The organism is Ruegeria sp. CDSA034 (assembly GCF_059612275.1).
Genome location: NZ_JBXWQH010000001.1, coordinates 54,983 through 167,335 on the forward strand (window position 1 = coordinate 54,983; position 112,353 = coordinate 167,335).

At 56.7% G+C, this 112,353-nt stretch carries 111 protein-coding genes and 2 tRNA genes (2 of these 113 only partly in view); 54 read left to right on the forward strand and 59 right to left on the reverse strand.

Annotated features, from left to right (window positions below):
- From AC2FLJ_RS00295 to AC2FLJ_RS00305, 3 genes are all read left to right on the forward strand, one after another.
- Positions 1-936 carry the 3' portion of a TAXI family TRAP transporter solute-binding subunit gene (locus tag AC2FLJ_RS00295; RefSeq protein ID WP_058271718.1) on the forward strand. Its footprint begins 33 nt before the window's first position, so 936 of the gene's 969 nt are visible here — the last part of the coding sequence; its start codon lies off the left edge, out of view; it ends in the stop codon at positions 934-936.
- 101 nt (positions 937-1,037) lie between these two features.
- Complete coding sequence (locus tag AC2FLJ_RS00300) at positions 1,038-3,647, forward strand: TRAP transporter permease (RefSeq protein WP_282151271.1); 2,610 nt, start codon at positions 1,038-1,040, stop codon at positions 3,645-3,647.
- A complete protein-coding gene (locus AC2FLJ_RS00305) occupies positions 3,644-4,075 on the forward strand; it encodes a universal stress protein (protein ID WP_058271716.1) in 432 nt (143 codons plus the stop codon). Before AC2FLJ_RS00300 ends, AC2FLJ_RS00305 begins: the two co-directional genes overlap by 4 nt.
- A gap of 14 nt (positions 4,076-4,089) precedes the next feature.
- On the opposite strand, the gene AC2FLJ_RS00310 is transcribed toward AC2FLJ_RS00305, so the two are convergent.
- Genes AC2FLJ_RS00310 through AC2FLJ_RS00320 form a run of 3 tightly spaced genes read right to left on the reverse strand, consistent with a single transcriptional unit; the run spans position 4,090 to position 8,178 of the window.
- Positions 4,090-5,130: a lipocalin-like domain-containing protein gene (locus tag AC2FLJ_RS00310; protein ID WP_496704191.1), complete on the reverse strand. Its 1,041-nt coding sequence runs from the start codon at positions 5,128-5,130 to the stop codon at positions 4,090-4,092.
- Positions 5,120-7,534 (reverse strand): ABC transporter permease, encoded by a 2,415-nt coding sequence (locus AC2FLJ_RS00315; RefSeq protein WP_496704193.1) that lies wholly within the window; start codon positions 7,532-7,534, stop codon positions 5,120-5,122. The genes AC2FLJ_RS00310 and AC2FLJ_RS00315 overlap by 11 nt, the downstream gene beginning before the upstream one ends.
- On the reverse strand, positions 7,531-8,178 hold the full coding sequence (locus AC2FLJ_RS00320; protein ID WP_282168259.1) for an ABC transporter ATP-binding protein: 648 nt from the start codon (positions 8,176-8,178) through the stop codon (positions 7,531-7,533). The genes AC2FLJ_RS00315 and AC2FLJ_RS00320 overlap by 4 nt, the downstream gene beginning before the upstream one ends.
- Before the next feature lie 170 nt (positions 8,179-8,348).
- Between AC2FLJ_RS00320 and AC2FLJ_RS00325 the strand changes: the two genes are divergently transcribed.
- The gene (locus AC2FLJ_RS00325) at positions 8,349-8,783 is read left to right on the forward strand and encodes an ion channel (RefSeq protein ID WP_058278005.1); all 435 of its coding nucleotides are present in this window, start codon (positions 8,349-8,351) and stop codon (positions 8,781-8,783) included.
- Here the strand turns inward: AC2FLJ_RS00325 and cls are convergent.
- From cls to AC2FLJ_RS00340, 3 genes are all read right to left on the reverse strand, one after another.
- On the reverse strand, positions 8,780-10,192 hold the full coding sequence (gene cls / locus AC2FLJ_RS00330) for a cardiolipin synthase (protein WP_472723822.1): 1,413 nt from the start codon (positions 10,190-10,192) through the stop codon (positions 8,780-8,782). The genes AC2FLJ_RS00325 and cls overlap by 4 nt on opposite strands.
- 24 nt (positions 10,193-10,216) lie before the next feature.
- Positions 10,217-11,191, reverse strand: coding sequence for an HAD family hydrolase (locus AC2FLJ_RS00335; RefSeq protein WP_496695574.1), 975 nt, complete (start codon positions 11,189-11,191; stop codon positions 10,217-10,219).
- Positions 11,192-11,264: 73 nt separating this feature from the next.
- Positions 11,265-12,875, reverse strand: a complete 1,611-nt coding sequence (locus AC2FLJ_RS00340; RefSeq protein ID WP_282168262.1) for an arylsulfatase — start codon at positions 12,873-12,875, stop codon at positions 11,265-11,267.
- 194 nt (positions 12,876-13,069) lie between these two features.
- On the opposite strand from AC2FLJ_RS00340, the gene AC2FLJ_RS00345 reads away from it, so the two are divergent.
- Positions 13,070-13,750 (forward strand): Crp/Fnr family transcriptional regulator, encoded by a 681-nt coding sequence (locus AC2FLJ_RS00345; protein WP_282168263.1) that lies wholly within the window; start codon positions 13,070-13,072, stop codon positions 13,748-13,750.
- A 2-nt stretch (positions 13,751-13,752) separates the two neighbouring features.
- Here AC2FLJ_RS00345 and AC2FLJ_RS00350 read toward each other — a convergent pair whose 3' ends face one another.
- From AC2FLJ_RS00350 to AC2FLJ_RS00385, 8 genes are all read right to left on the reverse strand, one after another.
- Positions 13,753-14,976 (reverse strand): hypothetical protein, encoded by a 1,224-nt coding sequence (locus AC2FLJ_RS00350; protein ID WP_496704194.1) that lies wholly within the window; start codon positions 14,974-14,976, stop codon positions 13,753-13,755.
- The gene (locus AC2FLJ_RS00355) at positions 14,973-16,478 is read right to left on the reverse strand and encodes a VWA domain-containing protein (protein ID WP_496704195.1); all 1,506 of its coding nucleotides are present in this window, start codon (positions 16,476-16,478) and stop codon (positions 14,973-14,975) included. The genes AC2FLJ_RS00350 and AC2FLJ_RS00355 overlap by 4 nt, the downstream gene beginning before the upstream one ends.
- Positions 16,475-17,458 carry a VWA domain-containing protein gene (locus tag AC2FLJ_RS00360; protein ID WP_496704196.1) on the reverse strand — a complete coding sequence of 328 codons (984 nt, stop codon included), beginning with the start codon at positions 17,456-17,458 and terminating at the stop codon, positions 16,475-16,477. The genes AC2FLJ_RS00355 and AC2FLJ_RS00360 overlap by 4 nt, the downstream gene beginning before the upstream one ends.
- Complete coding sequence (locus AC2FLJ_RS00365; protein WP_496704197.1) at positions 17,458-17,931, reverse strand: DUF4381 domain-containing protein; 474 nt, start codon at positions 17,929-17,931, stop codon at positions 17,458-17,460. The genes AC2FLJ_RS00360 and AC2FLJ_RS00365 overlap by 1 nt, the downstream gene beginning before the upstream one ends.
- Positions 17,928-18,875 carry a DUF58 domain-containing protein gene (locus AC2FLJ_RS00370; protein WP_496704198.1) on the reverse strand — a complete coding sequence of 316 codons (948 nt, stop codon included), beginning with the start codon at positions 18,873-18,875 and terminating at the stop codon, positions 17,928-17,930. Before AC2FLJ_RS00370 ends, AC2FLJ_RS00365 begins: the two co-directional genes overlap by 4 nt.
- A gap of 17 nt (positions 18,876-18,892) precedes the next feature.
- Positions 18,893-19,870 carry an AAA family ATPase gene (locus tag AC2FLJ_RS00375; RefSeq protein WP_109311855.1) on the reverse strand — a complete coding sequence of 326 codons (978 nt, stop codon included), beginning with the start codon at positions 19,868-19,870 and terminating at the stop codon, positions 18,893-18,895.
- Positions 19,871-19,978: 108 nt separating this feature from the next.
- On the reverse strand, positions 19,979-21,091 hold the full coding sequence (locus AC2FLJ_RS00380) for an acetoin utilization protein AcuC (RefSeq protein WP_496704199.1): 1,113 nt from the start codon (positions 21,089-21,091) through the stop codon (positions 19,979-19,981).
- A 3-nt stretch (positions 21,092-21,094) separates the two neighbouring features.
- Positions 21,095-22,180, reverse strand: coding sequence for an AI-2E family transporter (locus AC2FLJ_RS00385; protein ID WP_282118390.1), 1,086 nt, complete (start codon positions 22,178-22,180; stop codon positions 21,095-21,097).
- A 178-nt stretch (positions 22,181-22,358) separates the two neighbouring features.
- On the opposite strand from AC2FLJ_RS00385, the gene AC2FLJ_RS00390 reads away from it, so the two are divergent.
- The 3 genes from AC2FLJ_RS00390 (at position 22,359) to AC2FLJ_RS00400 (ending at position 25,409) form a co-directional block, all read left to right on the forward strand.
- On the forward strand, positions 22,359-23,225 hold the full coding sequence (locus tag AC2FLJ_RS00390; protein WP_058271700.1) for a YihY/virulence factor BrkB family protein: 867 nt from the start codon (positions 22,359-22,361) through the stop codon (positions 23,223-23,225).
- Positions 23,222-25,123, forward strand: coding sequence for a multiheme c-type cytochrome (locus tag AC2FLJ_RS00395; protein ID WP_496704200.1), 1,902 nt, complete (start codon positions 23,222-23,224; stop codon positions 25,121-25,123). Before AC2FLJ_RS00390 ends, AC2FLJ_RS00395 begins: the two co-directional genes overlap by 4 nt.
- 97 nt (positions 25,124-25,220) lie before the next feature.
- Positions 25,221-25,409 (forward strand): hypothetical protein, encoded by a 189-nt coding sequence (locus AC2FLJ_RS00400; protein ID WP_058271699.1) that lies wholly within the window; start codon positions 25,221-25,223, stop codon positions 25,407-25,409.
- A 1-nt stretch (position 25,410) separates the two neighbouring features.
- Here AC2FLJ_RS00400 and AC2FLJ_RS00405 read toward each other — a convergent pair whose 3' ends face one another.
- A complete protein-coding gene (locus AC2FLJ_RS00405; protein ID WP_058271698.1) occupies positions 25,411-26,127 on the reverse strand; it encodes an RlmE family RNA methyltransferase in 717 nt (238 codons plus the stop codon).
- The gene (locus AC2FLJ_RS00410; RefSeq protein WP_109311858.1) at positions 26,127-27,239 is read right to left on the reverse strand and encodes a Ppx/GppA phosphatase family protein; all 1,113 of its coding nucleotides are present in this window, start codon (positions 27,237-27,239) and stop codon (positions 26,127-26,129) included. Before AC2FLJ_RS00410 ends, AC2FLJ_RS00405 begins: the two co-directional genes overlap by 1 nt.
- Before the next feature lie 241 nt (positions 27,240-27,480).
- Here AC2FLJ_RS00410 and AC2FLJ_RS00415 point away from each other — a divergent pair, with 241 nt between their 5' ends.
- The 4 genes from AC2FLJ_RS00415 (at position 27,481) to AC2FLJ_RS00430 (ending at position 30,259) form a co-directional block, all read left to right on the forward strand.
- On the forward strand, positions 27,481-27,777 hold the full coding sequence (locus tag AC2FLJ_RS00415; protein WP_058271696.1) for a virulence factor: 297 nt from the start codon (positions 27,481-27,483) through the stop codon (positions 27,775-27,777).
- Between the two features lie 26 nt (positions 27,778-27,803).
- A complete protein-coding gene (locus tag AC2FLJ_RS00420; protein WP_496695555.1) occupies positions 27,804-28,730 on the forward strand; it encodes a methylenetetrahydrofolate reductase in 927 nt (308 codons plus the stop codon).
- A gap of 9 nt (positions 28,731-28,739) precedes the next feature.
- Positions 28,740-29,801, forward strand: a complete 1,062-nt coding sequence (locus AC2FLJ_RS00425; RefSeq protein ID WP_058277989.1) for a methyltetrahydrofolate cobalamin methyltransferase — start codon at positions 28,740-28,742, stop codon at positions 29,799-29,801.
- A gap of 384 nt (positions 29,802-30,185) precedes the next feature.
- A tRNA-Gly gene (locus tag AC2FLJ_RS00430) sits at positions 30,186-30,259 on the forward strand.
- A gap of 66 nt (positions 30,260-30,325) precedes the next feature.
- On the opposite strand, the gene AC2FLJ_RS00435 is transcribed toward AC2FLJ_RS00430, so the two are convergent.
- Complete coding sequence (locus tag AC2FLJ_RS00435) at positions 30,326-31,183, reverse strand: class I SAM-dependent methyltransferase (protein ID WP_496695553.1); 858 nt, start codon at positions 31,181-31,183, stop codon at positions 30,326-30,328.
- A 25-nt stretch (positions 31,184-31,208) separates the two neighbouring features.
- On the reverse strand, positions 31,209-33,251 hold the full coding sequence (locus tag AC2FLJ_RS00440; RefSeq protein WP_496704201.1) for an ASKHA domain-containing protein: 2,043 nt from the start codon (positions 33,249-33,251) through the stop codon (positions 31,209-31,211).
- Positions 33,252-33,469: 218 nt separating this feature from the next.
- Between AC2FLJ_RS00440 and guaB the strand changes: the two genes are divergently transcribed.
- The 3 genes from guaB (at position 33,470) to AC2FLJ_RS00455 (ending at position 38,558) form a co-directional block, all read left to right on the forward strand.
- Positions 33,470-34,918: an IMP dehydrogenase gene (gene guaB / locus AC2FLJ_RS00445; RefSeq protein WP_058271691.1), complete on the forward strand. Its 1,449-nt coding sequence runs from the start codon at positions 33,470-33,472 to the stop codon at positions 34,916-34,918.
- A gap of 83 nt (positions 34,919-35,001) precedes the next feature.
- Positions 35,002-36,159 (forward strand): RsmB/NOP family class I SAM-dependent RNA methyltransferase, encoded by a 1,158-nt coding sequence (locus AC2FLJ_RS00450; RefSeq protein WP_496704202.1) that lies wholly within the window; start codon positions 35,002-35,004, stop codon positions 36,157-36,159.
- A 104-nt stretch (positions 36,160-36,263) separates the two neighbouring features.
- Positions 36,264-38,558, forward strand: a complete 2,295-nt coding sequence (locus AC2FLJ_RS00455; protein WP_496704203.1) for an ATP-binding protein — start codon at positions 36,264-36,266, stop codon at positions 38,556-38,558.
- Here AC2FLJ_RS00455 and AC2FLJ_RS00460 read toward each other — a convergent pair whose 3' ends face one another.
- On the reverse strand, positions 38,559-39,152 hold the full coding sequence (locus AC2FLJ_RS00460; protein WP_496704204.1) for a sulfotransferase family 2 domain-containing protein: 594 nt from the start codon (positions 39,150-39,152) through the stop codon (positions 38,559-38,561). It lies immediately after the preceding gene.
- Between the two features lie 192 nt (positions 39,153-39,344).
- On the opposite strand from AC2FLJ_RS00460, the gene recA reads away from it, so the two are divergent.
- From recA to AC2FLJ_RS00480, 4 genes are all read left to right on the forward strand, one after another.
- Positions 39,345-40,412: a recombinase RecA gene (recA, locus tag AC2FLJ_RS00465; RefSeq protein WP_058271688.1), complete on the forward strand. Its 1,068-nt coding sequence runs from the start codon at positions 39,345-39,347 to the stop codon at positions 40,410-40,412.
- A 245-nt stretch (positions 40,413-40,657) separates the two neighbouring features.
- The gene (gene alaS / locus AC2FLJ_RS00470) at positions 40,658-43,327 is read left to right on the forward strand and encodes an alanine--tRNA ligase (protein ID WP_496704205.1); all 2,670 of its coding nucleotides are present in this window, start codon (positions 40,658-40,660) and stop codon (positions 43,325-43,327) included.
- A gap of 1 nt (position 43,328) precedes the next feature.
- Entirely contained in the window at positions 43,329-43,616 is a 288-nt protein-coding gene (locus tag AC2FLJ_RS00475) for a DUF1330 domain-containing protein (protein ID WP_113790250.1), read from the forward strand.
- Positions 43,617-43,982: 366 nt separating this feature from the next.
- Entirely contained in the window at positions 43,983-44,606 is a 624-nt protein-coding gene (locus AC2FLJ_RS00480; RefSeq protein WP_282168282.1) for a transglutaminase-like cysteine peptidase, read from the forward strand.
- Between the two features lie 145 nt (positions 44,607-44,751).
- Here the strand turns inward: AC2FLJ_RS00480 and AC2FLJ_RS00485 are convergent, their stop codons facing one another.
- The 3 genes from AC2FLJ_RS00485 to AC2FLJ_RS00495 all read right to left on the reverse strand — a co-directional run bounded on the left by AC2FLJ_RS00485 (position 44,752) and on the right by AC2FLJ_RS00495 (position 48,161).
- Positions 44,752-45,600: a hypothetical protein gene (locus AC2FLJ_RS00485; RefSeq protein ID WP_496704206.1), complete on the reverse strand. Its 849-nt coding sequence runs from the start codon at positions 45,598-45,600 to the stop codon at positions 44,752-44,754.
- A 331-nt stretch (positions 45,601-45,931) separates the two neighbouring features.
- Positions 45,932-47,749 carry a translational GTPase TypA gene (gene typA, locus AC2FLJ_RS00490; protein WP_282168284.1) on the reverse strand — a complete coding sequence of 606 codons (1,818 nt, stop codon included), beginning with the start codon at positions 47,747-47,749 and terminating at the stop codon, positions 45,932-45,934.
- Positions 47,750-47,825: 76 nt separating this feature from the next.
- Entirely contained in the window at positions 47,826-48,161 is a 336-nt protein-coding gene (locus AC2FLJ_RS00495) for a DMT family transporter (protein WP_496704207.1), read from the reverse strand.
- A gap of 205 nt (positions 48,162-48,366) precedes the next feature.
- On the opposite strand from AC2FLJ_RS00495, the gene AC2FLJ_RS00500 reads away from it, so the two are divergent.
- Positions 48,367-48,498, forward strand: a complete 132-nt coding sequence (locus AC2FLJ_RS00500) for a hypothetical protein (protein WP_472723796.1) — start codon at positions 48,367-48,369, stop codon at positions 48,496-48,498.
- Positions 48,499-48,551: 53 nt separating this feature from the next.
- On the opposite strand, the gene AC2FLJ_RS00505 is transcribed toward AC2FLJ_RS00500, so the two are convergent.
- The 3 genes from AC2FLJ_RS00505 to AC2FLJ_RS00515 are packed head-to-tail and all read right to left on the reverse strand — an operon-like array spanning position 48,552 to position 50,604.
- Positions 48,552-49,709 (reverse strand): HD domain-containing protein, encoded by a 1,158-nt coding sequence (locus tag AC2FLJ_RS00505; RefSeq protein WP_496695538.1) that lies wholly within the window; start codon positions 49,707-49,709, stop codon positions 48,552-48,554.
- A complete protein-coding gene (locus AC2FLJ_RS00510; protein WP_058271680.1) occupies positions 49,706-49,951 on the reverse strand; it encodes a hypothetical protein in 246 nt (81 codons plus the stop codon). The genes AC2FLJ_RS00505 and AC2FLJ_RS00510 overlap by 4 nt, the downstream gene beginning before the upstream one ends.
- Entirely contained in the window at positions 49,951-50,604 is a 654-nt protein-coding gene (locus AC2FLJ_RS00515) for an alpha/beta hydrolase (RefSeq protein WP_058271679.1), read from the reverse strand. The genes AC2FLJ_RS00510 and AC2FLJ_RS00515 overlap by 1 nt, the downstream gene beginning before the upstream one ends.
- A 177-nt stretch (positions 50,605-50,781) precedes the next feature.
- Between AC2FLJ_RS00515 and iscR the strand changes: the two genes are divergently transcribed.
- The 9 genes from iscR to AC2FLJ_RS00560 all read left to right on the forward strand — a co-directional run bounded on the left by iscR (position 50,782) and on the right by AC2FLJ_RS00560 (position 58,414).
- Positions 50,782-51,240, forward strand: a complete 459-nt coding sequence (gene iscR, locus AC2FLJ_RS00520) for a Fe-S cluster assembly transcriptional regulator IscR (protein WP_058271678.1) — start codon at positions 50,782-50,784, stop codon at positions 51,238-51,240.
- 60 nt (positions 51,241-51,300) lie between these two features.
- A complete protein-coding gene (locus AC2FLJ_RS00525) occupies positions 51,301-52,344 on the forward strand; it encodes a cysteine desulfurase family protein (RefSeq protein ID WP_496704208.1) in 1,044 nt (347 codons plus the stop codon).
- A gap of 17 nt (positions 52,345-52,361) precedes the next feature.
- A complete protein-coding gene (sufB, locus tag AC2FLJ_RS00530; RefSeq protein WP_058271676.1) occupies positions 52,362-53,882 on the forward strand; it encodes a Fe-S cluster assembly protein SufB in 1,521 nt (506 codons plus the stop codon).
- 71 nt (positions 53,883-53,953) lie between these two features.
- Positions 53,954-54,709: a Fe-S cluster assembly ATPase SufC gene (sufC, locus tag AC2FLJ_RS00535; RefSeq protein WP_170557265.1), complete on the forward strand. Its 756-nt coding sequence runs from the start codon at positions 53,954-53,956 to the stop codon at positions 54,707-54,709.
- A complete protein-coding gene (gene sufD / locus AC2FLJ_RS00540) occupies positions 54,709-55,989 on the forward strand; it encodes a Fe-S cluster assembly protein SufD (RefSeq protein ID WP_496704209.1) in 1,281 nt (426 codons plus the stop codon). The genes sufC and sufD overlap by 1 nt, the downstream gene beginning before the upstream one ends.
- Positions 55,989-56,474 (forward strand): YIP1 family protein, encoded by a 486-nt coding sequence (locus tag AC2FLJ_RS00545; protein WP_496704210.1) that lies wholly within the window; start codon positions 55,989-55,991, stop codon positions 56,472-56,474. The genes sufD and AC2FLJ_RS00545 overlap by 1 nt, the downstream gene beginning before the upstream one ends.
- Positions 56,471-57,037 carry a Yip1 family protein gene (locus AC2FLJ_RS00550; RefSeq protein ID WP_109311875.1) on the forward strand — a complete coding sequence of 189 codons (567 nt, stop codon included), beginning with the start codon at positions 56,471-56,473 and terminating at the stop codon, positions 57,035-57,037. Before AC2FLJ_RS00545 ends, AC2FLJ_RS00550 begins: the two co-directional genes overlap by 4 nt.
- 13 nt (positions 57,038-57,050) lie before the next feature.
- Positions 57,051-58,271 (forward strand): cysteine desulfurase, encoded by a 1,221-nt coding sequence (locus tag AC2FLJ_RS00555; RefSeq protein ID WP_496704211.1) that lies wholly within the window; start codon positions 57,051-57,053, stop codon positions 58,269-58,271.
- Positions 58,272-58,337: 66 nt separating this feature from the next.
- A tRNA-Arg gene (locus tag AC2FLJ_RS00560) sits at positions 58,338-58,414 on the forward strand.
- A 110-nt stretch (positions 58,415-58,524) separates the two neighbouring features.
- Here the strand turns inward: AC2FLJ_RS00560 and AC2FLJ_RS00565 are convergent.
- Entirely contained in the window at positions 58,525-59,619 is a 1,095-nt protein-coding gene (locus AC2FLJ_RS00565) for an NAD(P)/FAD-dependent oxidoreductase (RefSeq protein WP_496704212.1), read from the reverse strand.
- 74 nt (positions 59,620-59,693) lie between these two features.
- Here AC2FLJ_RS00565 and AC2FLJ_RS00570 point away from each other — a divergent pair, with 74 nt between their 5' ends.
- Complete coding sequence (locus AC2FLJ_RS00570; RefSeq protein WP_282118412.1) at positions 59,694-60,029, forward strand: winged helix-turn-helix transcriptional regulator; 336 nt, start codon at positions 59,694-59,696, stop codon at positions 60,027-60,029.
- A gap of 83 nt (positions 60,030-60,112) precedes the next feature.
- On the opposite strand, the gene AC2FLJ_RS00575 is transcribed toward AC2FLJ_RS00570, so the two are convergent.
- Complete coding sequence (locus tag AC2FLJ_RS00575) at positions 60,113-60,289, reverse strand: hypothetical protein (protein WP_496695525.1); 177 nt, start codon at positions 60,287-60,289, stop codon at positions 60,113-60,115.
- Between the two features lie 286 nt (positions 60,290-60,575).
- Positions 60,576-61,145 carry a peptidoglycan L,D-endopeptidase MepK gene (gene mepK / locus AC2FLJ_RS00580; protein WP_113790634.1) on the reverse strand — a complete coding sequence of 190 codons (570 nt, stop codon included), beginning with the start codon at positions 61,143-61,145 and terminating at the stop codon, positions 60,576-60,578.
- Positions 61,146-61,499: 354 nt separating this feature from the next.
- Here mepK and AC2FLJ_RS00585 point away from each other — a divergent pair, with 354 nt between their 5' ends.
- The 4 genes from AC2FLJ_RS00585 to AC2FLJ_RS00600 are packed head-to-tail and all read left to right on the forward strand — an operon-like array spanning position 61,500 to position 65,739.
- Positions 61,500-63,104, forward strand: a complete 1,605-nt coding sequence (locus AC2FLJ_RS00585) for a L,D-transpeptidase family protein (protein ID WP_496695522.1) — start codon at positions 61,500-61,502, stop codon at positions 63,102-63,104.
- A gap of 35 nt (positions 63,105-63,139) precedes the next feature.
- On the forward strand, positions 63,140-64,231 hold the full coding sequence (lpxD, locus tag AC2FLJ_RS00590) for a UDP-3-O-(3-hydroxymyristoyl)glucosamine N-acyltransferase (RefSeq protein WP_282118415.1): 1,092 nt from the start codon (positions 63,140-63,142) through the stop codon (positions 64,229-64,231).
- 32 nt (positions 64,232-64,263) lie between these two features.
- Entirely contained in the window at positions 64,264-64,521 is a 258-nt protein-coding gene (locus tag AC2FLJ_RS00595) for an acyl carrier protein (RefSeq protein WP_058271604.1), read from the forward strand.
- 9 nt (positions 64,522-64,530) lie between these two features.
- The gene (locus AC2FLJ_RS00600) at positions 64,531-65,739 is read left to right on the forward strand and encodes a beta-ketoacyl-[acyl-carrier-protein] synthase family protein (RefSeq protein WP_282168295.1); all 1,209 of its coding nucleotides are present in this window, start codon (positions 64,531-64,533) and stop codon (positions 65,737-65,739) included.
- Between the two features lie 63 nt (positions 65,740-65,802).
- On the opposite strand, the gene AC2FLJ_RS00605 is transcribed toward AC2FLJ_RS00600, so the two are convergent.
- Positions 65,803-66,411 (reverse strand): invasion associated locus B family protein, encoded by a 609-nt coding sequence (locus AC2FLJ_RS00605; RefSeq protein WP_109311523.1) that lies wholly within the window; start codon positions 66,409-66,411, stop codon positions 65,803-65,805.
- A gap of 433 nt (positions 66,412-66,844) precedes the next feature.
- Here AC2FLJ_RS00605 and AC2FLJ_RS00610 point away from each other — a divergent pair, with 433 nt between their 5' ends.
- Complete coding sequence (locus AC2FLJ_RS00610) at positions 66,845-68,386, forward strand: helicase HerA-like domain-containing protein (protein WP_496704213.1); 1,542 nt, start codon at positions 66,845-66,847, stop codon at positions 68,384-68,386.
- A 41-nt stretch (positions 68,387-68,427) separates the two neighbouring features.
- Here the strand turns inward: AC2FLJ_RS00610 and AC2FLJ_RS00615 are convergent, their stop codons facing one another.
- The 9 genes from AC2FLJ_RS00615 to AC2FLJ_RS00655 form a co-directional block, all read right to left on the reverse strand.
- Positions 68,428-68,679, reverse strand: a complete 252-nt coding sequence (locus AC2FLJ_RS00615; protein ID WP_496704214.1) for a hypothetical protein — start codon at positions 68,677-68,679, stop codon at positions 68,428-68,430.
- A 187-nt stretch (positions 68,680-68,866) separates the two neighbouring features.
- On the reverse strand, positions 68,867-70,180 hold the full coding sequence (locus tag AC2FLJ_RS00620; protein ID WP_496704215.1) for a branched-chain amino acid ABC transporter permease: 1,314 nt from the start codon (positions 70,178-70,180) through the stop codon (positions 68,867-68,869).
- Complete coding sequence (locus AC2FLJ_RS00625) at positions 70,177-71,187, reverse strand: branched-chain amino acid ABC transporter permease (RefSeq protein WP_058271609.1); 1,011 nt, start codon at positions 71,185-71,187, stop codon at positions 70,177-70,179. Before AC2FLJ_RS00625 ends, AC2FLJ_RS00620 begins: the two co-directional genes overlap by 4 nt.
- A 116-nt stretch (positions 71,188-71,303) precedes the next feature.
- Positions 71,304-71,657, reverse strand: coding sequence for a hypothetical protein (locus AC2FLJ_RS00630; protein ID WP_496704216.1), 354 nt, complete (start codon positions 71,655-71,657; stop codon positions 71,304-71,306).
- A 222-nt stretch (positions 71,658-71,879) separates the two neighbouring features.
- Complete coding sequence (locus AC2FLJ_RS00635; RefSeq protein WP_170557293.1) at positions 71,880-72,203, reverse strand: hypothetical protein; 324 nt, start codon at positions 72,201-72,203, stop codon at positions 71,880-71,882.
- A gap of 248 nt (positions 72,204-72,451) precedes the next feature.
- Positions 72,452-72,895: a hypothetical protein gene (locus tag AC2FLJ_RS00640; RefSeq protein ID WP_282151230.1), complete on the reverse strand. Its 444-nt coding sequence runs from the start codon at positions 72,893-72,895 to the stop codon at positions 72,452-72,454.
- Positions 72,888-73,730: an ABC transporter ATP-binding protein gene (locus tag AC2FLJ_RS00645; protein WP_082637092.1), complete on the reverse strand. Its 843-nt coding sequence runs from the start codon at positions 73,728-73,730 to the stop codon at positions 72,888-72,890. The genes AC2FLJ_RS00640 and AC2FLJ_RS00645 overlap by 8 nt, the downstream gene beginning before the upstream one ends.
- Positions 73,727-74,515, reverse strand: a complete 789-nt coding sequence (locus tag AC2FLJ_RS00650; protein WP_282118423.1) for an ABC transporter ATP-binding protein — start codon at positions 74,513-74,515, stop codon at positions 73,727-73,729. The genes AC2FLJ_RS00645 and AC2FLJ_RS00650 overlap by 4 nt, the downstream gene beginning before the upstream one ends.
- A gap of 130 nt (positions 74,516-74,645) precedes the next feature.
- A complete protein-coding gene (locus AC2FLJ_RS00655; protein ID WP_282168299.1) occupies positions 74,646-75,827 on the reverse strand; it encodes an ABC transporter substrate-binding protein in 1,182 nt (393 codons plus the stop codon).
- 153 nt (positions 75,828-75,980) lie between these two features.
- Between AC2FLJ_RS00655 and AC2FLJ_RS00660 the strand changes: the two genes are divergently transcribed.
- Positions 75,981-77,075, forward strand: a complete 1,095-nt coding sequence (locus AC2FLJ_RS00660) for a PQQ-dependent sugar dehydrogenase (RefSeq protein ID WP_496695509.1) — start codon at positions 75,981-75,983, stop codon at positions 77,073-77,075.
- Between the two features lie 7 nt (positions 77,076-77,082).
- On the opposite strand, the gene AC2FLJ_RS00665 is transcribed toward AC2FLJ_RS00660, so the two are convergent.
- Entirely contained in the window at positions 77,083-78,087 is a 1,005-nt protein-coding gene (locus AC2FLJ_RS00665) for a GlxA family transcriptional regulator (protein ID WP_282168302.1), read from the reverse strand.
- Positions 78,088-78,256: 169 nt separating this feature from the next.
- On the opposite strand from AC2FLJ_RS00665, the gene AC2FLJ_RS00670 reads away from it, so the two are divergent.
- Positions 78,257-79,627 (forward strand): class II 3-deoxy-7-phosphoheptulonate synthase, encoded by a 1,371-nt coding sequence (locus tag AC2FLJ_RS00670; RefSeq protein WP_113790616.1) that lies wholly within the window; start codon positions 78,257-78,259, stop codon positions 79,625-79,627.
- A gap of 58 nt (positions 79,628-79,685) precedes the next feature.
- Here the strand turns inward: AC2FLJ_RS00670 and AC2FLJ_RS00675 are convergent, their stop codons facing one another.
- Positions 79,686-80,303 (reverse strand): PAS domain-containing protein, encoded by a 618-nt coding sequence (locus AC2FLJ_RS00675; protein ID WP_496704217.1) that lies wholly within the window; start codon positions 80,301-80,303, stop codon positions 79,686-79,688.
- Positions 80,304-80,602: 299 nt separating this feature from the next.
- On the opposite strand from AC2FLJ_RS00675, the gene AC2FLJ_RS00680 reads away from it, so the two are divergent.
- From AC2FLJ_RS00680 to AC2FLJ_RS00735, 12 genes are all read left to right on the forward strand, one after another.
- Entirely contained in the window at positions 80,603-81,493 is an 891-nt protein-coding gene (locus AC2FLJ_RS00680) for a YicC/YloC family endoribonuclease (RefSeq protein WP_496704218.1), read from the forward strand.
- Positions 81,494-81,509: 16 nt separating this feature from the next.
- Positions 81,510-82,151, forward strand: a complete 642-nt coding sequence (gmk, locus tag AC2FLJ_RS00685; RefSeq protein WP_496695501.1) for a guanylate kinase — start codon at positions 81,510-81,512, stop codon at positions 82,149-82,151.
- Positions 82,148-82,672 (forward strand): gamma carbonic anhydrase family protein, encoded by a 525-nt coding sequence (locus tag AC2FLJ_RS00690; RefSeq protein ID WP_496695500.1) that lies wholly within the window; start codon positions 82,148-82,150, stop codon positions 82,670-82,672. Before gmk ends, AC2FLJ_RS00690 begins: the two co-directional genes overlap by 4 nt.
- A gap of 31 nt (positions 82,673-82,703) precedes the next feature.
- Positions 82,704-83,750 (forward strand): ATP-binding protein, encoded by a 1,047-nt coding sequence (locus tag AC2FLJ_RS00695; RefSeq protein WP_496704219.1) that lies wholly within the window; start codon positions 82,704-82,706, stop codon positions 83,748-83,750.
- Between the two features lie 196 nt (positions 83,751-83,946).
- Entirely contained in the window at positions 83,947-84,987 is a 1,041-nt protein-coding gene (locus AC2FLJ_RS00700; RefSeq protein WP_496695496.1) for a substrate-binding domain-containing protein, read from the forward strand.
- 82 nt (positions 84,988-85,069) lie between these two features.
- Positions 85,070-86,542, forward strand: coding sequence for a phosphate ABC transporter permease subunit PstC (gene pstC / locus AC2FLJ_RS00705; protein ID WP_496695494.1), 1,473 nt, complete (start codon positions 85,070-85,072; stop codon positions 86,540-86,542).
- Positions 86,539-87,900, forward strand: coding sequence for a phosphate ABC transporter permease PstA (gene pstA / locus AC2FLJ_RS00710; protein WP_282118432.1), 1,362 nt, complete (start codon positions 86,539-86,541; stop codon positions 87,898-87,900). The genes pstC and pstA overlap by 4 nt, the downstream gene beginning before the upstream one ends.
- A 12-nt stretch (positions 87,901-87,912) precedes the next feature.
- Complete coding sequence (pstB, locus tag AC2FLJ_RS00715) at positions 87,913-88,710, forward strand: phosphate ABC transporter ATP-binding protein PstB (protein ID WP_108859073.1); 798 nt, start codon at positions 87,913-87,915, stop codon at positions 88,708-88,710.
- A 16-nt stretch (positions 88,711-88,726) separates the two neighbouring features.
- Complete coding sequence (gene phoU / locus AC2FLJ_RS00720; protein ID WP_058271623.1) at positions 88,727-89,428, forward strand: phosphate signaling complex protein PhoU; 702 nt, start codon at positions 88,727-88,729, stop codon at positions 89,426-89,428.
- A gap of 12 nt (positions 89,429-89,440) precedes the next feature.
- On the forward strand, positions 89,441-90,130 hold the full coding sequence (phoB, locus tag AC2FLJ_RS00725; protein ID WP_496704220.1) for a phosphate regulon transcriptional regulator PhoB: 690 nt from the start codon (positions 89,441-89,443) through the stop codon (positions 90,128-90,130).
- Positions 90,131-90,255: 125 nt separating this feature from the next.
- Positions 90,256-91,485, forward strand: coding sequence for an acyl-CoA dehydrogenase (locus AC2FLJ_RS00730; protein ID WP_058271625.1), 1,230 nt, complete (start codon positions 90,256-90,258; stop codon positions 91,483-91,485).
- Between the two features lie 120 nt (positions 91,486-91,605).
- On the forward strand, positions 91,606-92,373 hold the full coding sequence (locus AC2FLJ_RS00735) for an SDR family oxidoreductase (protein WP_282118435.1): 768 nt from the start codon (positions 91,606-91,608) through the stop codon (positions 92,371-92,373).
- Here AC2FLJ_RS00735 and AC2FLJ_RS00740 read toward each other — a convergent pair.
- Positions 92,370-93,239, reverse strand: a complete 870-nt coding sequence (locus AC2FLJ_RS00740; protein ID WP_496704221.1) for an acyl-CoA thioesterase — start codon at positions 93,237-93,239, stop codon at positions 92,370-92,372. The genes AC2FLJ_RS00735 and AC2FLJ_RS00740 overlap by 4 nt on opposite strands.
- A 49-nt stretch (positions 93,240-93,288) precedes the next feature.
- A complete protein-coding gene (locus tag AC2FLJ_RS00745) occupies positions 93,289-94,518 on the reverse strand; it encodes a serine hydrolase domain-containing protein (RefSeq protein WP_496704222.1) in 1,230 nt (409 codons plus the stop codon).
- 196 nt (positions 94,519-94,714) lie between these two features.
- Here AC2FLJ_RS00745 and AC2FLJ_RS00750 point away from each other — a divergent pair, with 196 nt between their 5' ends.
- On the forward strand, positions 94,715-95,323 hold the full coding sequence (locus tag AC2FLJ_RS00750; RefSeq protein ID WP_282168315.1) for a 2-hydroxychromene-2-carboxylate isomerase: 609 nt from the start codon (positions 94,715-94,717) through the stop codon (positions 95,321-95,323).
- A gap of 8 nt (positions 95,324-95,331) precedes the next feature.
- On the opposite strand, the gene AC2FLJ_RS00755 is transcribed toward AC2FLJ_RS00750, so the two are convergent.
- Positions 95,332-96,357 (reverse strand): phosphotransferase family protein, encoded by a 1,026-nt coding sequence (locus AC2FLJ_RS00755; RefSeq protein WP_496704223.1) that lies wholly within the window; start codon positions 96,355-96,357, stop codon positions 95,332-95,334.
- Positions 96,358-96,380: 23 nt separating this feature from the next.
- The gene (locus AC2FLJ_RS00760) at positions 96,381-97,199 is read right to left on the reverse strand and encodes an SDR family oxidoreductase (protein WP_282168317.1); all 819 of its coding nucleotides are present in this window, start codon (positions 97,197-97,199) and stop codon (positions 96,381-96,383) included.
- 134 nt (positions 97,200-97,333) lie between these two features.
- Between AC2FLJ_RS00760 and AC2FLJ_RS00765 the strand changes: the two genes are divergently transcribed.
- From AC2FLJ_RS00765 to AC2FLJ_RS00775, 3 genes are all read left to right on the forward strand, one after another.
- Complete coding sequence (locus AC2FLJ_RS00765) at positions 97,334-98,335, forward strand: NADPH:quinone oxidoreductase family protein (RefSeq protein WP_496704224.1); 1,002 nt, start codon at positions 97,334-97,336, stop codon at positions 98,333-98,335.
- 126 nt (positions 98,336-98,461) lie between these two features.
- Positions 98,462-98,911 carry a type II 3-dehydroquinate dehydratase gene (aroQ, locus tag AC2FLJ_RS00770; RefSeq protein WP_058271633.1) on the forward strand — a complete coding sequence of 150 codons (450 nt, stop codon included), beginning with the start codon at positions 98,462-98,464 and terminating at the stop codon, positions 98,909-98,911.
- On the forward strand, positions 98,908-99,663 hold the full coding sequence (locus AC2FLJ_RS00775) for a helix-turn-helix transcriptional regulator (protein ID WP_058271634.1): 756 nt from the start codon (positions 98,908-98,910) through the stop codon (positions 99,661-99,663). The genes aroQ and AC2FLJ_RS00775 overlap by 4 nt, the downstream gene beginning before the upstream one ends.
- Positions 99,664-100,035: 372 nt before the next feature.
- Here the strand turns inward: AC2FLJ_RS00775 and tsf are convergent, their stop codons facing one another.
- From tsf to AC2FLJ_RS00800, 5 genes are all read right to left on the reverse strand, one after another.
- Positions 100,036-100,911: a translation elongation factor Ts gene (gene tsf, locus AC2FLJ_RS00780; RefSeq protein ID WP_496704225.1), complete on the reverse strand. Its 876-nt coding sequence runs from the start codon at positions 100,909-100,911 to the stop codon at positions 100,036-100,038.
- Positions 100,912-100,987: 76 nt separating this feature from the next.
- On the reverse strand, positions 100,988-101,791 hold the full coding sequence (gene rpsB, locus AC2FLJ_RS00785; protein WP_058271914.1) for a 30S ribosomal protein S2: 804 nt from the start codon (positions 101,789-101,791) through the stop codon (positions 100,988-100,990).
- 166 nt (positions 101,792-101,957) lie between these two features.
- Positions 101,958-102,794 carry a lyso-ornithine lipid O-acyltransferase gene (olsA, locus tag AC2FLJ_RS00790; protein WP_496695476.1) on the reverse strand — a complete coding sequence of 279 codons (837 nt, stop codon included), beginning with the start codon at positions 102,792-102,794 and terminating at the stop codon, positions 101,958-101,960.
- 4 nt (positions 102,795-102,798) lie between these two features.
- Positions 102,799-103,554: an L-ornithine N(alpha)-acyltransferase gene (gene olsB / locus AC2FLJ_RS00795; RefSeq protein ID WP_496695474.1), complete on the reverse strand. Its 756-nt coding sequence runs from the start codon at positions 103,552-103,554 to the stop codon at positions 102,799-102,801.
- Between the two features lie 98 nt (positions 103,555-103,652).
- Positions 103,653-103,835: a DUF3553 domain-containing protein gene (locus tag AC2FLJ_RS00800; RefSeq protein ID WP_058271637.1), complete on the reverse strand. Its 183-nt coding sequence runs from the start codon at positions 103,833-103,835 to the stop codon at positions 103,653-103,655.
- Positions 103,836-103,879: 44 nt separating this feature from the next.
- Here AC2FLJ_RS00800 and AC2FLJ_RS00805 point away from each other — a divergent pair, with 44 nt between their 5' ends.
- The gene (locus AC2FLJ_RS00805; protein ID WP_496695472.1) at positions 103,880-104,476 is read left to right on the forward strand and encodes a histidine phosphotransferase family protein; all 597 of its coding nucleotides are present in this window, start codon (positions 103,880-103,882) and stop codon (positions 104,474-104,476) included.
- Here the strand turns inward: AC2FLJ_RS00805 and AC2FLJ_RS00810 are convergent.
- The 10 genes from AC2FLJ_RS00810 to AC2FLJ_RS00855 form a co-directional block, all read right to left on the reverse strand.
- On the reverse strand, positions 104,473-105,735 hold the full coding sequence (locus tag AC2FLJ_RS00810) for a glutamate-5-semialdehyde dehydrogenase (protein ID WP_496695648.1): 1,263 nt from the start codon (positions 105,733-105,735) through the stop codon (positions 104,473-104,475). The two genes, AC2FLJ_RS00805 and AC2FLJ_RS00810, sit on opposite strands and share 4 nt — an antisense overlap.
- Positions 105,736-105,779: 44 nt before the next feature.
- A complete protein-coding gene (gene proB / locus AC2FLJ_RS00815; RefSeq protein ID WP_496704226.1) occupies positions 105,780-106,886 on the reverse strand; it encodes a glutamate 5-kinase in 1,107 nt (368 codons plus the stop codon).
- Positions 106,874-107,908 (reverse strand): GTPase ObgE, encoded by a 1,035-nt coding sequence (gene obgE / locus AC2FLJ_RS00820; protein WP_108858609.1) that lies wholly within the window; start codon positions 107,906-107,908, stop codon positions 106,874-106,876. Before obgE ends, proB begins: the two co-directional genes overlap by 13 nt.
- 37 nt (positions 107,909-107,945) lie before the next feature.
- The gene (locus AC2FLJ_RS00825) at positions 107,946-108,482 is read right to left on the reverse strand and encodes a GNAT family N-acetyltransferase (RefSeq protein WP_058277925.1); all 537 of its coding nucleotides are present in this window, start codon (positions 108,480-108,482) and stop codon (positions 107,946-107,948) included.
- Entirely contained in the window at positions 108,479-109,087 is a 609-nt protein-coding gene (locus tag AC2FLJ_RS00830) for a LysE family translocator (RefSeq protein ID WP_058271642.1), read from the reverse strand. Before AC2FLJ_RS00830 ends, AC2FLJ_RS00825 begins: the two co-directional genes overlap by 4 nt.
- A complete protein-coding gene (locus AC2FLJ_RS00835; RefSeq protein WP_496695466.1) occupies positions 109,084-109,584 on the reverse strand; it encodes a GNAT family N-acetyltransferase in 501 nt (166 codons plus the stop codon). Before AC2FLJ_RS00835 ends, AC2FLJ_RS00830 begins: the two co-directional genes overlap by 4 nt.
- 84 nt (positions 109,585-109,668) lie before the next feature.
- Positions 109,669-109,938 (reverse strand): 50S ribosomal protein L27, encoded by a 270-nt coding sequence (gene rpmA / locus AC2FLJ_RS00840; RefSeq protein ID WP_058271644.1) that lies wholly within the window; start codon positions 109,936-109,938, stop codon positions 109,669-109,671.
- A gap of 11 nt (positions 109,939-109,949) precedes the next feature.
- Positions 109,950-110,567 carry a 50S ribosomal protein L21 gene (locus tag AC2FLJ_RS00845; RefSeq protein ID WP_058271645.1) on the reverse strand — a complete coding sequence of 206 codons (618 nt, stop codon included), beginning with the start codon at positions 110,565-110,567 and terminating at the stop codon, positions 109,950-109,952.
- Between the two features lie 208 nt (positions 110,568-110,775).
- On the reverse strand, positions 110,776-111,576 hold the full coding sequence (locus tag AC2FLJ_RS00850) for a DUF2059 domain-containing protein (RefSeq protein WP_496695464.1): 801 nt from the start codon (positions 111,574-111,576) through the stop codon (positions 110,776-110,778).
- Positions 111,576-112,353: the 3' portion of a DUF2059 domain-containing protein gene (locus tag AC2FLJ_RS00855; RefSeq protein ID WP_496695462.1), read on the reverse strand. It continues 65 nt past the right edge of the window; only the last 778 of its 843 coding nucleotides appear in the window; the start codon falls outside the window, past its right edge; the stop codon is at positions 111,576-111,578. The genes AC2FLJ_RS00850 and AC2FLJ_RS00855 overlap by 1 nt, the downstream gene beginning before the upstream one ends.

Here is a 112,353-nt window from a genome sequence, read left to right on the forward strand (position 1 = left end):
GTCGTTACCGCAGCTCTTATGGCTCCGGCCGCTTATGCAGAAGAGTTTATCACTATTGGTACCGGCGGTGTGACCGGCGTGTACTATCCGACTGGTGGCGCGATCTGCCGTCTGGTGAACAAAGGCCGCAAAGAGCACGGCGTTCGTTGCTCGGTCGAGTCGACCGGTGGTTCGGTCTACAACATCAACACCATTCGCGAAGGCGAGCTGGAGTTTGGTGTTGCCCAGTCCGACTGGCAGTACCACGCCTATAACGGCAGCTCGAAATTCGAAGAGGCTGGCCCCTTCGAAAACCTGCGCGCCGTCTTCTCGGTACACCCCGAACCGTTCACCGTTGTTGCACGTGCCGATTCCGGCATCACCAACTTCGAGGACCTGAAGGGCAAGCGCGTCAACATCGGTAACCCCGGTTCCGGTCAGCGCGGCACGATGGAAGTCCTGCTGGGCGAAATGGGTTGGACCACCGACGATTTCGAACTGGCGACCGAGCTGAAAGCGGCTGAACAGTCGGCGGCTCTGTGTGACAACCAGATCGACGCGATGGTTTACACCGTTGGTCACCCGTCGGGCTCGATCCAGGAAGCGACTACAGCCTGTGACTCGGTTCTGGTGAACGTCAGCGGCGACGCCGTCAGCAAACTGGTAGACGACAACTCGTTCTACCGTACTGCGACAATCCCCGGTGGCATGTACCGTGGTTCGGATGGCGACACCTCGACCTTTGGTGTGGGCGCGACGTTCGTGACCTCGGCAGACGTGTCGGATGACGCGGTTTATGCGGTTGTCAGCTCGGTCTTCGAGAACTTCGACGATTTCAAAAAGCTGCACCCTGCATTTGCCAACCTCAAGCCCGAAGAGATGATTGCAGATGGCCTTTCGGCTCCGCTGCATCCGGGTGCTGAGAAGTACTATAAAGAAAAAGGCTGGGTTCAGTAAGCCAGACCTAAGGCAGGGTGCCCAACGGGCGCCCTGCAACCAAAACCCGAACAAATCGGGTGGTTCAGAAGGCCAAAATGGCCGCGACGGGGAGACATTTCATGAGTTCCGACACACAATCCAATCGTCCGCTATCCGAAGAAGAGCTACAGGATCTTGTGGCCTCATCCGATGCGGGTGGACGTAATCCGGTCGGTAATGTCGGGATATTCCTGGCCGTGGTGGCCGCGATCTGGTCGATCTTTCAGGTCGTTCTGGCCTCGCCACTTGCGAACTATGTGCTGCCCGGCAGCGTTGTGAACAACGCGCGGCAGTTTCACCTGGCCTTTGCGTTGTTTCTGGCCTTTGCAGCCTATCCGGCGCTGAAATCAAGCCCGCGCAACTATATCCCGGTTCAGGATTGGATCATGGGGCTGCTGGGCGCGTTTGTCGCGCTGTATGGCTATTTCTTTTACAACAAGATCGTCGATGCAGGCGGTCTTGCGGATGACACTGACAAATGGGTCGCCCTGGTTGGTCTGCTGTTGTTGTTCGAGGCCGCGCGTCGTGCGCTTGGCCCCGCAATGGCGATCATTGCGACGATCTTTCTGGTATATGTGTTTTTCGGATCCTCTGATTGGGTTCCCGAGGTTATTCGCTGGAAAGGCGCAAGCCTGAAAAAGGCGATGAGCCATATGTGGATCACGTCCGAGGGCGTGTTTGGCATCGCGCTTGGGGTTTCGACCAAATTCGTTTTCCTGTTCGTTCTGTTCGGGGCCTTGCTGGATAAGGCCGGGGCAGGGAACTACTTTATCAAGATGGCTTTCGGTGCCTTGGGGCACCTGCGCGGTGGCCCAGCCAAAGCCGCTGTTGTCGGTTCGGCCGCGACCGGCCTGATCTCGGGTTCGTCCATCGCCAACGTTGTGACAACCGGTACATTCACCATACCGCTGATGAAACGCGTTGGGTTTAGCAGCGAACAGGCCGGATCGGTCGAGGTTGCCTCATCCGTGAACGGACAGATCATGCCGCCAGTGATGGGGGCTGCGGCCTTCTTGATGGTGGAATATGTTGGCATTTCTTATGTCGAGGTGATCACCCACGCCTTCCTGCCTGCCGCGATTTCATACATCGCGCTGGTCTACATCGTGCACCTTGAGGCCGTGAAGCGGAACATGCCCACGCTGGGCGACCGCGACGTAAAGCTGGCGCGCACAGTTGTCGGTATGTTGTCCTTCTTCCTGGTCTTTGCCGGGCTGTGCTACGGTTCTCAATTCCCGGTCGAAGCGGTGACAAACTGGGTGCCGTCATCGGCTGGGCTGGTCCTCAGCCTGATCATCTGTGCCATCTATGTGGCACTGCTGTATCTGGCCGCTCAGGTGCCGGATCTTGAGCCGGACGATCCAAACGCCAAGGAAGTGACCTTGCCGATCATTGCCGACATCTACAAAGCTGGGCTGCACTACCTGTTGCCGATTATCGTGCTGGTCTACTTCTTGATGATCGAGCAGAAGTCACCGGGTCTGTCGGCTTTCTGGGCCACGACGCTGCTCTTCGTGATCCTGCTGACGCAGAAGCCGCTCAAGGCGATATTCCGCGGGCAAAGCAACGTCTACAACACGTTCATTGATGGTGTCGCTGACCTTTGGCAGGGCATGATCGACGGCGCGCGGAACATGATTGGTATCGCGCTGGCAACGGCAACAGCCGGCGTCATCGTGGGCACTGTGACGCTGACTGGTGTCGGACAAGTGATGGCCGACCTGGTTGAGTTCCTGTCAGGCGGCAACCTAATCCTGATGCTGATTATGGTCGGCCTGCTGAGCCTGATCCTGGGCATGGGCCTGCCGACCACCGCAAACTATATTGTGGTCAGTTCGCTGATGGCTGGTGTGGTTGTTGAGCTGGGTGCGCAAAGCGGACTTATCGTTCCGTTGATCGCAGTGCACCTGTTCGTCTTTTACTTTGGGATCATGGCTGACGTGACCCCGCCGGTTGGATTGGCGAGCTTTGCGGCCGCTGCAGTATCCGGTGGTGACGCAATCAAAACCGGTTTCATTGCGTTCTTTTACAGCCTGCGCACCGTGGCCTTGCCGTTCGTGTTCATCTTCAACACGGACCTGCTGCTGATCGATGTGACGTGGGTCGAAGGCATAACCGTGGCGATATTTGCGACAATCGCCATCCTCGTCTTCACAGCCGGCACAATGGGTTACTTCCTGACCCGCAGCCGCATCTATGAAAGCATCGCGCTGATCCTTGTGGCGTTCGCGCTGTTCAGGCCCGACTTCTTCATGAACCGCATCGCGCCGCCGTTTACTTCGGTCGAGCCTGCTGCGTTTGTGGAGACCATCGGCGAAACACCTCCGGGTACCGAGGTGCGCATGGTCATCAGCGGGCCAGACTTTGACACGCTTGAGATGACGGACACGACGGTTGTTGTTCCCGTTGGCAGCGAAGAGGGCGGGCAAGCGCGTGTCGACGCGATGGGCTTGCTGCTGCTTGAAGAAGACGGGTTGGTCAAACTCGAAGAGCCATTGTTCGGGACACCTGTCGCGGATGATTTGGATATCTTCGACTACTACGGGGATGAGGCAGTGCGCCTGACCTCGGTCAGCTTGCCGGCTAGCCAGCCACCGAAACAGTTGATCTACATTCCGGCAATGCTCTTGCTGGGACTGATCGCTTTCCTTCAGCGCGGCCGCGCCGCCAGACAAGAGGTGACCGCATGACAAACGCTGTTCTCTGTGCCGTCGATATCAGCAACGGCGATCTTGATACGCATGTCCTGAAGAAAGCTGCGAAGCTGGCCGATCAGGAAGGTGCTCAACTGGATGTGGTGACGGTCCTGCCGGATTTCGGAGAAAGTTGGGTGTCTGGCTTTTTCGAAAGTGATTTTCACGACAAGGCGCTGGAAGAGGCACATACCAAACTGGCCGAGATGTGTGTGTCCACACTGGGGGCGGATCGGAATGAAAAGATCCGCCACGTGGTCGCGACGGGTACTGCCTATCAGGAAATCCTGAAAACTGCGGACAGTGCTGGTAGCGATCTGATCGTGATCGGTGCGCACAAACCCGACCTGAAAGATTATCTGCTGGGTCCGAATGCTGCACGGGTCGTGCGGCATTCAGACGTCTCTGTCTACGTGGTGCGCTAAGAAAATTGGGCGGATCAGTACCCTGTCATCTCAAGATACCCCCGTCCGGAATGGCTGCCGCTGATCTGGACGGGACCTTCCCAGTATTCAAACCGGGTGGCCATCCACGCGTCGGGTGTCAGCGCTGATACCTCGACGTCCAGATCCCGGTCAGGCAATGTGACGCGCCATCTGACAGGTACGTCGCGGCCAGCAACGGGCGCGGTCGTCAGCGGCTCGAACGTGACCGAACCATCGGGGATCGCGGTCGTCGTACCATTGGCGGTGATCCACGTAGCAGCTGTGAAATCACCTCGGTCGCCGCGTAACCGAAAAGCCATCATCTTGTCGCCATTGTCAAAGCTGAGCGAGAACCAATCCCAGCCGCTTTGATCTGCGGCCAAAGGTTGTGATGACCATTCGCGGTCCAGCCAGCCTTGCCCGGTGACCGCCACGTCGCCATCTGGCAGCCGCAAAACGCCTTGTACCTCGTAAAACGGCTGGGAATAGTAATAGCTGGCTTGCCCGTCGCCGGATTTCACCGAATATCCGTCCTCGCCGTGAAAAACGAACGGCCCGTTGGCTTCGAGCTTTAGGTCATAGCCGAAATCCGCACCGTTCGCAGAGAGGCTGACCGCGTTTGGGTCTGACCCGCGCATGTGCCATTCGTCGATCCAAGCCTCGAATGGCGCTGCCGTAACCCCTGCCTGACCGATGCCGCCGCGCGACAGACGCTCCGCGAAATAGTGTTTGTCGGGCGTGGTCACCGCAGCATGGCCCATCCATATCTGTGGGCTTTGCCACCCCTCGACCTCATGCGGTTTCAGTGCCGACCGAAACAGGGTCCACTGGATACCGTAATCGCGCCCGTCTTCACCTTTCAGGTTTGCTGTCAGATACCACCACTCGATCCGGTAGTCCAGGTGGGGGCCATGATCCTGCGGGAATTGAAACGCATACTCCGGCTGGGGCACAGTGAACCCTTCAGCCGAACCGCCCAGGCCTGCGTATCCCTGTGCGCGGGCAATGCCCGGCACGGCCAGCAGCAAGACTATCAGCCATATCCTAACGTTCATTGGCAAACACCTTCAGTAGATCCGCAGGCGGCAGGCGCAGCAAACGGGCGGCAGGCAGGGCCGCGGCAACGGTTGCCGCAAGCAGGGTCAAACCCAACAGATAAACCCAGTCGACAGGGAACAGGTACATCGGCAGCCTCCAGCCAAACGCCTCGACGTTGATGACAGTCAGCAAGGTCCACGCCAAAGCCAACCCCAGCGGCAGAGCCAGCAAGGCGGTCAAAGCGGCCAGCAGCACGCTGCGCAAAAGTTCAAGCCGGGCCAGTTCTGCACGTGTCAGCCCGAGCGCCCAGACGGGCGCAATTTGCGGCAGGCGCTGCGTCCACAACGTCAGCAGGCTGGTCAGAATGGCGAACCCTGCAACCCCTAGCGTCAGGATGTTCAAGGCCGAGGTAACAACGAAGGTCTTTTCGAACACCTGCATGGATTGCGCCTTCATTGCAGCTTGCTGGACGACTGCTCGGCGGGGCAGGTCGAACTGCTCGCGCAAGGCCTGTGCCAGATCCGTGGCCCGATAAGGCGCGACACGAATGCCAAATCGGCGCGCCTCAGCGCCGGGCGCGATCTGATCAAGTTGGGCCATAGAAACGATGACCTGACCGGTTGGGTTGCCATAGTCCGAATAGACACCTGCGATGGTCATCGTGTCGGCGGGTGTGATGGCCAAAGAGTCGCCAGGCCAAAGGTTTTCCCGGCGGGCAAGTTGTTCGTTAATCAGCACAGCGGTTCCGTCGTGGACCCGGTCCCAAACACGTTCCGAGGTGCTGATAAGCGGCCATTTCTCACGATAAGTCTGATCGTCGATGATACCATAGAGAAACAGAGGCCCCGACGATTTCGCCAGTTCAACGCTTCGGATCGGCAAGATGGCATCTACCTGCGGGTTCAGCCATTCTGCGATGTCCTTACCCTGCTGATCGGTGGCAGCGGTGACGTAGAGCTCGGATGTAAGGCGCTGGTCCAGCCAGCCGGTAAAGGTCAACCGAAAGCTGGAAACCATCGTGCCTACGCCGATATTCGCGGCAAGCGCCAGCAACAGGGCCATCAGCGCCAAAGATAAGCCCGGCAGTTGGGCGCGCATGTCCGACCAGACCCATTGGGCTATTGGCCCTTTCGCTGAACGCTGAAACAGGATCAGGACGCGCGACAAGGCATAGGGCAATACCAACGCGGATCCGACCAGCATCCCGGCGACCAAGACGAAACCGGCCACTAACCCTCCGAACAACAGCATGGCTAGAATGCCCCCGACAGTAGCGGCGACACCGGCAAGGGCGACGACCCAGCTACCCGAGGCCGCGCTGCGCCAGGCCTGCAAGCCTGCGCCGCTTAGGATTGGCATTCGCGACAGGCGATACAAGGCGTGTCCGCTGGCCAGAAAAGTGCCGCCCAAGGCCATCGCCAACCCGGACAGTGCCCATTGAGGTTGCAATGAGATCTGGCCGCTGACAGGTGCACCGTAAAGTCCGCGCAAACTTGCAGCCACATCCGGCAACAGCGCGCCTGCGAGGAAAAATCCAAGCACCAAACCGAGTATACCGCCGACAATCGCCAGTACGGAAAGCTCAGCCATGATCAGCCAAACCAGCCGCCGCATCGAAACGCCCAAAGCGCGCAGGGTTCGGATCATGCCGCGCCGCTGGGCAAAGGCCAGGCCCACGGTTCCGTGCACGATGAACAGACCCACCGCAAAGGACAGCAGGCCAAAGGCGGACAGGTTCAGGTGAAAACTGTCGGTCAGTTGTGCGGTATCCAGTTGTTCCTGTGCCGGGACCCGCTCCAGTTCGGGGGCAATAGTCGACAGCGGTGGAATTGAACCGGGCTGATCCGGTAAAATGATCAGGTGCGAAATCTCTCCCGGCTTCTTCAGTAACGTCTCGGCCACACCGATGTCAGTCAGGATCAGATCGGGCGGTAAGGCATCGCTAATCAGGATCGGAGGCAAACCGGTCTGGCCGGCCAATAGCGGCTCCAAAACCGGGGTCGTCAGCAGTCGCCCCGGCGCGGTCAACATATCGGCAGGGTTGGGTGGCGTGCCGCTTTGTTCCATCTGCGTGACGGCGGGCAGGGCGGGATAGGCCACCATATCTACGCCAAGGACCCGCAATGTCTGACCCTGAACCCGCAATGGGCCTTCCAGTACCGCAGCAACCTGCCAGCCCGCGCGCCTCAGCTCGACGTAACGCGACAGGGGGATTGGACCGGCGGGGTTGTGCAATTCGTCAAACCGACCTAGCGCCAGTTGATCAGCGGCCCGGTCATAGCTGGCACGAGCCTCGGCATTGATGGCCTGCACCGCTGACCAGAGCCCGGTTGCAAGGGCCAGGCCGATCAGCAGGGTCGCCAGTTGCAGCCGGTGTGCCCGCCAATGAGAGGCCAGCGCCTGAATGACGGTCAGCGTCATGCGATAAGCCCGCCAGACAGATGCACACGCCGATCCAAACGGGCCGCAATCTCGTGCGAATGGGTGACCAAAAGCAGCGCGGCCCCGGTATCCGCAACAAGAGCCAACATGAGGTCAAGAACGGTGGCGCTGGCTGTTTCGTCCAGGTTTCCCGTAGGTTCATCCGCCAGTAGCAATTTGGGCCGGGCGGCCATGGCACGACCGATGGCAACGCGCTGTTGTTGTCCGCCCGACAGGTTCTCGGGATATCGATCAAGCAGATCGGAAAGGCCCAGCCGCTGGGCCAGATGGGCGCACCAATCGGGGTCGTGGCATCCGGCCAACCGGGCATGAAACGACAGGTTTTGACCTGCTGTCAAAGATGGGATCAAGTTAAATTGCTGAAACACCAGCGATAAGGACGTGCGGCGCAGGGCGGCCCGGCCCGGATCATCCAGTTGCGACAGGGCTACGCCGTCCAGTGTGATTTTCCCTCTGTCCACAGTGTCCAATGCAGCAGCAAGGTTCAGCAGGGTGCTTTTACCGCTGCCGCTTTCGCCGGTCAGGGCTAGCGTTTGGCCGCGATCCAGCGACAATGACACGTCGCGCAGGACCGGCCGACCACCGGGATAGGATTTTTGAACCTTGTCAAATTTCACAAGCATGTTCGCCCTCATTTTTACAAGGATTTGCAACAGTTTCGCCAACTGTCCAGCGTTGACGCGCCATAGGTTCCTTTCGCCGCACTATGAACATGGGTGATCGGGTTGTCTCAGCCGGAAGTGCAGGTCATTGTGAGGCGATCTGTCGTCGGTACTATTCAGGATGCGAAAACATGACCTTGTCACAGCAGATCCTTTGGGGCAGCACGTTTCTCGGGCTTTGCTTTCTGGTCGAAATCTTTCTTCTGACTCTGTGCACGCTGGCCATCAACAGGCTGATCGAGCGTTGGGAAGCCAGAGGCGCCATTTTGGCAACGGCCGGTCCAATTGCAACCGCGCTGGCCTTTATCGTCGCGACCCACACCATTCAGGTCTGGATTTGGGCCATCGTCTGGGTTTTCGGCGATGTATTGCCCGACTGGAATACGGCGCTTTATTTCTCGCTGGTCTCATTCACAACGCTTGGCTACGGCGACATCGTCTTGGGTGAAGATCTGCGGATTTTCGGTACCTTTGCTGCAGTTACAGGCCTGTTGGCCTTTGGGTTGTCCACGGCCTACATGGTCGCCCTTATGACCCGGGTGTTTCAGGAAAGGTTCATGGCCTAAAGGATGGGTGAGAATAATCGCGCCAGCGGAGCGCCGAGGCGTATGTGCACTGGTTGCTGTTCCAGATAGCGCGTCAGCTCATAGCTTTTGGCAAAGTCTTTTTGCAGCATCGCATCGACTGCGGCTGTGGTCTGGGGATCAAAGAACAGGGCCATTGCCTCGAAATTTAACCGAAATGATCGATTGTCCAGATTGGTCGTGCCTACTGCGGCCAGTGAGTCATCCACAACGAAGACCTTTTGATGCATGAAGCCGTCTGTGTAGCGCAGGACTTGTGCACCGCAGGCGCGAACTTCATCAAAATAGGCAAAAGCCGCCAGCCACGGCAGGCGGTGATCAATGACATCAGGAACAAGAATGCGCACATCGACACCGCGCAAAGCCGCGTGTTTCAGGGCGGTCATGATATCGATGTCGGGTACGAAATAGGGTGACGCGATCCAGATCCGGTTCCGCGCCTCTGTGATGGCGGCGAAGAACATCATCGACCCGGTTTCGGTTTCATCGCCGGGGCCTGTCGCGACTAGCAGCGCATTGATGTCCTGGTCCGCCTCGGACCCAGCCCAATCCAACTGGTCGATCAGATCTTCTTCATGCGCCCAATGCCAGTCTTCGATAAAGATCAACTGCAATTGCCGGACAATGTGACCGGTCAACCTGACATGGGTGTCGCGCCAATGTCCGAAATGCGGGTCCTGGCCCAAATACTCGACCCCGATGTTGTGACCACCGATGAATCCCGTTTCGCCATCGATAACAACGGTTTTGCGGTGGTTGCGGTAGTTCAACTGGAAACGGAATTTTGGTCCGCGTTGTTCATGCGGATCCGAAACGGCGATACCGGCCTCGCGCATCTCTTCGATGTAGTCCTTGGGTAGGGCGTAACTGCCGACGGCATCCATCATGAACCGGACGCTGACACCGCGTTTGGCTGCTTCGATCAGCTTGTCTTTCAGTTTCTGACCCAACGCATCGGCGCGTACGATGTAGAACTGGATCAGAACGTAAGTCTTGGCTGCGTCGATGGCCTCAAAAATCGCATCAAAGGTGGCTTGCCCATCCACTAGCAGCTCTGCCCCGTTGCCGCGCGACACGGGCATATGCGCCAGCGCCTCGAACGGTTTGGGGTTGATAAGCAATTTGTCGGCATCGGGCGTTGAGTAGTCGGCGAAAGTCTTGATCCCCTGAACCACGCGCTGGCTTTCCTTGCGCGCGATACGGTAGCCCCGAAATCTATGGTGTCCCAAAAACAGGTAAAGCGGCACGCCAAACATCGGGGCCGAGATCAGAAAGACCACCCACCCGACCGCGCCCTGAGGTGTCCGCGCGGTTTGGGCCGCGCGTACAGAAAAGAAAACTGCTGTTGTGTAAAGCGCAAAGACGAAGGCGGAAACAAGCAGTGTCCACATGGGGTTATCGGGCTCCGTGGTGGTTCAGTTTGCCCCAGTGTAGATGCGTGACCAGTCTTGCGCCATATCTACAATCACCCAACCCATGTCTGGCCCTTTGTCCAATCCATCGACCAGTTTGCCGATTGGGCTTTCCCGGTCATAGGCCCATTCACGTTCTGCATCGGTATGGTGAATCAGAACACCCAACCGTGGGCCATCGCCTGTGGTGGTCCATTCCAACATGGCAAAATCGCCATCCGAATTCCCCCCGGCCAGAATCGGGCGTCTGCCGATCGTGCGCTCGATGTTGATCGGTTTGCCTTCCTTGTCGTCCACAAAAGCGATGCCATCAGCTTTGGTAATGACCGGTCCACCGTCCGCGCTGTCATAAGTGGTGTCCATGTATGTACCCAGAATCTGTTCGGGCGGAATGCCATAGGCGTCTTCGGCGAAGACGCGCATAAAGTGCACTCCACCGCCGGAGACAATGTAGGTCTTGAACCCTTCGTCTCGCAAATACCGCAGTAACTCGACCATCGGCTGATAGGTCATCTGGTCATAGGGCAGTTCGGTTTCCGGGTGCCGGGCGGTTTCCAGCCAGTCGGCGACGGCGCTTTGGAACTCGTCGACCGTGACGCCGGAATGAGAGGCATTCAACACCTCGATCAAGGCATCATGACCACCTTCCGCGACCGTCTTCAGATCGCCTGTCGCAGCGGCCTGCAAAACGGGCGTAGTCAGGATCGAAGGGTCATCCTTAGCCATCTGAGCCAGCCGATCCATAGCAAAGATCAATTGAAAATACACAGGTTGTTCGGCCCAAAGCGTGCCGTCATTGTCGAAAACGGCGATCCTTTCTGCTGGCGTCACATATTCAGGGCGCTGCGGGTCGGTCACGGCGGCGACAAACTCGATGATCCTTTCTTTGCTTTCGGTCTCAGTCCAACTGGGCAGAGGGTCAGCAAGCAGAGACAGAGGGACACAGGACAGCAGGGCGCTTAGAATTAAATGTCGCATGAATTTCTCGTTCAATTTCAAGATGAAAAGGGCCGCCTTTTAAAGGGCGGCCCGATTGGATTTTAGATACGACTTAGTTGTTTGTTGGCGTCGTCAGCTTGTCCATGACCTGATCCAGGTTGAAGCTTGCCGCTTTCTGGCGCGGCGGGAATTCCTGGAAGGTTGCCAGGAAGTTGCCCACGTATTCCTGAGCAGGAACCAGGAAATACGCCCGATCCAACAACCAGTCATAATATGTGTTGGAGGTGCGATAGGCGCGCTCATAAGGGTCACGACGCAGGTTCACGATCAGAGGAATACGCAGCTCGGTCCAGGGCTCGATCCAAGCGCGCAGGGTTGCCCATGCTTTCTGCTCAAGGAAGATCAGCTTCCAGTCGTCATAGCGCAGAGCCGTCAGGTCACCATCATCCGAGAAATAGAAAATCTCGGCGCGTGGGCTTTCGGTTGTTTCGCCGGTCAGCATGGGCAGGATGTTATATCCATCCAGATGCACCTTGTAGTCACGGCCCATACCGGACGAGCTATAGCCAGTTTTCAGCTTTTCCTTGATGTCCGGGTCGCCAGCAACCGCCAGGTATGTCGGCAGCCAGTCCATGTGGTGCACGATCTCATTGGTGATCGAGCCCGCTTCGATCTGACCAGGCCAGCGAACCATTGACGGAACGCGCCAGCCGCCTTCCCAGTTGGTGTTCTTTTCGCCCCAGAACGGCGTCGCAGCAGCATCCGGCCATGTGTTCATATGCGGACCATTGTCGGTCGAGTAATGCACGATGGTGTTGTCCGCGATGCCAAGCTCGTCCAGAAGGTCCAGCAGTTGCCCGACATGCATGTCATGTTCGATCATGCCAGCGGTGTATTCGTCAGCAACGCCTCCAAAGATCTCGTTGGCCTGTTGGCGCATTTCATCTTTGACGTGGGTACGGAAGTGCATGCGCGTGCCGTTCCACCAGACATAGAAGGGCTGGCCTTGTTCATTGGCCCGCTTGATGAAGTCTATCGCGGCTGCGACGGTTTCATCGTCAACGGTTTCCATGCGCTTCTTGGTCAACGGGCCGGTGTCTTCGATGGTTCCGTCCGCTTTGGATTTAATCACGCCCCGCGGGCCATAGGCTTCACGGAAGGTACGACCATCGGCCAGAACCGCATCGCCCGGATAGTCTTCATTCTCCGGTTCTTCTTCGGCGTTCAGGTGGTAGAGATTTCCGAAAAATTCATCAAAACCGTGGTTTGTCGGTAAATGCTCATCTTTGTCGCCAAGGTGGTTCTTACCAAACTGACCGGTCACATAGCCGTGGTCCTTCAGCAATCCGGGAATAGTCGGGTCTTCGACCTGCATACCCAGATCAGCGCCCGGCAGGCCAACTTTTGACAGGCCCGTGCGGAAAACAGACTGGCCCATAATGTAAGATGAACGACCGGCGGTGCAGGATTGTTCACCATAATAGTCGGTAAAGATCATGCCTTCTTTCGCGACGCGGTCGATGTTCGGGGTTTGGTATCCCATCAAGCCCATCGTATAGGCCGAGATATTGGATTGTCCGATGTCGTCGCCCCAGATCACAAGAATATTGGGCTTTTGATCCTGGGCCCAGGCGGGCAGGGCCAGCGCAACCGCGACGGAAGCTACGGCGAATTTGCGCAATGTGCCGCGCCAACTATCTGCAATCAATAGGGGTGGTGACATGGTCTACTCCTGAATTGGCCGGATCTTAATGATCCGTTGATCTAAAAGTAATTGATGGCGGCGATTATCTTTTCCGCCAACAACGTATTGATTCCCGGTAGGAAAAATTCACATTACGTCGAGAATCGAATAGCCTTACCTTAGGCTATGACAATGCTCGGAAACCTATCATATGATGAGATTGATGAATACTAATGTTTGAAAATCCGCGTGACCGACAGGTACTGCTTGCCTCAGGGTGGTTCGGGGCGCGAGGCGCAAGCTTTCAATCGGATTTGCTTGCATGTGCGGTCGCAAAATCTTTCGATGAGGGTGAGGCGCTGTATAACTACGGAGATCCCGCCAACGGGGTCTTTGCGGTTCTAGAGGGTTCCGTTCAAATCACTGCACCTGCGGATGATGGACAGGACTTCGTTGTCCACAGACAGGGTGGCGGGTTCTGGATCGGTGATCTTGCGTTGTTAGCCGAGTCCAACCGACTGGTAAGTGTTGTTGCGACACAGAAAACGCGGGCATTGTTTTTTCCGTCGCGGCGGCTGGACCGACTTGTTCGTGACAATCCCGAATATGTTCGTGATTTCTATGCTTTATCGCATGAGAACATGCAAACTGCGTTGCGCATCATGGCAAATCTGGCAGTGACCGGGGCGGAAAAACGGTTGGTTCTCCGCCTTTTGCACCTGGATGAAGGGGCCTCAAAATCCGATGGGTGGATCGTCGTGTCACAGGATGAACTGGCCGAAATGGTGGCCGTATCGCTGCCTACGCTACACCGTAAATTGCACAACTTGGTAGAGCTGGGATTGATCGAGCTTGGGTATGGCCGCGTACGGCTTAAGGATAGGCGCAAGTTGATCGCCGCCTGCCAGTGCTGACCCTACGGGTTAAGCGGCGGTAGCTGGTTCCGAGCGCGGTGTTCCGTCTGTTTCATAACCTTGAGTTCGGACAATGCCGCTGCCCAAGCCTCGGGTTTTGAGCCGGTGCGGGATGAGTATCTTGCGGCCCCGATCCTAGCCAGTTGCTCTTCCAGGCCAATTGCCATGTCGGGGGTATCGCTGCGCAGTTTCCACAACTCCAAGGCAGAATAAGACATTGAGATATCATTGGCTTGCAAGGCTTTCCTCAATGCATCCAGCGCAAAGTCCGAAGATATTTGATATCTGTCGCGCCGCGCCTGTTTCCAACTTGTGACACGCGGACCAAGAAACCGTACAAATGCCCAAAGAGCTAGTGTCAAACCGGCCGCCAAGGCAAGCAACCTGAAAATCGTATCCGCATCCGGCGGCTGCCACTTCGGTGGAGCAAGCGTTAGATCAACCGCGTCGATATCAATTTTCTCAACCTGATTGGTGTCCAGATTGTACCACCGGATCGTGATAGGCTGCAGTTGGGTCTGGCCACCTTGTTGCGCAAGATAGACGATCTCATCAACGCGCTGGCCAGACAGAACACCCCGGTCTTCGCTTTCGGTAAAACGCGGCTCTTTCGGATAGGCGCTCAGAAGCGGGTCCTGTATGCCGGGGATCAATTCAGGCACCAGAAGGGGCGTCGTGCCGACAATTTTGGCAGTTAGGCGTCGAGTGATTGCAGCCCCGTTTTCCATTTCGGTTGATCCGTCGATCTGCTGGTCGACCGTGAACCCCGTGGCCAGGATCAGCGGGTCCAGATCGCGTGCGCCCTCTGGTACAACGGCGTTCAAGGTCATTTCGGGCAAAGGAATATTGACCGTCGTTGGAGCATTCGTTTCGGGATCGGCAAAGGTCACCACAACCTCTTGCTTGCCGAATTCAATCGGCCCAGCCTGAAGCGGATACAGACGGTAGCTGCGTTGAACACCGGACCAGGTCTCGCCATCCACAGTTTCGCTGATTGGGCCGGAAGCACGCTCAGGCAGGCGAACAAGCATGTTTTCTTGTTCGAGCGACGGAAAAACCGGCGGGGACGGCATGAAAGTGGGGACAAGTACCGTTATCCGTACGATTGCCGGTTGCCCAACAGTAACCGGATCGGTCGGTGCCTCGGCTGTGACCTGCGGTTGAACACCTGTCTGCGCCCCCAGTTGTACCGGGAAAAACAGCATGAGGAATATGAGGTATCTCATTGCTGCTGCTCCTGATTTTCCAACAAAAAGCGATTTCGCAGAAAGTCCTGCATATCTGTGTCGATCGTGCTGATCCACTGATCGGCAGACATGGCCTGCGCACCTTCGGTCGGGGCCTGAATGGTTGTGTCCTCGCCGCGCCCGGCTTCATTGTCAAAGACTGTGTCATCGGCCCCGATGCCCGCTTCTTCGCCTGTGTCCGACTGCTCCCGGGTTGTTTCAACGAAGTCGAGGATCGCTTTGGAAACGTCCAAGTTGTGTTGCGCTTCGGGCCAATTTGGCCGACGCTCCAAAGCCGCTTCAAATGCTGCTATGGCTGGCCTGTACTCGCGGTTTCGAATGCGCGCCATTCCCTCGGAAAAGGCGGCCTCGGGTGTGTCCAGTTCGGCAAAGACTGCCGCGGCTTCGGGGTACTGACCTGCTTTCAGCTGTGCATAGCCCTTGTGATATGGGTCTCCAAACAGCTCTGCCGCCTGAGCGTAGCGTTTCTGGTTCATCGCAATCTGCCCCTGTTGATCCGGGCTCAGGAACCAATCTCGCCAACCATCGGCTTTTGCGGGTCCTGATGGAGCCGCAAAAATCACAGTCAGCAACAACAAACGGATCACCCAACCGCGCCGGAACCAAAGCAACGACAAAAACGCGGCGGGCCAGGCCAACATCCAACCTCTGTCCTGCCAGTCCAATCGATCATCGTCGTCCAGCGCCGCAGTGTAAGCGGATTGAATTTGACGCTCTAAGCGATTGATATCACGTTCATCGTTAGAGAACGGCACGACCGTCGCGGTCCTCAGGTCGTTTAACTGAGCGATGTTTTGACCGTCCGGCAGCATTGGCAGAAAAAACACCGGTACGGCCGTGTTCTCAAAAGCAGAGAGTTGAGACGGGTCCAGATCGTCCAGAACAAACAAAACTGCGCCGGGTGTATCACTGTCGTTCAGGATCGTTTCGGCAAGAGTCAGTGCATCTGCGGCTGCATCCCCTTGTTTTGGCATGACTGCTGGCGCGAGGCCCTCCAAAAGCGGGCGCAGGATGTTGGCGTCTTCGGTCAAGGGCGCAACGCTGTGTGGGGTTCCGGCGTAGGCAATCAACGCCGTCTGTGCTCCGACACGCGCATTGATAAGATCAGTCACTTTGAACTTGGCCCGATCCAGCCGGGATGGTGGCAGGTCCGGGTCCTCCATACTGTCCGTGACCTTCAGTGCTATTACCAGCGGTGCCGTGTCCGCAACCAAAGGGTTCGGGGCCCGTGACCATGTCGGTCCGGCCGCGGCTAAGGTGACAAGGATTGCTGCGATCATCGCGACGTCTATCGGGTACACACGCTTCCTGTTTTCTGCCCCCAGGGTCAGGGCGGCAGCAAGGTGCGGCGCGATGCCGGTTATGGATTGGGAGTGCGAATTGGGCTTGGGCCGCATCACCCACCAGAGTATCGCAATAGGGATGAGAAACAGCAGCCAAGAGGCTCGCAAAAAATGGAAATCTGCCAACGCGCCGCTCATGTTGCACCTCGGCGCCGCTGGATTACAAGTTGGCCAGCCTTGGAGATGAGCATGGTCAGCAATGCCAACGCAAGCGGGTAATGGGCAAGGCTTTCACGTGGTCTGTAGCTTTGCGTTTCCACGACCCGGGGGTTGAGTTCGTCAATGCGTGCGTATGTGTCAGCCAATGCTTCTTCGTCATCTGCAAAGAAGTATTCACCGCCCGTACGGTCTGCGATGTCCTTTAAGGCATCCAGATCCACCCGGTCCTCGCCCGAGGCGTCAGGATCACCAACGCCGATTGTGTAGATGACGACGCCTTTCTCGGCCGCGATTGCTGCGGCGTTTACCGGCGTCATGCGGCTGGACGTATCCGCCCCGTCGCTTAGAACGATCATCAGGCGCTGGTCGACCTCGCTGGAGTCAAAGGTGCGTATGCCCAGACCAATTGCATCCCCCAGCGCAGTATTGGGACCGGCCATGCCAACTTGAGTTTGATCCAGGAACCCACTCAAACTGTTCAGATCTTCCGTGAAAGGGGCTTGGACAAAGGCCCGAGTACCAAAGATGATTAAAGCCATCCGGTCGCCTTGGCGTTCGGCAATAAATTGACGCAGCACATCCTTAACCGCGGCCAGCCGTTGTTTTGGAGCGCCATCCGTTGTTGTGAAGTCCCGCTGGTCCATTGATCCTGAAATGTCCAAGGCAAGCACCACGTCGCGCGCCGACTTTTCGATAACCAATGGTTCACCAAGTTTTTCGGGGCGGGCCATGGCTGCTACGAAAAGAAGCCAGATTAATGCGATTGTGGCGGCCTGAAACCGTGCTCGGCGGGGAATGACGGATCCTGACTTGGGTTCAACTCCAGCGGCCTGTGCGACATGGCGAAAGAATGGGATGCGGATCGAGCTGCTTTTTTCGCGATACGGTGGGGCAAGCCGATACACTAAAAATGGCAACGGGAGTAGGAGGAAAACCCAAGGCGCGGCAAAGGAGAACATCAGGCTGTCCTTTCCCGCTTGTGTGATCTAATCCAATTTCGCGCGAGGATTTCCAGATCAGGATCGGCTTTTGCATCTCTGTATGGTGCTTCCACAAGTTGGCGGCCAGCGCCATCAGTAAAGGTAACATTATCAGAGGTTTGGTTTAGGAAGTTGGTCCATTCTTCTCCATGCAATGCAGCGACTTTCCGACGTGGATACGCGACCAGAGCCGTGCGGCGGAGTATCTCGGCTATCTTTGCGGCGTCATTGTCTGACGCGGCCAATTCGATCAACGCTTCACGTCGGTATGCATTAAACTGTCGGTGGCGAAGAAAGGCGTAAACGCCAAGGATGATAATCCCAGCAAGGATTAAGGCCAAAACGCCCCATCCCCAGGTCTGCGGCATCATGGAAATAGGCTCGGGCACCGGGGCAGGTTCCAGCATGTCCAGCAGGTCAACCAGTGATTTGCCTTCGACATCGACGCTCATCTTCGGCCTCCGGGATGACCAAATAGCTTGAGCAACTGGTCGAGCGTCGGCTCCGCCGTGGTCAGCGGTACTACGGGAAATCCATAGCGGCGCGACCACGTCTGTAGCTGGGCAAGTCGATCTTCCAGCGCTGTTCTTATTCGGTGCGACAAATCGGGGTCCGAGCTGTCGAGTTCAATCTGGCGGTCGCCATCGGACACTGTAAACCGAAGGTTCGGGGTAAGTTCACGCGAACTGGGATCAGAAATATTGAACAATATCAAATCATTCGAGGCAGAAAGTCTGCTAAGTAGTTTCTCTGACACCTCATTCAGCCCATCGAAATCGGAAAAGACGCACACCAAAGTATTGGTATGCGCGATCCGCGCGGCCTGCTTCAGCACATCATTCAACGCCACGGTTGGCTCATCCCGCAACGTTGCGCGTAGGTTTGAATTGAGCGCGCCCACCGATGACAGGAACCGCGTCAGGGCAGCGGGTCGGCGTTGGGGTCGGTGTTCTGCCACATCGGAATCGCCAAAGACGATCCCGCCGACCCGGTCGCCTTGCCCCAGCACCCGGTGTGCAGAGATCGCTGCGGCTTCGGCCGCGATGACCGATTTCATGTAGACTTGCGTGCCGAAAAACATCGAAACGCGCTGGTCCACAAGTAAAAGGGCGGGGCGGTCGCGTTCCTCGGTATAGACCCTAACATGGGGCTCTCCGGTGCGCGCGGTCACTTTCCAGTCGATGGTACGGATGTCATCCCCGGGCAAGTAGTTTCGCAGTTCTTCAAAATTCAGACCGCGCCCGCGCAAGCGTGAGGCATGCCGGCCGTTTAGGATCGAACGGGCAGGTTGGCGGGGCAGCAGGCTGATCGCGCGGGACTTTGAACCCAGCTTTAAAAGGTGGTCCGCATCAACGTGTATGCGTGGGTCGTCGGGATATGCGGCGGTCTGGGACACGCGGCGTTCCTTTGGTTTCAGGGCAGCGCAACAAGCTGCAGGATTTCCGAAATCACATCATCCGCAGATTTGGCGCTGCCTTGTGCCTCGAAGCTCAGGGTGATGCGGTGGCGGAATACATCATGTGCGATGGCGCGAATATCTGCCGGGTCGACATAATCGCGCTGGTTCATCCAGGCATGCGCGCGACCGCATTTGTCCAAGGCAAGCGAGGCGCGCGGGCTGGCACCGATGTCGATCCAACCGGCCAGTTCTTCACTGAGCGCGCCGGGCGTTCGCGTGGCTTGCACCAGATCGGCCATGTAGCGGTCCATTGCGTCGGATACGTGGATCTGACCGATTTCAGAACGCGCGGCGAATACGGCGTCCTGCGGGATTGTCGGCGGCGCTTCATTGGTTGCGCCTTTACCCGCCGCGATTTCCTCGCCCCGAACCAGACGGATCACCTCAACCTCATCCTCGACTGGGGGGTAAGTGATTTGAACATGCATCAGGAACCGGTCCATTTGCGCTTCGGGCAAGGGATAGGTGCCTTCCTGTTCAATCGGGTTCTGGGTTGCCATCACAATAAACAGCGGTTCCATTTTATGCGTGGTTCCCGAGACCGTTACTTGCCGTTCTTCCATCGCTTCAAGCAACGCAGCCTGAACTTTGGCGGGGGCGCGGTTGATCTCGTCCGCGAGAACGATATTGGCGAAGATAGGGCCTGGCTCGAACCGGAATGTGCCACCGTCATCAGTCTGCTGAAACACCTCGGTCCCCGTGACGTCCGATGGCAGCAGATCCGGAGTGAACTGAATCCGGCTGAAACGTGCATCCAGGTTACGTGCCATTGCCTTGACCGCGCGGGTCTTGGCCAAACCGGGAAGCCCTTCGATCAGCAAGTTTCCGTTGGCCAACATCCCGATCAGCAGGCGGTCGATCACGTCAGTCTGTCCGATAATGGATTGTCCCATTCGGGCTTTGAGATCATTTATCTGATTAAGTGCATTCATTTGGCGGGTCCAATCGGCGTCAATTTTCCAAACTGACTTTGTGATTTTGTGCGGTAATTAGAAAATGTGTCGTAACAGCGGTATGTTAGCAGCCTTTATTTCGCCGATCTACTGTGAAATCCGCCCAGTCAGACGGCGCAAATCTTCCTTCAATTCTGGTCGGATAGGTCCGTGATTTGGCGCGTCGCGCAGCGTTCGAAGCCAGTGAATCGGAGGATTTCGGCCAGCTGCCCGGTTCCAGGTCAATGCGTCGAGGATGGCTTGCGCGTCTGCCTCCAGCACTTCGGGGATGTCGAGGTCGTTCAAGGTGGCCCAAACACCAGTCCACAAGCGGCCAACTGACCACGGGTTATAACCGCCTCCGCCCAGGACCAGAACGCGGGGCGCAAGACCTTTCAGTGCGGCGACGGCTTTCCAGTGAGAATTGTTGGACAGCGCCAGGCGCGACAGCGGGTCCTCGGCAACCGCATCGGCTCCGCATTGCAGGACAAGGGCTTGCGGTTTGAAGGCCTCAGCCGCGGGCAGGATCAGCTGGTCGAGAATGGCGCCAAATTCATCATCGTTGAGGTTTCTGGACACCGGAAGGTTAAACGCCGCGCCGCCTGCATCATCATCAAGCTTGCCGGTGAACGGCCACCGTCGGGCTTCATGAATGGAAATCATCCGAACCGTTTCCAAACCCTGAAAGGCGGCCTCGACCCCGTCGCAGTGATGGGCGTCGATATCGACGTAGACAATCCGGTCCAGGCCCATTCGCAACAGTGTCAGGATCGCCAAAACCGGGTCGTTCAGATAACAAAACCCATTGGCACGGTCGGGCAGGCCGTGATGTGTTCCGCCCGCAGGGTTGTAAACGATGCCGCCATCGCGGATCAGTTCAGCGCCCAACATTGATCCTCCGGCCGCAGTGGCGGGGCGTCTGTACATCTCTGGGAATACCGGGTTGGACAGCGTGCCCAGAGCATAGGTCGAGCGTACATCATCCGAGACGCTTTGAGCTCTTTCCGCGGCCTGCAGCGCATCTATGTAGTCCGGCGTGTGAAAGCGGTGCAGCGCGCCGGGTTTTGCGCGGGGGCTGACCCTGTAATTTTCCGAATTGATCCAGCCCAGCGCGCGGCACAGGTCCATGACGGTGGAGACGCGCGGGATAGCCAGCGGGTGTTTTGAACCATAGGTCGAATGGCGATAGATCTCGGACCCTATGAAGATCGGGTTTTGCACAGATTATTGGGTCCGTGCGGGTGCGTTGTCATCACCAAGGCGGCCATCAAGAGACATCAGAATAGCCACTGGCCTAAGGGCAGGAATGTGGCTGAAGATGATCAGAATGCAGACAGTCAAAGGAACACTCAGGAATGCACCGATCAGCCCCCAAACGGTTGTCCAGAACGTTAGCGCGAGGATCACCAGAAACGTAGACATGTTCAGCGACCGGCCCAGCAAGGCGGGGTCAACAAAATTGCCGATCAGAAACTGGATGGTGCCGCAGCCAAACACGATGATCAGGAAAGGCCCGATCGTTTCATATTGAACGAGGGCAATCATGGCCGGAAAGATTACGGCGATGATCGAACCGATAGACGGGATGAAGTTCAGCGCAAAGGTCAGCACGGCCCATGTTTCGGCATATTCAAGCCCAAGCGCCTTGAAAACCGAGTAACTGATGCCTGCCGTGACTAGGCTGATGAAGGTTTTTACCCCGACATAACGTTGCAGGCTGTCGGTGATCGCATCCAGAATTGTGGTGAATTCGGCCCCGGTTTCGGGATTGCCCGCAGCCAGTTGTATCTTTTTGCGAAACGCCAGACGCTCGGCCATCAGAAAGGCCACGTACAGGCTGATCAGGAAAAATTGGTTCAGCAGCGATGTTGCACTGCTGAGCAACACGCGCGCGACATAGGACATGTCGATACTGACCAGATTGTCACGGATAAACGTGGTGACGTCATTGCCAACCAGCCCCGTGACCCGGTTCACGGCACCGTCGAACTGGGTTTCATACGTGCTGATGGATCGGGCGAACTGCGTCGCCTGGCTGCCGAGGATGTACATGATCACGAACAAACCAGCCAAAACAACTGTGACTGCGGCGATGTTGGCCAGCCAGACGGGCACCCGGGCCATCGAGATTACCCGGTCGCTCAGCGCGATAATCAAAACGTTGATCAACAAAGCCATGGTCAGCGGGATCAGGAATGCTGAACCCGCGTAAAGTCCCAATACAATCAGTGTGGCGACAATTGTCGCATCCCGAACAACCGACAGCTTCAGCCGCGGACCGCCCGTGTTCTGATCAGGTTCCAAAGTCATCGCTTAGCCCGCCTGTGATGCCGCGTAGCACGTTACAACGATTGGTGGTCGCTCTGGTAGATGATCCTGCACCGCTGGGCGAGATTCTGCAATGTGCCCAAACATTTGGGCGAGATAATTTACGTTCTGAAGGGATTTGCCATTTCAGAGCAAAGCCGAGGCGGGTTAGGCTGAGCGCATGAATGCACGTGTGATTCCCTCAATTGGCCGGCCAGTTCAGGCGCTGTGGCTGGCCGTAGTGCGGTTCAACAACAAAAACGGGTTCGTGATGAGCAGCCACGTCGCTATGTCCCTGATGCTGGCCTTGTTTCCATTTGTGTTGTTCACAGTGGCTTTGGCGGGGTCATTGTCTCAGGGTTATGTCACCGACGAACTGATTGAGCTTGTGTTTGGAGCGTGGCCCAAAGATGTCGCGGGGCCAATCGTGGCTGAATTGCGGGCCGTCCTGCAGGAATCCGGCTCGGGCGTCATAACGCTGGGTGGTCTACTGGCGATCTTCTTCGCCTCGAACGGTGTGATGGCTGTGCGGGCGGCCATGAACCAAGCTTATCACGATAGCGACGTTTGGCCGTTCTGGAAAACCCGGTTGCTGTGCCTGGGGCTGGTTATAGTTGGTGGTGTTGCCATTCTGGCCATTGCCGCGGTCGAAGTTGTTTTGCCCGCCTACACCCAACTAGTAAGCGAGAAGACTGATGTGAACGTGTCGGACTGGTTGTCGGTAGACAGGCTGCGCTGGACCTTCACGGTTGCGGTTCCGGCAGGCACAGTCCTGTTGGCGCATCTGATCCTGCCAACGCGGCGGCACAAGCTGATGCAAATCCTGCCTGGCGTTGTTCTGACGTTGGCCTTGTGGGCGGCCGGCGGGTGGGGGTTCTCGATCTACATCGCGCAATTTGCCAGCTACAGCGCCACGTATGCGGGTTTGGCTGGCGTCATGGCGGCGCTGATCTTTTTGTACCTGTGCGCGGCAATTCTGATCCTTGGTGCCGAATACAACGGCGCTTTGATGGATCTGGAAGACAATCAGGATCGGGGTTCTCAGTGAAATTTCTGACGTTGTGTGTCGGGCTGTTTGTGCCTGTGGCCGCCTTTAGCCAGTCTCCGGCCTATGTCGGGTCGGATCAATGTGCCGATTGCCACAAGGACGAGGCGGCGGCGTGGTCCAATTCCCACCACGCGCTGGCCTGGACTGAGGTTAAAGACGGGGCTGTAGTTGCCGATTTTGACGGAACGCGGTTCGACCATGACGGGATGTCAGTCGAATTCACCGACACCGAAGGCGCGCTGAGCGCAAAAGTCAGCGAAAAAGACGGGATGAGCACCGAATACGGCGTACATTCCGTCGTGGGCATTGAGCCGTTGCAGCAATACTTATTCGAAACAGAACCCGGCCGGTTGCAGAGTTTCGATGTTGCTTGGGATACCGAGAACAAGCAGTGGTTTCACCTCTATCCCGATCAGGATTTACCCCCAGATGACGGGTTGCACTGGACCGGACCCTACAAGAACTGGAATGCGCGATGTGCGGAATGTCACGCGACTGGTTTTGAGAAACAGTACAACGCTGAAACCAGAACATACGACTCGGTACAGGCCGAGAACGGGGTCGGGTGCGAAAGCTGCCATGGCCCGGGTTCTGCGCATATCGATTGGGTTGGGGGGCAAAGCCTGTCGCAGGGACTGGGCGAAACCGGGTTCTTGATGGATTGGGGTAAAGGCCAGACCGAGGCCGAGATTCAGCAATGCGCCGGGTGTCATTCCCGTCGTGAGGCGCATGGAGATGGCAACCCGCTGCCCGGAACGCCCTATCATGACGCCTACAATCTGGCGGTCCTGCGTCCGGGATTGTACCACCCGGACGGTCAGATTTTGGATGAAGTCTATGTGTACGGCTCGTTCCTGCAATCCAAGATGTATGACCGCGGCGTGGGTTGCATGGATTGTCACGAGCCGCATAACGCGAGTCTGAGGGCAGATGGAAACGGGGTGTGTACGCAGTGTCACTCGCCTGCCGCGAATCCCAGGTTTCCAACTCTGGCTGCCAAAGAGTACGACGCGCCGGAACATCACAATCACCCAGAGAATAGCGAGGGTGCACAGTGCAAGTCCTGCCACATGATCGAGCGTGTCTATATGGGTGTCGACGGCAGGCGCGATCACAGTTTTCGGGTGCCGCGTCCCGATTTGGGGCTGGGGCAGGATGCCTGTACGGATTGCCATTCGGATCAGGATCAGACATGGGCCGCCCAGCAGATCGAAGGCTGGTTTCCGGACAGCGCGCATCGAGAGCCGCATTTTGGACCGGCCTTTCAGGCAGCAACGCTTGGTCGTGCGGATGGGCCAGACGAGCTACTGGACATCGCAACCGACCCTAATCAACCCGGCATCGTGCGCGCCACGGCTGCCTATCTGCTGCAATCTTTTGGGTCCGCAGATGTGGCGGCCAGAACTGCAGAGCTGTTGGTGGACGAAGACGCTTTGGTTCGGGCAAATGCGGCTCCGCTGCAGCGTCAGGCCAGTTTGCCCGATCAAGTTCAACGGCTTGAGCCGCTGCTGTCCGACCCGTTACGGAATGTCCGCATTTCGGCAGCAAAGGAGTTTCTGAACATTCCGCCGCAGGCCCTGACTGCGGAACAGCAGCAATTGTCGGGGCGGGGCATGTCCGAGTGGCAGTCGGCGATTTCCAACCGTCTGGATTTTCCTGAAACGCATCTCGTGCTTGGCGGGATGGCCCTGACGTTCCGCAACGCGCTAGCGGCTGAGCGGGCGTTTCAAGAGGTGGTTACCCTTGACCCGCAACGCGCCGAAGCCTGGCCAATGCTGGTGCAACTGGCGCAGATCAATCGTGGACCTCAGGCCGCACGCGATGTTCTGGCCCAGGGATTAGAGATCATCCCAGAGGACCCGAACCTATTGCAGTTGAAGGAACAACTGGGCCGCTGAAACGGCACGGCTTGGCCCGGTTTCCGTCATTTTCCCGGCAAATTTCATAGTTACCGATCAAGCTGAGGCAAGAATTGCCCCAGCTTATAGGTGACACATGTTTCTCAAACCGGTCCACACGTCCAAGCTCAAAAAGCCACTGGCTTTGTCGCAACGGATCGAGGAATTGCGGGCCCGACCACCGGAATACATCAATCACGGCCAAGCGTTGTTGATACAAGGTATTGCCGCCGCTTCACTGCGCGAACAGGTGCTGACAGAGGATCGGATTTCGCTGGACGACTGATCTAGCCCCGGAACCCGGTTGCGACAACGAACTTCTCGGAACTGTCCGAACGCGACGCGGGTGGTTTCACATTCGCAACTTTGTCGAATTTCTGCTTCAGCAGCTTTTGCAGATCGCCTTCGGCGCCACCGGCCAGAACCTTGGCAACAAACGTGCCGCCTTCTTCCAGTACGTCAAAGGCGAAATAGGCCGCCGTTTCGCACAGAGCCATGATGCGCATGTGGTCGGTTTGCTTGTGCCCAGATGACGACGCGGCCATGTCGGACATCACCACGTCAGCCTTGCCGCCCAGCCACTCTTTGACCTTGTCGTCGGCATCGTCTTCCATGAAGTCCAGCACATGTGCCTCGGCACCTGCGACCGGTTCGACCTCTTGCAGGTCGACACCCAGAACTGTGCCTATCCGTTTGCCGGAACGTTCGCCCAGCGCATTCACTCGTTTGACCGCGACTTGCAACCATCCACCCGGCGCACAGCCCAGGTCGACGACACGTGCACCCGGCACGAGGAACCGGTACTTTTCGTCCAGCTCCAATATCTTAAACGCTGCGCGCCCACGGTACCCTTCGACCTGCGCACGTTTCACATAGGGGTCGTTCAGCTGCCGCTCGAGCCAACGGGTCGAGCTGAGCTTACGCCCGCGTGCAGTCTTTACCTTGACCTTCAGGTCACGCTGCCCGCGCCCCGAGTTGTTTTTGCCACTTGGTGTCTTCGCCATCAGAACGGTCCGTCTTCCAGTACGCCGTCCGCGCTCATTTGCGCATAGAGCAGGCCTTCGCGCAGCCCCCGGTCCGCCACGGAAAGGCGGTCGGTGGGCCAGCATCTTAACAGCGCCTGCAAAATGGCCGAGCCGGACATGATCAGGGCCTGCCGGTCATCGCCGATACGCGGATCCCGGCGCCGACCCTGAGGGCCGAGTTCTAGATACCCTCGTATGACTTTGTCAATCTGATCGCTGGTCATGCGCAAACCATCGACCTTGGTCCGGTCATAGCGTTTAAGCCCAAGGTGTGAGGCTGCAACGGTTGTTACCGTGCCGCTGGTGCCGACGATCTGGAACCCAAGGCGGGCTTGCTCGTCCTTGTAAGGTGCGAAATCGGCGAGGTTTTCTTCGAAAAACCAGCTCATCAGGGCAAAGCGGGCGGAGTCATCTTCGACGTCGTTGAACTGATCGCGCAGGGTTGCAACACCCAGGGGTACGCTGATCCAGTCGACGACTTTTGCCGCAGGGAAGGGGCTGTCAGTCGTGTGAAACCCATGGTGCAGCCGCATGATCGCGGCCGGACGGTCCCGGCGCGGTACGGATGAGATGTCGATCCACACCAGTTCGGTTGATCCGCCACCAATATCCACGACCAGCAATTGATCGGTCTTGGTGGACACCAACGGCGCGCAGGAGATCACGGCCAAGCGCGCCTCTTCCTCGGGCTGGATGATCTCAAGCGTCAGTCCGGTTTCGCGTTTTACCTGCCGGATAAATTCGCGTGAGTTTTTGGCACGCCTGCACGCCTCGGTCGCGACCAGACGCATGCGCCTGACCTTGTTGCGTTTCAGCTTTTGCTGACAGATGCGCAGTGCCTGAATGGTGCGCGCCATCGAAGACCGAGACAAACGTCCGGTCCGTTCCAAACCCGCGCCCAACTGCACGGATTTGGAAAAGCTGTCGACCACATGGAAGCCGCTGCCCTTAGGCTGGGCTATCAACATGCGGCAACTATTGGTTCCCAAATCCAGCGCCGCATACAACGCATCTGGATCGGGTCTTGCCGGCGCGGGGCTTTCGACCGCCTTCGGGAACGCGCCCGCACCTTTGGGACGCTTGGGCGCCATATTAAACGCCCTCCGATTTTCGAGTTACCCCGACCATAGGTCGGGCGTGTGCGTCGTGCAAGACGCTCATTAAAGTGATGAGAATTTTGATATGCGCGTTTGGTTCAGTCTTCGTTACAACCCCGGTATCCCATCGCGGGCAAAAACGTCGCTGGAAATGCGCCGTGTGTCGAAAATCGACCGACTTGCCCCCACATAGACGTTTAGAACCGGTCCATCTGGTTAGGAGGAATCAAACGCAATGCCTGACGTCACCATTGTTTACTGGCGCGATATTCCCGCCCAAGTCATCGTCGGCAAAGGCCGTCGTGGCGCAAAGCGGCAATTAGAGGAACGGTTCGAACAAGCCATCGACCGCGCGGCCATGAAGGTGAACGCCAAGGACAGCGATGCCTATCTGGCCGAATGGCGCAAGGCGGCCCCCTTCGCAGTCGACGGCGACCCGTCCGAGATTGCCGAGGCCGAAGCCACGCGTTTGGAAACGGAATACGATCAGGACCGCATCAAAGCCCTGATCGCCAATGACGGTTGGGCATGAGCCCGAGACATCTATGGGAGGCCGCAATGGCTTTGCTGAACTTCAAGAAACGTGATGCGGTCGAAAACGGCCCTGTAAACCCGACCGTCGAAGCCTTTTTGCAAGGCTATTCGATTGAGGTGATGCCGCGCACCGCCGAAAAGGTCGAAGATTTCCGCGCGTTGCTGCCCGAAGGCACACGCGTTTACATCGCCCATATCGAAGGCACTCCGATCGAGGATATGGTCAAGACCGCCAAGCGGATCGCTGACGAAGGTTATCCGGTGATGCCGCACTTCCCTGCGCGGATCATCAAGGACGCCGCCACGCTGGAAAACTGGATTTCCATGTATCAGGGCGAGGCGGGCGTTGATCAGGCATTGCTGCTGGCCGGTGGTGTTACCAACCCGCACGGCGATTACGACAGCTCGATGCAGTTGCTGGAAAGTGGTTTGTTTGACAAGGCGGGCTTCAAGCGCCTGCACGTCGCGGGTCACCCTGAGGGCAACAAGGATATCGACCCCGACGGCTCGACGAAGAATGTCGACGACGCGCTGCGCTGGAAGCAGAAATTCAGCGAGACCACGGATGCCGAAATGGCGCTGGCAACACAGTTTGCCTTTGAAGCCAAACCGATCATCGAATGGGCCGACAGTTTGAAAGAAGCTGGTATCGATATTCCGATCCATATTGGTATCGCTGGTCCGGCCAAGCTGCAGACACTGATCAAGTTTGCCATCGCCTGCGGTGTTGGTCCGTCGCTGAAGGTCCTGCAAAAGCGTGCGATGGATGTGTCCAAGCTGCTGCTGCCCTATGAGCCGACCGATGTGATCACCGAGCTGGCCAACCACAAAGCGGCCAACCCGGATTTCAACATCACCAATGTACACTTCTTCCCGCTTGGCGGCATCAAGACCAACGCCAACTGGGCCATCAATAACGGCGGCGCTTCGGCAAAGCCTGCAAACTCCTAAGGAACGGACATGACGCGTACAGTCGTAGAATCAAAAACAAAAACTGCCGTTCTGGGCTTTGACGAACCGTTCTGCGTGATCGGTGAGCGGATCAATCCGACGGGCCGTAAGAAACTGGCGGCCGAGTTGGAAGCCGGCGATTTCTCGACCGTCGAGAAAGACGCGTTGGCGCAGGTTGCCGCTGGCGCAACCGTTCTGGATATCAACGCAGGCGTTGTCTACAATTCGAACCCCAACCCGAACGAGACCGAACCGCCACTGATGCGCAAGATCGTCGAGCTGGTGCAGGGTCTGGTTGACGTACCGCTATGTGTCGACTCGTCCGTTCCCGGCGCTTTGGAAGCTGGTCTTGAAGCTGCCGAGGGCCGCCCGTTGCTGAACTCGGTCACCGGTGAAGAAGATCGTCTGGAACTGGTTCTGCCGCTGGTCAAAAAATACAACGTGCCGGTTGTTGCGATCTCGAACGATGACACCGGTATTTCCGAAGATCCCGATGTGCGCTTCGAAGTGGCCAAGAAGATTGTTGAGCGGGCCGCCGATTTCGGTATCCCTGCGCATGACATCGTTGTTGACCCGCTGGTGATGCCCATCGGCGCGATGGCAACCGCGGGTCAGCAGGTTTTTGCGCTGGTCCGTCGCCTGCGCGAAGAACTGGGCGTAAACACGACTTGTGGTGCTTCGAACGTTTCCTTTGGTCTGCCAAACCGCCACGGGATCAACAATGCGTTCCTCCCGATGGCAATGGGCGCAGGCATGACGTCGGCAATCATGAACCCGGTGGCGCTGCCTGTGGGTCCCAAAAAGCTGGCCGAGAAAAAGGCCGAGGTCGAAGCCAAGGGGATCATTCTGCCTGCGGACATGGACGACGAAACTTTCTGTCAGCTATTCGGTCTGGGCTCGACCAAGCCGCGCGCCGGTAAGGAAATGGAGGCCATCCGTGCCGCCAATCTGCTGACCAATAATGACCCGCATGGTGGCGAGTGGATTCGGTTCAACAAATCCCCGGAAGAGGCCGGCGCAGCGGGCGCTGTTGGTGGCCGTCGTGGTGGCGGGCGTCGTCGTCGCGCATGATCCAATCACTTCTAGAGAAAAAAGGCCGGACCATGTGTCCGGCCTTTTTTCGTATTGGTGCTGATCGCCGCCGGAACCTGACAAGATCGCTAGATTAGTGGCGATATCGCGATAGTCGTCACGTACGAAGATGAGCCAACATCATCGCCCAACACAGGCAGACGCTGACTTAAGCAAGCGTTTGGGAAAAAAGAAAATTTCGAGGATCTGGTCGATCTGCAAGCGCAACTGGCGTTGAGGCAGAAGATTTTTCTATTTCACGGAGCCAGGTGCGTTGTCCTGTTCGAAGGTTGGGGTGTGTCAGGACGGAACAAGGCGATGCCGCTTTTCCGATGATGGGTTCTTGAAGTCGATAAGCCTCTGGTGATATCGGTGAAAAACGCGGCGGGTATGATGTAATGGTAGCCTGTCAGCTTCCCAAGCTGAACGCGCGGGTTCGATTCCCGCTACCCGCTCCAGAACTCAGTTTGTCATCGGAAAAGCTTAGAAATCAGCGCTTTGGGCGTGGTTACGTCTGTGGTCATTTACTCCGGGCGACGCGCCTGAAATAGGTTGATATCAGCCGGGATGTGCACCGCACCATTTTTGGCAAAGGGGTGAAACGCTTCGGCGACGGCGTGTTGGATCGCAGTCACGTCTTCGGGTTTACCGTCGAAATGGGTAATAACACGGGCGGCGGGGCCAACACGGGTACACAAGGCGGCGCAATCCAGCAAAGAGCCTTGAAAGTCCAACATAAGGTTAACAGAATCGGCGCGAATATTGCTTAGACCTGCCTTTTCCAGCAACCCGGTAACACGCTCACGATCATGAAACGCCAAGGGGCCCGGTGCATTCCGGTCGACCTTGGGCGGCGTGCCCAGCCGTTCCGAGGCCGCGATATGGGGCATTCTGAACCATGGGTTTCCGGGCAATGGCCCCCAGGCGGCAAAGGTCATCGTGCCGCCGGGCTTTAGCGCGCGGGTCATGTTGGTAAAGGCGGCAACCGTATCCTCAAAAAACATGACCCCAAATCGCGAGATCATGGTGTCTCGGTCCGCTGCTTCAAAGGCGTAGGTCTGGGCGTCGGCGAACTGGAAGGTGATGTTTTGCGATCCGGCATCGGATGCCCGTGCCGATGCGCGGTCCAGAAATGGCTGCGAGACATCTGCAGCCAGAACGTGGCCTTCTGGCCCCACGGAATGTGCGGCGGCGATCGCGCTTGCACCCGTACCACAGCCGATATCCAGAACACGCATGCCGGGTTTTAATCCGGCACGTTCTAGCACCAGATCAAGGACCGGGGCCATCAGTTGATCCAGCTGGTCCTCATAGGTCAGCCATTTTGCTCCAGACGGGGATTTCCCCCAATATTCCGCCTGTTCCTCGTTTGCGATCTGCATGTCGCCTCCCTTATGTCAGGGGTGACTATGACCGCCTGCGCCGTCTGCGACCAGAGCCTTCTTCTCCACCACCGGCATTGAAGGAGGGCGAGGGCAGAGTGACCACTTGCGACAATTCCGGGAACGGATCCGTCTTGTGCGGGATGGCATTGGCGGCAACGAAATGGTCCTGAAATTTCGGCTCAATGGCCGTTTCGACCTTGGTGATCTCACGCACGACACGCTCAATCTCGGACCGGGCACCAATGTTGCACAAGGCAATCCGCGCACCGGTGCCAGCCGCGTTGCCTGCACTTGAGACTTTGTTCAAGGGCGCATCGGGGATCATACCCAGAACCATCGCGTGCTTGGTCGAAATATGCGCGCCGAACGCCCCGGCCAGCACAACGCGATCCACCGTGTCGACGTTCATTTCATCCATCAACAGGCGTGCACCGGCATAGAGCGCGGATTTGGCCAGTTGGATGGCGCGGATATCGCCCTGCGTGACCGTGATGCGCGGACCGCCCTCGGCGCTGGCGTCGTGGATCAGATAGGCGTGGGTGCGACCTTCGGGTACACAACGGGGCGTGCCGGTCTGATCTGCAGACCCGATCAGGCCGCTTTCGTCCAGCAATCCGGCGATGCGCATTTCGGCGACCGCTTCGATAATGCCCGAGCCACAGATGCCGGTAATGCCGCTTGTGGCAATCTCTTGATCAAAGCCTTCCTCGTCGGACCATTTTTCGGACCCGATCACGCGAAAGCGCGGTTCCTTGGTGACAGGGTCGATTTCAATGCGCTCAATCGCCCCGGGCGCGGCACGCTGGCCGGAACTAATCTGCGCGCCTTCGAATGCCGGGCCGGTGGGTGAGGAACACGCCAAGACGCGGCTGGTATTGCCCAGCAGGATTTCAGCGTTGGTGCCCACGTCCACGATAAGCACAAGGTCTTCGGATTTTCCCGGTTCCTCCGACAGTGCCACCGCGGCGCAGTCGGCGCCGACGTGGCCCGCAATGCACGGCAAGATGTAGACCTGTGCGCGCGGGTTCATATTTGTCAGGTCCATCTCACGCGCAGGCAGGGACATGCTTTCCGAGGTTGCTAAGGCAAAGGGGGCCTGACCCAACTCAACCGGGTCCAGACCCAGCAGCAGATGGTGCATCACAGGGTTACAGACGAAAACCGTTTCCACGATCAGCTCGGAACTAATCCCGGCTTCCTCAGAAATTGAGGTGGTCAAATCGTTGATCGCCTCTCGTACGGCTTTGGTCATCTCCTGATCACCGCCGGGGTTCATCATCGAGTATGAAACGCGGCTCATGAGGTCTTCGCCAAAGCGGATCTGCGGGTTCATCAAGCCCGAGGACGCTTTGACCTCGCCGGTCTCCAGATCGGTCAGGTGAGCTGCGATTGTGGTCGAGCCAAGGTCGATGGCCAAACCATAAAGCCCATGTTCATGCAATCCGGGCCAGATTTCGACCACGCGCGCCACTTCATCCTTGTGGCCTTTGTGGAGGGCAACGGTGACCTCCCATTTGCCCTTACGCAGGACGGGCTGCAGCTTGGACATCAGCGAAAGATCGGCGGTGATGGCGACAATGTTCCACTGCTCGCGCAACGCGCGTTCCAGCCGTTCCAAATCGCCTGTTGGCGAATGCATGTCGGGTTCTTCCACCACCACGAAATACAGCCGGGTTGCCGGGTCCATCGTAATGGCCCGCGCGGTGGCGGCCTTGCGAACAACCTGACGGTGGACCTGGCTTTCGGGTGGGACATCGATCACGATGTCGCCCTGAACTGTCGCCTGACAGCCCAGGCGACGGCCCGATTTCAAGCCGCGTTTGTCATCGTAACGCTGTTCGACCGCGTTCCATTCGCTCAGCGCGTCCTCGGATACGGTTACGCCGTGTTTAGGAAACTCGCCATAGCTGGGTGTGATCTGACATTTCGAACAAATCCCACGGCCGCCGCAGACCGAATCCAGATCCACACCCAACTGCCGTGCAGCGGTCAGAACCGGGGTGCCCACGGGGAAATGCCCGCGTTTGCCTGACGGAGTAAAGACGACAAGGGGGTCGGTGGTCATTTTTTGGCCTGCCTTTTGTATTCGCGCGTATGCCCGGCAAGATATGGGTTTGTGCGCAAAGGGAAAGGCCATTCAGCGGCACGTTTTGAACGTCTTGCGTCGTTTTTTGCCGCGGTATCGGCTAGCGAAGGGAAACTAGTTTAGGTCAGGGGCTTTTCCTTAGGTTAAATCCATGTAATAGGGTCACCGCCAAACGGGCTTTTGCATGGGGTTAACAGATGCAGATTCGTGAGGCACTTACCTTTGACGATGTTTTATTGGTTCCGGCGTCCTCGTCGGTGCTGCCGGCGACGGCGGATACGGCCACGCGTGTGACGCGTGAAATCACGATGAACATCCCGCTGCTCAGCTCGGCCATGGACACGGTGACCGAGGCGCGCATGGCCATCGCAATGGCGCAGGCAGGCGGCATCGGTGTTGTTCACAAGAACCTGACGGTCGAAGAGCAAGCCCGAGAGATTCGTCGCGTGAAGCGATTTGAGTCGGGCATCGTGTACAACCCGGTCACGCTGAGCGTGAACCAAACGCTGGCGGACGCGAAGGCGCTGGTGCAGCGCTATAACTTTACCGGCTTTCCGGTCGTCGATGAAAGCGGGCGCGTCGTGGGTATCCTGACCAATCGCGACATGCGCTTTGCGACCTCGGACGAGACGCCGGTTCACGTGATGATGACATCGGACAATTTGGCGATGCTGCAGGAACCTGCAGATCTGGAAGAGGCCAAGAGCCTTATGAAAGCCCGCCGGATCGAAAAACTGCTGGTGGTCGATGGTGAGGGCAAGCTTACAGGCCTGCTGACCCTGAAAGATACCGAGCAAGCCGTGCTGAACCCGACCGCCTGTAAGGACCGGCTGGGACGCCTGCGGGTCGCTGCGGCGACTTCTGTTGGTGATTCTGGTTTCGAACGGTCCGAACAGTTGGTGGATTCGGGCGTTGATATCATCGTGGTCGACACTGCTCATGGGCATTCGCAGGGCGTTCTGGACGCGGTGCGGCGGGTCAAGACACTCTCAAACGAGGTCCAGATCATTGCGGGCAATGTAGCGACGAGCGAGGCCACCAAGGCGCTTATCGATGCCGGTGCGGATGCAATCAAGGTTGGCATAGGGCCGGGCTCCATCTGCACAACCCGGATGGTTGCAGGCGTCGGCGTACCCCAATTGACAGCGATCATGGACTGCGCGACGGCTGCCGGAGATGTTCCGGTCATCGCCGATGGTGGCATCAAATTCTCAGGCGATTTCGCCAAGGCCATTGCCGCAGGCGCGTCCTGTGCAATGGTTGGCTCGATGATCGCGGGAACGGATGAAAGCCCGGGTGAGGTGATCCTGTACCAGGGCCGTTCGTTCAAATCCTATCGTGGTATGGGCAGCCTTGGCGCCATGGCACGCGGGTCGGCGGATCGCTATTTCCAGAAAGACGCGGCCAGCGACAAGCTGGTTCCCGAAGGGATCGAAGGGCAGGTGCCCTACAAGGGATCGGCCAGTGCAGTAGTTCACCAGCTGGTCGGCGGCCTGCGCGCGGCGATGGGTTATACCGGCTGTGCAACGGTCGAAGAAATGCGCAAGAACTGTAACTTCGTCAAAATCACCGGCGCTGGCCTGAAAGAAAGCCATGTGCATGACGTTCAGATCACGCGTGAAAGCCCGAACTACCGGGTAATGTGACGCAACAGAGTTTGCAGCACGGCGCTCCAACGCGGGCGCCGTTTTGCGTTTTTTGGGTTTGGCAGAGAAATCGGAAATATCTTATGACCCCAGCAGCGCGTGTTCAGGCTTCGATTGAAATCCTTGATGATATCCTCGCAGGGGCACCGGTTGAAAAGGCTTTGACAGGATGGGCGCGCCGCAGCCGGTTTGCGGGCTCGAAAGACCGGGCCGCCGTGCGCGATCACGTTTTCGAAGCGCTGCGTTGCAAACGGTCCTTCTCGGCCTTGGGCGGGGCAGAAACCGGGCGCGGGTTGATGATCGGTTCGATCCGGTCAACCGGCGGTGATCCAGAGGCGCTGTTTACAGGCGAACGATATACGCCAGAGCCGTTAACCGCCGCCGATGCACCGCGCGCGTTCAGCTCGGATGCCGAGCGGTGCGACATCCCCGAATGGCTCTGGCCGCGCTTTCAAACGTCGCTCGGGGATCAGGCAGAGGCGGCGGCACAGGTATTGCAAACCCGTGCACCTGTTCATTTGCGTGCTAATCTTGCCAAAACCGATCGTGCTGGTGCGATTGCTGCTTTGACCGTTGATGGGATCAGCGCGCAGGACCATCCGGCGTGTGAAACCGCCCTAGAGGTCACTGAAGGGGCCCGGAAAATTGCCCAAAGCCGCGCTTATTCCGAAGGTCTGGTTGAATTGCAGGACGCAGCCAGCCAAGCCGTGGTCGCAGCGCTCGATCTCCAGCCAGGTCTGCGTGTTCTGGATTATTGCGCAGGCGGTGGCGGCAAGTCCTTGGCTCTGGCGGCCCATTCGGGTGTCGAGGTCTTTGCGCATGATGTGAACGTAGGGCGCATGCGCGATCTGCCGACGCGGACGAAACGGGCCGGTGTGCGTGTTACCTGCCTGCAGCCGGAAGATGTGGCCCGTCAGGCGCCGTTCGATATTGTCCTGACGGATGCGCCATGCTCGGGCAGCGGCTCGTGGCGGCGTGCCCCGGCAGGTAAATGGTCACTGTCGGAAAAGGGGTTGCACGCGCTAAATGTACTTCAGTCCGACATCCTGAATTCCGCCGCTCAACTGGTTGGACCGGGTGGAATTTTGACCTATGCAACCTGTTCCATGTTGGATGACGAAAACGGCGATATTGTCGACGGATTTCTGAAACTGAATCCCGACTGGACCGAAACGCTGCGAAAGTCGTGGCTTGTGACACACGGTGCAGACGGGTTCTTTACGTCGCACTTGACGCGATAGCGCGTCATTGAATAGCAACCTTAGGTAGAAGTTTCCGCTGTCCTTAAGGGGGCGTTAACCAAATTCGGGCTGAGTGTGACAAAGCCTTTTGACCTGAGTTGTTAATGTCCGACATTGCAGAGATCTTTTCTGAGCCGACCTCGCGAAAAACACCGGCCTTCTCGCGCCTTGTGCCACTCGTTGTTTTGGGCGCATTGCTGAGTTTAACACCGGTGACAGACGTTTTGCCTACCGCTTGGAATACGGGTCTTGTTGTTGCTGGTGTGTCATTGTTGTCCGCAGGTCTTCTGGTTGTTTTTCGGGGGTTTACGGCCGACCGGACGGCGCGTAGTTCGGCAGAAGTGATGGCCGTATTCACTGAACAGGACTTGTGTCCGACAGTGATCGCCAACGCAAATGGCGATATTCTGAGCGCGAACACACGAGCAAGGGCGCAGATAAGTGCTTTTCCGGGTGCGCGATTACAGCATTGCCTGAAATCCAGATTCGCTAATCCCGCAGCGATCCTGCTGCGCCTGCAATCTATCGCGGAAATCCACGAACGCGCCCGCGAAGATATCGTGACCGTTGGTTCGACAATCCCGATCTCGGTGTTCAGCGTGGGGCAGGATGTATTCTGCTGGCGGTTCCATCTGGATGAAGACGGGCAATGGGATGACGCCCCTGTCCCAGTGCTGACAGAGGGTCGCAACGGGGCAATTCTGCGTGTGAACGGAATGGCAGAGGCCATGATCGGTCACAGGCCCGACGTTATGGGTAAGATATTTCCCAATGACATCCCGCAACCGGGTGAAATCTCGCTGGTTGAAACTTCGGACGGGCGGGTGCCTGTGACCGTGTCCGAGCTGTCCCGCTCGGGCACTGTGCGCGATCTGCTTTTGTTGCCGATGAAATCTGCGGGTCCATCCGGGGGCGATGCCCCGTTCGCTGAGCTGCCAGTGCCGGTGATGTGTCTGTCGCCCGAAGGGGAAATTCTGGATGCGAACCGGATGGCGATTAAGCTGATCGGAGAGATCCAGCCGGGAGAGTCGAACGTGGCCGAAATCATGCACGGGCTGGGCTATCCCATTCTGGATTGGTTGGCCCGCATCGCGACCGAAGAGAATGCCACTCCCCGATCGGAATTTCTGCGCCTGTCACGACAGGATAAAGAGGTTTTCGTGCAGGTCACGCTGAACCGAGTGACGTGCAAGGGACAGATTTGTCTGATCGCTGTCGTGAATGATGCGACCGAGTTGAAGACACTGGAAGCTCAGTTCGTGCAGGGGCAAAAGATGCAGGCCGTCGGGCAATTGGCGGGCGGCGTGGCGCATGATTTTAACAATCTTCTGACTGCGATTTCTGGGCATTGCGATCTATTGCTGCTGCGGCATGATCAGAATGATCCGAACTATGGTGACCTGGTTCAGATCAACCAGAACGCAAACCGGGCCGCGGCGTTGGTAAGTCAACTTCTCGCATTCTCGCGAAAGCAGACCCTGCAGCCCGAGGTTTTGGACCTGCGTGACACAATTTCCGACCTGATCCATCTTTTGAACCGCTTGGTGGGCGAAAAGGTTCGCCTGACGTTAAGCCATGATCCCGTGCTGAAGCCTGTACGCGCAGACAAAAGGCAGCTCGAACAGGTCTTTATGAACCTGGTTGTGAACGCACGGGACGCGATGTCCGAAGGTGGCGAGGTACGTATCGAGACCGAGGTTGTGTCTCTGACCGAACCGCTCCGGCGGGACCGTGCAACGGTACAACCCGGCGAATACGTCACCGTTAAAGTGATCGACAGTGGCACCGGTATCCCAGCGGACAAGCTGCAAAAAGTTTTCGAGCCATTCTATACCACCAAGCGCACCGGTGAGGGGACCGGTCTTGGATTGTCGACGGTCTACGGCATCGTCAAACAGACCGGAGGGTTCATCTTTGTCGATAGCATTCAGGGCAAGGGAACCGAATTTACCGTGTATCTGCCGGTTTCAACCGCACCGCAGAAAATCGATCAGGATATCGCCAGCTTTCCGGAAAACCCAACGTCCCGGCAGGGTGAAGGCGTAGTTCTGCTGGTTGAGGATGAGGCCCCGGTTCGGGCCTTTGCCACGCGTGCATTGCGACTGAAGGGCTACACCGTGCTCGAATCCGGGTCCGCCGAAGAAGCACTGCACCTTCTGGAGGATGGGTCGGTGCATGTGGATGCTTTCGTGACAGACGTAGTCATGCCCGGCATGGATGGGCCAACCTGGGTGCGCAAAGCGATGGAGACCCGACCAAATGTGCGGGTGATCTTTATGTCTGGCTATACCGAAGGCGCCTTTGGCGATTCAGGCCCCGAGATTGCGAATTCCACCTTTCTGCCCAAGCCATTCTCTTTGACGCAGTTGACCGAGGCTGTGTTTAACCAACTGAACTGACTAACGCGCCGCGTCGTGGCAGGAAAACTCCTCAGCGTGGTGCTTGCGAAACTTCTTTTCCGTTTCCGGCGACAAGAATAGGTCGCGCTTTGGTGAGACATTCTCGAGTTGCAGGGTGATTTCCATGTTCAACCGGTCCTGCAGAAAGCTCAGGATCTTATCCTGGTTTTCGTACTTGAAAACATGCGTCGCACCGAAACCGTTGTTTCGGGTGCGGAAAAACTGGCTCTGACTGCCGACATCTGCGAATTCCGGGCGGGGGTTTTGCATGTAACCCTGAACAAAATCATCAAAGCTCAAGTCGCGGGTTGAATGCGGGTGCCCAATGCGGTCGTCCCGGCTGCGGTATTTGTACCAACTGCCGAGCCAGTCGATAGGTTCGCGCACGACGGCCATGATTTCCATTTCGGAGTCATACATTTTGCGAAAAATGTTTTGAAAAAACCTGTCATAACGGCGAACAGGCGCATGTTTCAATTCGGGCGGGCCGGTGACGACAAAGTCGGCCCGCGCGCTAAGGGCAGTGTGATAGGCTGTGCTGCCGGTTTTTGGAACTGCCAGAAACGCAAGGCGTTCCTTATAGAAAACAAGCATTTATTCGCCCTTCGCCGCCTAATTTAGTAGTCGCAGATTGGCGTAAACGACTCTTTAACACAATTGCCGAACAGTAAGTATTGTAAGTTTTAGTTGAAATGTTCTCTTTTTGGTCCCATAAGGAACAAGAGGCGAACAAAGCAGTGATTGCCGCCCGATCATGGGTGTGACAAAAGAGAAGGCGACAGGACAATGGCGGATCTTCTGACAATGAGCGACAAGAAAAACGCAGACAAGCAAAAGGCGCTTGATAGCGCGCTGGCGCAAATCGAACGGCAGTTCGGCAAGGGCTCGATCATGAAGCTTGGTGAGGATTCCAAGCAAGACATCGACGCAAGCTCGACCGGATCACTGGGTTTGGATATCGCGCTGGGAATCGGTGGTCTGCCGATGGGCAGGATCGTCGAGATTTATGGCCCGGAAAGCTCGGGTAAGACCACGCTGACACTGCATTGCATAGCGGAACAGCAAAAACGCGGCGGGGTGTGTGCATTCGTGGATGCCGAACACGCGCTGGATCCTCAATATGCCCGCAAACTGGGTGTTGATCTGGATGAGCTTCTGATCTCGCAGCCTGACACAGGTGAACAGGCGCTTGAGATCACCGATACGCTGGTGCGTTCGGGCGCTGTGAATATGGTTGTCGTCGACTCAGTTGCGGCTTTGACGCCGAAATCGGAACTCGAAGGCGACATGGGCGACAGCAGTGTTGGCGTGCAGGCCCGATTGATGAGCCAGGCGATGCGTAAACTGACAGGCTCAATCAGCCGCTCGAATTGCATGGTGATCTTTATCAACCAGATCCGCATGAAAATCGGCGTTATGTTCGGCAGCCCCGAAACCACGACTGGTGGTAACGCGCTTAAATTCTACAGCTCGGTTCGTTTGGATATTCGCCGCATCGGCGCGATCAAAGATCGTGATGAGGTTGTCGGCAACCAGACGCGCGTCAAGGTGGTCAAGAACAAGGTGGCGCCGCCCTTCAAACAAGTGGAATTCGACATCATGTATGGCGAAGGCATCAGCAAGATGGGTGAGTTGCTAGATCTCGGCGTCAAGGCTGGAGTGGTCGAGAAATCGGGCTCGTGGTTCAGCTATGGCGACGAACGGATCGGGCAGGGGCGTGAGAATGCCAAGCAATACCTGCGCGACAACAGCCGCATTGCGCTGGATATCGAAGACAAGATTCGGGCCGCGCACGGCCTGGAGTTCGACATGCCACCCGGTTCTGCCGAGGAAGATGACATCCTCGAGGCGTAACAGCCCAATTGGGGGCCGCAAAAATCCCCCGGTTTTGCAAGAATTGAGAATACTCGAAACTAGGCGGTCCGCGTGGCCGCCTTAACTCGTTCTGCATACGGTGATCTTGTACTATTGGTGTGTACGGATCTTGTTGACGGGTTTTCTAGCCCTTCAAATATAAGGCCGGTTTATCTTTGTGGACTATCCATTGGGACGGGGATAAACCATTTCAGAACACTGAGATTGCGCGCCGAGAGAGCCATATGCCCACGCTGAATGATATCCGCTCAACCTTTCTGAATTATTTTGCCAAACAGGGGCATGAAATTGTCGCGTCCAGCCCGCTGGTTCCGCGCAATGACCCGACATTGATGTTCGTGAACTCGGGCATGGTGCAGTTCAAGAACCTGTTTACCGGTGTTGAAACCCGTGATTATCAGCGCGCCACGACGGCACAGAAATGCGTGCGCGCCGGCGGTAAGCACAATGACCTCGATAACGTTGGTTATACCGCGCGGCACCACACCTTCTTTGAAATGCTGGGCAACTTTTCCTTCGGCAATTACTTCAAACACGAGGCGATTCCGTTTGCGTGGGAGTTGATCACCAAGGAATTCGGCATCGACAAGAACCGCCTGTTGGCAACGGTGTATCACACGGATGACGAGGCGTTCGAGATCTGGAAAAAGGTCGGCGTTCCCGAAGACCGGATTATCCGCATCGCCACTAGCGACAATTTCTGGCAGATGGGTCCGACTGGTCCGTGTGGACCGTGTACCGAGATTTTCTACGACCATGGCGATCACATCTGGGGTGGTCCTCCGGGATCGCCCGACGAAGACGGCGACCGGTTCATTGAAATCTGGAACATCGTTTTCATGCAGAACGAGCAATTCGAGGACGGCTCGATGGTCGAACTCGACATGCAGTCGATCGACACCGGCATGGGGCTGGAACGGATTGGCGCGCTGCTGCAGGGCAGCCATGACAACTATGACACCGACCTGTTCAAGACATTGATCGAAGCGTCTGCTCATGCCACCGGGGTTGACCCCTATGGCGACCAGAATGTGCACCACCGGGTAATTGCGGACCACCTGCGCGCGACATCCTTCCTGATCGCTGATGGCGTGATGCCGTCCAATGACGGGCGTGGCTATGTGCTGCGCCGGATCATGCGTCGTGCTATGCGTCATGCGCATCTTCTGGGGGCGAAAGATCCGGTTATGTATCAGCTGGTGCCAAGTCTGGTGCAGCTGATGGGAACGCAATACACCGAGTTGGGACAGGCGCAGCCGTTGATCGAAGAGACGCTGCTGTTGGAGGAAACGCGGTTTAAGCAAACCCTCGATCGTGGTCTGAAACTCCTGGATGATGAAGTTGCAGGCTTGCCCGAGGGCGCGGCGCTTCCGGGTGATGCGGCATTCAAATTGTACGACACGTATGGATTCCCACTGGACCTGACGCAGGATGCCCTGCGCGAAAAGGGTCGCTCCGTGGACACGGACGGATTCGACGCGGCCATGGCCGAACAAAAAGCCAAGGCCCGTGCGGCATGGGCCGGTTCGGGTGAGGCTGCAGATCAGGCAGTGTGGTTTGATGTGCTGGATACTGCCGGAGCTTCGGATTTTCTGGGCTATGACACGGAAAAGGCCGAAGGGCAGATTGCCGCTTTGGTGGTCGATGGTGCATTGGTCGACACAATTGAAAAGGGCGGATCCGGTTGGGTGATTGTCAACCAGACGCCGTTTTATGGCGAAGCTGGCGGTCAGATCGGTGATACTGGCGAAATCCGTCGTCTTGAAGAACGCGATGACATGGCGCGGGTCGAAGACACCAGAAAATTCGCCGATGGCAAAATCTATGCCCACAAAGTGACCGTTGATCAGGGCGCTTTGTCCAAAGGTGACGCGGTCGAGCTTGAGGTCGACCACGCGCGGCGCACGGCAATTCGCGCAAACCACTCGGCCACGCATCTGCTGCACGAGGCGTTGCGTGAAACGCTGGGCGATCATGTTGCACAGCGCGGCTCGCTGAACGCGGCCGACCGGTTGCGCTTTGACTTTAGCCATTCCAAGGCGCTGAGCGGGGATGAGATTCAAAAGGTCGAACGCGATGTGAATGACTTCATCCGTCAGAACTCGACTGTCGAAACGCGGATCATGACCCCCGATGATGCGCGCGAATTGGGCGCACAGGCGCTGTTTGGCGAGAAATACGGCGACGAAGTCCGGGTTGTGTCCATGGGCAAAGCTCCGACCGGCAAGGGTCAGGATGGCGAGACATGGTCGATTGAGCTGTGTGGCGGTACGCATGTTCGCCAGACTGGTGATATTGGGTCGTTTGTCATCTTGGGGGACGCGGCATCCTCTGCGGGGGTAAGACGAATTGAGGCGATTACGGGTGAATCTGCAACGTTATTGCTGCGAGACTACTATTCTAAACTTGCCGAATCTGCATCACTTCTTAAGGCGCAACCTACCGAGGTTCCAACACGATTGTCTTTGCTGTTGGACGAACGCAAATCGCTGCAAAACGAAGTGGCGCAGCTGCGCCGCGATCTGGCCATGGCCGGAGGGGCCGGGCAGGGTGGCAGCGAAGCGCGTAATGTGAACGGGGTCGCCTTCCTTGCGCAAGCGCTGAACGGCGTATCGGGCAAGGACTTGCCGGCGTTGATTGATGAGCACAAAAGCCGTCTGGGGTCTGGTGCCGTTCTGCTGATCGCGGATGCGGGCGGTAAGGCTGCTGTGGCCGCCGGTGTGACGGCCGATCTGATCGACAAAGTCTCGGCCGTTGATCTAGTTCGTGCGGCTGTCGCAGAACTGGGCGGTAAAGGCGGCGGTGGACGCCCCGACATGGCACAGGGCGGTGGCAAGGACGCGTCGAACGCAGATGCGGCGATCAAAGCCGCAGAACAGGTTTTGGGAGGATAAGATGGCTGCACTCTGGATTGCCCACGTCACCGTGACGGATGCGGACGCATATGCGAAATACGCGGAGCTCGCAGGGCCTGCGATTGCCAAGCACGGCGGGGCGTTTATTGCCCGCGCTGCACGTTACGTCCAACTGGAAGGGAAGGAGCGTCCGCGCAATGTGGTCGCCAAGTTTCCGTCCGTCGAGGCCGCGGTCGAGTGCTATAATTCACCGGAATACCAGCAGGCCCTGGACCACGCGCGCGGCGCAAGTGAGCGTGAACTGGTGGTTGTAGAAGTTACCGACTGAAAATGAGCCCGGTCTGGTCGGTGGATTTTCCGCCGATCAGATACATTCATGGGCGGAATTCAGCCGAACTGTTCACAAGTGAAGTGAACGGTATTGTGGCAATTTTGGACGCACACGAAATCTATGTGATTCCAGCATCTTACTTTATTTTGACACGAGTTGCCGGGTATCTTCCCGCCTAGATTGTGGCGCGTTGCCCTCAATTCCAGCGCGAAATGGTCTTAATGAGTGACGAATTTCCGCCTTTTTTCCCCTTCACGTTCGCCCCAGATTGTACAAGCGCTACCGTATACCGTTAGTTGGTTCTAATCGCACGCGGTCCCGTTTGTCGACAATCGTCGAGTGAACAGGGATCGAGGTACAGGCATGAAATCGGAAGATATCGGACTCCAAGCTGCTCTCGGGCGGTTAAAAACATATTCAGGTCGGGCAGTGGGGATTGCCGTATTGGTATGCGGGGCGACGCTTGCCGGGTCCCAAGTGGATGCGAGCGAGGGCAGCTTCATCCGAACCCTCGCGGCGTCCCCTCCGCCTTCGGGCGCGCAGCAATTGTGCCGTCAGTATGCTTGGGCATGTGCCAGTAAGGCGTCGGTGCGCATGACGTCACAGCAGGAAATGCAGATCATTGAGCGGATCAACCGTCAGGTCAACGCAACGACGCGCGCGGTTACGGATCAGACGCAATACCGTACCACCGAGCGGTGGGCTTTGCCGACAACGCGCGGCGGGGATTGCGAAGATTTTGCTCTTTTGAAGAAAAGAGATCTGATCAGGGCAGGTGTTGATCCTAACAAATTGCTGATCGCGACGGTGTTGGATACGCGCCGGAACGCACATGCAGTTCTTGTCTATCGCTCCGCTCGGGGGGATCTGGTGCTGGACAATTTGACCAATCGGATAAAACCATGGTCGGCCACGCGGTATTTGTTCCTTCGGATGCAGGATCCGACTAAGCCAAGCAATTGGGTCGGTGTTTACGGAAGAAGCTAAGGCTTTCAACTCATCTATCAGATTATGCATCGCAAAAGGGGCGACACGATAGTCGCCCCTTTGTTTTTCAGACCGAACGTCGAGACGTATTCGGCATTTTTCATGGCATAGCCTAAGTATTCAGGCTGCTTTGCATTTGGTCGCGTCAGAGGGTACCGCCGCTGCCATCGGCGCCGCCGCCACCGGCACCGCCGCCGCTGCCATCGCTGCCACCGCCGCTGTCACCACCGCCGCTGCCATCGTTGCCGCCGCCGCCGTCACCGCCGCCGCTGCCATCACTGCCACCGCCGTCATTGCCGTCGCCATTGCTGCCACCATTGCCGTCGCCATCATTGGAGTTTCCACCGCCATTGCTGCCGCCGTTGCCGTCGCCGCTGTCGGAGTTTCCACCACCATTGCTGCCGCCGTTGCCGTCACCGCTGCTGGAGTTTCCGCCGCCGTTGCTGCCGCCGTTGCCGTCACCGCTGCCGGAGTTACCGCCACCGTTGCTGCCGCCGCCGCCGCTACCGCTACCGGAGTCCGCGCCGCCATTGCTGCCGCCGCTGCCATTGCTGCCGCCGCCGTTGCTGCCGCCGCCGCCATCGTCGGAACCACCGCCGCCGCCGCCATCGTCGGAACCACCGCCGCCGCCACTGCGGCCGTCGCCGCCATTGTCGCCTTCGCCACCATTTGTCGACGAACCTGAACCGCCCGAGCCGCCACTGCCACCGGTGTTACCTGCGGATGCGCCGCTGCGGCTCACCGAGTTGTTGTCATTGTCATCATTTCGATCGGTTCGAACTGTCGCCGTTGGGATGTCGGTCAAAATGGCCGCGAACAGGGGGCACGTCTGGGACGTGCGGGCTAAGATGTCCTCAAAGTCGGCACGACGCTGAATGTAACGCAGCATCCGCTTGTCGACGACCTTGCAACTACAAAGCGTTTCGGTGGATACAGATTGCCGGGCTGTTTTGACATTACAAACCTCAGCCGCATAAGCCGTGCTTGTTGCCATCAATGGGAATGCCGCGGATAAATATACAAACGAATATAAACGGGACCTTACGCGCATAGCGCTACTCCTTTAAACTCATTACCAACACCTTTGAATTAAGTAATTGTGCCACAGATTTGACAAAAATACAGCTGTATCTTGCCTCATTTTTCTGACGGGTGTCTGCAAAAAAAGCGGGGAAGTATGCAACCTATTGGTGAAACTATATGAAAAACAACAAAAAAGCCCGTCGCAGGGACGGACTTTTTTTTGGTAGATTTAGCCATCTAGGAAGCAAAAATGTCACAATTGAGGCATTGTAGCCCGCAAAGAAACAATGCTCTGGGTCGGATCAGGCCGATCTTGCCATCCGTTTCCGTTCGTGCGGGTCAAGGTAACGCTTGCGCAACCGAATGGCGTTTGGAGTGACCTCAACCAGTTCGTCATCATCGATATAGGCAATCGCCTCTTCCAGAGAATACTGGATATGAGGTGTCAGGCGGACGGCGTCATCGGAACCGCTGGCGCGTACGTTGGTCAGTTTCTTGCCTTTGAGCGGGTTCACCTCAAGGTCGTTATCGCGTGAGTGCTCGCCGATGACCATGCCCTGATACACGTCGGTTTGCGGGGCAACAAACATCCGGCCGCGCTCTTCCAGGTTCCACAACGCATAAGCCACGGCCTGTCCGTTTTCCATCGAGATCAAAACCCCCGCACGACGACCCGGGATCGGGCCTTTGTGGGCCGCCCAGCCGTGGAACACACGGTTCAGAACACCGGTGCCGCGCGTGTCGGTCAGGAACTCGCCGTGATATCCGATCAACCCGCGCGACGGTACATGCGCGATGATACGGGTCTTGCCAGCGCCGGCCGGACGCATTTCGGCCAGTTCGCCTTTACGCGCGCCAGTGATCTTTTCGATCACCGAGCCTGAATATTCATCGTCGACGTCAATAGTGACCTCTTCGATGGGCTCCATGCGCTGGCCGTCTTCCTCGCGGAACAGAACCTGCGGACGTGAGATGCTGAGCTCGAACCCTTCACGGCGCATGTTCTCGATCAGAACGCCCATCTGCAATTCGCCACGGCCAGCAACCTCAAAGGCATCGCCGCCAGGTGTGTCGCTGATGCGGATGGCAACGTTCGACTCGGCCTCTTTCATCAGGCGGTCGCGGATAACACGCGACTGAACTTTCTTGCCGTCCCGACCGGCCAGCGGCGAGTCGTTGATGCCGAAGGTCACAGTGATGGTTGGCGGGTCGATGGGTTGTGCGGGCAGGGCTTCGTCAACCTGCGGCGAAACCAACGAGTCGGCCACAGTTGCCTTGCTCATGCCTGCAATGGTGACGATGTCACCGGCTTCGGCCACGTCGATGGGCTGTTGGGCCAGTCCGCGGAACGCGAGGATTTTCGAAGCGCGGAAGTTTTCGATCAGCGTGCCATCGCGGCTCAGCGCCTTGAGGTTGTCGCCCGCTTTCAAAGTGCCGCTTTCCACACGACCGGTCAGGATGCGACCGATGAACGGATCGCTGCCCAGCGTCGTGGCCAGCATGCGGAAGGGTTCTTCTTTGTTTTCGACCTGTTTTGGGGCAGGGACGTGATCGACGATCAGATCGAACAAGGCGGTCAGGTCCTTGCGCGGCCCGTCCAGCTCCATATCTGCCCAGCCGGAACGGCCTGAGGCATACATGGCAGGAAAATCCAGCTGATCGTCGTCAGCGCCGAGGTTGGCGAACAAGTCAAAGCATTCATCAAGTGCACGGTCGGGTTCAGCGTCGGGTTTGTCGACCTTGTTCAGCACTACGATGGGACGCAGGCCCAGCGCCAACGCCTTGGACGTCACGAATTTGGTCTGCGGCATCGGGCCTTCGGCGGCGTCCACCAACAGGACAACACCGTCGACCATGCTGAGGATCCGCTCAACCTCGCCACCGAAATCGGCGTGGCCGGGGGTGTCAACGATGTTGACCCGGGTGCCTTTCCATTCGACCGAGGTCGCTTTGGCAAGGATGGTGATGCCGCGTTCGCGCTCCAGATCATTGCTATCCATGGCGCGTTCGGCCACCGCCTGGTTTTCCCGGAACGCACCGGATTGTTTGAGCAGCTCATCCACCAGGGTCGTTTTACCGTGGTCCACGTGAGCGATGATTGCGATATTGCGCAGGTCCATGAGAGGTCAGCCTTTGAACGGGAAGTTGCCGCGCGCATAACGCGGATTGACTGAATAGGCCAGCCCTAACCGGTCGTCAGTGGCCCGCTGTGCTGGAAAACAGGTGAATGATCAGGATTCCGACCAATATCATCGCCAAACCGAGCACCGCAGGCCAGTCCAGGCGCTGACCAAAAACAATGAAGCCTATTATGGCGATCAGAACGATCCCCAAGCCTGACCAAATGGCATAGACGATGCCGACCGGCATAAATTTCAGGGTGAGGCCCAGTAAGTAAAAAGCAACTCCGTAACCCACGACAACCAAAACAGAGGGCCAAAACCGGCTGAACTGCTGGCTGGCCTGCAGCGCCGTTGTGCCAATTGTTTCGGCGAAAACCGCCAGCAATAGGATGAGATAGGCTTTGGGCACGGCAGGTCTCGATTCAGTTGCAGTTGGGGAGGTTGACCACAAATTCCCGATTCCCGACAAGGGGAATTTGAACGGATATCGGGAAAAGTTCGGTGCCGGAAGCACCGGCGTTGCCCACCGAAGAGGTCAGGATAACCATACTGTTTCAAAGAGAAAAATTCTGATATGAAATGGGTGGTTTTTAGTTTTCTTTTATGAGTTTTCAATGACGAAATTTGCGATATCCGTGATCGTTGCTTCGGCATTCATAGTGGCGCTTGGGTGGCTTGCGGGCGGGGGGTCCGTCGACATAAACGCAGCCAGTGGTGTTGAGCGGTTTGAAAGTTTTCAGGTTTAAGTGCCTGCCGGAACGATTGGAAAAGGGGCCTTTGCGCCCCTTTTTCTATTGGCTCAACCTACAGTGTTTTCTGAAAAATACGTACTCAGTTGCGGTCGCAACCATGACCACAGCGCCGGTGCGCCGCGATTGATCGGCGTTCCAACACGGCGTTCGATCTGGGCAAACGTCACGTTGTAATCGACCCAGGATCCGCCACCTGTTTCAAGGTTCCCGACTGGGGTTTGAAACCGATCGATCGCCTTGGCAAATCGCGCGTCTGGTGACTCGGCGGCTTCGAACTCCTCCCAAAGCATTCGGAAGGCGTGCTGCGGTGCCTCGGGCAACAACCCGAACAACCTGTCGGCTGCTGCCTTTTCCTCGGCTTCTTGTGCGGCGTGGTCGACTTGACCGTGGATGGGGTGATCTCCGGCATCAATTTCGACGATGTCATGCAGCAGAAGCATTTTCAGGACTTGGTCCAGCGATACACCGGGCTGCGCGTATTCCGCCAAAACCCAAGCAAACAGCATGATGTGCCAGGAATGTTCGGCCGAGTTTTCAAACCGATCATCAGACAACAGGCGCGAGGCGCGGTAAACGGACTTCAGGCGGTCTGCTTCAGTCAGAAAAGCCAGCCGTTCAGAAAACGCAGTTTCGGGCGTTGACTGCGCGTGCAGCATGGCGCTGGCCAGAGCGTGTGCTTGGGGGAATTCCCGTGCCAAATACGCGGCGCGACCACTGCAGAGGTTTTCCCGCGCTACTTCAACATGATCCGGGTTGGGGGTTGGCGAACACAAGACTTGAAACAGCGGTTGGCATCGGTCCAGATACTTGGCGAATTTCGCGTCCGGCGTCGTATCGGCCTCGAACTCTTCCCACAGGGCTTGAAACGCAGACGTCTGATCGTCCGGCAAGAGACTAAACAACTCGTCCGCCGCCGCGCGCTCGGCGCGTTCCACGGCGTTCCAATCGGTTTCCAGGTGAATGGGGTGATCGCCGACGATGATCTCGACCAGATCGTGCAACAGCAGCATGCGTATGACGCGGTTAATGTTAACGTCGTCACCCGCCAACGGCTCCATCGTCAATGCCCATAAGGCCAGGTGCCAGCTGTGTTCTGCAGAGTTTTCAGGGCGGGACCGATCCAGGAGCGCATTGGCGCGATCGACCGACTTCAGCCTGTCCGCGCGTTTCAGGAATTCAAGTTGCGCGGACAGTCTTTCAGTCATTTCTTTTCAATCGCTTTCACCTGGGATCGATGTTTGGTCAGTGCGTCGATGACAAACTTGCGCGCTTTGCGTTCAGCGATGCGTACACGCATTTCGGTCAAAAAGGCTTCTTCCAAGGTCTGGGAGGAGGCGCCCAAAAGCTCTCCCACCTCGACAAAGAAACGATCATTGCCGGTTTCGTCCATCACCTTCATTGTGTCCTCGGCCAGTTTGGCCGCAAGCGTTGTGATGGTATTCGACATTAGCGCGTGTTCTCGGTCAGGCGACGCTTCACATAGTCACTGACATCGGTGATCAGCGTGTCCATGTGACGGTCCTGGAAGAAGTGATCAGCACCCTCAACCTCGTTATGGGTGATGGTGATGCCTTTTTGTTCGTGCAGTTTGTTGACCAGCGACGTGGTGTCGGCGGGCGGGGCCACACGGTCCGACGAGCCGTTGATGATCAGGCCGGACGAAGGGCAGGGGGCCAGGAATGAGAAGTCATACATGTTGGCTGGTGGCGACACGCTGATAAAGCCCGTAATTTCGGGGCGGCGCATCAGCAGCTGCATTCCGATCCAGGCACCGAACGAGAAGCCGGCAACCCAGCAGTGCTTGGAGTTGTTGTTCATCGATTGCAGATAATCCAGCGCTGACGCGGCATCGCTCAGCTCACCGATGCCCTGATCGTATTCGCCCTGGCTGCGGCCCACGCCGCGGAAGTTAAAGCGCAACACGGTGAAGCCCATGTTGTAAAACGCATAGTGCAGATTGTAGACCACCTTGTTGTTCATGGTCCCGCCGAATTGTGGATGCGGGTGCAGCACGATGGCAATCGGTGCGTCTTTTTCCTTTTGCGGGTGGTAGCGGCCTTCCAGGCGGCCTTCGGGTCCGGGAAAAATCACCTCGGGCATGTGTGCTTTGGTCCTGTCTTTTTCTTCCTGATGCCATGATATACTTGACGGTAATCGTAAGGCACTTTAGAACGGTTCTAATTATGATGCTTTGCGCTAGGCGCTGCCTGTCGGAGATACGCACTGGCGGCGGCGGCGTCAATGTTTTCGCTTATAACCTGCCATGAGGGAAAGACAATGAAGCTTTCGACAAAGGGTCGTTACGCGATGGTTGCACTGGCTGATATTGCTCTACAGCCCTCGGACCGCTTGGTGACGCTTAGCGAAATTTCCGAACGTCAGGATGTCTCGCTTCCTTATCTTGAACAGCTTTTCGTCAAATTGCGCCGGGCCGAACTGGTTTCGTCCGTACGTGGACCGGGCGGCGGGTATCGTCTGGCGCGGCCTGCTTCCGAGATTCGGGTGGTCGAAGTTCTGGCGGCGGTGGATGAAACCGTGGACGCGCTGCAAAAAGGTGCCGGGGCATCCGGGGCATCCTCGGGCAGCCGGGCGCAGTCTTTGACCAACCGTCTATGGGAAGGTCTCAGTGCGCATGTCTACGTTTTTTTGCACCAAACGCGCCTGTCTGACGTGATCAAGAACGACTTGGCCCCGTGCCCGGCAGTTCCCAGTCTGTTTTCCATCGTTGATGAGTAATCTAATGCTGTTTGCCTTTTGGGTTTCTTCCCCGCTTTGCGACCAGGAAAAGATGTATCCATGAATCGTGTTTATCTGGATCATAACGCAACAACACCGCTGCGCCCCGAGGCCCGCCAGGCCATGGTGGCGGCGATGGAATTGTGCGGGAACCCTTCGTCCGTTCACGCCGAGGGCCGTGCGGCCAAGGCTCTGATCGAGCGGGCAAGGGCGCAGGTTGCAGCCGCATTTGGTGCGGATGGGGCAGACGTTGTGTTCACATCAGGTTCGACCGAAGGGGCAGCGCTGACATTGATCAATCGTGATTTGCACGGGTCCGCGATTGAGCATGACGCGATCAGATCATGGATCACCGAAGACTTGCCCGCGTCGCAATCTGGTCAGGTGGACGTGTCAAACCCCCAGCAGTCGACCCTGCAATTGGCGAATTCCGAGACGGGGATTGTCCAATCGTTGCCAAACGGATTGGCGGTGACAGACGCGACACAGGCCTTTGGCAAATTGCCGGTGGCTTTTAATTGGCTGGGCGTCCAGATGGCGTTGATTTCGGCCCATAAGCTGGGCGGCCCGAAAGGTATTGGCGCGGTGGTGATGAAACGTGGCACTGAACTGCCTGCAATGATCAAAGGCGGTGGGCAAGAGATGGGCCGACGGTCAGGCACCGAAAATGTCATTGGAATCGCGGGGTTCGGGGCGGCAGCTGAAGCTGCGGCGCGGGATCTTTCAAATGGTATCTGGGAACAGGTTCGTGAATTTAGAAATATTCTAGAAAATGCCCTTGAGGCTGGTTCTAAATCTACTATTTTTGTCGGGAAAGGTCAGGACCGCCTTCCGAATACCTCGTGTTTCGCAACCCCCGGCTGGAAGGGCGAAACGCAGGTCATGCAGATGGATCTGGCAGGTTTCGCTATCAGTGCAGGTTCTGCCTGTTCCAGCGGCAAGGTCCGGGCAAGCGCGGTGTTAACCGCGATGGGTTTTGATGAGGTCACAGCAGCAAGCGCGATCCGCGTGTCTCTGGGACCTTTGACCACTGAAGAAGATGTGCTGCGTTTCGCCGAAACGTGGCTTGAAAAAGAAAAGAAGCATCGCGCGCGCGCCGCGTGATCTGACGGAGGTGTCATATGGCCGCTTTGGACCAGACCCAGGTAAAAGAAGGTGTCGATCAGGAAACCGTGGACGCGGTACGCGAGGTCAGTACCTACAAATACGGTTGGGATACCGATATCGAGATGGAATATGCTCCCAAGGGCGTAAACCCGGATATCGTCCGGCTGATCTCGGAAAAGAACGAAGAGCCCGAATGGATGACGGAATGGCGTCTGGCGGCCTTCGAACGCTGGACCAAGATGGATGAGCCGAACTGGGCTATGGTCCACTATCCCAAGATCGACTTTCAGGACCAGTATTACTATGCCCGTCCCAAGTCGATGGAGGAAAAGCCCAAATCGTTGGATGAGGTCGATCCCAAGCTTCTGGCCACATACGAAAAGCTTGGTATCCCGCTGAAAGAGCAGATGATTCTGGCCGGTGTCGAAGGCGCCGAGGATATGCCTGCCGAAGGTCGCAAGGTGGCCGTGGATGCGGTGTTCGACTCGGTTTCAGTTGGCACAACGTTCCAGGACGAGCTGGCCAAACACGGCGTGATCTTCTGTTCGATTTCCGAGGCGATCAGGGAGCACCCTGAACTGGTCAAAAAATATCTTGGCACTGTTGTGCCTGTTTCTGACAACTTTTACGCCACGCTGAACTCGGCCGTGTTCTCGGATGGCTCGTTTGTCTACATCCCACCGGGCGTCCGCTGCCCGATGGAACTGAGCACCTACTTCCGCATTAACGCGGAAAACACGGGTCAGTTCGAACGCACACTGATTATCGCGGACAAGGGTTCTTACGTTTCGTATTTGGAAGGCTGCACCGCGCCGCAGCGCGACACGGCCCAGCTGCACGCGGCCGTTGTTGAGATCATCATCGAAGAAGATGCTGAGGTGAAATACTCGACCGTTCAGAACTGGTTCCCCGGGGATGAAAACGGCAAGGGCGGTATCTATAACTTTGTGACCAAGCGCGCCGATTGCCGGGGTGACCGGTCCAAGGTGATGTGGACCCAAGTGGAAACCGGATCCGCCGTGACCTGGAAGTACCCGTCCTGCATCCTGCGCGGTGACGAAAGCCAGGGTGAGTTCTACTCGATCGCCATCACCAACAACATGCAGCAAGCCGATACCGGCACCAAAATGGTGCATCTGGGCAAGAACACCAAGTCGCGCATCGTGTCCAAAGGGATCAGCGCGGGTAAAGCGCAGAACACCTATCGTGGTTTGGTCTCAATGCATCCCAAGGCAAAGGACAGCCGCAACTACACCCAGTGTGACAGCTTGCTGATCGGTGATAAATGCGGGGCCCATACGGTGCCGTATATCGAGGTCCGCAACAATTCATCGCGTGTGGAACATGAGGCGACGACATCCAAGGTAGATGACGATCAGCTGTTCTACTGCCGTCAGCGCGGCATGGACGAGGAAGAAGCCGTGGCGCTGGTCGTTAACGGGTTCTGCAAGGACGTCCTGCAGGCGCTGCCGATGGAGTTTGCCATGGAAGCGCAGCAGTTGGTGGCCATCAGCCTTGAAGGATCAGTGGGTTAACCCCGCATTCCTCTGAATTTAGAACATATTGGGGGCCGGATGGCCCCTTGCGGTACGCAAAAGGACAAAAAATGCTGGAAATCAAAAACCTGCACGTGAAGCTTGAGGAAGAAGAAAAGCAAATCCTCAAAGGTGTCGATCTGACGGTTGAGGCCGGAAAAGTACATGCGATCATGGGGCCGAACGGCTCGGGCAAGTCAACGCTCAGCTATGTGCTGTCGGGCCGCGATGGGTACGAAGTGACCGAAGGCTCTGCCACGCTGGATGGTGAGGACCTTTTGGAGATGGAGCCGGAAGAACGCGCTGCTGCGGGTGTCTTCCTAGCATTCCAGTACCCCGTGGAAATCCCGGGCGTTGGTAACATGACCTTCCTGCGCACAGCCGTGAACGCACAGCGCAAGGCGCGGGGCGAAGATGAACTGTCGGCTGCTGATTTCCTGAAGGAAGTGCGGGCCAAGGCAAAATCGCTGAAAATCGACGCAGACATGCTCAAGCGTCCGGTAAACGTCGGCTTCTCGGGCGGTGAGAAGAAGCGGAATGAAATCCTGCAGATGGCGATGCTGGAACCCAAGATGTGCATCCTGGACGAAACGGATTCGGGTCTGGACGTTGATGCGATGAAACTGGTGGCCGAAGGCGTGAACGCGCTGCGTGATGAAGGCCGTGGTTTCCTGGTCATCACCCACTATCAGCGCCTGCTGGACCACATCAAACCCGATGTCGTGCACATCATGGCGGACGGCCGCATCGTTAAAACCGGTGGTCCCGAACTGGCGTTGGAAGTTGAAAACAACGGCTATGCCGACATCCTGGCCGAGGTGAACTGATGGCTTTGCCCGAATTAAAACAAACTGCGACCGAGGCGCGGCTGGCCACGCTGACCATGCCCGATGCCGGGTGCACCCGTGCCGCGCGCGAAGACGCGCTGGCCCGTGTGCTGGAAATGGGTCTGCCAGGGCGGCGCGACGAGTATTGGAAGTACACGCGCCCCGACACGCTGATCTCGGCCGAACAGCCGCATGCCGCTTTGTTCCACTCAGACGAACCGCTGCTGTTTGGCAACCTCGACCGATTGAAGATCGTTTTCATCGATGGTGTGTTCAGCGCCGAAGAGTCGGATGATCTGGAATTGGAAGGTGTCAACATCGACCGGATCGAGGATATCTGCTGCAAGGATATTCACTGGGCCAAAGAGTTGTACGGCGTTCTGGAATCGCGCGGACAATCCCCGGTTCAGCGGCCGTTGGCTGCTTTGAATACGGCCTTTGCCGCAGATGGCGTTGCGATTCATGTCACCGGCAAACCGTCCAAGCCGATCAGCCTGATCTATCGCCATGCATCCGAGACCTCGGACGCTATGCTGCATCACGTCATCCGTGTCGAAAGTGGCGCTGAAGTGACAGTTCTGGAAAACGGTCCTGCGGCATCGCGGTTCAACAAATGCATCGAGATCGACATCGCCGATGGCGGTACGTTGCATCACGTGCGCGCACAGGGCAGGGACCATGAACGTCGTGCTGCGACACACATGTTCACGCGGCTGGGACGGGAATCTGTCTTTAAGTCCTTCACGCTGACGGTGAATGGAGTTTTGACACGCAACGAACAGGTGATCGAACTGACCGGCGACGACGCTGTTGCTCATGTGGCAGGCGCCTGCGTAGGTGATGGTGATTTCCACCATGACGACACGGTTTTCGTTACGCATGACGCGGTGAACTGTGAGAGCCGTCAGGTCTTTAAGAAAGTTCTGCGCAACGGCGCGACCGGCGTGTTCCAGGGGAAGATCCTGGTCAAGGAAGGCGCACAGAAGACAGATGGCTATCAGATCAGCCAGTCCTTGCTGCTGGATGATGACAGCCAGTTCCTCGCCAAGCCCGAGCTTGAGATCTATGCCGACGATGTTGCGTGTTCGCACGGCTCGACCTCGGGTGCGATTGATGAGACGGCGCTGTTTTACCTGCGTTCGCGCGGGGTTTCGGTTAAGGACGCCACCAATATGCTGACGCTGGCATTTTTGGCCGAAGCCGTCGATGAGATCGAGGATGAGGTATTGTCAGAGGCTATTGTGAACCGCCTTGAAGGCTGGCTGTCGCGACACATCTGATGCCTTTGACCTCGGATATCGTGGCCACCTATCGGGGGCCGGGTCGTGTCGTGCGGCGGCTTCTGGATCTTGGCCCGCGCGAGGACAGGGCGCTGATGTTTGTCATGGCGTTTTGCATCGTTGCATTCATCGCGCAATTGCCCAGCCTTGCGCGACGCGCGCATGTCGAAGGGCTTGAGCTGGATATGCTGATGGGCGGTGCCTTGATGGGCACTGTCATTATTCTGCCTCTGTTTTTCTACCTGCTGGCCTTTGTTTCATACGGTGCGGCCCGGTTGGTTGGCGGTCAGGGGACGTCCTATGGCGCTAGATTGGCTCTGTTCTGGGCGCTATTATCCTCAACACCTCTGGTTTTGTTGAATGGTTTGGTCGGCGGTTTCATAGGATCTGGACCGGCCCTGACACTCGTCGGGATCGTCTGGTTCGCAGTGTTCCTGTGGTTCTGGCTGGCAGGTCTCAGTCAAGCGCAAAGGCGGCAAGAATGAATCCCACTGGCTTTGTTGATCTTGCGATTTTGACCCTGACACACCCCGCCCAAGCGGCACGGCGCCTTTTGGACATGCGCCCGGGGCGAGAAATCTTATGGCTTTCTTTCTTTCTGGCCGTGGTGCTCAACGGCCTTGTGCAACTGGGTATTGATCATTTGCTTCCAGTCCCCGGCGATGAATCCGTACCCCCACCTACGCCTGTATTCCTGGGTCTGGTCCGATCTGCCGGCGCCATGCTGCTAAGCGTCGGGGCATTTCTGTTCGTAGGGAGGTTTCTGGGTGGCCGTGCAACATTCGATGACATCCTGACGCTGACCATCTGGCTGCAATACCTTCAGATCGCTGCGATGGTGATCACGCTGGTCATTACGATCGTGCTGCCGTTTTTGATGCTGATGTTTTTGCTGGCCACGGCGATTATCAGCCTTTACGTCACGCTCCATTTTCTGAATGAAGCGCACCAGTTCGGTTCGCTTGCTAAATCCTTCGGGGTCATCGTGTTATCTGCTTTGATTGCAGTGCCCTTTGTCCTCGCATTAACGCCCGGCGGCCCCGTATAGGGAATAAAAGACCATGTATGACGTGCAGAAAATCCGCTCAGACTTTCCAATCCTGTCTCGGGAAGTGAACGGCAAGCCGTTGACCTATCTGGACAATGGCGCATCGGCGCAGAAACCGCAGGTCGTGATTGATGCGGTGACACGGGCATATTCCGAAGAATACGCGAATGTTCATCGCGGCCTGCACTACCTGTCCAATCTTGCGACCGAGAAATACGAATCCGTTCGCGGAACCATCGCCCGTTTTCTGGGCGCGGCGGACGAGGATGAGATTGTCTTGAACTCGGGCACGACCGAAGGGATCAACCTAGTCGCCTATGGCTGGGCCATGCCGCGTATGCAGGCCGGGGATGAAATCGTGCTGAGCGTGATGGAACACCACGCCAACATCGTTCCATGGCATTTCCTGCGCGAGCGTCAGGGCGTCATCCTGAAATGGGTTGATGTGGACGCTGACGGCGGGCTGGACCCGCAGGCCGTGATCGACGCAATTGGTCCCAAGACCAAGCTGGTTGCGGTGACGCAGTGTTCGAACGTGTTGGGAACGGTGGTCGACGTCAAAGCGATCACGGAAGGCGCGCACGCGAAAGGCGTACCGGTGTTGGTCGATGGCAGTCAGGGCGCCGTGCACATGCCCGTCAATGTCGCCGATATCGGCTGCGATTTCTATGCAATCACCGGCCACAAGCTTTATGGCCCTTCGGGGTCGGGCGCGATTTACATCAAATCCGAACGCATGGCCGAGATGCGCCCCTTTATCGGTGGCGGGGACATGATCAAAGAGGTCAGCAAGGATCAGGTGATCTACAACGACCCGCCAATGAAGTTCGAGGCCGGAACGCCCGGTATTGTCCAAACCATCGGTCTGGGTGTTGCGCTGGATTACATGATGGATCTGGGGATGGAAAATATCGCCGCTCATGAGGCCGGGTTGCGCGATTATGCTATGCAGAGACTGACTGGTCTGAACTGGTTGCAGGTTCAGGGCACACGCCCGGACAAGGCCGCAATCTTCAGCTTTACGATGGACGGGGCAGGGCACGCGCATGATGTCTCGACCATTTTGGACAAGAAAGGCGTGGCTGTCCGTGCCGGTCATCACTGCGCTGGTCCTCTTATGGATTTCTACGGTGTCACCGCGACTTGCCGCGCAAGCTTTGGTCTGTACAACACCACGGACGAGGTCGACATACTGATCGACGCGCTGGAATTGGCACACGATTTGTTTGCGTGAAACCTGACCGATCCGGAAAGATTTGCAGTTGCACCCGGATCGGATCAAGGTTAGCTAACGGCCAAGGCACCTGTAGCTCAGCTGGATAGAGCGCTGCCCTCCGAAGGCAGAGGCCAGAGGTTCGAATCCTCTCAGGTGCGCCATTACTTTTAATGGCTGACGGCTAGTTGGGTTATGATTTTGCCCTCTTAAGCCCGCTTTCGCTTCGGCTTTCAATAGATTAGGCCGGGAAATGCACCGCTCAGACCTTCTGCTATCGTGAAAGACCAAATGCCTTGCGATACTTTGGGATAAAGAGCTCTTTTCCTTTCATCTTGCGGGTGATCCAATCGCCAACAGTCGCAAAGAGCCAACTATTGCCGACATGAGGTCCCAGCGGAACGAGGATCGGTGCCTTCTTCCAAGGCGCATAGGGTTTTTGATCTTCGACCGCTTGTCCCTTCAACACCTGCTTCAATGTCTTGATCAACCATGGGTTTTGCCTAGTGATCGCGACAATCGTCATACCGTCTCCTATGTCGGCGATGTCGCCCGCAATGAAGACATTCGGAAAATTTGACGGGCGCATCCACTTGTCGGTTTTGATCCGGCCGGATGGTACAGCGTTCACCCTAGGCATAGTCTGGATCAAGGTCGTATTTGGTTTTGATCCGACGACCGGAAACACCAGATCAACGGAGACAACCCGACCATCGGTTAGTTTCACCGAACCCGCGTAAGGCATGTCCATGCGCTGTAAATCCTCGACTCTTTGATCAAGCACGACAGATACACCGGCGCGTTCAAGTTTGCGTTTGATCTGGCTGCCAAACCTAGCAGGGTACATCGGGAAAAGGGTATAGTCCGACGAAATCAAAGTGATGTCCTTGTCCGGTCGTGCCGCAGCAATTTCACCCGCCAGTTCTGTGCCAACAGCACCAGCCCCGACGATTGCCACCGATTTCGCGGCTGCCAATTGCGCGCTGACGTCTGCGCTGGTCTGGCGAAAATCATCAATGCTGTCGCCCGATGGTTTGAACGGTGCTGCATAGGACGAACCTGTGGCCACGACGATAAAATCAGCCGGATAGACACTGCCATCTTCCAGGGTCACTTCGGTTTGAGACACCGATACAGCGCGGCCACGCACGACCCGCCCGTTCTTTAGCAAGCGATCATACGGCAGAACGATCTGATCCAGCAAAGCAGGATCCAAGAGCGCCCGGATTGTCGCCGGCGGCTGCACAAAAGCTTCGCGTTGCTCGATCAGTGTGACATCTGCATGTGCATCCAATTCTTTGGCAACTTCAAAGCCGACATATCCGCCACCAACAATCACTACCTTCTTCTTGCTCATCCCAATCCTCATTGCATTTGGGTGTTCCGGGCAGTAGTTAGAATTACATGATCAAAACGACAAGTACGGTCATTTAGGATACTGTCATGACAACTCTCGAATCGAAAGAGAATTGCCTTATTGAGCCGTTGATCGAAGCGATTTCGGGTAAGTGGAAACTTTTGATTGTCTATTGGCTGGCCCAGGAAACCTCGCGGTTTAATCAGCTTCAGCGAAACCTTGGCAGCATAACGCACCGGACACTGACCCGCCAGCTAAGTGAGTTGCAAGAAGCGGGCTTTGTTTCACGCAAAGACTTCAAAACCATCCCGCCCCATGTGGAATACAGCCTGACGCCTTTAGGGCAAAGCTTGATACCTCTGCTGCAGGCCATGCATGACTGGGCGGCGAGCAACGCAGATCTGCTGCACGATCCGAGATGATGGCACTGTAGTAAGCTAAACCGCGATAGCAGGCGTGCTGGCGCCATTGCTCGGAATGAAGCCCGGATGCCGGACAGAAGCAATTATACCAGCACTAAGAGCAGATAGGCGGCAAGGGCCACTACAATGGAAAACAGAACCACCGGCGGCGGTCTATCAGTATCCTTGAGTTCTTGCTGAAACGAACCGGCATAATACGCCAGATAAAGCGCGGCAATCAGCAGGAACAATGCTATTACTTTGGCGACAATCGAAATCATTAATCTTTCCTCTAACGCCGCAATATGACTCCTTTCTCATAAAAAAATCTCTTCATAAAATCGCGATATTTTTCATCATGTTATATGAAAATTCGCGAGAAGTGCGCGCTGGCCCACCTAAGAATGACGTTTTCAAGCCCGTGAGAATACCTTTCAGGCAGCCAATTCCGGTCTTGTAAGTGCGGCAATCAGCGATCCCGTATCCGGGCAAAACCTGTACGCTGGTAGTCCAAAAAACAAAGAGCGCCCAAAGGCGCTCGTCGTTGAGAAACAGTTTGGGAGTCTTTCAGCCACCCCAGCTGCGAACCTCGCCGCAATCCATATGGACAAAGTTCGAGCGGTGATACTTGCCGACACCGCCAGCACGGCAGGACATGGCTGCTTTGGCCATCTGAGATACGGAACGGGAGGACAGGCGCAAGTCTGCAGCCTGGCCTTTCATGTGCAGCGAGTTCTTGGCCACACGACGCGAACGAGACCGCAGCATTGCATTGGTTTGGGGGGAACGGTAGCCGGACAAAAGAGTGTAGGGCTCATTCACGTCCAGAAGATTATGAGAGGCTGCCATGATGTCGATGGTGCGCAGATCCATGGATTTGGCCTGATCAGTACGCCAGTCGCGCATGAAGTGGTTCACTTCTTTGACAGCGTCCTTGATGTATTTTCCGTCAACCCAATATATCATATCAAGCCGTTCGCCCGTGCGGCCCGAATACATACGGATACGACGAATATCGCCGCCACCGCGCAAAAAACCTGCTGCATTGGAATAAGTCGGTGCTGCTACAACTGCTGTTGCAGCGAATGCGCCCAATAGGGCACGCCGGGTCAAGCCCGATGTACTGCTCGTGGTCATTTCGTTTCGTCCCGTACTGTTCCTGCCTGCACACGATGTTACGCGCGCGATCTTAATTTTTTCCCATCCCAGATGCGGGATTTATGACACAGTACGAAATGCCAGCCAAGAAATCTTTCACATTCATCTTTTCAAGGGGGAATTTTCGGCGATTTTTTGCGCAGGTGATGCAAATCGGTATAGTATTGAGGCAATTAGGCGTTGGCGCAACGCAGCCGATGCAAACGCGCATCAGGCTCGGATGGATGCTTTGGATTGATGTATTTGTGAATGGACAAAAGGTCCAGCTGAAAACCATATTCGTTCGGAACGCGCCTCAGAACGCGCAAAGTATCGAATAATCAAGGTCATCCCATGCGAGCACTTTACCGGTTGCCTAAAAGTCTTATCTTCGCCGCTTGCATTACGGCGTCTGCCTCTGTGGCAAGTGCCCAGTCTGCACCCGGAACGGCATTTCAAATGGCTGTGGCCGAGTTTGCGCCTGCAGGTTCAGGTCTGGCAGAGTTCTATCGTACCAACGCCTTTGCCCCAATATGGGTGGGCGACACGCCTGAGCATGAAGCGCGCAGAGCGCGGTTGATAAAGGCGTTATCTTCCACAAACCTGCATGGCTTGCCCGAAGGGGGCTATGACGTTCAGTCGATCGTATCAAAAATGCAGGACGCCAGATCGCTGCGGGATTTGGGTGCGGTTGAAATCGAATTAAGCAAGGCGTTTGTCAGCTATGCAAGTGATCTGTATTCAGGCGCATTGCGTCCTGCGCAGATTGACGATGGGCTGGTCCGCACAGTGTCGCGTCGGTCGGCCAATGACCATTTGCAGGGCCTGCTTACTGCGGAGGGTGACGCGTATTTCGATCTGCTTGCACCGCAATCCACCCAGTACCGCGCGTTGATGAAACAGAAGATCGCGCTTGAGGCATTGGTCAACCAAGGCGGTTGGGGTGCAGGTGTGCCTGTGGGTAAGTTGGAATATGGCGATACCGGATCTAATGTAATTAAGCTTCGTAACCGTCTGATTACGATGGGGTATCTAAGCCCGACCGCAAGTCCCGAATTCGATGAGGCAATGCTGGCTGCTATCAAAGACTTCCAGCAGGCGCACGGTCTGGCCACCGATGGTGTCGCCGGTGAGGGCACGATCACCGAGCTTAACCGCACGGCGTCCGAGCGTTTGAAGGCCGTTTATGTTGCACTGGAACGCGAACGCTGGTTGCCGCGTGAACGGGGTGAGCGGCACATTCTGGTCAACCAGGCCGACTTTTCGGCCAAGATCGTGGACGATGGCCGGATTACCTTTGAGACCCGCGCCGTGATTGGTAAGAACGTGCATGACCGTCGCAGCCCGGAGTTTTCGGACGAGATGGAGCATATGGTCATCAACCCCAGTTGGTATGTGCCGCGCTCGATCATCACCAAGGAATATCTGCCAAAACTGCAGTCAAATCCGAACGCCGTTGGCCACATCCAGATCACGGATCGCAGCGGTCGTCTGGTTAATCGGGGCGCGGTTGACTTCACCCAGTTCAACACAAGAAACTTCCCGTTTGCCATGCGTCAGCCCCCCAGCAAAAGCAACGCGCTGGGGTTGGTAAAGTTCATGTTCCCCAATAAGCACAACATCTATCTGCATGATACGCCTCAGAAATCTCTGTTTGCACGTGAGACGCGAGCGTTCTCGCACGGGTGTATCCGGTTGGCGCAACCCTTCGAGTTTGCCTATGCACTTTTGGCCAAACAGGAAGAGGACCCAAAGGCGTTTTTCCACCGTATATTGGCGTCCGGCAAGGAAACGACTGTCCCGCTGGAACAGCATGTTCCAGTACATCTGATCTATCGCACCGCCTATGTCGGTCCGAAAGGTGAGGTTCAGTACCGCCGCGATGTCTATGACCGGGACCGGAAAATCTGGGACGCTCTGCAGAAAGCAGGGGTAGCCCTGCCGGACGTTCAGGGGTAATCACCGGGGCAGGTCCTTAATTCGGGAAGCCCGTCATGCAGTACACTATTCAGCAAATCGCCGAAGCCTTGGGCGCGGACTGTCAGGGTGAACTTGGCCTTATTATAGAGCGCGCCGCAGAACCGGTCGATGCCCGGCCGTCTGACCTGGCAATGGCGATGTCGCCGAAATACGCGGACGCGCTTAGCACGGGTGCCGCCCGCGCCGCCGTTTTGTGGGAAGGTGCGGATTGGCAGGCTCTGGGGCTGGAGGCCGCGATTTTTGTGCCGCGTCCACGCATGGCGATGGCGGGTATCACGGCAATGCTGGATCGCGGGCAAGGAGTGCAGCCGGGCATTCACCCCTCTGCCGTAATCGACCCAACGGCGGAGATAGGCGAGGGTGCCTCGATCGGCCCATTGGCGGTTGTTGGTGCCGGTGCGTGTATCGGTAAGAATGCGGTCATCGGTCCACATTGCGTGATCGGTCTGGATGCCGTTCTGGGCGACGACGCGTTTCTGCGCGAGATGGTGAGTATCGGAGCAAGGGCTCAGATCGGTGATCGTTTCATTGCGCAACCCGGCGCTAGGATCGGCAGTGACGGTTTCAGCTTTGTGACGCCCGAGGTATCAGGCGTGGAAAACGCCCGCAAATCCATGGGCGATCAGGGTGAAGCCCGGGCGCAGAGCTGGCTCCGCATTCATTCTTTGGGTGCTGTCGAGATTGGCGATGATGTCGAAGTCGGTGCGAATTGTACCATTGACAATGGAACCATCAGGAACACCCGCATCGGCGATGGTTCAAAGCTCGATAACCAGGTTCATATCGGGCACAACACCCGTGTTGGGCAGGATTGCCTATTATGCGGGCAATCCGGTGTGTCCGGATCAGTTGAAATTGGAAACAACGTTGTTTTGGGCGGACAGACCGGAGTGTCGGACAATATCTTTATCGGCGATGGTGTGATTGCGGGCGGGGGCACAAAAATCCTATCCAACGTTCCCAAAGGGCGCGTGGTTATGGGCTATCCCGCCATCAAAATGGAAACGCATACAGACATTTACAAAGCGCAGCGCCGGCTGCCGAGATTGGCACGTGACGTTGAGGCGCTGAAAAAGGCTGTTTCCAAACAGCCTCCGAGCGATTAAATCAACCTCAACATGATAATTAGAGGATCGACATGAGCATCAGCGACCGCGTCATCGCAATCATTGCAGAGCAGGCCGTGCTGGAGCCGTCGGATGTGACACCCGAAAGCACGCTCGAAGATCTGGGTATCGACAGCCTTGGACTGGTCGAGAGCATTTTTGCCATCGAGGAAGAGTTCGATATCTCGATTCCGTTCAACGCAAACGAGCCGAGCGCCAGCGACTTCGACATCTCGAATGTCGCGGCCATCATCACCGGTATCCAAAAGCTGGTGTCGGAAAAGGTCTGACATAATCCTATGAAACGCGTCGTTATCACCGGGGCCGGTACAATCAATTCACTGGGCCATTCGGTGCCTGATACGTTAGAGGCTATGCGCGAAGGGCGCTGCGGTATCTCTGCGCTTGAATTTCGCGATGTTGAAAGACTGGCCATTCAGATTGGTGGTCAGGTCCGCGGGTTCGAGGCCGAGGGGCGGTTTAACCGCCAGCAAATGACCCTGTATGACCGGTTCACACAATTCACTCTGACAGCGGCCAAAGAAGCAATTGATCAATCCGGGATCGAATTCCACGGTGACCTCGCGGCCCGCTCGGGCGTTGTGTTGGGAACCGCTGGTGGAGGCGTTTCGACCTGGGATGACAACTACCGTTCCGTTTACGAGGATGGCAAAAACCGGGTGCACCCGTTTGTCGTTCCCAAGCTGATGAACAATGCGGCGGCCAGTCACGTCTCGATGGAGCATAACCTTAAGGGCCCCAGCTTTACGGTGTCGACGGCCTGTGCCTCGTCCAACCACGCAATGGCGCTGGCGTTCCAGATGGTACGCAGCGGTGCTGCTCCGGCGATGCTGACCGGTGGGTCAGAGTCGATGTTGTGTTTTGGTGGTGTCAAAGCCTGGGAAGGGCTGCGTGTCATGTCCAAGGACGCCTGCCGCCCGTTCAGCGCGAATCGCAATGGCATGGTGCAAGGCGAAGGCGCAGGTGTCTTCGTGTTCGAAGAATTCGAGCACGCCCGCGCCCGTGGGGCTGATATCCTGTGTGAGGTCGTGGGTTTTGCGATGTCGTCAGATGCGTCGGACATTGTCATGCCCAGCAAACAGGGCGCTGCGCGTGCCATGTCGGGCGCGCTTGCGGATGCAGGGTTAAGCGCGGACAGTGTTGGATATATCAACGCGCATGGAACCGGCACCGCGGCCAATGATAAGACGGAATGCGCTGCCGTGGCCGGTGTTTTTGGCCCTCATGCCGACGAGCTGATGATTTCTTCGACCAAGTCGATGCACGGCCACCTTATCGGTGGCACCGGCGCGGTCGAACTGCTGGCCTGTATCATGGCACTGCGGGATGGCGTGATCGCTCCGACCATCGGCTATGAAGAGCCGGACCCCGAATGCGCGCTGGATGTCGTGCCAAACGAAGCCCGCGAGGCGAAAGTGGACGTAGCACTGAGTAACGCCTTTGCATTTGGCGGGCTGAATGCGGTAATTGCCTTAAAACGCATATAAATGCTGATTTCAAACAAAGACGCCGCCGGTAAAACCCGGCGGCGGTCTTAGCTTAGCGAAACCTCAGTTCTGCAGAACTTTCAAGCCTTCAAAACCTGCTGTAAAGCCTGACAGCGATACTTCAAGTTGCAGCAGTTGGTTTGGTGCGAGAACTGACACAAGCGACAAGGTCGCTTTGGTTCCGACCTTCATTGCCTCCACGTCGCCCTCGGTAAAGCCCATCTGCGCGACACAGCCAACGGGGTTACAGTGGTGGTAGTCATAGCGCTTGCCCGGAGCACCATCGATCGAAAGCGCCAACTGCGCCTGTAGCATTGTTTCCAGCGGGACAACCACGGTTGCTCCGGCAACCGCGGCCACGCCTTCGGGCAGTTTTTCCAGAGTGATTTCCGCGATCGGCTGGCCTTGCTCGCCAGTCAGGATCTGACGCATCGCGCAGGGGTCTTCGTCGGCATCGGTCTTGATGCACAGGATCGCCCAGTCGCCTTTTTCTTCCTTGACGTATTGTTCGCCGTTACGCGGACCGGTTTCACCCAGGTCCAGATCGTTGCCGATTTGAGTTTGCGAGGTCTGGGGTTGTTGTTCGGTTTCCTGCGTCGTTTCCTGAGCGTATGCGACTCCGCACCACAACGAAGCGGTCACCAGGCTGACTGAAAGGGTGTTCTTGATCATGATTGCCTCGGTCTTATGTTGGACTTTTTCACTCGTCTATCACCCTTGTCCCACACTGTCAGGGGCTAAGGTGGGTCATTTCAACATGTGAACGGTTTTTCGCCGGGTTATCGGAAATCTAGCGCTACGGCAAAAAGAACAAAGGGAGCCGGTGGAGCGGCTCCCTTCTAAAAATCTTCTCCCCGTCGGACTGGCCGACTTATTTATGCGCAGACGTTACGAAAGGCAGGGGCATCGGTCAACTGAAAACCTGAAATTTTAATGTAACGGCCATGATTTGTGAAAAAAAACCGCGCCCGAAGGCGCGGTCAGTCGACAGGGAGGAAATATGCCGCCCCGTAACCTTAGCGACGTGGGCAGCAATTAGACTTTCGCAGTTAAAGGTTAACTTTGTATGCTGGCCGCAGATCGGTGGAAATAAGGCCTTACATTCATGGACCAAAACATATTCTTGGGCGGCGGTGGCAACGACTACAGCCAGCCACAGTCGCTGACGCTGAAATATGCCAACCGTCACGGCATGATCGCGGGGGCGACGGGAACAGGTAAAACGGTAACACTGCAAATTCTGGCAGAGGGGTTTTCCCAAGCCGGTGTTCCGGTATTCCTGTCTGACGTCAAAGGGGACCTGTCCGGTCTGGCCAAGGCGGGAAGCGAAAGCCACAAGCTTCACCAAGCGTTTCAGGATCGCGCCCGGCGGATCGGCTTTGCCGATTATTCGTATGGCGCGTGCCCGGTCACGTTTTGGGATCTGTTCGGGCAACAAGGACATCCTGTTCGCACAACAGTAACCGAGATGGGACCTCTGCTGCTGTCGCGCCTGATGGATCTGAGCGAAGCGCAAGAGGGCATTCTGAACATCGCGTTCCGGGTGGCAGACGAAGAGGGACTGCCACTGCTGGACCTTAAGGACCTTCAGTCGTTGCTGGTCTGGATAGGGGAAAACCGGGCACAATTGTCTTTGCGATACGGTAACGTCTCAACCTCTTCGATCGGGGCCATACAACGCCGCCTGCTGGTTCTGGAAAACCAGGGCGGCACCAAACTGTTTGGTGAACCCGCGCTGGAACTGGCCGATCTGATGCGCGTCGATGAAAACGGTCAGGGCGTTGTGAACATACTTGCCGCCGACAAGCTGATGGGGTCACCGCGTCTGTATGCAACATTCCTGCTGTGGCTGCTGAGCGAGCTGTTTGAGGAACTGCCCGAAGTTGGCGACCCGGACAAACCCAAACTGGTGTTCTTCTTCGACGAGGCGCATTTGCTGTTCGATGATGCGCCCAAGGTTCTGGTGGACAAGGTCGAGCAGGTCGCCCGACTCATTCGCTCCAAAGGGGTGGGTGTCTATTTCATCTCTCAGAACCCGGCGGACGTTCCGGAAGACATTCTGGGTCAGCTAGGCAACCGGGTGCAGCATGCTTTGCGCGCATTCACGGCGCGGGATCGAAAGAACCTGCGGCTTGCAGCGGAAACTTATCGTGAAAACCCGGCCTTCGATACCGAAGAGGCGATCCGTGAAGTTGGTGTCGGTGAGGCCGTGACCTCGATGTTGCAGAAAAAAGGCGTGCCAGGGATCGTCGAACGCACTCTGATCCGCCCACCCGGGTCGCAACTGGGACCAATCACCAAGGCCGAGCGGAAGGCGCTGATCGATGCCTCAGCGATGAACGTGAAATACGGGCAGTTAAAGGACCGGAAATCGGCTTTTGAAATCCTTCAGTCCCGCGCAGATGCAGCAGCGCGAGCCGCGGCCAAGGCCGAAGAACAGCTGGAAACACAATCCACAGCTGAGCGTGAATTTGCGACAGCGAGACGCTATTCCGGCAGCCGGGTCGGGCGGTCATCCTCTCGCGTGATACGCAAGAAAGACACGTTCGCAACCGCTATGAGCGAGGCTGTGATCAAGGAACTGAAAGGAACAACCGGACGCCGCATTGTGCGCGGCATTCTGGGCGGTTTGTTCAAAGCCAGATAAGGGTAGTGCCGGGCAGGAGCCTTCTGCCCGGCGCGCGTATTTTACTTCAGGCGGCGCTGGCCTTCCTGTTTGCAATAGGCGTCCGCTTCGGAGACAGACATTTTGGTGGCCGGGAAGTTGGTCGCCCGATCCCAGATCACACGGTCTGGACGATATAGTTGGCAAGTAACTTCACCCTTAGGCGTCTGCACTTTTACCGGGGTCGTCTCAAAATCTTCCGGGGAAGGGATACAACCCGCAAGGGTAACGAATAGTGGGACGATAAGGGCTATTTTAGTGAAGGAAGTATTCATGTGCACTCTTCTTAAGCTCGTAGGTTTCCCGAATGATCGCGGGCCGAGCATCAATTTAGCGTAAATACTGGCCAAAAAGAGGGCTGGATCAAGGCGGTACTGGGATTCGTCTAATCCGTATACCGTATAAAATCAAGAAACCGCACCAGTCTGTTGGCGCGGTTTCATGAATTGATGGATTGTGATCTTATTTTTCCGGAATCAGACCCCTTGGACTGAACCTGAGAACAATCAGCAGGATAAGGCCCATGGTGAACAACCGCATATGCGCGGCGCTGTCGATCAAATGAGATTTGAGCGCGCTGCCATCTGGCATACTCGATGTGATCAGGCTCATGAACCACAACCCCATTGGTTCGACCTGAACCCATAGGAACCAGATCAGGAATGCGCCCAGAACAGCGCCGAAATTGTTGCCTGAACCGCCCACAATGACCATCACCCAGACAAGGAACGTAAACCGCAGCGGATTGTATGTTCCCGGCGTAAGTTGCCCGTCCAGCGTTGTCATCATCGCACCGGCGATGCCACAGATGGCCGAGCCGAGCACGAAGATCTGCAGGTGGCGGCGGGTGACATCCTTGCCCATGGCCTCTGCCGCGACCTCATTGTCGCGGATGGCGCGCATCATGCGGCCCCACGGGCTTTTCAACGCCATTTGCGCCATCCACAGCAAAGCAAGCAGAACGATCATGAACAGCAGCGAATAGCCCAGTTTGACCGACAGCGTCGACGCGATGACGGGGTCCAACCCGAACCAATCGGCGCGCGCGACAAAGCTGGGATCGTTCTGCAGTTCGACCTCGTAGCCTACCACGGGGGCAGGGCGCGGGATGCCGTAGACATTCTTGACGCCCCGGGCCAGCCAGTCTTCGTTCTTCATGATCGCAATGATGATCTCGGCAATGCCAAGCGTTGCAATTGCCAGGTAGTCCGAGCGGAGACCCAGCGCCGTTTTTCCGATCAGCCACGCCGCACCAGCAGCCAACAGACCACCCGCAGGCCAGGCCACAAGGACCGGCAGGTTCAAACCGCCGAGGTTGCCGGCAACTGCCGGATCGATTGCTTCAACACCAGCCACGCTGGGATCGAATACCGCGCGGTAAACAAAGAAGCCTACAATAAGAATGGCGACAATCGTCAAGGTTTGGGCGCGGCCCTTAGGCATCCGTGTCGCCACCAGCACCGCCGCCACAACGGTCGCAGCCCCCAAAAGCAAGGAAAGAACGATGCCGTACCCGCCCGAAGACCACGCACCGGGTGTTGGAGCGGTCGATACCAACACAACAGCCAGACCACCCAGCGCCACAAAACCCATGACACCGACATTAAAGAGGCCAGCAAATCCCCACTGCAGGTTCACCCCAATCGCCATGATGGCTGAGATCAACCCCATGTTCAGGATCAGGATTGCGGAGTTCCAGCTTTGTGTGAAACCGGTCAGCAGGATCAAGCCGCCAACGACAACAAAAAGCAGCGTGTTTTTGACAGACTCGGTCATACCGCTTTCCCTTTAAACAGGCCGGTAGGCTTGAACAGAAGCACGATCAGCAAGATGGCAAAGCTGACGGCGAATTTGTAATCGGTGGATAGGAATTGCACTAGTCCCGAAGGCGCCAGGCTTTCTGGCGCGACGTAAGTCAGCACTTTTTTCCACGCATAAGTTACGGTGACCTCGGAAAACGCGATAATGAACCCGCCCGCGATGGCACCCAGCGGGTTGCCAAGGCCGCCGACAATGGCCGAAGCGAAGATCGGAAGCAGAAGTTGGAAATAGACAAAAGGCTTAAAGCTCTTGTCCAGACCATAAAGAACACCAGCGGTGGTCGCCAATGCTGCCACGATGATCCAGGTAATCATCACAACACGCTCGGGGTTGATACCTGAAAGCAGCGCCAGATCCTCGTTATCCGAATAGGCCCGCATCGATTTGCCCGTGCGGGTCTTGTTGAGGAACCAGAACAGCAGCGCCACCGCAATAACGGCAACTACCAGAGTGATGCCCTGAGAGGTCTTGATCGCAAGTCCTTCACGCAATCCGGTCATCGCCTTAAAATCACGGGCGGATATAATGAAGCGCGCACCGTCCGAAAACCTTTGGTCATCCGGCCCGATGATAAAGCGAACAAGACCGTTCATGATGAACATGACACCCATCGAGACGATCACAAGGATCACCGGCTTGGCCTTTTGTTCCCGGTAGAACCGATAGACCAACCGATCGGTTATCAGAACAAGTACGATACAGCCCAGGATCGCAAAGGGCAGGGCCAGCAGCGCGGTGGGTAGTGGACCGAAACTCACTCCGGCCGCTTGCAGGCCCCAAGTTACCAGCACGGCAATCATCGCGCCGAAGGCCATCGTGTCGCCATGGGCAAAATTCGAAAACCGCAGGATTCCGTAGATTAGCGTGACCCCCAGCGCCCCCAGAGCCAACTGGCTGCCGTAAGCAACCGCAGGCACGATCACAAAGTTCGAAAGCGCAACAAGCGCGTTTAGTAAGTCCATCAATTCTTCTCACTGTCCGGGTGCGGCTTTATGGCACGACGCTTATGTCAGACACAACAATTTGCGCTCCCTTTTTTGGGCTGAAAGGGCCGGAATGTGAGAGAGTTATCGCTTTGTCAGCTTACGGGGTCATCGCAAATGCCACGGTCGTTTGCAGTGTGCTGCCCCTTGATGGACATGTCATAGTTTAGGTCGTCGAAATCGACGACAAAAGTGACCACGTCTTTGTCCATGATGTGGAGAAACGTCAGCGAGTTAACACCCGGTAGAATCTTGGCTTCACCCCGAATTGTGTCCGTTACGATGAAGCCGGTATCAGTCGAACCCGAACGGGCCAGAGTAACGCTACTACCATCGGTGTCCGAGACGCAGGTCACGACAAAATCAGCGCCGTCTAGCGGTCCGGAACCAGCAGCCAAACCATATGAGGGGGCGAGAAGGGCGAGTGTCAGTGCAGTCAGATTTTTCATGGTGTCCCTTGGTGGTTTGCTCCGCCTTCCAGATTGGGGTTTCTGCTGGAATGCGGGTGGTTGAGAATGAAGAGCGAACGGAGATCCGCGACGCCCTCATCTGACCTAGACAATATCATTCGGAAAAAAAGAGGAGTGAGCATGTGCTCACATCCTCTTGATATTTCTTGAGATATTAACCTCGATAGCCCCGATTTGTTTCGGGGCTCTCTGAGAGAGCACTTAGACTTCTTTACATGTCCCGTGATCGGTACCGGCATGCGGGCCTTTGACTGAAAGATCATAAGACATGTCGTCATAATGGACGACAAAGGTCATGACATCCGCGCCTTCGATATAGACAAACGTCATGTTGCCAACGCCTTTAAGCACCATGGCATCGCCGGAAATGTTCGCAGTTTCGATGTTGCCCTTGTCTCCTTCCGGTGCCCTGTTGAGGCGCACTTCGCTACCGTCGCGGTCTGAGACGCAGACAAAGTGGCGCTCTTCCGCCGTTGCGGCAGTTGCGCACAAGGTGGCGACGGCCACACACATCCATTTTTTCATTTATGGGTCCTGAATAGAGTTTTTCATTCAGAAGGTTCGCTTGATTTCACGGAGCTAACTTTGGTTGACCGGGAAACCGTTTCCTTCACAAAGCCCGGCGCTAAACGCACAATGTGACCGGATTGCAGCCGAGGCGTGGAAATCTTGGGATGGTAGGAGAATTTCGGGAAACTTCGGGTATTGATTTCAGACAATTTCGGGAACAAGGATGACGTTGGAGAGCGCCATAATGGCATTGAGGAACTCCATTAAAACTCCAGTCCGCATTTTCCGGAGAATGCGCGTCTTGCTTGGCCTGCTTGCGCATAATCGACATAGCGCATTGGCAGGGTAAGAAGTGTCACTGCCACTTCGGTGTCTGAGGTCTTCGTCACATACATGTTTATGTGTTTGTCGTCCTGTGTCCGAGATGCGGTCAGCAAGTCGTTTTTCGCGGTGGCGGTCCACTCTTGTCCATTTGATAAACGGATTTTCGAAGTGATTTCGCCTGCCCTTGCTATCTGATCCACAGAAAAGTCACCAAAATTGCTTTGAACAAGCTCTGGTGGAGTACCCAAAAGTTCGAGCGTGAGTTCAGCGCCCTCGCAGTCCTCCACATACGCGCAGGTTTCTTGCAAGGCGCAGGGAGTTGAAAGCGCTGTACTGCCAATTGCGGTAAACGCGAGCGTCGCCACGGCCTTCAACTCACCCACCCAAGAAACTCTTTCGCACCTCAGGATCGGCCAACAGTTCCTTGCCTGTACCGGTATAAGCATTTCGACCTTGAACCAGAACGTAACCCTTGTCGGCAATCTCCAGGGCCTGACGAGCATTCTGCTCCACCATCAGGATTGGCAAACCAGTGCGGGAAACCTCGATGATCCGGTCGAACAGCTCGTCCATCACGATGGGCGATACACCTGCGGTTGGTTCGTCCAGCATCAGCACCTTAGGCTGGGTCATCAGCGCGCGGCCGACGGCGACCTGCTGACGCTGACCGCCCGAAAGCTCTCCAGCCGGCTGGTTGCGTTTGTCACGCAGGATGGGGAAGAGGTCATAGACCTGCTCCATCGTCTGACTGATGTCGTCGCGACGGATAAAAGCGCCCATCTCAAGGTTTTCTTCGACCGTCATCGACGTGAAGATATTCGAGGTCTGTGGAACAAATCCCATACCGCGGATCACACGGTCCTGCGGGGTGAGATTGGTGATATCTTCGCCATCCAGGCGGACAGAGCCCGCCCGCACGTCCAGCATCCCGAACACGGCCTTCATGGCGGTCGACTTTCCGGCACCGTTAGGGCCAACGATGACTGCGATCTCACCCTTGTCGACCGCGATAGTACAGTCGTGCAGGATGTCCGGCCCTTTGCCGTAACCGCCGGTCATGGTGTCGCCGATCAGAAAGGGACCGCCTTCAACCTTGGAAACGGGACCGCTTTTCGCATGCGCGGGGGTCATGGTGCCAACGCCGCGGGTATTGGTGATCGAGGCGTCTTTGTTGCCGTGATCGTCCTGATAGGGATTATCGCCTGCACCCGCGGTCATGTTTGGGCCTCCAGCTTGTCTTTGTTCTTGAGGCCGGTCCCCAGATAGGCTTCGATCACGTGCTCATTGGCCTTGATCTCGTCCAGTGTACCCTCAGCCAGAACCTTGCCCTCGGCCATACAGATGACCGGGTCGCAGATCTTGCCAATAAAATCCATGTCGTGCTCGATGACGACGAAAGTATAGCCGCGTTCCTTGTTTAGACGCAGGATCGTGTCGGCGATGGTCATCAACAGGGTGCGGTTCACGCCTGCGCCGACCTCGTCCAGAAACACGATTTTGGCGTCGACCATCATGGTGCGGCCGAGTTCCAGCAGCTTCTTCTGACCGCCCGAGACCTGACCCGCCTTGTGGTCGGCCAGATGTTCGATAGTTAGAAACTCAAGCACCTCATCGGCCTTGGCCTTCAGGGCTCGTTCTTCGTCGGCGATGCGCTTGCGACCAAACCAGGTGTTCCACAGGGATTCACCTGATTGCGTGCCGGGCACCATCATCAGATTCTCGCGGCAGGACATCGAAGAGAATTCGTGCGCGATCTGGAAGGTGCGCAGCAGACCTTTGTGAAACAAATCATGAGGAGGCAGGCCGGTGATCTCTTCGCCGTCCATGAACACTCTGCCGCTTGTCGGAGGCAGAACGCCCGCGATCACGTTGAAAAGGGTGGTCTTTCCCGCCCCGTTCGGCCCGATCAGGCCTGTGATCGAACCTTTTTGGATTTCCAGCGACGCCCCATCCACCGCGTGAAACCCGCCGAAATGCTTGTGCACGTCCTCGACGACGATCATCTTTTCCCCTTGCCACCCTTGTCGGTGTTTCTGCTTCTTCGACCCCAAAAGGTGAGGTGCGGCCTTTTTTCATTGAAACAGCCCGGACACAAGGCCCGGGCTGCTTGATTTTATGACGTTTAAGACCGGATCAACGGAAGTTGACGGTCTTGTTTTCGCCGTCGGTTACTTCGATCTCGCGGTAGGAACCCGCGCTTTCACCGGGGCCGATCAGCTCAACGCCCGATGCGCCGACATAGTCGATGTCCTGGCCAGCGGCGAGAAGCTCCAGACCTTTGGCCAGTTCACCCGGATAGATCTTCTCGCCCGGGGCGTTGGCGACATCCAATATCTTGGCGCCGTATTCAGCCGGGTTAGTAGAACCTGCGGCCTGCATGGCCAGCATGAACAGCGCGGCGGCGTCATAGGATTCAGGCGAATAGGGCGACGAACCGTCAAAGCCTGCGGCCTCGGCCATGGCAAAGTACTTTTCAGCACCTTCACCGCCCGAACCGGCGATCTGACCAAACGAGCCGTTCAGGTCGGGACCGACGTTGGAAGGCAGCGAGTCACCGATCATGCCGCCCGGCAGACCGAATGTTTCGAACGCACCACTGTCCAGCGAGGACTGGATGATGCCCAGACCGCCCTGGTCCAGATAGCCTGCAACAACCAAAATGTCGCCACCGGCCGACGCCAGCGCACCAACTTCAGCCGAGTAGTCAGCCTTGCCGTCTTCGTGCGCGGCAACGATGGTCACTTCACCACCGGCTGCTTCGAACGAGGATTGGATCGCGTCTGCCAGACCCTTGCCGTAGTCGTTGTTGGTGTAGGTCAGGGCGATCGAGTTGATGCCGCGATCCTTCAGGATGTCAGCCATCACTTCGCCTTCACGTGCATCCGACGGGGCGGTGCGGAAGAACAGGCCGTTGTCTTCCATGGTCGACAGACCCGGCGATGTCGCCGACGGCGAGATCATGACCATGCCGTTCGGGATCGCAACGTTTTGCAGGATCGCGCCGGTCACACCCGAGCAGTCGCCGCCGACAATACCGGCAACGCCGTCCGCGATCATGCGTTCGCCGTTTGATGTCGCCAGACCGTTGTCGATACAGCCGGTGTCAGCGCGCGACGCGGTGACCTTTGAGCCGTCCAGCAGTTTGCCGGATTCGGTGACTTCGGCCATCGCCATTTCAGCGCCGGAACCCATTGCAGGTGCAAGCGATTCAATCGGGCCGGTAAAGCCAAAGAGGACGCCCAAAGTGACGTCTTCGGCCAGTGCCGGACCAGCCAGCAGAGCGGATGCTGCAGTTGCAGTAAGCAGCTTTTTCATATGGTTACTCCCTTATTGGAACGTATTCGTTCTGGGCAAGACCCTAGGCAAGCTGTCTGGAAAAGAAAAGTCCTAACGCAAATGTGTTTTTGCCAATAATAAACCTATTTGTTTTGATGAGCTTGTCACATTTTACCAGAGTTGGAGATTCTCATGTTTAGGGCTGCCGCGATTCTGGTCCTGTCGGTTTTTGCTGGCCCCATCAGCGCCGATACCCTTCAAACCTCTGCCGGGACGGTTCAGGTCACGGCGATGGTTACCGGGCTGGATGCACCTTGGGCCATCGGGTTATTGCCCGGGGGCGGCACATTGGTGACCGAACGGGACGGCGAGCTTTTGTTTGTCTCGCAAGGCGGGGTCAAACGCATTGCCGGGGTGCCCAAGGTGGCTGCGAACGGGCAGGGCGGGTTGCTCGATATCACCGTGGCACGGGATTTTTCACAGTCTCGCGAGGTGTTTCTCACCTTCTCCAAACCTCAAAGCGGCGGGGCGGGAACGGCGGTGGCCGTGGCGCGCCTGTCGGAAAACGGGGGCCGTTTGGACAACGTGCAGATCATTTTCGAAGCGGTTCCTGGAGGTTCGACCGGCCGACACTTTGGTTCGCGTGTGGTCGAGGCACAGGACGGAACGCTGTTTGTAACGATTGGAGATCGCGGAGACCGTCCGTCAGCGCAGGACAGGTCAAACCACATGGGCACCGTCATTCGCATAAATCGCGACGGCACGGTGCCTGCTGACAATCCTTTTGTCGGGCAAGCCGGTATTCGACCTGAGATTTGGTCAATTGGCCATCGCAACCCGCAGGGCGCTGGGTTGGACCGGCAGGGTCGCTTGTGGATTTCAGAGCATGGTGCGCAGGGCGGGGATGAAGTGAACCTGATCCAACCGGGGCGGAATTTCGGCTGGCCGGTGATATCCTATGGCGTTCACTACTCGGGCCAAAAAATCGGAGAGGGGACCTCGAAACCGGGTATGGAACAGCCTGAACATTATTGGGACCCGTCCATCGCACCGTCCGGTTTGCTGGTCTATTCCGGCAAGCTTTGGCCAGAGTGGCGGGGCGATATCTTTGTCGGGTCGCTCAAGTTTGACTACATCTCGCGCCTTGAAGGAACACTGCTGCGCGAGGTCGAACAGATCAAGGGACCGGAAACCGAGCGTGTTCGGGACATCGTCGAAGCCCCGGATGGGGCGATCTGGTTCATTTCGGTGGGACAGGGAGCCATCTATCGCATGAACCCCAAATAGGCGCGGATCAAACCGAAAGCCGCCCGCTTTGAGCACCACGCTCACGGTAAGGCGTGGTGTTGTAATGGGCCCGGTAGCATTTTGAGAAATGGCTGGGTGAGGCAAAGCCGCAAGCAAGAGCCACATTGATCACGCTCATATCTGTCTGCATCAGCAGGTTGCGCGCTTTGTGCAGGCGCAGTTCCATATAGTATCGCTTGGGCGAGCGGCTGAGGTAGCGCCGGAACAGGCGTTCCAGCTGGCGCGTGGACATGCCGACATCCTTGGCCAGTATCGAGGGTGAGATCGGCTCTTCGATGTTCTTTTCCATCATCAGGATGACCTGGCTTAGCTTGGGGTGGCGTACACCAATCCGGGTCGGGGTCGACAGGCGCTGTGTATCCTGATCGGTACGGATCGAGGAATAGATCATCTGATCCGCTACGGCATTCGCCAGATCCTCACCATAATCATCGGCAATGATCTTGAGCATCAGGTCGATTGAGGATGTGCCGCCCGCGGTCGTCATCCGGTTACCGTCGATCTGAAAAACCGATTTGGTAAGCTCGACCTCGTCGAATTCTTCGATAAAGCTGTCAGAATTCTCCCAGTGGATCGTGGCGCGTTTGCCGTCCAGCAACCCGGCTTTGGCCAACGTATAAGCTGCCGTACACAATCCGCCGATGCGCAAACCGCGCCGGGCCTCGCGCCGGACCCAATTCAGCACTTTCTTTGTTGTCGCCAATTGAACGTCTACGCCACCGCAGATCAGAATCACGTCGTCGCGTTGTAGTTCGACCAAGTCGGCTTCAACGTTAAAGGTAGTCCCGGCAGAACAGCTGACCGTATCACCACCTTCACCAGCAAGGGTCCACGTGTAGAGTTCTTTGTCTGCCATACGGTTGGCAATCCGCAGGCTGTCCAACGCCGAGGCAAAAGACAGCAGGGAAAACTTGTCCAAAAGGACAAATACGAAATGCCGAGGATTGGCCTCAGCGCCTTCCACTGTGACAACTTGGCGTTGCTCTTGCATGGCTTGGTGTCCTTGATTCGGCGCGTTGTTACGTCGCGTCCGGCGTCGTTGTTGCCAGCCACCATGATCAAAGCTTGTTTCCCCCGTCAAGAGGCGCAAATCGTATATGGTCACTCTTCAATGCATTTTGTATAGAGACGACCTGACTACTTCAGCGGAGATCAAAGCTATGACCGAATGGCAAAAAACGAACTGGCGCAACAAGCCCCGGGTTCAGATGCCAGACTATATCGATGCGGCCGCGCTGGCCAAAGTCGAGGCTCAGCTTTCTCAGTATCCCCCGCTGGTCTTTGCTGGCGAAGCACGGCGTCTCAAGCAACATCTGGGTGCGGCCGGTCGCGGCGAGGCTTTCCTGTTGCAGGGCGGGGATTGTGCTGAAAGCTTTGAACAATTCAGCGCGGATGCAATTCGTGACACCTTTAAGGTGATGCTGCAGATGGCGATGGTACTGACCTATGGTGCCAAGGTGCCCGTGGTCAAAGTGGGCCGCATGGCGGGCCAGTTTGCCAAGCCGCGCAGTGCGCCGACCGAGGTTTTGGACGGTGTTGAGCTGCCCAGCTACCGTGGTGACATCATCAACGAGCTGGCTTTCACACCCGAAGCCCGCATCCCGAATCCCAGCAAGATGCTGCAGGCCTACACGCAAGCTGCAGCTACCTTGAACCTGTTGCGTGCATTCTCGACCGGCGGATTCGCCGATATGAGCATGGTGCATTCGTGGACATTGGGCTTCACGGATGAACAGGATGTTCAGAAATACTCGGAAATTGCGGACCGTATTCAAGACACGATCGACTTCATGGATGCCGCCGGAATCACAGCGGACACTACGCATGAGTTCTCAACCGTGGAGTTTTACACCAGCCATGAAGGCTTGCTGCTGGAATACGAAGAGGCTCTGACCCGTCTCGATTCGACGTCTGGCAACTGGTTGGCAGGGTCCGGTCACATGATCTGGATCGGCGATCGCACGCGTCAGCCAGACGGTGCGCATGTGGAATTCTGCAGCGGTGTTCTGAACCCGATTGGTCTGAAATGTGGCCCGACCACGACAGCCGAGGACCTCAAGGTTCTTATGGCCAAGCTGAACCCGGAAAACGAAGAGGGTCGCCTGACCCTGATCGCACGGTTTGGCGCAGGCAAGGCAGGCGAACACCTGCCGCGTCTGGTCAAGGCGGTTAAGGAAGAGGGCGCCAAGGTGACCTGGGTCTGCGACCCAATGCATGGCAACACGATCAAGTCGGCAACCGGGTACAAAACCCGTCCGTTCGACTCGGTCCTGCGTGAGGTGCGCGACTTCTTTGGCGTTCATCAGGCCGAGGGTACGGTTCCCGGCGGTGTGCATTTCGAGATGACCGGTTTGGACGTCACCGAATGCACCGGGGGTGTGCGCGCGGTGACCGAAGAGGACCTGTCGGACCGCTACCACACAGCGTGCGACCCACGCTTGAACGCGTCCCAGTCCTTGGAACTGGCATTCCTGGTTGCAGAAGAACTGACCAACTTGCGCCGCGACCGCAAAAAGCGCGCAGCCGGTTAAGGTTATCAAAATTCAACGAAAAGGCGGGCTGCACAGGCCCGCCTTTTTTTGTTTGTGATTAGTCGTCGCGCGACACAACCAGCCTCAGATGTGAACCGGGACGGTCAAATTTTTGCTGATCTTCGGCGAAGCCAGTCTTGACCGTTTGCGACGGTTTGGGAACCTGCACATGCGACACCGGGCGCAAGTTGGTTTCTGAGATTTTGAACCGACGGGGTGTTGGACCGATTGCGCCGTCGCTGACCAATACACCGAGAATGCGGCTGACATCACCCAGATCACTTTTCAACGGCAACAGAAGCATGCGGGCCTGCAATTGCACACGCCCAAGCCGGCCCGATGAGTCCAGGGTCAGATTCGCGATTGCTGGCTGTGCGAGTACTTGTTCCGACACGGTTTTGATCTGGTCCCGTGCGCCGGGCTCAAAGAAAGAGGTCAGCGGCATACCACGCACTTCCATCCCGGCCAGCTGGTTCAAATGCCTCCCGGCCAGACGGAACCGGGTAAGTCCGGGGGCGATGCGTTCCAGAACGAAAGTGTATTCCAAAATGTTCTCAAGCCCGCGGGGGTCGATTTGCGACCGCATGGGAACACCGTCACCTGTCAAAAGTGCCGTCCAATACGCCTCGGCCTGCCGGATAGGCGAAAGGCTGCGCCCGCTGTCAAAACGATCCATAGCGACGATCTTTCCAAAACTTGACCCGAAACCGTTCCCGAAAAAGGTTTTCATCATTATCACCCTGGCGCCTATCGACCGTCATTTTCCTAAAATGCGAAATACTGGGGACCTCGATCCGAGACCGGTGTTCGCAGGTGTAAGACTGACGCAGGTTGAATCAATTTTGGAGTAAATCTTTAACGAATGGTTAACGACTGGCCGACAAAGGCAGAGTCAGCAAACTCTTGCCCTGTGCGGGCAGTTCGCATTAGGTGCGCCCAGCAAACTGAAAACTGGCAGCTATGGAAAGGGCAGGCATGATTAAATCCATGACGGGTTTCGCCTCGGGCAAAGGGGCGTTTGGGCCGCATAGCTGGACGTGGGAGTTGCGCAGCGTGAACGGCAAGGGGCTGGACATGCGTCTGCGCGTGCCGGACTGGTTGACCGGGCTTGAGGCCGCATTGCGCGCCGCCATGTCGAAACAACTCAGTCGGGGCAATGTGACATTGTCTTTGCGCCTCAGCCGAGATGAGACGCAGGCGGACCTAGTCCTGAACGAGACTGCCATGGGTGCCGTTCTTGAGGCTGTGGCGCGAACGCAGGAAATGGCCATTGCGCGGGACGTAACCCTTAGGCCCTCGACAGCCGCGGATCTGATCTCGCTCAAGGGTATGTTGGATGCGGGCAGTGATGGGGATGACCCGGGCCCATTGGTTGGCCAACTGACGACAGAGTTCACTGGCCTATTGGGCGAATTCATAGAAATGCGCCAGTCTGAAGGGCGGGTGCTGGCGACTGTTCTCGAAGATCAACTAGGGCAGGTGGCTTCATTAACGGTCCAGGCGGCAGAGCTGGCAGAGCAGCGCAAGGACAAAATGGCCGAGGCGCTGCGGGATAATCTGGCGCGGGTAATGGACAACGCGCAGGGGGCTGATCCGGACCGCGTTGCTCAGGAAATGGCGTTGATTGCCGTCAAGGCGGACATCACCGAAGAGATTGATCGCCTGAAAGCGCATGTCGTGGCAGCCCGCGATCTGCTGGCGCAGGACGCGGCGGTCGGGCGCAAGCTGGATTTCCTGATGCAGGAGTTTAACCGCGAGGCCAATACCTTGTGCTCAAAGGCGCAAAGCGCGGAATTGACAGCGGTAGGCCTTGAGTTGAAGGCCGTAATAGATCAGATGCGCGAGCAAGTGCAGAACGTAGAATAACCACAGGAGCGCCCAAATGGCGGATCGACGCGGCCTATTAATCATTCTGTCCTCGCCTTCGGGGGCCGGTAAATCGACCCTGGCGAAACGGCTGATGCAGTGGGATTCTGAGCTGGAGTTTTCGGTCTCGGCCACCACCCGCGCACCACGTCCAGGTGAGGAAGACGGACGCGAGTATTACTTCCTTAGTGAAGATGCGTTCCGGCAGCAGGTGTCTGAGGGGCAAATGCTGGAACACGCGCACGTGTTCGGCAATTTCTACGGCTCACCTGCGGGTCCGGTACGCGAGTCCATTAACAGCGGCAAAGACGTTCTGTTTGACGTGGACTGGCAAGGTGAGGTGCAAATCCGAAATTCGGACCTGGGCAAGCACGCATTGTCGATCTTTATCCTGCCGCCGTCGATCCCTGAGCTGCGCCGCAGGCTGGAAAGCCGCGGTCAGGACAGTGAAGACGTGATCGCAAAACGTATGCTGAAAAGTTGGGATGAGATTAGCCACTGGGGCTATTATGACTATGTTCTGATCAATGACGATCTGAATGCCACCGAAGAAAAGCTGAAAACCATCGTCAGCGCCGAACGCATGCGCCGCATCCAGCAGCCCAGCCTGCAAAACCATGTCCGCACGTTGCAAAACGAATTTGAGGGCTTGGCATGACCATTTACGCTTTGGGTGAAATCGTTCCGCAAATCCACGAAGACACCTGGGTTGCGCCGGACGCCAACCTGATTGGGAAAGTCGTTCTGGAACAGGGAGCCTCGGTCTGGTTCGGCTGCACCATCCGCGCCGACCACGAAGAAATCCGCGTGGGCGAGGGCAGCAACGTCCAGGAAAACTGCGTCATGCATATCGACGCCGGGTATCCGCTGACCATTGGTAAGAACTGCACCATCGGACACAAGGTCATGCTGCATGGCTGCACGATCGGGGAAAACACGCTGATCGGAATGGGCGCGATTGTTCTGAATGGGGCGAAGATCGGGAAAAACTGCCTGATCGGTGCCGGCGCCCTGATTACGGAAGGCAAAGATATACCCGATAACTCTCTGGTCATGGGGTCGCCGGGCAAAATTGTGCGCGAACTGGATGAGGCTGCAGCGCAAAAAATCACCTTCAGCGCGCTTCACTATCAGCAGAATATGCGCGCGTTTCGCAAAACTTTGAAACCTGTGTCCTAGGTTGATTCCAAACGCATCAAGAGTGACGGAAATGCCAAACGACCTGCTTGCTGAAATTGTGTCGGCCATTCCGATGCCCACGCTTATGGTTGATCAGACCGAGCGCATCATAGCGGCCAACACCGAAGCCAAAACCATGCTGGGTCAGAACATCGAAGGCCGTCATTTCGCGACGATCCTTCGGCAGCCACAAGTTATCGACGCGATAGAGCAGAGCCTGCGTAACAAGGGCTCGACCAAAACGCGCCATTTGTCCAATGATGGTGCCCAGGACACCACTTTCGAAGTGCAATGCCGTTACATGAACGGTGTGGGCGCGGTGGAGGGCGGTGCCGTGATGGTTGTTTTCCAGGATGTCACGCATCTGGAACAGGCCGGACAAATGAGACGCGACTTCGTGGCGAATGTCAGCCACGAACTGCGTACGCCTCTGACCGCTCTGATGGGCTTTATAGAAACATTGCGCGGTCCAGCGCGAGACGATGCAGCCGCCCGTGAACGGTTTCTGCAGATCATGACCGACGAAGCCAATCGGATGAACCGGCTGGTCGGCGATCTGCTATCCCTGAACCGGGTCGAGAGCGAAGAGCGAGTTCGCCCCAAAGAGCAGCTTGATCTGACAGGCCTGTTGCAATCAACGCTGACAACGCTGCGTCCTCTGGCCGAGGCTGCAAATGTGGACCTGACACTGGATACGTCTTCGGGACCAATCTCGGTGACCGGAGACAGCGACCAACTGCGCCAAGTGTTCACGAACCTCGTTGAGAACGCCATCAAATATGGTGGGAGCGGCGGTAGTGTTGATGTGCGTTTTCAGGCCTCGGAGCGCGACACCGCCATGCGCGGTCCTGCGGTTCGGGTCCAGATCGCAGACAAAGGCCCAGGCATTGATGCCGTACATCTGCCGCGCCTTACTGAGCGATTCTATCGCGCCGACAGTCACAGGTCCCGCGAATTGGGCGGTACAGGATTGGGCCTGGCGATTGTAAAGCACATCGTCAACCGCCATAGGGGCCGGTTGCGTGTCGAAAGCACCCTGGGCAAAGGTTCTGTATTTACAGTGATTTTGCCACGCTGATCTCGGACTTCCAGCGCGGGTCCATTTCGAACGCGAACGGTGTTCCGTGGGGTCAAGTTAAGAAAACGTAAGAAAATCGTTACGTGTCATAAAACCGTTACGAACTTGTCACAAAAGGCTTACCGACGCCTCTTAGGGGTTCGCCCCAAGATCATCATGGGGGTGATCAGAATTTACCTTTCTCAAGGAGACTGTAATGTCCTTTGTTAAACTGTCGGCTTCGGCTCTCACCATCGCCGCTGTATCGGCCACCACGGCCGCCGCTCGTGATCAGGTTCAGGTTGCAGGGTCGTCGACCGTTCTGCCTTATGCCTCGATCGTGGCTGAAGCCTTCGGTGAAAACTTTGACTTCCCGACACCGGTTGTTGAATCGGGTGGTTCCTCGGCAGGTCTGAAGCGTTTCTGTGAAGGTGTTGGCGAAAACACCATCGACGTTGCAAACGCATCGCGCCAGATCCGTGAAAAAGAAATCAAAGCCTGTGCCGAAAACGGCGTGACCGACATCATCGAAGTTCAGATCGGTTATGACGGCATCGTTTTCGCATCTGACATCAACGGCAACTCGTTCGAGTTCACGCCGGAAGACTGGTACAAAGCGCTGGCCGCGAAAATCGTTGTAGACGGTGAAGTCGTCGACAACCCGAACAAAACCTGGGCCGACGTGAACCCGGATTTCCCGGCGCAACCGATCGCAACCTTCATTCCGGGCACCAAGCACGGCACACGTGAAGTGTTTGAAGACAAGGTGATCCTGGCAGGTTGTGAGCACCTGGGCGATTTCGAAGTGTTCAAGGCAGCCGCCGGCGACGACAAGAAAGCGGCTGAAAAGCAGTGCATCGCCATCCGCACCGACGGCGTTTCGGTCGACATCGACGGTGACTACACCGAAACTCTGGCCCGTATCGACAGCAACAAAGACGGCATCGGCGTCTTTGGTCTGGCGTTCTACGAGAACAACACCGACAAGCTGCAAGTCGCAACCATGTCTGACGTTGTTCCTTCGACCGAGTCGATCGCAACCGGCGAATACCCGGTTTCGCGCCCGCTGTTCTTCTACGTGAAGAAAGCACATATCGGCGTGATCCCCGGCCTGAAAGAATATGCTGAGTTCTTCGTCGCTGACGAGATCGCAGGCCCCGACGGTCCGCTGGCAGAATACGGCCTGGTATCTGACCCTGAGCTGGTCAATGTACAGGAAGCGGTTGCCAACGAAACCACGCTGGGCAGCGGTTCCTAATCACTCTTACGAACGGAACCGGGGCGGCTTTTCGCGCCCCGGTTCTTTTTGACTCCATCTCTGCCATCCCCACGGAGTTCTCATGGCGTTATCCTGGCTGTTGCTTATCCTGCTTGCGCTGGCAGTGATCGGATTTTTTGCGGGTCGGTCCCGCGCTTTGGCAAGTGCGGGTGGTAACGTCCGCGATTTGCATTCTTTACCGTCTTACTACGGTTACAACGTTGCGTTGACGGCTCTGGTTCCCGCAGTTGGGGTGCTGATCGTCTGGCTTCTTGCCCAGCCGATGATCGTAAACAGCACGGTATCCGGCCTTATTCCCGATCAGGCAGTGCCCGAAGGGTCGGATCGCGGCCTGATCATGAGCGAAGTGCGCCGTGTCGCCTACGGCCTGGACGGCGCTGTCGCCAGCGGTGCAATGACCGAAACTCAAGCCCGAAACGGCAATGCGGATATTGAAGCGCTGACTAAAACGCTGAAAGACGCGGGCCAGGTTCTGACGCAGGACGTCACGCAGCCGATATTAGTCGCGGCACAGAAGTTCCGCAGCATGACGTCCTCAGGGACAGTTGCGATGCAGGTCGTGGTTTTGGCCTTGGCCCTGCTTGGGGCCGCCTTTGCTTATGTGCGTACGCACAAGGAGTTTCGGGCCCGCAACGTGGTAGAGCAGGGGGTTCTGGCCCTTCTATTGCTGGCCGCGTCGATCGCGATCCTGACAACCATCGGCATTGTTCTTTCGATGCTGTTTGAGACGATGAACTTCTTTCAGCTGCATTCGTGGAAGGATTTCTTCTTCGGCAGCACATGGGCACCGAACTTTCGCGGTGGCAGTGAACTGTCGATCCTACCGCTGTTGTGGGGCACGCTGTACATCTCTGTGATCGCGCTGCTTGTGGCGGTCCCGATTGGCCTGTTTGCCGCGATCTATCTGTCCGAGTATGCGTCGGGCGTGACGCGGTCCATCGCCAAGCCACTGTTGGAAATCCTCGCCGGTATTCCGACCATCGTTTACGGTCTGTTTGCTCTGCTGACTGTGGGCCCGGCGCTGGTGTCGATGTTCGGCGACGGTGGCATGCTGGGTGTGGGTTGGATGGCCAGCTCAAACGCGGTTCTGACTGCTGGGTTGGTTATGGGGATCATGCTGATCCCGTTTGTCTCGTCACTGTCGGACGACATTATCAACGCGGTGCCACAAACCATGCGCGACGGCTCGCTGGGTCTGGGCGCGACGCATTCGGAAACCGTACGCAACGTGATCCTGCCAGCTGCGCTGCCGGGTATCGTCGGCGCGATCCTTCTTGCCGCAAGCCGCGCCATTGGTGAAACGATGATCGTTGTGATGGCCGCCGGAGCGATTGCCAAATTCTCGGGCAACCCGTTCGAGGCGATGACAACCATCACCACGCGGATTGTCAGCCAGCTAACAGGTGATACCGATTTTGCCAGCCCCGAGACGCTGGTGGCCTTTGCGCTGGGTCTGACCCTGTTCATCATCACACTGGGGCTGAACATCTTCGCCCTCTACATCGTACGCAAATACCGGGAGCAGTACGAATGACCGATATTTCCCAAACGCCTGACGCTGCTCCGACCGCGAAGCCCAAAGGTGGTTCGCTGTTCGAAAAGGATGCACGCACCAAGCGGCGCAATGCGGCTGAAAGCCGGTTCAAAATGTACGGCATCGCCGCCATCGGGATCGGCTTGCTGATGCTAATTGTGCTGGTGACCAATATTGTCACGGCCGGAACCGGTGCCTTTCAGCAAAGCTTTCTTGAATTGAATGTCGAGCTTAAGGCCGACAAGCTGGACAAGAAGGGCAACCGCAATATCGAGGATATCAAAAAGGTTTCGACCTTTGGTTATGCCCCTCTGATCGCGTCTGCGCTGGAAAGCGAAGTTGAGAAGCTGGGCATCCAGACAGACCTGAAACCCAAGGAGATGGGCAAGATCCTGTCCAAGGCCGCGCAGGCCGAGTTGCGGAACTATGTGATCGCCAACCCTGATGAGATCGGCAAGACCGTCAGCTTCCGCTTTTTGGTCAACAGCCGTGTCGATGGCTACATGAAGGGCCGCGTAACCCGCGAGTCGATTGCCAACGACAAAAGCATTTCGGTCGAACAGTTGGATTTCGTGGATCAACTTCGCGATGCGGGTGTGCTGTACAAAGCCTTCAACCTGGATTTCATTTTCGGTGCGGATGCCTCTGATCAACGGCCCGAAGCGGCTGGGATCGGTGTCTCCATGCTGGGTTCATTGTTCATGATGTTGGTGGTTCTAGCACTGGCCTTGCCTATCGGTGTGGCGGCTTCGATTTATCTTGAAGAGTTCGCACCGCAAAACCGGCTGACTGACATCATCGAGGTCAACATCTCGAACCTGGCCGCGGTGCCGTCGATCGTGTTCGGTATTCTGGGTCTGGCTGTGTTCATCAACTACATGCACCTCCCGACGTCAGCCCCGCTGGTGGGTGGTCTGGTGCTGACCCTGATGACCTTGCCGACGATCATCATCTCGACCCGCGCATCGTTGAAGGCGGTCCCGCCGTCGATCCGTGATGCGGCGCTGGGGGTAGGGGCCTCGAAAATGCAGGCGGTTTTCCACCATGTCCTGCCGCTGGCCGCGCCCGGTATTCTGACAGGCACGATCATTGGTCTGGCACAGGCACTGGGGGAAACCGCACCGCTGCTGCTGATCGGTATGGTGGGCTTTATCGCCTCGAACCCGCCCGACGGAATTGTTGCGGGTTTCCTGTCGCCCAACTCGGCCATGCCGGCGCAGATCTATGAATGGTCCAAACGCGCCGACCCGGCCTTTTATGAACGCGCATGGGGGGGCATCATCATCCTGTTGATCTTCCTCGTTACAATGAACACCATTGCGGTACTTCTGCGCCGCCGCTTTGAACGCCGCTGGTAAATGGGGGCTATTATGAATGATATGACACGAGTGGAGAGAACCGTGGACTCCAAAGCCATCAAGATTGCCGCCAACAACGTTCAAGTATTTTACGGCGACACGCACGCCATCAAAGACGTGGACGTCCAAATCGAGGATAAGACCGTAACGGCCTTTATCGGCCCATCGGGCTGCGGCAAGTCCACTTTTCTGCGCTGCCTCAACCGGATGAACGACACCATCGACATTTGCCGGGTCGAAGGCGATATCCTGCTGGACGGCGAGGACATTTACGACAAGCGCGTCGACCCGGTTCAGTTGCGTGCCAAGGTCGGAATGGTGTTTCAGAAACCCAACCCGTTCCCCAAGTCGATCTATGACAACGTGGCCTATGGCCCGCGCATCCATGGTCTTGCAAAGAATAAATCAGAACTCGATGATATTGTTGAGAAATCTCTGCGTCGCGCTGCGATCTGGGATGAAGTCAAAGACCGCTTGGACGCCCCCGGTACAGGCCTGTCCGGTGGTCAGCAGCAGCGACTGTGCATTGCCCGTGCCGTGGCAACGGAACCTGAGGTTTTGCTAATGGATGAGCCTTGCTCGGCGTTGGACCCGATTGCCACAGCCCAGGTCGAGGAACTGATTGACGAACTGCGCTCGCGCTATTCGGTGGTAATCGTGACACACTCAATGCAACAGGCTGCGCGGGTGAGCCAGAAAACGGCGTTCTTCCATTTGGGCAACCTCGTGGAATTCGGCGAAACCGGCCAGATCTTTACCAACCCCGAAGACCCCCGCACGGAAAGCTACATCACCGGCCGTATTGGCTGAGGACAGGTATTTGAACATGACCGAACAACATATTGCATCCGCATTCGACCGCGACCTTGAAGCGGTTCAGGCCCATATCATGAAGATGGGCGGTCTGGTCGAGGCCGCGATCATGAATGCCGCGCGCTCGCTTGAAACCCGGGATGTCGAATTGGCCCAAGAGGTGCGTCAGGGCGACAAAGCCATTGATGCGCTTGAGGATCTGATCAACGAAGAAACCGCGCGGGTGATCGCACTGCGGGCACCCACAGCGAGCGACCTGCGTCTGGTTCTGTCTGTTCTGAAGGTCTCGGCCAACCTGGAACGTATCGGCGACTATTCCAAGAACATTGCCAAACGCACCACGGTTCTTGTCGACGCCGGCGAGATCAACGGCAGTGCCGCGGCCCTGCGCCGTATGGCGCGCGAGGTTGAGCGGATGCTGCGCGACGCGTTGGACGCTTATATTCAACGTGACGCAGAATTGGCCGCTGACGTGATCCAGCGGGATGAAGAAGTAGACCAGATGTATAACGGCCTGTTCCGCGAGTTTCTGACCTTCATGGCTGAAGATCCCCGCAACATCTCGTCGTGCATGCACCTGCATTTCATCGCAAAAAACATTGAACGGATGGGCGATCACGTTACAGCCATCGCTGAACAGGTGGTTTATCTGGTGACTGGGGAACGGCCGTCGGAAGCACGTCCCAAAGCCGATACCACCTCGCAAACCGCCTAGGAGGCAACGATTATGTCCGCTGATCAGCCTACGGTACTGGTTGTTGAGGATGAACTGGCCCAGCGTGAAGTGCTGGCTTACAACCTCGAAGCAGAAGGGTTTCGTGTATCCAAGGCAGCCAATGGCGACGAGGCATTGCTGCTAGTTGATGAAGACAGCCCGGACATCATCGTTCTGGACTGGATGATGCCCAACCTCACCGGGATCGAAGTGTGCCGGCGCCTTAAAACGCGCCCGGATACACGATCGATCCCCATCATCATGCTTTCAGCCCGGTCGGAAGAAGTCGACAAGGTGCGTGGTCTGGAAACCGGGGCGGATGACTATGTGGTCAAGCCGTATTCGGTTGTCGAGCTTATGGCGCGCGTTCGCACACAGTTGCGCCGTGTTCGCCCGGCGACGGTCGGTATCAAGCTTGAATTTGCGGATATCATTCTGGATTCCGAGACACATAAGGTCAGCCGCAATAGCAAGCCGCTGAAACTGGGCCCGACCGAGTTTCGTCTGTTGAGCACGTTCATGGAAAAACCGGGCCGCGTATGGAGCCGCGAACAGCTGCTGGACCGGGTCTGGGGGCGCGATATCTACGTCGATACCAGAACGGTTGACGTTCACATCGGCCGCCTGCGCAAGGCGCTGACGCAGCATGGCGGTGAAGATCCCGTGCGTACGGTTCGCGGCGCAGGGTATGCGCTGGGGTAAAAACGCAGGGCAGGGCGCACTGCCCTGTTCTATGCGGTTTACTCATGGTTCGTTGCGAAACTGTAGCTGTTATTTGCGGTTACGGCAGGGTATTTTTCGACAAAGCCGACTAGCGGAGAACCAAAATGAACGCCCCGAACACCAAACCGACTTTGCGCGCCAAAGATGCACCTGACATGGGGGCGTTCTCGTGGGACGATCCATTTCGTCTGGCGGATCAGCTAACAGAAGATGAGCGCATGATCGCCGCGAGTGCGCAGGCATATTGTCAGGAAAAGCTGCAACCACGGGTTCTGGAAGCCTTCCAGAACGAGGAAACGGACCCGGAAATCTTCCGCGAAATGGGTGAAATGGGCCTTTTGGGCACCACGATCCCCGAAGAATACGGCGGTCTTGGTGGCGGTTATGTGTCCTACGGCCTGGTCGCGCGCGAGGTTGAGCGTGTGGATTCTGGCTATCGCTCGATGATGTCGGTGCAAAGCTCATTGGTGATGTACCCGATCTATGCCTATGGCAGCGAAGAACAGCGCCGGAAGTACCTTCCAAAACTGGCCAGCGGCGAATGGATCGGTTGCTTTGGTCTGACAGAACCTGATGCCGGCTCGGACCCGGCGGGCATGAAAACCCGCGCGGAAAAGATCGACAGTGGTTATCGGCTGACCGGCAGCAAGATGTGGATCTCGAATTCACCCATCGCAGACGTCTTTGTGGTGTGGGCTAAATCCGATGCTCATGACGGCAAGATCCGAGGCTTTGTTTTGGACAAGGGTCTCAAAGGTTTGAGCGCGCCCAAAATTCAGAACAAGATGAGCCTGCGGGCATCGATTACGGGTGAGATCGTTCTGGACGGCGTCGAAGTGGACGAGGGCGCCTTGCTGCCGCATGTTCAGGGCCTGAAGGGTCCGTTTGGCTGTCTGAACCGTGCGCGCTACGGGATCAGCTGGGGCGTCATGGGCGCCGCTGAAAGCTGTTGGCACGGTGCGCGTCAGTATGGTCTGGACCGCAAACAGTTCAACAAGCCGCTTGCGCAGACGCAGCTGTTCCAACGCAAACTGGCGGACATGCAAACCGAGATCGCCCTGGGCCTGCAAGCCAGTCTGCGCGTTGGCCGTTTGATGGATCAGGCAGAAGCTGCGCCCGAGATGATCTCGATCGTTAAGCGAAACAACTGCGGCAAGGCTTTGGAGATCGCGCGGAATGCCCGCGACATGCACGGCGGCAATGGCATCTCACTGGAATTCCAGGTTATCCGTCACATGGTCAACTTGGAAACCGTAAACACCTATGAAGGCACACACGACGTTCATGCGTTGATTTTGGGGCGGGCACAGACCGGACTTCAGGCCTTCTACTAGGATATTTTAAATACCGCATAATCGGTATTATGGTAAATAAATAGCATTGGCAGTTTCCGGTTTTCCCAAAATTGCCAATGTCTTACGATGCCTTTCAAATCGTGCAATTCGGAGGCCCTAATGAATTTGAATGGCAAAACTGTGGTGGTCACCGGTGCAGCCAACGGTATCGGTAAAGGTCTGGCAACCCGGTTCGCGCGCGAAGGTGCAACGGTCGTATGTGCAGACATAGACACCGAAGCTGCGTGTTCTGTGGCCATGGAAATCAACGGACACGCGGTCATATGCGATGTTTCAGACGAAGACAGTATCAAAGCGTTGATTGATCACGTCGAAGATGAGATTGGCCCGATTGATCTGTTCTGTGCAAATGCTGGTATCCTGACCCTTGGTGGCCTGGACGTTCCGGACGAAGACTGGGATCGGATCTGGAAGATCAACGTCATGTCGCATGTCTGGACCGCGCGTCATCTCGTTCCGCATATGATCGCGCGCGGCGGTGGCTACATCATGACAACGGCCTCGGCTGCAGGACTTTTGAACCAGCCTGGCGCCGCACCGTACGGCGTTTCTAAACACGCCGCCGTGGGCTTTGCCGAATGGCTGTCGCTGACATACAGCCATAAAGGCTTGCGCGTTTCCGTTCTATGTCCGCAAGCGGTTCGATCCGAAATGACACGTGGCTTTGAGGATTCGGTAGCGTCTATCGACGGTATGCTAGAGCCTGAAGACGTGGCCCAAGCCTGTGTCGAAGCCATTGAGTCCGAACAGTTTCTGGTGCTGCCGCATTCGAAAGTGTTGGACTACATTCGGCACAAATCCAGCAATTACGACAGTTGGCTCAGGGGTATGAACAAGTTAAATCAACAGTTTACGGGCGATGATTAAAGTTTCTTCTGCGCTTTGCGCATCAGGCCCTCCTGCGTGACCGAAGCTACCAAAGTGCCGTCTTGTGCATAGATCGATCCTCGGTTGAAGTTGCGCCCTCGCCCGCTCCAGGGCGAATCCATCGAATACAGATGCCAGTTTTCAAAATGGATCGGCGCGTGGAACCACATGGCGTGATCCAGGCTGGCCCCATTGACCTGCCCCGTAAACCAGCTGAGGCCATGCGGTCGCATACCTGATCCCATCAGATACATGTCAGACGCGTAAGTGAGCAGCAATTGCTGAGTGGCAGAATCCGCCCCCACTGCACCGGGCATGCGGAACCAGACCTTATTTCGATCGTCCGATATTTCAGGGTGGAACGGATCAAGATGGCTGGCCTCACGGACCTCGATCGGCCGTTCGCGTGTCAGCTCACCACGCATGTGTTTGGGTACCAAATCCACGTATTTCTTGCGCAGTTCAGTGCGCGACGGATAACTTTCCGGATCCTCCATCGGGGGCATCTCATGGTGATGATCCCAGCCTTCATCCTGAATGTGGAACGAGGCCGATACGTTCAAGATCTGTTTGCCATGCTGGATCGCGACCACGCGTCGTGTGGTAAATGAACCTCCATCTCGGGCTCTATCAACTTGATAAATAACAGGAATAGATGGATCGCCCGGGCGAATAAAATACGAATGCAGCGAATGGCACAACCGATCATCCACAGTACGGTACGCCGCCGCCAGAGCCTGCGACACCACCTGTCCGCCAAAGATTCGCGTCGGAGTCTCGCCGCCCGACCCGGTGCCTCGGAACAGGTCAACTTCGAGCCTCTCGAGGTTCAAAAGGTCAAGAAGGACACGTTCTGCTTCGGTCATTGGCGACTCTCCGGTTGGCTATGAAAAAGGCGTATCAGCGCCACCCGGGTCAATCAACCAACGCGCCCATTACCAGCGCCTTTAGCTCGGATCGGGACGGGTAAGAACTGGACGGCGACAATTGGGTGAAGAATACTGCCGACAGATCGTTGCTGCGGTCAATCCAGAAGAATGTCGAAGCCATACCGCCCCAACTAAAATCACCTAATGACCCAGGTGTTCGGGTTCTACCAGGGTTGATGATGACAGACCCGGCCAGACCAAATCCCATGCCTTCCATCGGTTGCTCGGCAAAGCTTTGCGGGCCCATCGAGGCGATATCGCCCGACAAGTGGTTTTGCAGCATGAAGTCGACTGTCTTTGGACCCAGCAAGCGGTGGCCGTTTCCCTGCCCCCGGTTTCGCATCATCTCGGTGAATTTGACGTAGTCGTCGATCGTGCTAATCAGACCGCCACCGCCCGAAAAGGTCGTCGCCTTTTCAAATGGGGATGCGCCTGCCTCGTCTGTCAATCGCAGAGTGTCGTCGCCGGTCTCAGCTGAATTCAGCGCCATCGCGTCCCCGGCCAGCGGCGTATAGAGAGACGCGAACCGATCCCCTGCCCCTTTGGGTGCAGAAAATCCGGTCTCGGCCATCTCTAGCGGCTCAAAGATCTCTTGCGCGAAGAACTGATCCAAGGTTTTGCCGGACACAACCTCGACCATGCGGCCCAACACATCAGTGGAAACTGAATACTCCCAACGGGTTCCTGGCTGGAATGCCAATGGCAGCTGTGCCAGTGCGCCGATCCTGTCCCTCAAAGGCCCTTGATTTGGGCTAAAAATTAGCTTCCGTGCATCCATTGCTGCCGGGAGAACACCGGGATTGAACGGATAACTGAATCCGCTTGTATGGGTCAGAAGCTGATGCAGTGTCGGGGATGGAGCATCTTCGGTTTGATCCAGCCTCTCCGCCCCGGGCACAAGAGCCAGCACGGAAGCAAATTCAGGCAGGAATTCAGAGAGTGGCGCGTCGAGGTGGAACAACCCACGCTCGGCCAGCATCATCACCGCGACCGAGGTGATGGGTTTCGTCATAGAATAGATCCGAACGAGCGTATCGCGCTGAAACGGCAGGTCCTTCTCGACATTTCTGAGGCCACAGGCGTGAAAAAACGCCTCGGACCCGTGGTGGGTCAATAGTAATGAACTGCCCGCGTATTTGCGCTCATCGACATAGCGCTGCATCCAGTCCCGTATGCGGTTCAGGCGGGCAGGATCAAGGGTGGTCTGGCTGCGCATGGGTTTCTCGAACCTCCTCGGCGGTTTGTTTGATCTTGACCGGTGACGCACTGAATTAATAGAGGAATTCCTGATTTCCCACATCGTGACCAACGGCCAGTGCGCGCCAGCCTTCCCGCCTGTACACTAGACGCGTTATAGATTCGTCTGGTGGTTCAGAGTTCATTTCACAGATCGTCGTATCGGAGTTTAGACAATGACGCAGACCATAGATTTCATTTTCGATTTTTGCAGCCCAAACGCATTTCTGGCCCATAAGGTTTTGCCCGAACTGGCGAAACGAAATGGCATGCAGGTAAGCTATGTGCCCGTGTTACTGCCGACGATATTCAAGGCGACACATAATCAGAACCCGTTCGAGGCATTTTCGGAAAATCGCCAAAAAACGGCCTATTTGACCCATGATCTTCATCGCTTTGCTCGCAGACGCGGATTGAGCTTTCATATGAGCCCGCATTTCCCGGTGAACACAAAATTTGCCACGCGCGGCGCTGTATTCGCCTCGGGAAAATCATGGGAACCCAAATACATAAACGCAATATTTGATGCGATTTGGGTGCATGGCCAGAAAGTTGATGAACTGGGAGTGCTGATGGATATCTTGCAGGAAAACAAACTTCCTGCGCGCAAGATCCGCGAGGCCATGACGGGTGCCGAAATAAAGCAGCGGCTCAAAGAGCAATCCAAAGCCGCCGTAAAGCAAGGTGTATTCGGTGTGCCCACAATGTTTGTGGGCACCGAAATGTTCTTTGGCAAAAACAGCCTTGGCAATATTGAGTTGGAGCTTTCCCGGCCATCAGCCTGACGGAATATCTACGATTTCAGTGCTTCCAGCCCGTGTTTTGCAAACACCGGAACATAAGCCCCAAATACCTGCGCGCGTTTGGGATCAGACGCGTTGCCATCCAGTGCGCGCTTGTACACACCCTGTAGAATTCCGGCCATTCGGAAGAAATTGAACGCCAGGTAGAACCCGAAATTTTTGATTCCGGGTAGGCCGCGACGCTGGCAATATCGCCCGATAAACTCTTGATCTGACGGTATTCCCAGGGCTTGACGGTCGATGCCTGCCAACCCGCGCCCCTCGTTTCCGGGGGGTAATTGCCACTGCATGATGACTGCCGCCAGATCTGCGTATGGGTGCCCAATCGTCGACAGCTCCCAATCCAGAACGCCAATGCAGCGCGAACCGTTTTGCTCGAACATCAGATTATCAATGCGGTAGTCACCATGCACCAAAGTTCGCTGACCGTCATCGTTTGGAATGGCCCCCTCAAGCGCGGAAATAAGCGCGTCCATTTCGGGGATGGTCGTTGTCTCGGATGCGCGATACTGCTTGGTCCATCGGGCAATTTGGCGCTCAAAGTAATTGCCGGGCGGGCCATAGTCGGACAGGCCTACCGCATCCACATCGACGTCATGCAAATCGGCCAGCACGCGGTTCATTTCGTCGAATATACCACTGCGAGTTGGGTTGTCGGCCTCATCCGTCGTAGGTTCTAGGAATACACGCCCCTGCAACCGTTCCATGACATAAAACGCCGAACCGATGATGTCGTCATCCTCGCAAAGCAGCATCATCCGAGGGACCGGAACCGCGCTATCGGCCAGTGCGCTTTGAACGCGAAACTCGCGTTCCACAGCATGGGCTGATTTCAGCAAAACGCCTGGCGGCTTACGGCGCAGCACGTAAGTCTTGGACGGTGTGCTCAGTTCGAAAGTCGGGTTGGATTGTCCAATGGCGAACTTCGTCGCTTCCAGCGGCCCCATGTAACCGTCCAAATTTGCGCTGAGATAGGTGTCTAGCGCCGTCAGGTCGAGTTGTGATTTATCACGCATTTCCAATAACTATTCCCCCGGCCCTATAGTGCTTCGGCGAAGAGATTACCGGCGGTCACCACGTTCAGGCCCCCAGAAACCGGGATAACGGCTCCGGTCACATAGCTGCCGCCACGCCCGCACAGGAACAACAAACACCCGGCGATATCCTCGTCGCGACCTACACGGCCCAACGGAACTGTCTTGCCAACCTTTTCGCGCGTGCCCTCGTCTGCCGTCGCAAAGGCTGTCATCCGTGATACAAATGGTCCCGGCGCAAGCGCGTTAACAGTGACGTGATAGGGCGACAATTCCTTGGCCAGAATCTTGGTCAAGTGCAGCACCGCAGCTTTGGATGCGGAATAGCTGTAGGCACCGTCGCCCATCGGTACCTCACCCATTACCGATCCAACGTTGACCACGCGAGCCGGATCATCAGGTGTTCCGGACTTCATCAGCATCGGCAACAGACGCTGCGTCAGTTCGAACAGACCAGCGACGTTGACGGAATTGACCTTTTCCCACGCGTGATGGGGAAACTGTCCCAGCGGTGAACCCCAAGAGATGCCCGCATTATTCATCAGGATATCAAGGGTATCCGTGCGATTCTTGACCTCATCGATCATGGCCAGAACGCCTTCTTCCGTTCCGACATCTCCGCTGAAACCTTCGGCGCTTCCGGGCGCGTCCAGAGCATTCAGCTCGGCCGCGACGGTTTCACAGGCTTCCCCCTTGCGCGACGCGATCAGCACGCGTGCCCCTGCCCTTACAAGCGATTCCGCAGCCATCCGGCCAATGCCGGTGGCACCGCCTGTAACCAGTGCGGTTTTTCCCTGCAGCGAAAATAGGGTTTCAGGGGTCATGGTCTGCTCCTCGGTTTTGAATTGTGGCACAGGTGGCGATTTTCGGCGAGATTTGCACCCTGCGGAATTCTTGACAACATTCACCGCTGCGCCAAAGGTCCTCTCAACCGAATAACAAGGACAAGACAGTCAATATGCAAGCGTTACTCAGCGTCGCGCCGGGCGGACCGGATACATTGGAACTTACGACCCTGCCCGACCCGGTGCCAGGAAAGGGAGAGTTGCTGGTTGGGGTCAAGGCTGCTGGCGTCAATTTCCCCGATACGTTGATGATCCAGGACCTGTATCAGATTAAACCACCAAGACCATTTGCCCCCGGGGGGGAAATCGCAGGTGAGGTATTGGGCGTTGGAGAAGGCGTGAACGGGTTCGAGGTTGGGGACAGGGTTCTGGCGCTGACCGGATTTGGCGGTTTTACCACGCAATTGACGGTCAAGGCGGCCACAGCAGTGAAATTCCCCGCATCGATGCCATTCGATGACGCGGCATGTTTCATTTTCACCTACGGCACGTCCTACCACGCGCTGAAAGACCGTGCCGCATTGCAGCCTGGTGAAACGCTTTTGGTGCTGGGTGCCGCAGGTGGTGTCGGTAGCGCGGCCATTGAGCTGGGCAAGGCGATGGGGGCGCGTGTCATAGCGGCCGTATCTTCTCAGGAAAAGGCGGATTTTTGCCGTCAAATCGGCGCGGACGACTCAATCGTATATTCCCGCCAGATGGATCGTGATGCGCAAAAGGCATTCTCTGGCGAAATCAAGGCTATAGCGGGCGCAAATGGCGTGGATGTTGTCTATGATGCCGTTGGCGGAGATTATGCCGAACCCGCGCTGCGCAGCATGGCGTGGAATGGCCGGTTCCTTGTTGTAGGGTTTCCGGCCGGTATTCCCAAAGTCCCACTCAATCTACCATTGTTGAAGGGCTGCCAGATCGTTGGCGTGTTCTGGGGGGCTTCGGTCTATCGGGATCCCAAAGGCCATGCCGAAAATATCAGCAAGTTGTTCGACTTATACGCCAATTCACAGATAAAGCCGCAAATCAGTCGGCGGTTTCCTTTAGCGGATGCAAGCGAGGCACTGAAGTTATTGAACGACCGCACCGTTCTTGGAAAAGTTGTGGTAACGATGCCAGAATCCTGACTGGTTTTCGACGCTTGGTTCAAGATCAGATGGTGTTAGATGCGCGACACTCGCCTGATGAGTGCGCAGGCTGGTGGACATCCATACCTAATCACGTTTATCAACCAGTAATGGGACGGAGAATGAATGCATAAAGTTCTGATTTTGAACGGTCCGAACCTGAACTTGCTGGGCACACGACAACCCGAGGTTTATGGCCGTACAACGCTGAAAATGGTCGAAGAAACCTGTGTAAGCCACGGCGCGTCTATCGGGTTGGACGTATCACACCTGCAATCCAATCACGAAGGTGTGCTGATCGACGCGATCCACGCGGCCAAAGGCAATCAGGACGGGATCGTTCTGAACGCTGGGGCGTATACACACACCTCGGTCGCTTTGATGGATGCGATCGCTTCGGTAGACCTGCCGGTTGTTGAGGTTCACCTGTCGAACATACACGCACGTGAACCCTTCCGGCACAAATCCTATGTGGCGCCGGTTGCGCTGGGACAGATCTGCGGCTTTGGGCTGCAGGGTTATGTGATGGCGTTGGATGCGCTGTCGGCGCATTTGCAAAATGAGGGGTCCGTATGAAGCTGGGTGAGTATCTGAATTTCCTCAGCTACGTCAAAACTCTGGAAGAGCTTTGGGACGCTCATTGCCGCCAGATGGCAATTTTCGGTTTCGACCGTCTGCTATACGGCTATACGCGCTACAGGACCGAAACGTCTTTGGGAGACCCCGAAGACTTCACCATCCTTACAAACCACGGCAAAGAGTACATTGATGGTTTCGTTCGCGATGGGCTGTACTTTCATGCACCCATGCTGAAATGGGCGCTTCACAATGAAGGTGCGGCCAGTTGGAGAATGATTCAGGATATGAATTCCGACGGCACGATGACCGCCCAGGAACGCCAAGTATACGAGTTCAATCGGTCAAAAGGCGTTGTGGCGGGATACACTATCAGTTTCACCTCGGTGTCGATGCGGTCCAAGGGAGCGATCTCTCTTTCGGCTGGTGGTGCCACTAGCCAGGATGAGGTTGACGCAATCTGGGCTGAACATGGCGATGACATCTTGTTGATGAACAATGTCGCGCATCTGAAGATACTTACCCTGCCCTACAACACCCCCAATCGCGCTCTGACGAAGCGTCAGCGCGAGGCGCTGGAATGGGTTGGTGATGGGAAGACGACGCAAGACATAGCGCTTTTGATGGGCCTGACATCGGCGACCGTTGAAAAGCATTTGAGGCTGGCCCGGGAGTCCCTTTCAGTGGAAACAACTGCGCAAGCCGTGCTCAAAGCATCCCTGCAAAATCAGATGTTCATCATGGAAGCATGATGTGTTTTTTTTGACGCTAAATTGCGTCAATTTACGTAGGGTAAGGAAAACATGACTTCCCGAATCTGAGCCCCAGTTGCAAAGTGATATTGTTCCGTGAGTGGTGGCTTTAGCCTGGGAACGTTTTGATCGGATCTTTGCAATACCAAAGCTCTCCGGTTGCTCTGACATAAAGGCGTCTATTTGTCCGCGTCTCTTAGTCGGAATTTTGGGGGGCCTCGACCATCCCCATCTGCGGGGCCCCTCAATCCTTCCAATAGTAGTGTATGATCTGTTGTTCCTAACGCCGGAAGGCGCAAAAAAACCGACTACTGGAAAGTAGCCGGTTTAATTCTGTTCAGGTTGAGGCCCCTTTCAGAGCCTCTGCCCGATTTAGCCCTGTACGGCTTTGGCAACTTCAGCTGCGAAGTCTTCTTTTTCGACCACGATGCCTTCGCCAACTTCCAGACGGACGAAACCAGTGATGGTTGCGCCTGCTTCTTTGGCAGCGGCTTCGACGGTCAGGTCAGGGTTCACAACGAACGACTGGTTCAGCAAAGTTGATTCCGCTACGAATTTCTTCATACGGCCAACGATCATTTTTTCGATCACCTGCTCTGGCTTGCCGGATTCGCGGGCGATGTCCATCTGAACCTGCTTTTCCTTTTCGACAACAGCCGGGTTCATGTCCGCTTCAGACAGGGCCGCCGGGTTCACAGCTGCGATGTGCATCGCAATCTGTTTGCCGATCACTTCGTCACCACCGGACAGAGCAACCAGTACACCGATTTTGCCCATGCCGTTGGTGGCTGCGTTGTGAACGTAGGACACAACAGTGTCGCCTGACAGTTTCGCCATGCGGCGAACCGACATGTTTTCACCAATGGTGGCGATCTTGTCGGTCAGGGTGTCAGCAACGTTTTTGCCGCCCAGATCAGCGGCCAACAGAGCTTCGACATTGTCGACGCCTTCTGCCGCGTAAGCAATCTTGCCAACCATTTCCTGGAACTCGGCGTTCTTTGCGACGAAGTCGGTTTCCGAGTTCACTTCGACAGCAACACCGTTGCCACCGTTGACGTGAACTGCAACCAAACCTTCTGCTGCGGTACGGCCGGATTTCTTGGCCGCTTTGGCCAGACCTTTGGTGCGCAGCCAATCAACGGCTTCGTCCATGTTGCCGCCGGTTTCGGTCAGCGCTTTTTTTGCGTCCATCATGCCTGCGCCGGTCGAGTCGCGCAGTTCTTTAACCATTGCTGCTGTGATTGCCATCTTTTGGCTCTCCTCAATTCAAACGGAATTGGGGCAGGTCTACCCTGCCCCATATGTCATTTACGTGACGGGCAGCTTACGCTTCGGCTTTGGCTTCCGGCGTGGCTTCTTCTGCAACGGGTGCTTCTTCCGCAACGACTTCTTCAACCGGTGCTTCTTCGAATGCGCCCAGGTCAACGCCTGCAGCACCCATCTGAGCGGTCATTCCGTCCAGAGCGGCACGAGCAACCAGATCGCAATACAGAGAGATCGCGCGCGCTGCGTCGTCGTTGCCGGGGATGATGTAATCCACGCCATCGGGGGAGCAGTTGGTATCGACAATTGCCACAACCGGGATACCCAGCTTGTTGGCTTCGGCGATTGCCAGTGCTTCTTTTTTGACGTCGATGACGAACAGCAGATCAGGAACGCCACCCATCTCGCGGATACCGCCCAGCGATGCCTGCAGTTTGCCCTGGTCACGTTCCATGCCCAGACGCTCTTTCTTGGTCAGGCCTTCGGCGCCCGATTCCATGGCTTCGTCAATTTGGTTCAGACGATTGATCGACTGGGAAACGGTTTTCCAGTTGGTCAGCGTGCCGCCCAGCCAGCGGTGGTTCATGTAGTACTGAGCCGACTTTTCAGCGGCTTCTGCGATCGGCTGAGCTGCCTGACGCTTGGTACCAACGAACAGAACGCGGCCACCTTTTGCAACGGTGTCACGAACGGCCTGCAAAGCCTGGTCCAGCATTGGAACGGTCTGGGTCAGGTCCATGATGTGGATACCATTGCGCGAGCCGTAGATGAACGGGCCCATGCGGGGATTCCAACGCTGTGTCTGGTGACCAAAGTGAACGCCAGCTTCCAGCAGCTGACGCATGGTGAACTCGGGAAGAGCCATGCTATTTTCCTTTTCCGGTTTACGCCTGGGCGGGGGTGAAAGAAGCGGATGCTCCAACCGGCGGGCCAGATAAGGATGTCTCCCTCAAATAGCCCAAACCCCGCCTGCGGGTTTTAATGGCGCGCGTATACGGTAGGAATTCGCACTGTGCAAGTGCCAATTGGCCTTATTTTTCAAGCCGCGCAATTGCATGCGCGTGACGCACTGCCTCTTCGCAATGTGCCGCCAACGCCTTGCGGTCGGCAAAATCGCTGACTTTGGCTGGAACGTGGTAAATCAATTCCACCGTCCCCTGCCGACGCGCGCCCAAGGTCTTGAGAAGATGCGGGGCAAAATCCATATCGCCCCACCAGCCATAGAACCTGTCAGGCTGCCCTTTTGGCGCGTGAAAGACTACGGAAACAGGCTGAACATACATGAAGTCCCGCAATTCATCCGAGAAGAACGCGGCAAAAAGCGTTGTTTTAAAGGGCAAAACACGAAGGCCGTCGGTCGAGGTGCCCTCTGGGAAAAACAACAACTTATGGCCGACTTTCAAGCGCTCTTCAAAGATCAGGGTCTGTTCGCGGGCTTTCTTGCGATCTCGTTCGATAAACACCGTGCCCGTGGCGCGGGCTAGCCAGCCGATACCCGGCCATTTGGCCACCTCGGCCTTGGACACGAAGTACACCCGCTTACGGGCGTTCAGCGCAAAGATGTCGAGCCAAGAAGTGTGGTTCGCGACCACAGCGCCGCGTTCGCGCATCAATTCACCGGAACTGCGAAAGCCGATGCCAAGAAGCCGGAGCGCATTGCGGCAGACAAACTGCGCAATGAACGGTGTGATCGGACGCCGTAAACCGAACAGCGGGCGCTCGATCAGGCGAACGGTCAACAAAACGAGCAGCCCGCCAAAAACCAGCAGTGCCAAGGGAAGGCCGCGCAAGATTACCAATGCCCAGCCAAATACGCCCAATTTAATCGGGTCTGGCGCGTCGTCACTGTCCCAAAGCGGATCGTTCACTGGATTAGGCTCCGCTGTAAATACGCCGCTGGCGCTCGTTCATGCGCGCCGTGTCGAGGATCAGGCAAACATCTGTTGTGTTGAACGCGTGGTCGATAAACGCCCCCTCGCCCACAAAGCCACCCAACCGCAGGTACGCCTTGATCAGCGCGGGAACCTGTACCATCGCCCCACGGCGATCCAGCGCATCCGGCGCGACAAGGTCCATGCTTTGAAACACATCGGGTTGCGCCCTGACCCGCAGGTCCGGCGGGGCCAGATGATTGTGGTGCAACATCGACAAAGGCTGGGCCAATTCCTGTACATTGATGCCGTGGAAGCTGGCGACCCCGAACAGCACCTCAATCTCGCGCTCAGCCACATATCCCGCTAGACCATTCCAAAGATGGTACATCGCCGTTCCGCCCCGATAGTCCGGGTGAAGGCAGGAACGTCCAAGCTCCAACAATTTGCGGCCGCTCTGTTTCAAAACAGTCAGGTCGTATTCATCCTCGGAATAGAACTGCCCCAATTCGATGGCTCGTTCACCCGGTAACAGCCTGTAAACGCCCACAACCTCGCCAGTGGCATCATCATAAACCAGCATGTGATCAAAATAAGGATCGAACTGATCCTGCTCTAACCCTGCCTCGTGGTCCACCATCTTGCCGCCGCCGCCCAATTCGCGGACGAATACGTCATATCGCAGCCTTTGGGCTGCGCGCAGTTCGGCCTCGGATTCGGCAAGTTTAACGGTGAAAGAAGGGCCTGCATCCGGCATCAGTTATTCCGCTTTTGTTTGCGCGCTGATACCGCAGTTTTCGGTCAAATGGCAACCGGCGCGGCGGCGGCCCATCGTTAACCATTCTTAAACCAGTTTCACGGATCAAAGACGGGCGTCAGGGCGATGCGGGTTCCGTCAATCACCACTTTTCCCTGTTCTTGGAAATTCACGGTGATCTTGCCCCCAATGTTGGACTGCACCTGTCCGACGCCCCAGTCGGGGAAATCGGGGTGGCGGACATACATGCCCGGTGCAAGTATGGCATTGAGGTCTGTCATGATCGGGCTCCGGTCCGGCGGCAGATACAACAGGAGAGGTACGCATGGGCGACACCAACGTCAATCTGGCCGAACTGATTGGGTCGCGAATTTGTCACGATCTGATCAGCCCTATTGGCGCAATAAACAACGGGCTGGAACTGCTTGAGATGGTCGGAACCATGCAGGGCCCCGAGATGGAGCTGATCTCGGGCAGCGTCGGAAGCGCCGGAGCAAAGATCAGGTTCTTTCGCGTCGCTTTTGGGTCGGCCAGCGATCAACCGTTGGGCCGGGCCGAGGTCACAGAGCTGTTGAAAGATGTTGAAAGCGTTGGTCGAGTGCGTGTCAACTGGCACGTGACCGATGCGATGCCACGCAATCAGGTCAAGCTCGCCTTTTTGGCCCTGATGTGTTGCGAAAGAGCCATGCCGATGGGGGGCGACGTCACCGTGGAAAATAACGGTGGCAGTTGGACGGTGACCGGTGTGGCGGACAAGCTGAATATAGAGTCTGATCTTTGGAAGAACCTACCCAAAGGCCAATTTGCGAATAAGGTGACGCCAGCACAGGTGCAGTTTGCACTGCTGCCCCAGACCGCTGCCTCGATGGGTCGGCGGGTTGTGGCGGAAACCACCTCAACCCGCGTCGCTATCCGTTTTTAAGACCGGACGGTCCCGTTTCCGCGGACAAGGTATTTGAAGCTCGTCAGCTGAGCGGCCCCGACCGGGCCGCGCGCATGCATTTTGCCGGTTGCGATTCCGATCTCGGCCCCCATTCCGAACTCGCCACCATCGGCAAACTGGGTTGAGGCATTGTGCATCAGGATCGCACTGTCGAGCCGCTCAAAGAACCGGGCAGCGACATCAGCATCCTCGGTCATGATGCAATCGGTGTGGTTCGAACCGAACTGGCGGATATGCGCGATTGCCTGATCAATATCAGCCACCGGCTTGGCTGCGATGATGCTGTCGAGGAATTCTTTGCCCCAGTCGTCGCCCGTGGCCGCTATGGTGCCGTCCAGGGCCAACGCGCCTTCGGCATGGATTTCGACGCCCGCAGCAAGCAAGGCGGAAATGATATCCTGGCCGAGTGTTTCAGCCACATCTTGATGGATCAGCAAGCACTCAGCAGCACCACATATCCCAGTGCGCCGGGTTTTGGCGTTCAGCACGACGTCCAGCGTTTTCTGGGGGTCCGCAGCCTTGTCGACATAAATGTGCACGATACCTTCCAAGTGCGCAAAGACGGGCACGCGTGCCTCGCGCTGAACCAACCCAACCAGACCTTTTCCCCCGCGCGGAACGATGACGTCCACACAATCGGTCATGGTCAGCAGCTCTTGCACAGCGGCGCGGTCTCGCGTGGGCACAAGTTGAATGGCGTCTTCTGGCAGGTTTGCAGCCTTTAGCCCTTGGACCAGACAGGCGTGAATGGCGGTCGAGGAATGGAAACTTTCAGAGCCTCCGCGCAGGATCACCGCGTTGCCCGACTTCAGGCACAATGCGCCTGCATCCGCCGTCACATTCGGACGGCTTTCGTAAATCACTCCGATAACGCCCAGAGGCGTGCGAACACGCTGGATGTTCAGGCCCGAGGCCATGTCCCATTCGGTCAGAACCTCGCCCACGGGGTCTGCCTGATCCGCGACCGTGCGCAGCCCGTCGACCATGCCCTGGATTCGCGCTTCGTCCAGCATCAGCCGGTCCATCATCGCCGGGCTCAGGCCCTTTTCACGCCCAAACTCCAGGTCTTTCTTGTTGGCCTCAATGATATCCGCGCGGTTGGCCCAAACAGCGTCAGCCGCGGCAATCAGGGCGGCATGTTTACGCTCGGCACTTGCAAATGCCAGATCGGCCGAGGCTGCTTTAGCGCGTTTACCAAGATCGGCCATAAGGGCGGGAATGTTGTCGAAATCCTTCATCTCAGGTGCCTTTCGGTCGGTCATTTGGTTTTATCATCGCGCCATTACAACGCCAAATCATCTCGATGGATCAGGACGGCCCGGCCTGGATAGCCCAGTGTGGCTTCGATCTCTGAGGACTTCCGACCCTTGATCGCATCCGCCTCTTGCGCGGTATACCGGCTGAGGCCCTGCGCCAAACGCCTCGACTGGTGGTCCATGATCGCAACCGGATCACCGCGGCCGAAATCGCCCGTTACTTCAACGATACCAGCAGGCAGCAGGCTTTTACCATTACCCAACGCTTTGGCCGCGCCTGCGTCCACTACGATTTCACCGCGCGGTTTCATGGCCGAAATCCAGCGCTTGCGCGCGGCATGTGGGTCCAGCGTAGCTGTAAACCAAGTGCAATTAGCGCCATCTTCAAGCGATTTCAGTGGGTTCAAAGTCGAACCTTCGGTGATCGCCATATCACAACCAGCAGCAGTTGCCATCTTGGCGGCCAGCAGCTTGGTCTTCATTCCGCCTTTGGACAGGCCGGAACCGGCATCGCCTGCCATTTCCTCGATCTCGGGCGTGATGGTCTCAATAACATCGAAACGCTTGGCGTTTCCGTCTTCACTCGGGTTCCCGGTGTAGAAACCGTCGACATCTGACAACAGGATCAATTGATCGGCCCCAACCGTCACCGCGATCTGCGCCGCCAACCGGTCATTGTCGCCGTAGCGGATCTCATCCGTAGCCACCGTATCGTTTTCGTTGACGATCGGAACCACGCCCAAGCTCAGCAGCGTTTCCAGCGTCGCGCGAGAGTTCAGATACCGCCGCCGGTCTTCGCTGTCTTCCAGCGTCACCAAAACCTGCGCAGTTGTGATTTTGTGCGGCGTCAAAGCCTCTTCATAAGCCCGGGCCAGCCGAATTTGGCCAACAGCAGCGGCGGCCTGAGATTGTTCCAACGGCAAATCCGCCATGGGCAGGCCCAAAACACCGCGCCCCAATGCAATGGAGCCGGATGAGACCAAAATGACGTCAGTTCCCTGCCCTTTGAGCCAGGCCACGTCTTGGGCCAGCGAGTGCAACCAATCCGACCTCAGCAACCCGGTATCGCGGTCCACCAGCAAGGCAGAGCCGATTTTGACCACCAATCGGCGTGCTGCGGTCAGGGTTGCCAAGACTTGGTCTCCTCAACGGGTTTTTGTCGCAGACGGTTTTCGTCGATCTGGGCACGCAAAGCGCGCAACACTTCGGTCACGCCCAGATGCGCAACGCCAGACATGGTCATCACGGGGCCACCAACAGCCTCTTCCAGCTCAGCCCTTTGCAGCGCCTGTTCCTCTTCGTCCAGCGCATCGACCTTGTTCAGAACTGTGATCCTGGGCTTTTCAGCCAGTTCACCGCCGTAAGCTTCAAGCTCATGAATGATGGTGCGGTAATCCTCGGCGACGGTTTCCGAGGTGCCATCGACCAGATGCAGCAGAACGGCACAACGTTCCACGTGACCAAGGAACCGATCTCCAATCCCGCGCCCCTCATGGGCGCCTTCGATCAGGCCGGGAATATCCGCGACGACAAATTCCACATTGTCGACACCGACAACACCAAGATTAGGATGCAGGGTCGTGAACGGATAGTCAGCAATCTTGGGTCGCGCGTTCGATGTGGCCGCCAGAAAAGTCGATTTACCAGCATTGGGCATGCCAAGCAGACCCACATCCGCAATCAGCTTCAGCCGCAGCCAGATCGTGCGGTCGATCCCTGCCTGACCCGGATTGGCTCGGCGTGGAGCCTGATTGGTTGCCGATTTGAAGTGCAGGTTGCCAAAGCCACCATTGCCGCCCTTGGCCAGCAGAACACGCTGCCCAACCTCTGTCAGGTCGCAGATGACGGTCTCTTCGTCCTCGTCCAGAATCTCAGTTCCGACAGGCACGCGCAGGATGATTTCGTCACCATCCTTGCCCGTGCGCTGCTGACCACGACCGGGTTGACCGTTCTTGGCAAAGAAATGCTGCTGATAGCGGAAGTCGATCAGGGTGTTCAGCCCATCCACAACCTCGGCCCAAACAGACCCGCCCTTACCGCCGTCACCGCCATCGGGACCGCCGTATTCAATGTATTTTTCACGCCGAAAGCTGACGCACCCGCCACCGCCGGCCCCGGACCGGATGTAGACCTTTGCAAGATCGAGAAATTTCATAACTGTCCCCTACTGCAAGGGCCCCATCGGCCACAAGTCAGAGTTTTTTACTATATGTCCAGGTGGGCACATTCGCATCGCGCGCCACCGAGTAACTTTCGGCATCACCCAGATACTGGAACCCACAATGGGTCAGAACCCGGGCCGAGGCAGGATTGTCCTGAAACACGCTGGCAAACAAATTCGAGTTTTCAAGCGGGTTAGCTTTCACCAACATCTCAACGGCCAGTGAGGCTACGCCTGTATTCCAGTAAACAGGCGCCACCCAATAGCCAACTTCGGACTGATTGCGATCCAGCCGTGTAAGCGAAATCAGACCAATCAGTTCCGGCCCACCATCTTTGGTGGCGTCCATCGCCCAGACGTCCTCATCCCGGTCTTCAGCCATCGAACGCGTCACAAACGCCTCGACCGACCCCGGTGGCAGCGGATGCGGGATCGACGTGGTCATACGTGCCACGCGCTCATCGCCTGCATAATGCTCGATGAGACCCATATCCGACCGGCGCAAGGGGCGCAGATCGAACCGCTCGGTTTCGAGGACCGGCTGGTTTATTATTGTCTCGAGTTTCATGAGTGCGTTCCTCCTCCGAACAACACAAAAAATACGGACGCAACAGTGAGACTCGCTAACGTCCACATCAGATATTTTTCTACGGGCCGACCTTCAACCACGTGGGCAATTCTATCTCCGGCAAATGTCCAGATTGGGTGTAAAACCGCCTGGCAAAGCAATAAACAGAGAGCGATCGTGAACGTCGCGTTAAAGCTGGGCGTGCCAACCGCAACGAACCCGGTAAAACCGGCTATGATCATGGCCCATGCCTTTGGGTTAAGGGGATGAACGATCAGCCCCGCCCAAAAACCGGGCACGTCTCCAGTGGTTTCACTGCGCGAAAGACGCAGGTTCGCGATCTTCCAGGCCAGCCAGCAGATATACGCCGCCGAGGCGTATTTCAGGACCGAAAAGACAATCGGTGCCTGATCCGCGAGTTGCAGCAGACCAAAACCAACGGGCCAGATGATCAGCTGTTTGCCCAGGATCACTCCGGCCACAAACGGCAGAGCCGCCCGAAACCCATAGCGTGCACCTGTGCCCAGCAGAACCATATTGGCGGGTCCGGGCGTTCCGACCTGAGAGGCTGCGAAGATCAGGAAACTAGTTGTTGCAACGGTCATTGCATCGCCTCCCAGTCCACACGACGCAGCAAAACGTCCTGAATTATCACATCTTCGTTGGTCGACCGCGCCGTCGCACGATGCTGGCCATTTGGTTTGAACCCAAGTTTTGACAAGACCGCCTTGGACCGTTCGTTGCCGACATGATAACCCGAGGTCAGTTTCTGCTGATCAGCCGCAAAGAACCTCGAAATCATCGCGCGGGAAGCTTCGGTCACATAGCCCTGCCCCCAGAACGCTTTGGCAACCCAATACCCCAGCTGGGATCCGGTCGAGATACAGCCGATAAGGTTCCCTTCCCGAGTAATGGCAAAGGCATCATGCTCGGAAGCCATTTCGTCAACAAATTCGGTCGAATGCGCGTTCTCATAGGGGTGCGGTACAACCGTCAACCAGCGCACCACGTCCAGATCGTTCAGAAGAGTGACAAGACGCGACGAGTCCTCACGCCGAAACCGACGCAAGACAAGACGCTCTGTTTTTATCACTTCGGTCATGGGACCGCTCCTGAAAACGAGAAAGGGGACCGGCACTTTCTGCCGGTCCCCCATGAAATTTTCTTAAACCTTCTGGGTTTCGGCTTACTCTGCGGCCTCCGCCACTGGCAGGACCGAAATAAAGGTGCGGTTTTTCAGTCCCTTGTGGAACTTCACGGCGCCATCCACGGTTGCAAAGATGGTGTGATCTTTGCCCATGCCTACGCCTTCGCCCGGCCAGAACTTGGTGCCGCGCTGACGCACGATGATGTTGCCTGAAATGGCGGCCTGGCCACCATACAGTTTCACGCCAAGGCGGCGACCAGCTGAGTCGCGACCGTTACGGGAGGAACCGCCAGCTTTTTTATGTGCCATTCTGTCTCTCCTTAGCCTTTAGCCAGATCTTTGGCCTGCTCAACCCATTCGGGTTTCACTTTGACCGTTTCGATAGCAGCAATCTGATCGTCCGACAAGGCGGCCAGAGCGGCAAAGCTCTCGATACCGGCTTCGGCCAGCTTCTTGGCAGCGGCGGGGCCGACACCAGTCAACTGAGTCAGATCGTCAGCGGCAGCAGCTGCGGCAGGTGCCTTTGCTTTGGCTTCAGCTTTCTTGGCAGGCTTTTTTGCCACGGGGGCAGCTTCGCCAGCCGGCGCCGAACCGGTTGCAGCTTTGATGCCCGACTTGTCGGCGCCTGACGCCAAAATGTCGGTGATCTTGACCAGAGTCAGCTTCTGACGGTGGCCAACGGTACGCTTCGAGCTGTGCTTACGACGGCGTTTTACGAAGTTGATGACCTTGTCACCTTTGATCTGTTCGATCACTTCGGCCTGAACGCCTGCGCCTGCGACGAACGGTGCACCGACAACCGGAGCGTCGCCGCCCAGCATCAGAACATCGTTGAATTGAACTGTTTCACCTGCGTCGGCAGCCAATTTTTCAACGCGGAGGATATCGCCCGCTTGAACTTTGTACTGCTTGCCGCCAGTCTTGAGGACCGCAAACATGCGTCTTTCCTTTGTCTAATCGCGTTCTATGGTCCCCGACCGGGCGTTTTTGGCTTTCGCCACCTCGAACAGCGCGCCCTTTTCGGGCTGTGTGACGACCCGTGGGACAAGGTCCTAGGGTCAATAATAACGACACCCGGCGCGGAAAACCGGCCGGGATGCGCGCTTATCCATAGAATAATCGGCAAAGTCAACATCAAATACAGGATCAAAGATCCGATGCGCCAAGCGCCCGTGAGACCGCCTGTCCCAGTTGAAAATAGATCTGGTCATACATCTTATCGAAACCATCGAAAAAGGCCTCGTTTACGGCGCGCCCGGTCTCAGTTCGGGAAAAAGCAATGTTCTCCCGCATCTGAGCCTCATCGAGCGGTTGATAGGCCACCAGAAGGAAGGAATACAACCAGATGCGGTTTTCCTCGGTAAGCCTGTCCTTGTCCGACAAAAGCTGCGCCAGAATATCCTCAGAGCTGGTTCCGGCATCCGCGCTGAGGCCGCGAAAAAAGTTATAATCCGAACTAAGCGAGCTTTGTACGTTCTTTTCGATTAGGTCATTGACTTCGATATACTCGCCGACCAGCCCGTAAAGTTGGGTGCCGCCTGCCCCATTCAGATAATTTTCACGCGCCATGTCCTTGATGGTTTCATCCGCGAAGGCCCTTCTGGCCGAGTTTTCCAGAGTTATAACGGTTTGCCCGACATCACTTTCAAAGAACAGGATGGCGCGATCCATCTGGCTGGCTGTCAGGCTGACCTCAAAAATCCCTGAAATTTGCTCCTGCATCCACTGTGGATCATAAATTTCGTCCACCTGATCATCAAAAAACGGCCCGCCGTCACCACCCAGAAATGTGTCGTTCAGGTCTTTCGCCTGTGCCAAACCTTCGTCGCGCAGGATATCGACGACCTGCTCCAATTGAAGTGCCAGCATGAGGCGTTCAACCCGCTCGGACGCTGCCAGTGGCATGGCTGACAGAAACACGGCGAAACAAGCAGCGATCAGGCGCATCAGATATCCTGGGCCGGATGTAGTTCCGCCATACGCGCGGCCAGATCTTCAAACCTCATGGCCATGATTTCGTATTGAATGGCATTCAGCAGCTCATAGACTTCTTGCATCAAAGGCTGCTCCAAAGCCTCAGCATAGGCGACGACCTCAGAATCCGAGAAGTCCTGATAGGTATAGGCTGCCCCGGCAAGTGCGGACAGCTGCAAAGCCTGACGCATGCCGGTCTCATTGCGCTTCATCATCTGACGCAGCTCATCCGCGCCCAGTTGCAAGTCGATCACCCCCGAGGCGCTGGCAGCGAGCAAAAAGCGCACCTGAATTTCCTGCAGCGCACGCAATGCCGTCCCGCTGGAATCAATTGCATTGTTCATGCGTTTCAGATTTTCGACCCGTTTCGATCCACCCTTGATCAGGTCCGAGACGATTTTCTGCCCTTCAAGTTGCTTGGCATCGTCATCTTCAACCATGTGCGATGCATTCTCGGACTCGACCAGCCGTTGCCCAAGATCGGATGCATAAAACTCGACCGCATGGGTCAGAGCTTCATCGCTCAACGTTTGTTCCAGAATAGACACGGCTGTTTCGCGCATTTCCTTGGTATCAAAGACCTCTTCGGTCAGGCGTGTCCAGTCGGACCCAAACCCATCAGGATCGATCCCCAACATTTGCGGGGCTGAGGCCGAGGCCAGAGCGATGCTTTCAAGTGCAACGTCGAACCCGGTTGTTGTCAAAAAGGCTTCGATCCGATCCCGTCCGGCAGCAAATGCTTGCTGCGAC

Bases quoted from the DNA above. Each gene is read 5' to 3' on its own strand.
- AC2FLJ_RS00305 (WP_058271716.1), top strand. From the start codon at position 3,644: ATGACAAACGCTGTTCTCTGTGCCGTCGATATCAGCAACGGCGATCTT.
- cls (WP_472723822.1), bottom strand. From the start codon at position 10,192: ATGTGGACACTGCTTGTTTCCGCCTTCGTCTTTGCGCTTTACACAACA.
- AC2FLJ_RS00675 (WP_496704217.1), bottom strand. From the start codon at position 80,303: ATGGATCGTTTTGACAGCGGGCGCAGCCTTTCGCCTATCCGGCAGGCC.
- gmk (WP_496695501.1), top strand. From the start codon at position 81,510: ATGGCGGATCGACGCGGCCTATTAATCATTCTGTCCTCGCCTTCGGGG.
- AC2FLJ_RS00690 (WP_496695500.1), top strand. From the start codon at position 82,148: ATGACCATTTACGCTTTGGGTGAAATCGTTCCGCAAATCCACGAAGAC.
- AC2FLJ_RS00340 (WP_282168262.1), bottom strand. From the start codon at position 12,875: ATGTCACCACCCCTATTGATTGCAGATAGTTGGCGCGGCACATTGCGC.
- AC2FLJ_RS00350 (WP_496704194.1), bottom strand. From the start codon at position 14,976: ATGAGATACCTCATATTCCTCATGCTGTTTTTCCCGGTACAACTGGGG.
- sufC (WP_170557265.1), top strand. From the start codon at position 53,954: ATGCTGGAAATCAAAAACCTGCACGTGAAGCTTGAGGAAGAAGAAAAG.
- AC2FLJ_RS00375 (WP_109311855.1), bottom strand. From the start codon at position 19,870: ATGAATGCACTTAATCAGATAAATGATCTCAAAGCCCGAATGGGACAA.
- AC2FLJ_RS00550 (WP_109311875.1), top strand. From the start codon at position 56,471: ATGAATCCCACTGGCTTTGTTGATCTTGCGATTTTGACCCTGACACAC.
- AC2FLJ_RS00775 (WP_058271634.1), top strand. From the start codon at position 98,908: ATGAAGCTGGGTGAGTATCTGAATTTCCTCAGCTACGTCAAAACTCTG.
- guaB (WP_058271691.1), top strand. From the start codon at position 33,470: ATGCAGATTCGTGAGGCACTTACCTTTGACGATGTTTTATTGGTTCCG.
- sufB (WP_058271676.1), top strand. From the start codon at position 52,362: ATGGCCGCTTTGGACCAGACCCAGGTAAAAGAAGGTGTCGATCAGGAA.
- AC2FLJ_RS00600 (WP_282168295.1), top strand. From the start codon at position 64,531: ATGAAACGCGTCGTTATCACCGGGGCCGGTACAATCAATTCACTGGGC.
- AC2FLJ_RS00830 (WP_058271642.1), bottom strand. From the start codon at position 109,087: ATGACCGTTGCAACAACTAGTTTCCTGATCTTCGCAGCCTCTCAGGTC.
- AC2FLJ_RS00700 (WP_496695496.1), top strand. From the start codon at position 83,947: ATGTCCTTTGTTAAACTGTCGGCTTCGGCTCTCACCATCGCCGCTGTA.
- recA (WP_058271688.1), top strand. From the start codon at position 39,345: ATGGCGGATCTTCTGACAATGAGCGACAAGAAAAACGCAGACAAGCAA.
- AC2FLJ_RS00655 (WP_282168299.1), bottom strand. From the start codon at position 75,827: ATGAAAAAGCTGCTTACTGCAACTGCAGCATCCGCTCTGCTGGCTGGT.
- AC2FLJ_RS00360 (WP_496704196.1), bottom strand. From the start codon at position 17,458: ATGTTCTCCTTTGCCGCGCCTTGGGTTTTCCTCCTACTCCCGTTGCCA.
- olsB (WP_496695474.1), bottom strand. From the start codon at position 103,554: ATGCCGGATGCAGGCCCTTCTTTCACCGTTAAACTTGCCGAATCCGAG.
- AC2FLJ_RS00630 (WP_496704216.1), bottom strand. From the start codon at position 71,657: ATGAAAAATCTGACTGCACTGACACTCGCCCTTCTCGCCCCCTCATAT.
- AC2FLJ_RS00385 (WP_282118390.1), bottom strand. From the start codon at position 22,180: ATGACTTTGGAACCTGATCAGAACACGGGCGGTCCGCGGCTGAAGCTG.
- AC2FLJ_RS00335 (WP_496695574.1), bottom strand. From the start codon at position 11,191: ATGCGACATTTAATTCTAAGCGCCCTGCTGTCCTGTGTCCCTCTGTCT.
- aroQ (WP_058271633.1), top strand. From the start codon at position 98,462: ATGCATAAAGTTCTGATTTTGAACGGTCCGAACCTGAACTTGCTGGGC.
- mepK (WP_113790634.1), bottom strand. From the start codon at position 61,145: ATGACCACGAGCAGTACATCGGGCTTGACCCGGCGTGCCCTATTGGGC.
- AC2FLJ_RS00585 (WP_496695522.1), top strand. From the start codon at position 61,500: ATGCGAGCACTTTACCGGTTGCCTAAAAGTCTTATCTTCGCCGCTTGC.
- AC2FLJ_RS00510 (WP_058271680.1), bottom strand. From the start codon at position 49,951: ATGTCGAATACCATCACAACGCTTGCGGCCAAACTGGCCGAGGACACA.
- AC2FLJ_RS00555 (WP_496704211.1), top strand. From the start codon at position 57,051: ATGTATGACGTGCAGAAAATCCGCTCAGACTTTCCAATCCTGTCTCGG.
- phoB (WP_496704220.1), top strand. From the start codon at position 89,441: ATGTCCGCTGATCAGCCTACGGTACTGGTTGTTGAGGATGAACTGGCC.
- AC2FLJ_RS00615 (WP_496704214.1), bottom strand. From the start codon at position 68,679: ATGAATACTTCCTTCACTAAAATAGCCCTTATCGTCCCACTATTCGTT.
- AC2FLJ_RS00760 (WP_282168317.1), bottom strand. From the start codon at position 97,199: ATGACCCCTGAAACCCTATTTTCGCTGCAGGGAAAAACCGCACTGGTT.
- AC2FLJ_RS00505 (WP_496695538.1), bottom strand. From the start codon at position 49,709: ATGACTGAAAGACTGTCCGCGCAACTTGAATTCCTGAAACGCGCGGAC.
- AC2FLJ_RS00625 (WP_058271609.1), bottom strand. From the start codon at position 71,187: ATGGACTTACTAAACGCGCTTGTTGCGCTTTCGAACTTTGTGATCGTG.
- obgE (WP_108858609.1), bottom strand. From the start codon at position 107,908: ATGAAATTTCTCGATCTTGCAAAGGTCTACATCCGGTCCGGGGCCGGC.
- AC2FLJ_RS00435 (WP_496695553.1), bottom strand. From the start codon at position 31,183: ATGCAGATCGCAAACGAGGAACAGGCGGAATATTGGGGGAAATCCCCG.
- AC2FLJ_RS00320 (WP_282168259.1), bottom strand. From the start codon at position 8,178: ATGCTTGTGAAATTTGACAAGGTTCAAAAATCCTATCCCGGTGGTCGG.
- tsf (WP_496704225.1), bottom strand. From the start codon at position 100,911: ATGGCAATCACAGCAGCAATGGTTAAAGAACTGCGCGACTCGACCGGC.
- AC2FLJ_RS00765 (WP_496704224.1), top strand. From the start codon at position 97,334: ATGCAAGCGTTACTCAGCGTCGCGCCGGGCGGACCGGATACATTGGAA.
- AC2FLJ_RS00460 (WP_496704204.1), bottom strand. From the start codon at position 39,152: ATGCTTGTTTTCTATAAGGAACGCCTTGCGTTTCTGGCAGTTCCAAAA.
- AC2FLJ_RS00695 (WP_496704219.1), top strand. From the start codon at position 82,704: ATGCCAAACGACCTGCTTGCTGAAATTGTGTCGGCCATTCCGATGCCC.
- AC2FLJ_RS00525 (WP_496704208.1), top strand. From the start codon at position 51,301: ATGAATCGTGTTTATCTGGATCATAACGCAACAACACCGCTGCGCCCC.
- AC2FLJ_RS00825 (WP_058277925.1), bottom strand. From the start codon at position 108,482: ATGAAACTCGAGACAATAATAAACCAGCCGGTCCTCGAAACCGAGCGG.
- AC2FLJ_RS00450 (WP_496704202.1), top strand. From the start codon at position 35,002: ATGACCCCAGCAGCGCGTGTTCAGGCTTCGATTGAAATCCTTGATGAT.
- AC2FLJ_RS00315 (WP_496704193.1), bottom strand. From the start codon at position 7,534: ATGACGCTGACCGTCATTCAGGCGCTGGCCTCTCATTGGCGGGCACAC.
- AC2FLJ_RS00400 (WP_058271699.1), top strand. From the start codon at position 25,221: ATGTTTCTCAAACCGGTCCACACGTCCAAGCTCAAAAAGCCACTGGCT.
- alaS (WP_496704205.1), top strand. From the start codon at position 40,658: ATGCCCACGCTGAATGATATCCGCTCAACCTTTCTGAATTATTTTGCC.
- rpmA (WP_058271644.1), bottom strand. From the start codon at position 109,938: ATGGCACATAAAAAAGCTGGCGGTTCCTCCCGTAACGGTCGCGACTCA.
- AC2FLJ_RS00595 (WP_058271604.1), top strand. From the start codon at position 64,264: ATGAGCATCAGCGACCGCGTCATCGCAATCATTGCAGAGCAGGCCGTG.
- AC2FLJ_RS00650 (WP_282118423.1), bottom strand. From the start codon at position 74,515: ATGATCGTCGTCGAGGACGTGCACAAGCATTTCGGCGGGTTTCACGCG.
- AC2FLJ_RS00390 (WP_058271700.1), top strand. From the start codon at position 22,359: ATGAATGCACGTGTGATTCCCTCAATTGGCCGGCCAGTTCAGGCGCTG.
- pstC (WP_496695494.1), top strand. From the start codon at position 85,070: ATGGCGTTATCCTGGCTGTTGCTTATCCTGCTTGCGCTGGCAGTGATC.
- AC2FLJ_RS00310 (WP_496704191.1), bottom strand. From the start codon at position 5,130: ATGAACGTTAGGATATGGCTGATAGTCTTGCTGCTGGCCGTGCCGGGC.
- AC2FLJ_RS00620 (WP_496704215.1), bottom strand. From the start codon at position 70,180: ATGACCGAGTCTGTCAAAAACACGCTGCTTTTTGTTGTCGTTGGCGGC.
- phoU (WP_058271623.1), top strand. From the start codon at position 88,727: ATGACCGAACAACATATTGCATCCGCATTCGACCGCGACCTTGAAGCG.
- AC2FLJ_RS00355 (WP_496704195.1), bottom strand. From the start codon at position 16,478: ATGAGCGGCGCGTTGGCAGATTTCCATTTTTTGCGAGCCTCTTGGCTG.
- AC2FLJ_RS00845 (WP_058271645.1), bottom strand. From the start codon at position 110,567: ATGTTTGCGGTCCTCAAGACTGGCGGCAAGCAGTACAAAGTTCAAGCG.
- AC2FLJ_RS00680 (WP_496704218.1), top strand. From the start codon at position 80,603: ATGATTAAATCCATGACGGGTTTCGCCTCGGGCAAAGGGGCGTTTGGG.
- AC2FLJ_RS00660 (WP_496695509.1), top strand. From the start codon at position 75,981: ATGTTTAGGGCTGCCGCGATTCTGGTCCTGTCGGTTTTTGCTGGCCCC.
- AC2FLJ_RS00670 (WP_113790616.1), top strand. From the start codon at position 78,257: ATGACCGAATGGCAAAAAACGAACTGGCGCAACAAGCCCCGGGTTCAG.
- AC2FLJ_RS00665 (WP_282168302.1), bottom strand. From the start codon at position 78,087: ATGCAAGAGCAACGCCAAGTTGTCACAGTGGAAGGCGCTGAGGCCAAT.
- typA (WP_282168284.1), bottom strand. From the start codon at position 47,749: ATGGACCTGCGCAATATCGCAATCATCGCTCACGTGGACCACGGTAAA.
- AC2FLJ_RS00610 (WP_496704213.1), top strand. From the start codon at position 66,845: ATGGACCAAAACATATTCTTGGGCGGCGGTGGCAACGACTACAGCCAG.
- AC2FLJ_RS00415 (WP_058271696.1), top strand. From the start codon at position 27,481: ATGCCTGACGTCACCATTGTTTACTGGCGCGATATTCCCGCCCAAGTC.
- AC2FLJ_RS00365 (WP_496704197.1), bottom strand. From the start codon at position 17,931: ATGAGCGTCGATGTCGAAGGCAAATCACTGGTTGACCTGCTGGACATG.
- AC2FLJ_RS00745 (WP_496704222.1), bottom strand. From the start codon at position 94,518: ATGCGCAGCCAGACCACCCTTGATCCTGCCCGCCTGAACCGCATACGG.
- pstA (WP_282118432.1), top strand. From the start codon at position 86,539: ATGACCGATATTTCCCAAACGCCTGACGCTGCTCCGACCGCGAAGCCC.
- AC2FLJ_RS00455 (WP_496704203.1), top strand. From the start codon at position 36,264: ATGTCCGACATTGCAGAGATCTTTTCTGAGCCGACCTCGCGAAAAACA.
- AC2FLJ_RS00300 (WP_282151271.1), top strand. From the start codon at position 1,038: ATGAGTTCCGACACACAATCCAATCGTCCGCTATCCGAAGAAGAGCTA.
- AC2FLJ_RS00410 (WP_109311858.1), bottom strand. From the start codon at position 27,239: ATGGCGCCCAAGCGTCCCAAAGGTGCGGGCGCGTTCCCGAAGGCGGTC.
- AC2FLJ_RS00740 (WP_496704221.1), bottom strand. From the start codon at position 93,239: ATGACCGAAGCAGAACGTGTCCTTCTTGACCTTTTGAACCTCGAGAGG.
- iscR (WP_058271678.1), top strand. From the start codon at position 50,782: ATGAAGCTTTCGACAAAGGGTCGTTACGCGATGGTTGCACTGGCTGAT.
- AC2FLJ_RS00405 (WP_058271698.1), bottom strand. From the start codon at position 26,127: ATGGCGAAGACACCAAGTGGCAAAAACAACTCGGGGCGCGGGCAGCGT.
- AC2FLJ_RS00515 (WP_058271679.1), bottom strand. From the start codon at position 50,604: ATGCCCGAGGTGATTTTTCCCGGACCCGAAGGCCGCCTGGAAGGCCGC.
- AC2FLJ_RS00545 (WP_496704210.1), top strand. From the start codon at position 55,989: ATGCCTTTGACCTCGGATATCGTGGCCACCTATCGGGGGCCGGGTCGT.
- rpsB (WP_058271914.1), bottom strand. From the start codon at position 101,791: ATGGCTCTTCCCGAGTTCACCATGCGTCAGCTGCTGGAAGCTGGCGTT.
- pstB (WP_108859073.1), top strand. From the start codon at position 87,913: ATGAATGATATGACACGAGTGGAGAGAACCGTGGACTCCAAAGCCATC.
- AC2FLJ_RS00475 (WP_113790250.1), top strand. From the start codon at position 43,329: ATGGCTGCACTCTGGATTGCCCACGTCACCGTGACGGATGCGGACGCA.
- AC2FLJ_RS00575 (WP_496695525.1), bottom strand. From the start codon at position 60,289: ATGATTTCGATTGTCGCCAAAGTAATAGCATTGTTCCTGCTGATTGCC.
- AC2FLJ_RS00420 (WP_496695555.1), top strand. From the start codon at position 27,804: ATGGCTTTGCTGAACTTCAAGAAACGTGATGCGGTCGAAAACGGCCCT.
- AC2FLJ_RS00735 (WP_282118435.1), top strand. From the start codon at position 91,606: ATGAATTTGAATGGCAAAACTGTGGTGGTCACCGGTGCAGCCAACGGT.
- AC2FLJ_RS00325 (WP_058278005.1), top strand. From the start codon at position 8,349: ATGACCTTGTCACAGCAGATCCTTTGGGGCAGCACGTTTCTCGGGCTT.
- AC2FLJ_RS00800 (WP_058271637.1), bottom strand. From the start codon at position 103,835: ATGACAGACCTCAATGCCATACTTGCACCGGGCATGTATGTCCGCCAC.
- AC2FLJ_RS00750 (WP_282168315.1), top strand. From the start codon at position 94,715: ATGACGCAGACCATAGATTTCATTTTCGATTTTTGCAGCCCAAACGCA.
- sufD (WP_496704209.1), top strand. From the start codon at position 54,709: ATGGCTTTGCCCGAATTAAAACAAACTGCGACCGAGGCGCGGCTGGCC.
- AC2FLJ_RS00850 (WP_496695464.1), bottom strand. From the start codon at position 111,576: ATGCGCCTGATCGCTGCTTGTTTCGCCGTGTTTCTGTCAGCCATGCCA.
- AC2FLJ_RS00730 (WP_058271625.1), top strand. From the start codon at position 90,256: ATGAACGCCCCGAACACCAAACCGACTTTGCGCGCCAAAGATGCACCT.
- AC2FLJ_RS00645 (WP_082637092.1), bottom strand. From the start codon at position 73,730: ATGACCGCGGGTGCAGGCGATAATCCCTATCAGGACGATCACGGCAAC.
- AC2FLJ_RS00605 (WP_109311523.1), bottom strand. From the start codon at position 66,411: ATGATCAAGAACACCCTTTCAGTCAGCCTGGTGACCGCTTCGTTGTGG.
- AC2FLJ_RS00755 (WP_496704223.1), bottom strand. From the start codon at position 96,357: ATGCGTGATAAATCACAACTCGACCTGACGGCGCTAGACACCTATCTC.
- AC2FLJ_RS00570 (WP_282118412.1), top strand. From the start codon at position 59,694: ATGACAACTCTCGAATCGAAAGAGAATTGCCTTATTGAGCCGTTGATC.
- AC2FLJ_RS00500 (WP_472723796.1), top strand. From the start codon at position 48,367: ATGACGAAATTTGCGATATCCGTGATCGTTGCTTCGGCATTCATAGTG.
- AC2FLJ_RS00440 (WP_496704201.1), bottom strand. From the start codon at position 33,251: ATGACCACCGACCCCCTTGTCGTCTTTACTCCGTCAGGCAAACGCGGG.
- AC2FLJ_RS00810 (WP_496695648.1), bottom strand. From the start codon at position 105,735: ATGAAGGATTTCGACAACATTCCCGCCCTTATGGCCGATCTTGGTAAA.
- AC2FLJ_RS00425 (WP_058277989.1), top strand. From the start codon at position 28,740: ATGACGCGTACAGTCGTAGAATCAAAAACAAAAACTGCCGTTCTGGGC.
- AC2FLJ_RS00480 (WP_282168282.1), top strand. From the start codon at position 43,983: ATGAAATCGGAAGATATCGGACTCCAAGCTGCTCTCGGGCGGTTAAAA.
- AC2FLJ_RS00635 (WP_170557293.1), bottom strand. From the start codon at position 72,203: ATGAAAAAATGGATGTGTGTGGCCGTCGCCACCTTGTGCGCAACTGCC.
- AC2FLJ_RS00345 (WP_282168263.1), top strand. From the start codon at position 13,070: ATGTTTGAAAATCCGCGTGACCGACAGGTACTGCTTGCCTCAGGGTGG.
- AC2FLJ_RS00565 (WP_496704212.1), bottom strand. From the start codon at position 59,619: ATGAGGATTGGGATGAGCAAGAAGAAGGTAGTGATTGTTGGTGGCGGA.
- AC2FLJ_RS00805 (WP_496695472.1), top strand. From the start codon at position 103,880: ATGGGCGACACCAACGTCAATCTGGCCGAACTGATTGGGTCGCGAATT.
- AC2FLJ_RS00835 (WP_496695466.1), bottom strand. From the start codon at position 109,584: ATGACCGAAGTGATAAAAACAGAGCGTCTTGTCTTGCGTCGGTTTCGG.
- lpxD (WP_282118415.1), top strand. From the start codon at position 63,140: ATGCAGTACACTATTCAGCAAATCGCCGAAGCCTTGGGCGCGGACTGT.
- AC2FLJ_RS00485 (WP_496704206.1), bottom strand. From the start codon at position 45,600: ATGGCAACAAGCACGGCTTATGCGGCTGAGGTTTGTAATGTCAAAACA.